We start from the raw sequence: 113,346 nt of genomic DNA, 5'->3' as shown, positions 1-113,346 counted from the left end.
GCGGGCTCGGTCTGGTCCTCGGAGCCGGGCGGCGGGCCCCGGCGGTCGCGGCGCCGGACGTACCACAGGCCGAACAGGCCGCCGCAGATGCCCGCCACGCAGGTCCAGATCCACCAGTGGTGCTCGGCATCCGGCTGCGCGATCAGGAGCACGACCAGGGCGACCGCCCACAGGCCCGTGCCCGTGAGGATCGTGACCGTGTCGTTGGTCTTCAACGGCTGGAGCTCCGGACGGCGAGGCTGGTTCACGCACTCCAGCGTAGGCGACCGGGTCTCTCTACCTGCAAAACGGCCCCGGTGAGGGCACGGATCCATCTCAAAAACATCACTATCGGAACCCTAGACTTCCGGTAGGGGATAGCCGCTGCCACCCTGCGTCCGTGAGTGATAGCAAAACCTCCCAATTAAGCGCACTTGACCGTTTCTTTCACATTTCTGACCGTGGTTCGTCGGTAGGTCAGGAAGTCCGTGGTGGCCTCGCCACCTTCTTCACGATGGCCTACATCGTCGTGCTCAACCCCCTGATCATCGCCACTGCGAAGGACGCCGAGGGCCAGTTCATCGCCGACGCGCTCGAGGCGCCCATCCCCCTGGTCGCCGCCGGTACCGCCTTCGTGGCCGGTGTCATGAGCATCCTCATGGGCGTCATCGGCAAGGTTCCGTTCGCGATGGCGGCAGGACTCGGCCTCAACGCCTTCGTCACCTACGGCATCGCCTCGCAGATGTCGTGGGAGTCGGCCATGGGTCTGGTCTTCCTCGAAGGCGTGATCATCGGACTCCTGGTGCTGACCGGCTTCCGCACAGCGGTGTTCAACGCCATCCCGTCCCAGCTCAAGACCGCGACCAGCGTCGGCATCGGCCTGTTCATCGCACTGATCGGTTTCGTGGACGCGGGCTTCGTCCGCCAGGCGCCCGCCGTACCGCTGGAACTCGGCATCGGCGGCGATCTGACCAGCTGGCCGATCTTCGTGTTCGTGGTCGGACTGCTGACGATCGCCCTCCTGGTGGCCCGGAAGGTGAAGGGCGCCATCCTGATCGGCATCGTCGCCACCACGGTCCTCGCGATCGTCGTCGAGGCCGTGACCAAGGTCGGCGGTTCAGGGACGCCCGACGCCCCGAACCCGTCGGGCTGGCGGCTCATCGTCCCGCGGATGCCCGAGGAGATCTTCGGGTTCCACAACCCGCTGGTGCTGTTCAAGGAGTTCGACCCGCTCGGTGCCTTCAGCTCCGTCTCGGTCATTCTGGCCCTGCTGTTCATCTTCACCCTGCTGATCACTGACTTCTTCGACACCATGGGCACGATCGTGGGTGTCGGCGGACAGGCTGGGCTGATCAAGGAGGACGGCACGATGGAGAGGACCCGCGAGATCCTCCTCGTCGACTCCATCGGTGCGGCGGTCGGCGGCGCGGCCTCGGTCTCCTCCAACACGACCTATGTCGAGTCGGCCGCGGGCGTCGGAGAGGGCGCGCGCACCGGCCTGGCCAGCGTGGTCACCGGTGTGCTGTTCCTGCTGGCCATCTTCGTCTCGCCGCTGGTCGGGGTGGTCCCCCACGAGGCCGCCGCCCCGGCGCTGGTCATCGTCGGCTTCCTGATGATGACCGCGATCCGCGAGATCGACTTCACCGACTACGAGATCGCCATCCCGGCGTTCCTCACGATCGTGCTCATGCCGTTCAGCTACTCCATCGCCAACGGCATCGGCGCCGGCTTCGTCAGCTTCGTGCTGATCAAGCTGGTCAAGGGCAAGGCACGCGAGGTCCACCTCCTGATGTGGGTGGTGGCCGCCCTGTTCGTCCTCTACTTCGCCCTCGGCCCCATCAAGACCCTTCTTGGTCTGTAATCCCTCGTGAACCGGGGTCCGCGCGGACCCCGGCTCATCTGGCAGCACGGGCGGTCCGACTCCCGGGCACGGCCGGATCGGGACGCTTCTGAGCCTGTTCCGATCTCTCTCCGGCGAAAGACCATCGCGGTCACCGCGCGGCACCACGGGCTCAAGGTGCTCCACTACGACCGCGACTTCGCGACGATCGCGAAGGCCGCCGACATCGAGACCGAGTGGGCGGCTCCGCCGGGGTCGGTGAACTGAGAACGCCCTGGTCATGACGCCCCTGCCGGTTCCTCTCGGCGGGGGCGTCATGCTGGGATCGGTGGCCGTCCGCCGGTCTGTCACGCGGTACGGCCGCGTCGAGGAAAACATCGCTTGGAGAGGAATCCCGTGAGTTCATATATAGTTAGCAAAGGTAATGACTTATGCTAACGAATCACCCCAGGAAGGACCCCGTCGCGAGCCTGCGCAGCGACGCCGGTCTGGCTTCGGCACTGCGCGTGTCGCTGGCACGCCTGAACAGGCGCCTGCGCAGGCAGGCCGCGGCACACTCGCTGACTCCCACCCAGCTCGCGACGCTCGCCGCCGTGGAACGGCATTCCGGGATAACCCCCGGCGAATTGGCCGAGCTCGAGAAGGTGCAACCGCCCTCGATGACCCGCGTGATCGCCGTACTGGAAGAGCGGGGGCTGGTGTCGCGAACGCCGCACCCGACCGACCGGCGCCAGGTGTCCGTGAACGTGACCGAGCAGGGTTCAACGCTGCTGAAGGAGGAACGCCGCCGCAAGGAGGCGTGGCTGACGCAGCAGTTGAAGGAACTGACAGTCGAGGAGAGGTCGGTGCTCCGGCAGGCGGCTCCGATTCTGGAGAAGCTCAGCCGGATTTAGCCGAACCCGAGGAACCCAGTGCCTCGGCGATCCCGCAGGACGCCGAGGCGCACGCCGCACCTGACGCGGAGCAGAGCGGGATGTTCCGGTCGCTGCGCAACCGCAACTACCGGCTGTTCGCGATCGGCGGCGTCATCTCCAACGTCGGTGGCTGGATGCAGCGCACCGCGCAGGACTGGCTGGTGCTGGACCTGACGAACGGCAGCGCCACCGCGCTGGGTCTGACCACCGCGCTGCAGTTCCTGCCGCTGATGCTCTTCGGCCTCTGGGGCGGCGTGCTCGCCGACCGCTATCCCAAGCGGCAGCTGCTCATGGTCGCCCAGTCGCTCATGGGCATGCTGGCCCTCACCATGGGCCTGCTCGTCGTGACCGGTCACGCCCAGGTCTGGCACGTCTACGTGATGGCCTTCACGCTCGGCCTCATCTCCTGCGTCGAGGTGCCGACCCGGCAGTCCTTCGTGGTGGAGATGGTCGGCCGCCAGGACCTGCCCAACGCCATCGCGCTGAACGCCTCCAGCTTCAACCTGGCCCGCGTGGTCGGTCCGGCCGTCGCGGGTGTGCTGATCTTCGCGCTCGGCGGCACGGGCCCGATGTTCCTGCTCAACGGTCTGTCGTTCGGCGCCGTGCTCGGCGGCATGGCACTGATGCGCGCCTCGGAGCTGACCACTCCCGAGCCGGTGCCCAGGGCCAAGGGCCAGCTCCGCGATGGGCTGCGCTACGTGCTGGGGCGGCCCGACCTGCTGATGCCGATACTGCTGGTCGCCTTCGTGTCGCTGTTCACCCAGGCGTTCTCGATGTCCATAGCGCTGATGGCCCGCCAGGTCTTCGGTGCGGGCGCGTCCTCCTTCGGCCTGGCCTCCAGCATGTTCGCGGTGGGCGCGCTGGGCGGGGCGCTGCTGGCGGCCCGGCGGGCACGGCCCAGCCGGAAGCTGCTGATCGGCGGCGCGGTGTCCTTCGGGCTGTTCCAGATCGTCACCGGCCTGGCCCCTTGGTACCCGTTCTACCTGCTGTTCCTCATCCCCGCGGGTATCGCGCTGATCACGGTCAACACGGCCGCCAACACCAGTGTGCAGCTCGCCTCCTCACCGGAGATGCGCGGCCGGGTGATGGGCATCTACGTCCTGGTGATGACCGGCGGTGCCCCGATGGGCGCGCCGCTGCTCGGCTGGATCTCCGAGCTGGGCGGACCCCGCACGGGTGTCGTGATCGGCGGGGTGCTCACCCTCGTCGGCGTCGGTGCGGCGATAATGCTGACCAAGATGCTCAGCAGGAGGTCGCATGCGACTGTTCGTGGGGTTCTCGCCGCCGCGGGACGCGCGTGACGAGCTCGCCCGCGCCCTCGAACCTCACCGCGCCGCGTGGCCCGAACTCCGCTGGCCGCACTCGGCGAACTGGCATGTGACGCTGTCGTTCCTGGGTGAGGTCCCGCCGGAGGTCCTGCCCGACCTGGAGACGCGGCTCGCCCGGGCCGCGTCGCGCTACGCGCCGATGACGCTGTCGTTCATCGGCGCGGGCGCGTTCCCCTCGCCCCGCCGGGCGCGTGTCTTCTGGACCGGCCTGGACGGCCCCCACCCGCAGCTCGTCCGGCTGGCCCGCTCGCTGGCGGCGGGGGCGCAGCGGGCGGGAGCCGTCCATACCGACCGGCGGCAGCTCCGCCCGCACCTGACCCTGGCCCGGTCCCGCGACGAGGTCGACCTGAGCCGCCTGGTCGAGGACTTCGGTCCGTTCGCGGGGACCGCCTGGGAGGCGGGCGCCGTACACCTGGTGAGAAGCCACCTGGGTGCGGTGGTCCGCTACGAGACGATCGCCGCCTACCCCCTGAAGGCGCGGGCACCCGGTGGGCAGAGCTAAGCTCCAGGCGTGGATCGTCCCCGTCGTTGGCTGCTGCCCACGGTGCTCGTGCTGCTCGTGCTCCTCGTGGTGATCGGCGCCTTGATCTCCTAGGTGACTGGTGTTAAGCGGGCCATCTTCAGCATGTGATCGTGCCGGGTGGCCCGCTCAGGTCGGTTCCGTGACTGGTCTGGCCGATTCCTCGCCCGATGGGTGGGGGATTGCGAGGCCGTCCGGGACGGGTCCGGGGCGGCTGAGGAAGATCAAGCCCGCCGGGCGGCGAGTCGCCCTGCGTACTCCCTGATGGCCAGCGCCAGGGCCAGGGTCTCGGGGCCCAGCAGCAGGCCCGTACAGAGCAGCCTGTACCAGAACCCGGCAACCAGGGGGCCCTCGGCCAGGCCGTCGGCCGCCCAGACCAGGACCTTCACGAAGACTGGCAGCAGCAGGAGGCAGAACCAGGCGGTCACTCCGAGGAATCCCGCCAGCCACACCCAGCGGAACCAGCGTCCGGCGCGCAGGTCGGCTTCGGTCGAGTCCGCCAGTTCCTCGGCTTCCTCCGCCGTCAGCCTCCCGAAGGCCCGCCGCAGCATCAGCGACTTCACGCGCCACAGGTTGCGGCAGCCCAGGGCGTTGACCAGTACCGCGTAGAGGTCGGTGCGAAGAAAGACGAGGCTCTGCCAGAGCATCTGCATGACCTTGATGAACACCCAGGCGGCCAGTAGCGACTCGACCAGGTCCGGGGCTGACCAGAGGCCGGTGTCGATCAGCAGCCGACCGGTGAGCAGCACGGCGAGCAGCACGGAGTCCACGGCCAGGCCCGCCAGCAGTGGGCCGTACCGCTGGCGGCGCGGGAGTGTCCACAGCTGGGTGAGGTCTGTTTCGAAAACGAGCATGATCATGCGGCGGTCGACACCGAAGCGGGTCTGGATGCCGAGAGCCCGCGCGCCGAGCCAGTGGCCGCACTCGTGGCTGGCCGCCGCGAACCACACGAAGGGAATCCAGGCCAGCGCGCTCAGCCCGGTGTCGTCGAAGGGGAAGGCGTCCTCGGCCGGGTTGGGAATCAGACCGGGCCGGAGGGCGAAGACGCCCAGCGCGAAAAGCAGGCAGGCGGCATAGCAGGTCCAGGCCACGGGGCCGAAGAAGGGGCGTACCGCCTCCGGGCGGACGCCGGTCATCCAGCGGCGGGCCTGAATGGGTGCGGTGCGGACGGGTTCCGACGCGGCGCCCTCCCCCGAATCCTCGTCGCCGGTGTCCTCGGCCAGGAAGCCGAGCTCCCCGAGGGTGGCGACGAACGACGGCACGTTGACCGGCTGGCCGGCGAACTTCTCAGCCTCGGCCGCCGCCTCGTCGAGGCTCGCTCCCCGCTGAAGGGCGGCGATCACCACCCCGCCGACCGCCGGGATCGTCACGAAGGTGCCGGTGGCGGGGTCGCCCACCAGAACCTCGTCCTCGCCCTCGGGAACGACGCTGAGCGGCCTGAGCCTGACCGCGGCGGAGCCGGGGGTGGTGGTCACCGGCGCTCACCCTCGCGTGGCGGCGCCTGGAGGCAGACCGGACACTCCGGGTTCTTGGGCAGGGGCTGCCACTCGGGCACCAGCCCCTCGCGTAGATCAAGGGTGACCCGGAACCCGGCCGCGCGGGGTGGTTCGTAGCCGGTGAGGTACCGCTGCGCCTCGAAGGCGAGCAGCGAGCCGACCTGCATCGCCATCGGCCCGGTAAGCGGGTTGCTCAGCTTCATGTTCTCCGCGATCCGGTAGGCGATCCTCTCCGAGCTGCCCTCGGCCGGCTGGTCCGCGTAGTCGCAGGCCAGGCACGCCGTTCGGCCCGGATCCACGGAGAGGTACATGAGCTGGCTGCGGTTGGCACCCCCCAGGACGTAGGGGACGCCGGCCCGGACTGCGGCCTCGTTCACCCATAGGTTGGCGTGGGGATGGCCGTCGAGGCCGCCCGCGATCAGGTCGATGTCCTGGACCAGGTCCGCGAGGTCCTCGGGGGCGGCGATGCAGCGGTCGACGGCGTGCACCTTGATGCTCGGGTCGTAGTCGCGCACCCACGCGGCCGCGCGCTCGGCCTTCTGCAGGCCGATGTCCGCATGCCGGTAGAGGAACTGCCGGGCGAAGTTACGGGATTCGACGCGGTCGTGGTCGACCAGCGTCATCTCGCCGACGCCGAGGCCGGCCAGGCACTGCACCAGGGAGGAGCCGCCCCCGCCGACGCCGAGCACCAGGACGTGGGCATCGCGCATCGGCCGGAGGAACGCGGCGCGGTGGCGGTCCAGGGCGGAGTAGGTGCCGTAGAAGCTGAGGTTCGAGAAGTGCCGTTCGTCCTCGCCCGGGTCGCCGAGGCCCGTGCCGTCGGCGTCCTCGACCAGGCCCAGGGAGTCAAGCCCGCTCAGGCCCCGGCTGACGTCCTCCTCGGAGAGGCGGAACCCCTGCCTGTCGAGGGCGATGCTCAGCTCGGCCGCGGTCTGCGGGGCCCGGCGCAGCTCGCTCAGGAGCGCGGCCACCTGCCCAGCGGGATCGCTCAGGGTGATCGCCTCGCGAGCGTCGAAGACGATGAGGAGATCCTCACCGGTCGCCTCCCACTCACATTCCTTCAACGCCACACGCATCGTGCCTCCCGCGCCGGTACACATGTTGGGCCCCACGGGGAGGGGGAACGAGCCCCCTCCCCGTGGGAGAAATCGTCAGGCGGCGTCAGCGCCTCACGTGGCGGGGTTCTGGGTCGCCTTGACAGACTCGACCTTCTTGACCTTGATCTCCATGATGTGCCTCCTCGTGAGGTTGTGCGGCTGTAAGTGCCGCTTGTGAACAGACTGCGGCTTGGTGCTGAAATAGCGCTGATTTTCTGCTGAGTCGGCGGTTAGGCTGCCAAATGATGATCATGCTGGGCACTCACCGGAGGCACTTGGTGGCTGGGGGCAGAGACGAGTGACCGTGGACGGCGTTGAGTTCCGCCTGTTGGGACCGGTGGGAGTGTGGGATGCCGGGCGATGGCTGGGCCCGTCCACCGCGCAGCAGCGGGCCGTGCTGGCGATGCTGTTGCTCGAACCGGGACGGCCGGTGCCCGTGACGCGACTGGAGACCGCGCTTTGGGGCAGCGAACCGCCCGAGTTCTCCCGCAACGCCGTACAGGGGCACATCTCCCGGCTCCGCCGGCTGCTGGCCCCGTTCCCCGAGGCGGCACTGGTGACCTCGGCGCGCGGCTACTGCTTGACCGTGGGGCGCGACCGCATCGACCTGCACCGTTTCCGGGAGCTGGTCCGCCAGGCCGACGGCGGGACGGAGCCGGAACGCGCCGTCGACCTGCTGCGTGGGGGGCTGGCGCTGTGGCAGGGCGCGCCCCTGGCGGACGTCGCGGGCCGGTGGCTCCCCGATGTCGTCGTGCCGGGCCTCGAGGAGGAGCGGCTGGCGGCACTGGAGCGGCGGGCCACGCTCGACCTGCGGCAGGGGCGGCATCAGGAGGTGGCGGCGGAACTGGCGGTCCTGGTCGGTGAGGAGCCGCTACGGGAACGGCTGGTGTCCTTGCTGATGACGGCCTTGCTGCGATGCGACCGCCGGGCCGAGGCGCTGGCTGTCTTCCGCCGCGTCAGGCGCCGCTTCGCCGAGGATCTGGGCATCGAGCCCGGCGAAGAACTGCAACGGCTGCACCAGGCGATCCTCGCCGGTCGGGAGGAGGCGGCCGGGGAGACAACCGCCACGACCGGTACGGCCGCCCTCGCCGTGCCGCGGCACCTTCCCCCGGACACCGAGCTGTTCACCGCCCGCGAGGAGGAGCTGGCCACCCTGGACCGGCTGACGCTCCCGGCCGCCGACTCCTCGTCTTCGGCGTACGCGATGGCGCCCTGCGTCATCACCGGCACCGGCGGCATCGGCAAGACCACCTTGGCCGTGCACTGGGCGCACCGGGTGCGCGACCGTTTCCCCGACGGTCAGCTCTACGTGAACCTCCAGGGGTTCGGCCCCATCGACATCGCCCGGCCGCCGGCTGAGGCGGTGCGGCTGTTCCTGGACGCCCTCCAGGTGCCGTCGCAGCTGATACCCGCCACGCTGGAGGCGCAGGTCGGGCTCTACCGCAGCCTGCTGGCGGAGCGGCGCATGCTGATCCTGCTCGACAACGCCCTCGACTCCGACCAGGTCCGGCCGCTGCTGCCGAACGCGCCCGGCTGCCTGGCGCTGATCACCAGCCGTGCCGAGCTGACCGGCCTGGTCGCGGCGGAGGGCGCCCGCACGCTGTCGCTGGGGCTGTTCTCTCCCGCGCAATCCCGTGAGCTTCTGACGCGCCGCCTCGGCGTGGACAAGGTGGGCGCCGAGCCGCAGGCGATCGACGACATCGTCTCCCGGTGTGCCGGGCTACCGCTGGCCCTGGCCATCGTGGCTGCCCGGGCCCATGCCCGCCCGGCGTTCCTGCCCGGCACGCTCATCTCGGGGCTCGATGGCGTCGACGGCCTCGACGTCTTCGACGGCGGGGACGCGGCGACGAACATGCGCACGGTGTTCTCCTGGTCCTACCGCGCGCTCAGCCCAGACGCCGCACGGCTGTTCCGGCTGCGCGGCCTGTTACCGGCGCCTGAGATCTCCACCGCCGCAGCCGCCAGCCTGACCGGGATACCCCTGCGGCAGGCCCACAGCCTGTTGACCGAGCTGACCCGGGCCCACCTGGCGGCGGAGCGCTCCCCCGGGCGTTACGGCTCGCACGACCTGCTCCGGGCGTACGCCGAGGAGCTGACCCGCCTCCACGACTCGGAGGCCGAGCGCCGTGAGGCGCTGCACCGGCTGTTCGATCACTACCTGCACAGCGCTAGCCTCGGCGACCGGCTCCTGGACCTGTTCCACCGCGTGCCGCTGGCCCTGGCGCCGCCGCGGCACGGCGTGGTCTTGGCCCGCATCACCGACCGCGCGCAGAGCCTGGCGTGGTTCGGCCGCGAGCACCGGACGCTGCTGGCGGCGATCCGGCATGCCGCGCGCTCCGGGTTCGACGCGCATGCCTGGCAGTTGGCGGGCGCCTGCTGGGGCTTCCTGTCCCAGGAGGGACGCTCCGACGATCAGGCAGCCATGTACCACATCGCGCTGGAGGCGGCGGCACGGCTGAACGACCCGCGCGCGGAGGCCCACGCCCGCGTCGGGCTCGCCCAGGCCCTCATCCGGCTGGGCCAGGACGGCGCGAGCGAGTCCCATCTGCGGGAGGCGCTCGGCCTGTTCGGCGGGCTCGATGACCATGTCGGACAGGGGGTCTGCCTTGTTTACCTCAGCGTGCTGGAGGACCGCCAGGGCCGGTACGCGGAAGGGCTGGGCCTGAGCGAGCAGGCGCTGCAGCTGTACCGGGCGGCCGGCGACCGAGCTGGCGAGGGCAGGATCCTGAACAACATCGGCTGGTTCAACGCGCAGCTCGGGGCGTACGAGGAGGCGTTGCGCCGCTGTGGGGAGGCGCTGGCCATCCACCGCGAACTGGACGACATGCCCGGCGAGTCTGCCACGCTCGACAGCATGGGCCACATCCATCACCTGCTCGGTCAGCACGAGGAGGCGATCGCCTATTACCGCCAGTCACTGGCCTGGCGCTGGGGCGGGAAACGCGCACTCGGCGCCCGGACCCTACGGCGATTGGGCGAGGCCCAACTGGCCGCGGGCCGGCTGCACGAGGGCAGTGTCACCCTGCGGCGCGCCCTCGACCTCATCGCCGAACTGGCCCCCGGCGACGCGGAGGCGCTCCGCGCGAGGATCGACGGCCTGAGCGAGCTGGACGAACCGCCGTTCTAGCAGTACTTGGTCGGCTCCGGCCTGCCGACCGGCCATTCGGCCAGTACCAGCTGATGTGACCAGGGGGCGTCGGTGAGGAACTGCTGCAGCCCCTGGCGGCCCACGCCCAGCCGGGCCGCCATCGGCTCCATCGACTTGCGCGCCCCATCGGTCAGCAACCCACGCGCATACCGCCTCCCCTGGCGAACCATCGCCCGATGATGTTCTCGGTGATGCCCTCGCCCTTCTTCCAGCCGTACATGTTGGTCGTACCAAACAATTCACTTTGACGCCATGCCAGCAGGGGCCTTAGCGTCGTTCCCCAAGCACCACAGGGGATGGGGAGAACAAGGTGGCAAGAGTCCTGGGCGTGGTCCGTCTGTCAAAGATCTCGGACGAGACCACATCACCGGAGCGCCAGCGCCGATCGATTCAACGATGGGCCGACCAGGAAGGGCACGTCGTCGTCGGGTGGGTCGAGGACATCGACGTATCCGGCGGTGTCGAGCCGTGGAAGCGCCCGGAGTTCAGCAAGTGGCTGCCGTCCACTATCGGCAAAGAGGTCAGCTCGATCGAGCACCGGATCGCGCTGGAGGAGTCCCGGGCCGACGAGTACGACATCATCTGCGCACTGAAGCTCGACCGCCTCTCACGGCGTGTGCTCCACGTGCACACGCTCGTGGAGTGGTGCGAGAAGCATGGCAAGGAGGTCGCCACCGTCGAGGATGGGATCAACCTGAACACGCAGATGGGCAAGCTGCTGTTCAGCCTCATCGCGTCCTTCGCGGAAGGGGAGCTCGAAGCCATCAAGGCCAGGGCGAAGTCCTCGTACAACCACCTGGTGAAGGAGGGGCGCTGGCGCGGTGGCCGGATCCCGTACGGCTATCGGGCCGAGAAGCAGGACACCGGTGACGGCTGGCGGCTGGTGCCGGACGACTACGGAACGGACACCGCCCGGACGCTGCGCGAGATCGTTCGCCGGCTGATCGAAGGCGAGTCCGCGAACAGCATCGCCCAGTGGCTCAACGAGGACCCGACCAAGACCCCGGTGTCGCTCGATGCCCAGCTGATCAGGAGCGGCAAGCCCCCGAAGGGCGGCCGGTGGACCGCCGCGAATACAGCCAAGGTGGTGCGCTCCCTGAATGTTCTCGGCCAGATGGAGGTGACGGAGGAAGTTGTCATCGACGGACAGAAGACGAAGCGAACCCGCGTCGTCCGTGACGTGGAGGGCCGCCCTCTCCAGCGCGCGGAGCCGCTTGTCGCTCAGGAGGAGTGGGAGCTGGCGAACAAGAAGCTGGACGACAACACCAGCAAGCGCAACGGCAACCGGAAGGGCGGCTCCCCGATGCTCAGGGTTGCTTTCTGCACCTGCGGTGAACCTGCGTACCTCGGCCCGGGGCGGAACTGGCCGTACTACCGGTGTGCCTCACGGACCACGCACAAGCCGTGTCCCACGGGCAGCAAGGGCATCGCGGCGCATGTCCTGGAAGGAGCGGTCGAGGAGGTCTTCCTGCGCGCGGCCGGCAATGTCGAGATCGTACGGAAGGTCTTCCGCCCTGGCGTCGACTTCACGCGGGACATTGAAGAGGTCAATCGCGCTCTGGCCGAACTTCGGGAGGACCGCGAAGCCGGTCTCTACTCCAGTGAGTTCGGCAAGCAGGAGTACCGGGAGACGTACAAGCGGCTGGACGCCCGGCGCGAGCAACTCATGGCCCAACCCACCCGCCCGGATACCTGGGAGGAGATCCCGACGGGTGAGACCTACCGGGAACGCTGGGCGCAACTGTCCACCCAGCACGAGAAGGGCAAGGAACTCCGGGCCGCTGGGATCAGGGCGGTCATTCACGCCGAGAAGCTGCCAACCATGACCGCCGTGCAAGCCATGTCACCGGAGGGACATGACGGCATGTGGCAGGAAGGGAAAGGCCGCGTGCAGGTCTTGATCCCAATGGACTTCAAGCGCCGGGTCCGGGACTTGGCGGCGGTGCACAGCGAGAGCTGACCGTCTCCTCCTTGGACGACAGGAGGGCCCCGCTACGGGCCCTCCGCTGCTCTGTAGGATTCCTGCCAGGTCGCCGCCGTCACTCCCAACTGCACGAGACCGAGTCCGGGCACGAAGCCCTGGACGTCCTGTGACGACCTTGCCGACACGGCCGGTCCACCCCCGCGAAGAAAGGGAGGCGTATGTCCCGCCGTCCGGCGGGGGTAACTGACGCATCCGTGCGCCGCACAGGAAGGAGCCGCGCTCAGTGGCTATCCACTTCGGCACTGGCCGTCCTTGGGGCGGGATCTCCCAGCACGAGTACCGGCGCATGGCCCAGGACTCCCGGCACCAGCTCGCCTACCGCGTCCACTTCGCTGCCCTCGGATGGGCCGACTGCCAGGGTCACGCGAGCCTTGGCCCAGAGAAGCTGGCCGGTCTGCTGGGCAAGGAAGACCAGCCCCTGTCTGACCAGAGCACGACCAATGCCGTCATCCGCGCGAAGCGGCTGGACCTTGTGTCGCCCCGGTCCGGGGCCGCTTGCCTCGTTGTCCCGTCTCACCTCTTCCAGAAGAGGAAGGGTGCCCCGGTACCGTGCCGCATCCACCAAGACCGGTAAGTCGTGTCCTTGACGACTTCAGTCGGCCAGCTCGGCTTGTCGGCGCGGCGTGAGAGCCTCCGGGCATGAGCTACGACCTGGCTGTCTGGGAAGGCGAGCGGCCGGCGGACGACGACACCGCCGGCCGGGTCTTCACCGGCCTCTACAACCACTACATCGACGGCGAGGCCGATCACCCGCCGACCGAGCGCATCGCTTCCTACGTCGCTGCGCTTGTGGAGCGGTGGTGCGACATCACTGAAGACGAGGACGACACTTCACCCTGGTCGACAGGCCCTTTGATCGGCGAGGCCAGTGGTCCGCTGATTTACTTCGCGATGCGCTGGAGTATGGCTGACGAAGCTTCTGCGTATGCGGCGGACCTCGCGAAGTCGATGGGGCTTGTCTGCTTCGACCCGCAGCAGGACCGGCTCAGGTCCTGAACACCGCGCGCATGCGCCGGTACCAACCGAGGACGGCTCAACGCCGAGGGCGAGAGGGTGCCTTACCTTGCGCTTGTACTGACGGTGCAGGCGTGGTCAGCCAGCAAGCGCCACTAAACAGCGCTAGGTGGTCGGGCCGCGTTGACCCGCGAATCTTCTCCTCTCATTGCCTGCGGCCAGCGCCTATCAATGACACCTGCCGCTTCCAGGCAGTCATCACAGGCGTCCTCACGCTCCAGAAGCCACAAGTGATCGGAGGGCGCAATGCCGGCCTCCCGGATCCCGCACAGCGTCCTGTCGAAGATGCCGAAGGCATGGGAGACGCCAGCGGGAAGGCGGTCTGCAACAGCCCTCTCCCAGCGCATCTCCATGGGCAAATACGGGGGCCGCGAGATCTCGAACGCCTCGCCATCCCCATGGGTGCTGGCATGGCACCAGGGACAGGACCAAATCTCCGCTTCCCACGCAGTCGGCAGCGCCGGCCATCGCCACGTCGCCCGTCCACACACATCGCACTCCACGGGCGGATCCTCACACGCCTACGTGCACTGCCCCAACCCGCTGAGATCGCGCACGCCCTTGCTGGGGCCAAGACGCTCCCAGCACTTCCCTCGTGTGTAGCCAGAACACGTGCCGCGTGTACCGGCAAGGCTTCTGAGCTGTGGAAACGTACGCTGCCTCTCTTATCTTTTTGGCCTCATAGTGCGGCTCCTGATGGGGCCGACAGCAGAAAGCGGCATACCGAGCAGCAGCAAAGGGAAGCAGGGCGCGGCAGCGCCCTCAGCGGCAGAGGCAAGGGCGGCCAGGCCGCCATCGTCCGAGCCTGCTTCGGCAGAGCGGCCCCACAGGGGCCCATAGCGGCCCCGGTCGGGGCCGGACAGCAGTGGCGTGTGCGGCCGTCCATGCACAGACGCGACTATGCGCGTTGTCGCATAAATGGGCGGCTGCACGGCAGCTCTTGCCTGAAGTGGACTCGAAGCAGTTGGCTTGGGGCCCATGAAGTACACGCAGCTCGGACGCACCGGACTCAAGGTCAGCCGACTCGTCCTCGGCACGATGAACTTCGGTCCGCAGACAGACGAACCGACCAGCCACGGAATCCTGGATGCCGCCCTCGACGCGGGTCTGAATTTCGTAGATACAGCCAACGTGTATGGGTGGGGTGAGAACAAGGGGCGCACCGAGGAGATCATCGGCACCTGGTTCGCCCGGGGCGGTGGCCGACGCGAGAAGACGGTCCTGGCCACGAAGGTCTACGGCTCCATGTCCCGCGAGGGTGAGACCTGGCCCAACGAGGACCGGCTGTCGGCGCTGAACATCCGCCGGGCCGTCGAGGCCAGCCTCAAGCGGCTCCAGACCGACCACATCGACCTGTACCAGTTCCACCACATCGACCGCCGGACCCCCTTTGAGGAGATCTGGCAGGCCGTGGACGTACTGATCCAGCAGGGCAAGATCCTCTACGCGGGCTCCTCCAACTTCCCCGGCTACAAGATCGCCCAGGCCAACGAGACGGCCGCCCGGCGCGGCAGGGTCGGCCTGGTCAGCGAGCAGTGCCTGTACAACCTCGCCGAGCGCCGTGCGGAGATGGAGGTCATCCCGGCGGCCCAGGACTACGGCCTCGGGATCATCCCCTGGTCCCCGCTCCACGGAGGCCTGCTGGGCGGGGTCATCAAGAAGGAGGTCGAGGGCGGCCGACGCGCCTCGGGCCGGTCGGCGGACGCGCTGGCCAACAGCTCGGTACGGGCGCAGGTGCAGGCGTACGAGGATCTCCTCGACAAGCACGGCCTGGAACCCGGCGAGACCGCCCTGGCCTGGCTGCTCACTCAGCCGGGCGTGACGGGCCCCATCATCGGCCCGCGCACCGCCGAGCAGCTCGACAGCGCCCTGCGCGCGCTGGAGCTGGAGCTGTGCGAGGAGGTACTGGCCGGGCTGGACGAGATCTTCCCCGGCCCGGGGCCGTCCCCGGAGGCCTTCGCCTGGTGATCCAGTAGTACATCGGCCGTCGCCCCTTTCGACGGGGGCGGCGGCCCTCGCGTCACACTGGCATCAAAATGCCTGGTTGGGGGGGCGAAGAAAGGGACCGCTCACCTCGTCTGATCGCCGGGCATGCCGTACAGCCGTGCAAGATCGACAAGGATGATCCGGCTGTCACTCGCGGCCGCCGCGCGAAGTTCGGCGTCGAGTCCGGCTCCGCTGCAGCAGGCGAGCGAGGCGCCTTCCGTGTCGTATTTCTTGACGGCCAGCAGATCTCTGGCTCTGCGTAGCCGTTCGAGATGCCGGAGACCCATGATCTTTCCCCATTTGGCTTCGCCCAGGGCGATGACGCGTGGGCGCGCGCCGGGTTCATCGGGAGCGAGCGCGGCGACGTCGACCTGGATTGACTTTCGGGCCAAGGGGTTCGGCGCAGCCCACTACGCATCCCGGGCGAAGACATGATCGGATTTCAGGATCATCCACAGCCCACCTCTTAGAGGTATATCTCTAAGAGGTATACCTCTAAGGCTTGTCCGGACCTTTCCTGCGGTGGCTTGGGGCGCGCGTCGCACATGTGCTGTATGTCTTTTCTGCGTGACTCCCCACCGCGTCATCCTCAGCGCCGCCGTACCTCTCTATCTCTCGATGGTCGCCACGATGGCGGGCGGCCTGGTAATGGTCTCCACCCTGGGACGGTACGCGACCGCGACGCTGGCGGCGTTCGCCCTGGTCGGTGCGGTCTCCACTCCGGCTTCCGCCGCGGTGGCCGGGGCCACACGGGGACTGATGCCGTTCCTCGCACCGGTCCGCGACGCTCCGGACGCGGCCGTCCTCATCCTGCGGGACGCCCGGTGGCTGGCCGTCTCGGTCGGCGCGGCGGGTGCGATCGCCGTAACGTGCGTCCCGGCGATCGCCCGGCTCGGCGGGGTGCCCGGCGAGGTTGTCGGCGAACTCGGCATCTACCCGTTCCTGGCGGGGCTGAGCGTGCTGGTCATGGCCCTGGCCAGCGGCGCGAACTCGGCGCTCATCGCTCTCGGCCACAACAGGCAGGTTCTGTGGTCGGGCCTGGTGTCGACAGTCGTAATCGTGGCGCTGACCGCAGCCCTGGTCCCATGGCTGGGGCTGGCCGGGGCGGGGGCCGCCCAGGTCCTCTCCGCCTGCGCCGGGGCCGCCGTCTCCAACATCTGCCTGTGCAGGGTGCCCCTGCTGAAGGGCTATTCGCTCCGTCCGGGGAGGCCCCGAGCGAAGGAGATTCTCGCCCTGGCCAGAGTAGGCATCCCCCTGGCGGGTACCCTGCTGATCAAGTTCGCGGTGCTGGGTGTGGTGGCGTTCACGGCGACCAGGCTCGGTTCGGGTGACGGAGCGGTCCACTCGATCCTCACCTCCCTGATCGGGTTCATCATGGTCGCATCCATCGCAGTGGCGCAGGCCTCGGTGCCGGTGGTGGCCCGCGCCGCCGACGCACCCGAGGCGCGCCGCGCCGTCCGGACGGCACTCCTGATCGCGGTCGCCGGGGCGTCGGCCGGTGCGGCCGTACTGGTGCTGTCCGGCGACGGGATGATCACGATGTTCACAGACGACGCCGCCGTGGCGGACCGGGTACTCGCCCTGCTGCCACTGATGCTGTTGTCGGCGATGGCCGACGCCTGCCAGGCGGTGATGGGCTTCGGCCTCACCGCGCTCAAACGCTCCTCGGCGAGCCTGGTCTACTTCGTGATCCTGTACGGCCTGCTCGCCCTGGCCGCCTTCCCAGTGGCCGCGGTCGCGGGCCTCACCGGTCTCTGGATCACCCTGATCGTGACGAACCTGCTGCTCACCACCGCACAGGGGAGCGGTTTTCTCCGGTACAGCGCGATGGTCAGGTCGTCGGCCGTCCCGTGATGTCGCCCTGTTTTCGGCAACGCGGAGATGACCTTGGGGGAGACGAGACCCGTCCGAGCCGCCTCCGGACCCCGGAGACAGGGCATGATGACGGGATGGGGAGTAGGGCGGGGAATGTTGTGATCCGTATGCTCGCGGTGACCGTGCTGGCCGGGACGGCGGTGTTCGCGGGGCCGGGAGCGTCGGCCGACAGGGATCCGCCTTTCTTCATCATCAAGGACAGGCGCATCAACGAGTCGAGCGGGCTGGCGGTCTCTCCGACGCACAAGGACGTCTACTACACCCACAACGACAGTGGGGCCGGGCCGGTCTTCTACGCCCTCGGGCCCGACGGGCGGACCCGCGCGACGTTCACCCTCCAGGGGGTGACGGCCCGCGACTGGGAGGGGATGGCCGCCTCCAGGGATCCGCAGACCGGGCAGGCGCTGCTCTGGTTCGGCGACATCGGCGACAACTTCGACGGGGCGTGGCCCGACATCTCGGTCTACAAGGTGAACGAGCCCACGGTGCTGCGTGACGCCGTCCTCTCCGCCGTCCGCTACCGGTTCCGCTACGAGGACGGCGGGCACAACGCCGAGGGCATCATGGTGCATCCCCGCACCGGGCGGCTCTACATCGTGACCAAGCAGTTCGCCGGGGCGATCTACGCGGCCCCGAAGCGGTTGCGCACCGACAGGATCAACGTGCTCCGCAAGATCGGCCCCGCGCCCATCATGGCCACCGACGCCGCCTATGCCCCCGACGGGTCGAGTTTCGTGATCCGCACCTATTTCTCCGCCACGGTCTACCGCGCTCCCGGAGACCAGATCGCGCGAGTGTCGATGCCGCAGCTGCAGCAGGCTGAGTCGATCGCCTACACGGCCGACGGCAAGGCGTTGCTGACCGGCAGCGAAGGGGTGAACAGCCCGGTCTACCGTGTGCCGCTGCCCGCCGAGGTCCTCAGGGAGACGGCCCCGAAGCCCACCCCCACACCGCCGGTCAGCAGGAGCGCGGGCGCCGCGCTGGTGGCCGATACCAGGGCGGACGACGCCGCCGGCACCGGGGTGCCGAGCCTGGCCGTGGCCGCCTGGCTGGCGGTCGCGGCGGCGGCCACCGGCATCATCACCTTCGTCGCCCGCCGTACCCGTTAGAAGGTCTCCGCTCCGGGCGATACCCGCTGGTTGCCGGACAGCACACCGCAACCAAACGGCAATCCGCGCCCGTCATCCTTCAAAGTATGCGCGACCAGAGCACGCCTCCCGATCCGCCCAGTCCGCCCGCGGAGGTGAACTGCCCGGACTGCGGTGCCGCCCTCACCCGTGTGTATGACCGCTGTCCCCGCTGCGCGCTGCCGCTGCGGGGACCCGCGGCGATCAACCTGTGGCAGCTCGACGGGACACTGGCCAGGCTGCGGGTGAGGGAGACGGAGCTCCTGGCCCAGCGCGAGCTCCTGCTCGACCTGCTCCGGGCGGAACGGGCCCGCCACGTCGCGGGCGCCTTCGCCGTACAGCCGGAGGCTTCCGAGCCCGCGTCACCGGGACGTGCCGTACCCGCGTCACCGGGGCGTCCCGTACCCGCGTCACCGGGGCGTCCCGTACCTGCGGGGCCCGTGCTCTCCGTACCTCGGCGGGATGTCTCCCCCCGAGCCGTGCAGAACATGCTGCTCATCCTCGGCGGCCTGCTGCTGGCCGTCGCCGCCGTCGCCTTCACGGTCGTCAGCTGGGGGCACCTCGGCATCGGCGGCCGGGCCGTCATCCTCGCCGGGATCACCGGGCTGGCCCTCGCCGCGCCGAAGATCCTGGCGGGACGAGGGCTGGTCGCCACCGCCGAGACCATCGCCATGCTCGGTGTCGCCCTGCTCTTCCTGGACGGCTACGCGGCCCGCCGGGTCGGCCTGGCCGGGCTCGACGACCTCACCGAACTCCACTATGCCGCCCTGATTTTCGGCCTCGTCGCGCTGGTCATGGCGGCCTACTCGCGGCTGCTTCCGCTGAGGCTGCCGCTGCCGGTGGCGATCGTGCTCGCCCAGTTGCCGCTCCCGCTGTTCGCGCTGGGGGAGACGGCCGCCTGGCTCACCGCCGCACTCGCGGTGACGGCGGCCGCCGACGCCAATGCCTTCCTGCTGGCCGATCGCGTGGCGGTTCCGCAGGACGCGGGGCCGGAACGGGTCTCCGGGGTCCGGGTGGTGGCGGAACATCTGGCCAAGGCCAGGGTGACGCTGGGGTTCTGTTTCGGCGTGTTGTGGACGCTGAGCGTGGGCCACGGATGGCTGGACGCCTATCTGGGGTCGGCGTCGTACCTCCTCAACCGTGCCGATCTCCCGGCCTCCGTCCCGACCGGCGGGGTGCTGCTGATCCTGCTCGGCGTGCTCGGCGTGGCCGTCGCGCCCCGGGCGGCTCGGGGCAGGCGCACGGCCCTCACCGCGGGGTCGGCGTCCGCGCTGACCGCGGGACTGGCCGCGTCCGCCTGGCCGCTGCTCCCGGCTGACTGGCGGATCGCCGTGCACACCGTCGCGGCGCTGGCCGTGGCGGTGGCCGCGCTCCGTCTTCCCTGGCTGAGAGATCCCCTGGTCCGCCGGGCGGGTGCCCTCACCGCCGCGGTCCTGGCCGCGCTCACCGCGCTCCCGTTCCTGCCCGTGGTGATCTTCACGCTGGTCGCACCGCTCACCCGGCTGGACGACGTCTGGTCGGGAAGCCACAGAGCCGTCGGTGGTCTGGAGGCCATGCCATTCCCGCAGGGAGTCCTGGTGCTGGGGCTGCTGGCGGCGGCCTCGGCGGTGGCGGCCCGTCAGGGAAGGGCGGCCATGTGGCCCGTCGCCCTGGCCGTCGGCACGGTCACGGTGGCGGTCACCCCGACCGCCTTCGGCTGGAGCTACGCGGTGGATCTCGCGGTCCTGCTGGCCCTGGCTGTCACGCTCGTCACGCTCCTGGCCCTGGCCGGGCGGCCGTGGTGGGCGCGTGTCTTCGCGGTCCTGGCCGGACCGATCGCCCTGCTGGCCGTGGCCACCGCGCTCACCGAGCGGAGCACCACGTACGCGGCGCTCGCGGTCCTGCTGGTCGCGTGTGGCCTGGCCGCGTTCACCGCCAGGGTGCCCGGGGCGGCCGCGGCCGCCTTGGTGATGGCGGTGCTGTCGGCGACCGGCCTGATCTGGGCGGTCGCCACCGGGACGGGGTGGCAGCCGGCGGCCGGAGGGCTGTCTCTGTCCCTGGCCGTCGGTGCCCTGCTCGCCGGGCTTCTCGCCCTGCGCCGATGGTCCGCCGCCGGGGCGGTTGCCGTACCCGCGCCGGATGGGGCCACTGCGGAGCCGGACACGGAGCCCGCAGCGGAGAAGTCCGCGGCGGGGGAGGGAGTCGACGATCCGCGGCGGACGGGCGGGCTCGTGCTGGGGACCGTGCTCGCCATGCTCGCGCTGCTCTCCGTGCTCGGCGGCCTCGCCCGGATCCTCGGGTTCTACCGCCCCCTCGCCGCGCCGTGGACGGCCCTGAGAGCCCCCGCCGACCACCACCCGCTCCTCGTCGTGGTCACGGCTCTCGTCGGGGTCACGGCCGTGCTGGTCTTCTGGCAGTTCGCCGGGCGTAGGGGCGCGCTCAGGGCGGGTCTGGTGGCCTGGCCGGTGGTGCTGGCAGCACTGCCCCTCTCGGTCGCGTTGCCGTACGGGCTGGAGGTGGGGCTGTTTGTCGCCGGTCTGGCGCCGTTGGCGTGGATGGCCGCGCGGAGCCGTACCAACGGGGTGTTCGCCGGGACGGCGGCGCTCTGGACGGCCTCGATCGCGGTCTCCTGGGCGCTCATGAACAGACCCGCCACCCTGGCCGTGCTGCCGCTGGTGGCGGTGATCGCGGGGACGGTCGCGTGGTACGGGCGGGTGCGGGCCGTACGGGTCGCCGGGGCGGGGCTGGCGACGCTGCTCGCCGGGGCGGAGGCATTCGCCGCCGGGATGGCGCTGGATCTTCCGGTACGGCATGCGGCGTTCGGCGTGCTCGCCGTGGCCTGCCTGGCCGCGGCCGTGGCGGGCAGGTTCAGGAATTCCACGTCCGCGATCGGCGTGGAGACCGCCGGATACGCCCTCGCCGCCGTCGGCTTGCCGCTCGCCGCCGCCGATCTGCCGCTGGCCGGTCTGGCCTGCGCGGTGGTCGGCGTGCTGATGGCCGGTACGGCTCTCCGCGCCGACCGGCGGTGGGCGGGATACGTGGGGACCGGTCTCCTGCTGGTGGCCTCTTGGCTGCGGCTGCTCGCCTCCGACATCACCGTCGTCGAGGCGTACACGGTGCCGTTCTCGCTGGTCCTGCTGGCGTTCGGCTGGTGGCGGGCCAGGACCCGGGAGACGTCCTCCTGGGTCTCCTACGGATCCGGGCTCGCCTCCAGCCTGATCCCCAGCATGGTCGCGATGCTCGGCGACACCGGCTGGGTCCGGCCGTTGCTGCTCGGCGTGGTCTCGCTGGCCGTGCTGCTGGCCGGGGCGCGTCTCCGGCTCCAGGCTCCCGTGCTGCTCGGCGGTCTCACCCTGGCCGTTGTCGCCCTGCACGAGCTGACGCCGTGGATCGCGCAGATCGTCGTGACGGTGCCGCGCTGGGTGCCGATGGCGGCCGGTGGACTGCTGCTCGTCGTGGTCGGCGCGACCTACGAGGCGCGGCTGGGGGAGGTGCGCCGCCTCCGCGCGGCCTTCGGCCGGATGCGCTGACATTCCGCCCCGTGTGACGATCGCCGGTTTTCGGCGCAGAATCGCCCAAAAGTAATGGCTCACCCCTGGGAGGGCGGCGGATCGGCGGGTAGAGTCGCGGCCGTGAACATCGGGATCGTCGGCGCGGGAATCGTCGGTCTGGCGGTGGCCAGGGAGGTGGCGCGGACCCGTGGCGCCACGGTAACCGTCCTCGACAAGGAGGATCACGTCGGGGCCCATCAGACCGGCCACAACAGCGGGGTCGTCCACGCGGGGATCTACTACCCGCCGGGTTCGCTCAAGGCCCGCCTCTGCCGCGAGGGGGTGGCCCTGCTCAGGCAGTACTGCGCGGAGCACCGCATCCCCTATGAGGAGGTCGGCAAGCTCGTCGTCGCCTCCACCGCGGCCGAGCGGCCGGGACTGCGGAGGATCGCCGAGCGCGCCCGCGCCAACGGGGTTCCGGGCATCGCCGAGCTGGACGCGCTGGCGCTGCGCGAGATCGAACCGCACACCGTCGGGGTGGCCGCCGTGCACTCCCCACACACCGCGATCGCCGACTTCCCCGCCGTCGCCCGCCGCCTGGCCCGGGACGTGGAGGAGACGGGCGGCTCGGTGCTGCTCTCCCACCCGGTCCGCGCCCTGCGGGAGACCGCGGGCGGGGTGGACGTGCTGGCCGGGCAGCGGAGGCTGAGGTTCGACCGGCTGATCGTCTGCGCCGGGCTGGGCACCGACCCCGTCGCCCGGATGGCCGGGGCCGTCGGCGACGTGCGGATCGTCCCCTTCCGCGGGGAGTACTACGCGCTGGCCGGTACGGCGAGGGACCTGGTCCGCGGACTGATCTACCCGGTGCCCGACCCCCGCTACCCGTTCCTCGGCGTCCATCTGACCCGCAGGATCGACGGTGAGGTGCTGGTCGGTCCCAACGCGGTCATGGCGCTGGCGCTGGAGGGCTACTCCTGGGGTGACATCGATCTCACCGACCTGCGCCGGGTCCTGGCCTGGGAGGGCACCCGGCGGCTGGCCGCCGCCCACTGGCGGACCGGGGTGCGGGAGGTGCTCGGCTCGATGACCAAGGGATCCTTCCTGTCGGCCGCGCGCCGCTACGTGCCCGCGCTCACCAGAGCCGATCTGGTCAGGACGGCCGGTGGGGTCCGGGCCCAGGCCGTGGCCAGGGACGGGAGCATGCTCGACGACTTCGCGATCGACGTGCACGGCCGGGTCGTCCTGGTGCGGAACGCCCCCTCACCGGCGGCGACATCCAGTTTGGCGATCGCCAGGCATATTGTGGGGTTAACCTCGGAGCTGAATCTTTAACTGCTCTTTCATGTGGGCGAGTGAAAATAAAACCCGTGACCGATGTACCCGAAGCCAGTCTGCTGATCGTCGAGGACGAGCCCAACATCCTCGAACTCCTGGCCGCGAGCCTGCGATTCGCCGGGTTCGGGGTGAACACGGCGGGCAACGGAACCGATGCCGTGGCCGCGGTCCAGCGCCATCGCCCCGACCTCATCGTCCTCGACGTGATGCTGCCCGACATGGATGGATTCGATGTCGTGCGACGCCTGCGCGGCGGTGGCACCGACACGCCCGTGGTCTTCCTCACCGCCCGTGACGCCGTCGAGGACAAGATCCGGGGGCTTACGGCCGGCGGCGACGACTACGTGACCAAGCCGTTCAGTCTGGAGGAGGTCGTGGCCCGGATCCGGGCCGTGCTCCGCCGTACCGGCTCGGGAGATCTCCTCGCCCGGCCGCCCCGGCTCACCTTCGCCGACGTCGAACTCGACGAGGAGAGCCACGAGGTGTGGCGCAACGGCAGGGCCGTGGCGCTGTCGCCGACGGAGTTCAAGCTCCTGCGCTACTTCATGGCGAACGCCGGCCGGGTGCTGTCGAAGGCCCAGATCCTCGACCACGTGTGGGACTACGACTTCCGAGGCGATGTCGGGATCGTGGAGTCCTACGTCTCCGTCCTCCGCCGGAAGATCGACAACACCGAACCCCGGCTGATCCACACCCTGCGCGGAGTCGGCTACGTGCTGCGTGTCCCCCCTCTCAGTGATGATCAATAGGACCCCGCTGCGGGTGAGGCTGATCGCGGTCATCCTGCTCCTGCTGGTCATCGCGCTCACCCTCATCGGCATCGGCAGTGTCTCGATCATGCGCGGCTACCTCATCGACCGGGTGGACAGCCAGATAGAGCTGACGGCCGAGAACGTGCTGCGCCGCCTGGGCCGCGGTGCCATCACCCTGGTCGGCAAGCCGCTCCCGGCCGACACCAAGGTGGAGTTCCGCAACTCCGAAGGCGCGATCATCCTCCAGTTCAGCGGTGCCGACGTGGAGGACAAACCCGCTCTGCGGATCCCCGCGGGCCGGGGACCCGGAACGTTCGACAACGATGAGTGGCGGATCCGCATCACCCCTCTGGACAGGGGCAGAAGTCTCGTCACGGCCGTGGACATGTCCGAGGTCCGGCAGATCATCGGCCAGCTCGCGCTGGTGGAGCTGCTCGGCGGCGGCGGGCTGATGCTGACACTCGCCGGGATGGGGGTGGTGATCATACGGCGGAGCCTGCGCCCGCTGGAGGAGATCGAGCGCACCGCCCAGGCCATCGCCGCCGGAGACCTGAGCCGCCGCGTCCCCGATGCCGACCCGCGCACCGAGGTCGGCCGTCTCGGCCAGTCGCTGAACGGCATGCTCACCCAGATCGAGACGGCCTTCCAGGCCCGGTCGGAGTCGGAGGCATCGGCCCGCCGCTCCGAGGAGCGCATGCGCAGGTTCGTCGCCGACGCCTCGCACGAACTCCGTACCCCGCTGACCTCGATCCGCGGTTTCGCCGAGTTCTACCGGCAGGCGCCCGACATCGACGCCGCACCGCTGCTGCGCAGGGTGGAGTCCGAGGCGGTCCGGATGGGCCTACTGGTCGACGACCTGCTCATGCTCGCCCGGATGGACCAGCAGCGGCCGATGGCCGTGCGCCCGGTGGACCTGCTCGCCATCGCCGCCGACACCGTCCACGACGCCCGGATTCTCGCCCCCAACCGTCAGGTGACCCTCTCGGTGGACGGGTCCGCGCTCATCGTCTCCGGTGACGAGGTACGGCTCCGCCAGGTCGTGGGCAATCTGATGACGAACGCGCTCACCCACACGCCGGACGGCACCCCCGTGCGGATAGTGCTCTCCGCCTGCGACGGCATGGCGGTCATCGAGGTGGCCGACGAGGGCCCGGGTCTCGACGCCGAGCAGTGTGAGCGTGTCTTCGAGCGGTTCTACCGCGTCGACTCCGCCCGTGGCCGCCGCGCGCCCGAGGACGGCGGCAGCGGGCTCGGCCTGGCCATCGTCGCGGCCATCGTCGACGCCCACGGCGGTACGGTCGCCGTGGAGTCATACCTGGGCAAGGGCTCGGCGTTCCGGGTCTCCCTCCCGCTGGCCGTCGGGGACGACTGACGGGCGGGGTGTTCCGGGTCACGCCCGCGCCCCACGGACCGGGAGGCTCAGGAGCCTCCCGGCCAGCTGCTGTCGGGGAACCCGCCGGTGGCCGTGCCGCCGGGGAGCACCACCCGGTCGTTCTCCCGCAGACCTGAGAGGATCTCGACGTACTGGTCGCTGCGGACTCCGGTCTCCACGACGCGCTCGACGCCGCCCTGAACGGTGACCACCGAAGCTCCGTCCTTGGACCTTACGGCCGGGGCCGGAAGGTAGAGGGCCTGCTCCGACTCGGCGACGGTCACCCTGACCGTGGCGGTCTGGCCGACCAGGAGGTCTCCGGGAGCCTCGTCGAACGCGACCGTGACCCCGTACCTCACCAGCTGCCCGGTGGTGGTGGCCGTGGGCGCGATGCGGGTCACCTTGCCGGTGTACTCCTTGCCCTCCCGGGTGGCCAGCGTGATCGCCGCGGGCTGTCCCAGCTTCAGTCTGCCCACGTCCGACTCGGTGACCAGTGCCTCTACCTGGAGCTCGTCGAGGTTCCCGAGGGTGACGAACGCGCTGGTGCCCACGTTGTCGCCGACGGCCCCGGCCACCGACAGGACGGTGCCGTCCGCCGGGGCGACGATCCGCACACCCGCCAGCTCCTCCCTGGCGTCCGTCAGCTCCGCCTCCGCGCGCTTCACGTCGGCCTCGGCCTGCTCCACGCTGAGCATCCGCTGCCCGCCGTTGCCACTGCCGTTGCCGTTACCGACGCCGTTGCGGCTGCCGACGCCGTTGCCACCGCCGTTGCCGTTGCGGCCGTCGTTGCCGCCGTTCTGAGCGGGACGCGGGCCGGAGCTCTGTCCCGGGCATGCGGTGGGCTGTGGCGTGGGAGTCCGGCCGTGGGTCGGCTCCTGGCTGTCGCCGGGTTTCGCGGTCCTGGTGGCGGCAGGAGTGGGCCTGGGCGATGAGCTGGGCCCGGGGTGCCCGCTCGCCGTGGGGATCGGGCCAGGCCACGTGGGTTCCGCGTCCGCGGGTGGTGCGGCGGTCACGGTGACGGTGGCCGTGGCCGTCACGGTGACCGTCGGGGTCGCCGTCACCGTGACGGTCACCGTCGGCGCGGGCTCGGGCGAATCTTCGGAGGGCGTCGGAGTCGGAGTCGGGGTCGGGGTCGGGGTCGGGGTCGGGGCTGGTGACAGCGCCGAGCTCCGCATGAGTCCGGGGAAGTATCCGGCCGGGACCACCACCACTACCGGCTGCTCCGAGCCGACCGGCGTGGGCGGGTGAGCCGGACCGGCCGTTCCGGTCGGGCCCGGCGTGCCACTCGGCCGGGGCGCGGCGGTGGGACCCGTCGACGGGACCGGCCGCGCGGTGGGTTCGCAGCCTGGCTGCCGGGCGGAGCCGTTCCGCGTCCGGCCCTGGCCCTGGTCCTGGCCCTGGGTCCGGTCCTGACCCAGGCCTTGGTTCTGGCCCTGACCCTGACCCTGACCTTGGTTCTGGCCCTGGATCTGAGGCTGTGCCGTCGCAGCGGTTTCGGCTCCGTCCAGCGCCTCCCGGGCCGCCGACAGCCGCGCCTTGGCCGCGGTGTGGCGCTCGCGTGCGGGCGCGGAGTCGATCCTGGCCAGCACGTCGCCCTTGCCGACCTTGTCTCCGGCCTTGACGTAGACCTTCGTGACCGTGCCCGATCCGCCGAAGGCCAGCTCGCGGGTGCCGTCGTCCACGGTGTTGCCCGCCGCGGACACCTCGGCCGTCACCGTTCCCCGCCGGGCGGAGGCGAGTTCCACGCGAGTCGCCGGAGCCGTGCCGTCATCAAGCGTGTAGAGCACACCCGCACCCACCAGGACGAGGGCTGCCAGCGTGAGCCCTCCCGTCCGCAGGGTCTTCGGGAGATTGGTCGGTCTCATGACGGACCATTTTGTCCTGCTCGATTCACTCTCTCCTCACAAATACCTGAAGATTTCCTCCGGATCTCGGGCACTTGCCGGAAGTCTGCAGGAAACCTTCAGCCAGAGTCGGTGGTGCGTCTCAGGAAAGTACGCCAAAGTACGACGCTGTGAAGTTGTCGACCAAGCGCAGAGCGCTGATCGTGAACGGGACCCTCACGGTCCTGTTGCTGGGCGGCGCGGGGATCGCCTACTCCTCTCTCGGCGGGGGAGTCTCCTCCGCCGGCGTCGCGGCGCGGACGGTTTCGGCGACCCGGAGCACGGTCGTCGCCTCGGTGTCCGCCTCCGGGGCGGTGGCGAGCGCCCAGGCGCGCTCCCTCGGCTTCGGGTCGAGCGGCACGGTGAAGAAGATCTACGTCAAGGTCGGGGACAAGGTCACCAAGGGGCAGGTTCTCGCCCGGCTGGACGACAGGTCCGCCCGGGAGAGTCTCGACGCCGCCGCCGCGGCCCTCGACTCCGCCGACGACGACACCTCCACCGCCGCCGCCTACGCCCAGTACGTCAACGCCAGGAACACCTACCGGGCGGCCCAGCGCACGGTGGCGGGCACCGTCATCAAGGCCCCGTTCGCCGGCACGATCACCGCCGTCAACGGCACGGTCGGAGGTTCCTCCGGCTCCTCCGCGGCCCCGCCGTCCGGCGGCTCCGGTGATTCCAGCGCCAGGGCGAACGGCTCCGCGGACAAGGGCTCCGCCGGCTTCATCGAGCTCGCCGACACCAAGAAGCTCCAGCTCGTCGGCGACTTCAGCGAGTCCGACGTCACCAGGCTCAAGGTCGGGCAGCCGGCCTCGATCCGGTTCGACGCGCTGACCGGCGTCACCGCGACCGGCAAGGTCACCCAGATCCAGCCGACCGCCGCCACCAGCAACAACGTGGTCCAGTATCCGGTGACGATCTCCTTCACCAAGACACCAAAGGAGGTACGGCTCGGCCAGACCGCCACGGTCGAGGTGGTCATCGACCAGGCCGAGAACGTGCTCGCGGTCCCCTCGACGGTGGTCTCCACGGCGGGTGGCCGGAGCACCGTGACCGTCCTGCGGGACGGCCAGCAGGTGCCGGTCCAGGTCGAGGTCGGCATCAGGGGCGACGCGCTCACCGAGATCACGTCAGGGATCGGGGAGCGCGACCTGATCGTCCGCCCGGCGACCACCGGTAACCCCCAGCAGGGCGGCGGTTTCCCCGGCTTCGGCGGCGGTGGCGGTGGCGGCGGTGGCGGTCCTGTCCGTGTCGGCGGTGGCGGCGGCGGTTTCGGCGGAGGTGGCCGATGACCGCGCCCGTCCTGTCCGTCCAGGACCTCTGGAAGGTCTACGGCGACGGCGACGCCGAGGTCCGCGCCCTGCGGGGGGTGTCCCTCACCGTTGAGCGGGGCGACTACGTGGCCATCATGGGCGCCTCCGGCTCGGGCAAGTCCACGCTCATGAACATTCTGGGCTGCCTGGACGTGCCCTCCTCCGGCCGCTACCTCATCGACGGCACCGACGTCGGATCGCTGGACGAGCACCAGCTCGCCATCCTGCGCAACCGGAAGATCGGCTTCGTGTTCCAGTCGTTCAACCTGATCCCCCGGATGAGCGCGCTCGCCAACGTCGAACTGCCCATGGCGTACGGCGGGGTCGGCGCGGCCGAGCGGCGCGCCCGTGCCCTGGCGGCCCTGGATCAGGTCGGCCTGACCGACCGGGTCCGCCACGAGCCCAACGAGCTCTCCGGCGGCCAGCAGCAGCGGGTGGCCGTGGCCAGGGCACTGGTCACCTCGCCCTCCCTCCTGCTCGCCGACGAGCCGACCGGAAACCTCGACACCAAGTCCACCGGGGACGTGCTGGAGATCCTCGACCGGCTGAGTGACTCGGGCCGGACAATTGTGATCATCACCCACGAGGATGACGTGGCCACGCACGCCAAGCGGGTCATCCGCCTGGTGGACGGCCAGATCGTCGAGGACCGCCGTCAGGCGCCCGTCGACGGCCCCCCGCCCCGTATGCACATGCCGGAGGTCCCCGCGTGAGCTGGTTCGAGATCTTCCGGTTCGCTCTCCGCGGGCTGGCGGCGAACAAGCTGCGCAGCTTCCTGACCACGCTCGGCATTCTCATCGGGGTGGCCGCGGTGATCCTGCTGGTCGCCTTCGGTGAGGGCGCCTCGCAGAGCATCCAGCAGAGCATCCAGCGGCTCGGCTCCAACACCCTCACCGTCTCCCCCTCCTTCTCCGGGGGTGGTCCCGGCGGAGGCGGCGGTCAGGGCGCCGGGCAGCGGACGCAGGCCGGGCCGCGCACGCAGGCCAGGCAGCTCACGCTGGACGACGCCAGGGCGCTGGCCGACCGCGAGCAGGCCCCCTCGGTCAGGAGCGTGTCCCCGGTGGTGACCGCTATGTCGGCCACCGCCGTCTACGAGGGGGCGAGCCACACGGTCGCCCAGCTCGTCGGCACCTACCCGAGCTACTTCGAGGCGACGAACAAGCCCGTCGAGAGCGGCTCCTACTTCGTCAACGACGACGTGCTCGCCGCCCGGAAGGTCATGGTGATCGGGCAGACCGTGGCCGAGGAGCTGTTCGGCGCGGTGGACCCCGTCGGCAAGCAGATCAGCGTCTCCGGCGTGCCGTTCACGGTGGTCGGGGTGCTCAAGGAGCTGGGCTCCGCGGGGATGCAGGACGCCAACGACGTCGCGATCGTGCCGCTGCCCGCCGTACAGCAGAGCCTGACCGGGTTCGGCTCGCTCGGCTCCATCATCGTGCAGGCGACCGGCGCCGACACGACGGAGTCGGCGCAGGCCGAGGTTACGGACATCCTCAACCAGCGGCACGGCATCACCCCCACGGGCATCGCCGACTACCGCATCCTGAACCAGGCCACCCTGCAGGAGACCGTCAGCTCGACCATCGGCATCTTCACCGCCCTGCTCGGTGCGGTCGCCGCCATCTCCCTGCTGGTCGGCGGCATCGGCATCACCAACATCATGCTGGTCACCGTCACCGAGCGGACCAGGGAGATCGGCATCAGGAAGGCCATCGGCGCGCCCAGAAGCGCGATCCTCGGTCAGTTCCTCCTGGAGGCGACGGTGCTGAGCCTGGTGGGCGGCCTGTCAGGCGTGGTGATCGCGTTCATCGGCAGCCGGTTCACGATCGCGGGCATCGCGCCGGTGATCGTACCGTCCTCGATCGTGCTGGCCCTCGGCGTCTGCGTCGGTATCGGGCTGTTCTTCGGCGGCTACCCCGCCAACCGGGCGGCCAGGCTCCGGCCCATCCAGGCACTGCGCCACGAGTGACCCGTACGGCTTACGCAAGGAGACAGACATGGGCGAAAACGCGGATGAGACGGCCCCGTCCGGGAAGATGCTGGAGACCTCCCCCTTCCGGGGTGATCTGGAGAGCGAGCTGGTGGTCCGGCCGAAGCGCGGGCTCTCCAGGCTCACACTGGTGCTCGGTGCCGGAGTGATGCTCGTCGCCGGGGTGATCGTGGGCATCCAGGCGCAGAAGGCGATGGGCGGTCCGGCCGGAGCCTCCGTACGGCCGGATGCCGTGATGCGCCAGGGCATGGGTCCCGGCGGGTTCGGAGGCGGCTCCGGCGGGCCGGGCGGCTTCGGCGGCGGCCAGCAGGGCGGCCCGGGGGGACGGGGCGGTCAGGGCGGGGCGGCCGTCGGCACAGTGCAGCGGGTGGACGGGGACAAGGTCTACGTCACCACCATGGACGGGTCCGTCGTCACCGTTAACACCAGCGGCGAGACGGCCGTCCGGGTGACAAAGGAGGGCAAGGTCGCCGACCTCAAGCCGGGCGGCATGGTGGTCGTCCAGGGGGCCAGGGCCGAGGACGGTTCGATCACCGCCACTACGATCAACGAGGGAGGCGGCCGCCGGTGACGGCCCGGCTCCCGGGAAACGTTCTCTCAGGAAACGTTCAGCCGGAGCTGAGCTGCGTTCCAGCGGCGTGAGCGAGCCTCGTTGTTGTGCTGGAGAGAGTTGAGGCCAGGTTGCTGGTCGTGGATGACGAGCCGAACATCCGCGAGTTGCTCTCGGCCAGTCTGCGCAGGTCCGGGTTCGAGGTGGTGACCGCCGTGGACGGCCGGGAGGCCGTGCACTTCGCGCAGCGGATCCGTCCCGACCTCGTGGTGCTGGACGTGATGCTGCCCGACATGGACGGCTTCGCGGTCGCCGGGCGGCTACGGGAGATGGGCGGGCAGATGCCGGTGGTCTTCCTGACCGCGCGGGACGCGACCGACGACAAGGTCGCGGGCCTGCGCGTGGCGGACGACTACGTGACCAAGCCGTTCAGCCTGGAGGAGGTCCTCGCCCGGATCCGGGCGGTGCTCCGCCGTACGAGAGGGGACCTCGATCTCCCCTCCCGCCTCCAGGTCGGCGATCTGGAGCTGGACGAGGAGGGGCATCAGGTGTGGCGGGCGGGTAAGCCGGTACGGCTGTCGCCCACCGAGTTCAAGCTGCTGCACTACTTCATGGTCAACACCGGCCGGGCCCTGTCCAAGGCGCAGATCCTGGATCACGTCTGGAACTACGACTTCGGCGGCGACGCCGGGGTCGTCGAATCCTACGTCTCCTACCTCCGCCGGAAGGTCGACATGACTGAGCCGCGACTCATCCACACCCTGCGTGGCGTGGGCTATGTCCTGCGGCTACCGCAGGGTGATTGAACATTCAGCTAATCCTCAGCTCGGCCTCACCTGATCCTGAGTTTCGGTTGTTCCAATGGGCGACGCGGGACCCCGATCACTCCGTGCTCACCTGACGGGTCCGGACCCGTCTCCAGCTGCGGGGGAGACGGATCCGGTACGGCCCCCACGTGAAGCCCGGGGTAAGGCCCCACCGCTCTACCGAGTTCGCCCCCGTGACCCGGTCGAGCGGTGGGGCCACATCACGTCTAGCGGCCCTTCTGGCGGGAAGAATCGCTCCTGTGAGTGGGAGCGATGGTCTGCTGGGGGCGCTGCGGGAGTTACGGGGCCACCTTGACCTCGCCCTGTTCCCGCTCGTGGCCGGCGACGTCGGAAGCGACCGCCGGGCGCTGCGCGAGCTGACCGGCCAGCTCGACGACTACCTGCTCCCGCGCCTGAGCGCGATCGACGCCCCGCTGCTGGCCGTCGTCGGCGGCTCCACCGGAGCGGGCAAGTCGACCCTGGTCAACTCCCTGGTCGGCGCCGACGTCTCCGAGCCCGGTGTCCTGCGGCCCACCACGCTGGCCCCCACCCTGGCCGTCAGCCCCGCCGACCAGGCCTGGTTCACCGCCCAGCACGTCCTGCCCGGCCTCCCCCGCGTCACGGGAGAGGGCCGTGGCGAGCCGGGCACGCTCCGGGTGGTCACCGTCCCCACTCTCCCGCCCGGCCTGGCCCTTCTCGACGCACCGGACATCGACTCGGTCGTCACCGCGAACCGCGAGCTGGCCGCCCAGCTCCTCGCCGCCGCCGACCTCTGGCTGTTCACCACCACCGCGGCCCGCTACGCGGACGAGGTGCCGTGGGGCTTCCTCCGTGTCGCCAGGGAGCGGAGCACGGCCATGGCCGTCATCCTGTCGCGGGTTCCGCCGGAGGCGCTGGGGGTGGTGAAGAGGGACCTGGCCCGGCTGCTGGAGGCCAACGGGCTGGGCGGGACGCGCCTGTTCGAGGTGCCGGAGCTGGTGCTGCCCGAGGAGAACGCCCGGCTGCCGCGTCCGGCGGTCGCCCCCGTCGCCGACTGGCTGACCGGCATCGCGGCCGACTCACAGGCCCGCGCCGACGTGGTGCGCCAGACCCTGTCCGGTGCCCTGGAGAGCCTCGCCACCCGGGTCCCCGCCCTCGCCGACGCCGTGGACCGCCAGCACGCCGTGGCGGCCGAGCTCCGCTCGATGGCGGACGCCGCCTACGCCGGAGGTCTGGCCATGTTCGACGAGGGCATGCTGGACGGGTCGCTGCTCCGGGGTGAGGTGCTGGCACGCTGGCAGGACTTCATCGGGACCGGCGACCTGATGCGCTCCCTGGAGAACCGGGTGGGCCGGTTCAGGGACCAGCTGGTGGCGCTGCTCACCGGCCGGCCCGCGCCCGAGAGCGGGCTGCGGGTGGCTCTGGAGAGCGGGGTGGAGTCGCTGATCAGAGCCTCGGCCGACACCGCCGCCGAACGCGTGCTGGAATCGTGGTCGTCGCACCCGTCGGGGCGCGCCCTGCTCGAAGAGGCCGGGGTCGCCGAGGCCGGGCGGCTCGGCAGGGCCTCGGCCGACCTGCCCGCACGGACGGAGGCGGCGCTCCGGAGCTGGCAGGGATACGTGCTCGGCCTGGTCCGCGAGGAGGGCGCCGACAGACGGACCACCGCCCGGCTCACCTCCTACGGGGTGAACGCGGCGGGGCTGCTGCTGATGCTCGCGGTGTTCGCCTCCACCGGAGGCCTGACCGGGATCGAGGTCGGCATCGCCGGAGGCACCAGCGTGCTGAGCCAGAAACTCCTGGAGGCCGCCTTCGGAGACCAGGCCGTCCGCACCCTCACCGTCAAGGCCCGCACCGACCTGCGGGCCCGCGCCGCCGCCCTCCTCGGTGCGGAGGCCACCCGCTTCACCTCCATCCTCGACGCCGTCCAGCCCCCGGAGGACGCCGCCGCCGCCCTCCGCGCCGCCGTGCACGCCGTACGGGATCACCAGCGCGAGATCCCGGCCGCGGGCCCACCGGCCGCGCTGCCGTCAGGGGAGCGGCAGGGAGGCGAGAGGTGAAGGTGCTGCGACGCAAGAGCGCGGTCTCCCTGGACGACCGGCTGAACGGGCTGGCGGAGGCCGCCGACCTCGCAGACGGGCGGCTGGGCGCCGACGCGGTGGCCGAGGCGCGTTCCGTGGTCTCCCGCGCCGGGGTACGGCGGAGCCTGTCGGTGGACCACACCGTGGTCGCCCTGGCCGGAGCCACCGGCAGCGGCAAGTCCTCGCTGTTCAACCTGGTGTCCGGCACCTCTCTCGCCGCCGTGGGAGTGACCCGCCCGACCACCTCCGCCGCGCAGGCCGCGCTCTGGGAGGGCGCGGGGTCCGGGCCGTTGCTCGACTGGCTGGAGATTCCCCGCCGCCACGAGGTACCGTCCGCCGGCCCCTCGCGCGCGGCCGGGTTGATCCTGCTGGACCTGCCCGACCACGACTCGATCGAGCCGACGCACCGGCTGGAGGTGGACCGGCTCGTCGAGCTGGTCGATCTGCTGGTGTGGGTGCTCGACCCGCAGAAGTACGCCGACGCGGCCGTGCACGAGCGGTATCTCCGCCCGCTGGCCCGGCATCGGGGCGTCATGGTCGTCGTCCTCAACCAGATCGACCGGCTGACCCCGGCCGCCACCGAGCGGTGCCTGAAGGACCTGCGGAGGCTGCTCGACGGGGACGGGCTGGCCGGGGTGCCGCTGCTCGGCGTCTCGGCGCGCACCGGGACGGGCCTCCCCGAACTGCGTTCCCTGCTCGCCTCCCGGGTCGCCGACCGGCGATCCTGGGCCACCCGGCTGGCCGCCGACGTCGGCACGGCCGCGGACACGCTGGTCAGGGCGTCCACCGGTGGCTCCGCACGGTCCGGCCCGGCGTTGGGTGCCGGCTCCGCGGCGAGCCCCGGTTCCCGTTACGGGGCGGGTGCCGGTTCCGGCGCGGTCGCGATGGCGGTGGCGCCGGAGGTGCCCGTGGACGGCCTCGCCGGCCCCCTGGCCGCCGCGCTGTCGGAGGCGGCGGGGGTGCCGGTCGTCGTCGAGGCCGTGGCCAAGGCACACCGGCACCGCTCGGTCGCCGCCACCGGCTGGCCGCTGACCCGGTGGATCCGCAGGTTACGGCCCGACCCGCTCCGCCGCCTCCGCCTGAGCACCCCCGCGGTCCGCGACTCCGGCGGACCCGTGGGGCGGACCTCGATTCCCGTCACGACCGCCGTGCAGCGCTCCCGGATGGACACCGCGATCCGCGAGACCGCCGAGGCCGCTTCGGCGGGACTGCCCGCACCGTGGGCGGCGGCCGTACGGCAGGCGGCCCGCTCGCACGGGGACGAGCTGGAGGACGGCCTCGACCGGGCCGTGGCCATCACCTCGCTCGGCGCGGCCAGGCATCCTGTCTGGTGGCGGGTGGCCGGGCTGGCACAGTGGACGGTGTTCGCGGCCATGCTGGCGGGTGTGCTGTGGCTGCTCGGCCTGCTGGGGATGGGCTATCTCCGGCTCCCGCAGCCGTACCTGCCGACCGTGGGCGAGCTGCCCTGGCCCGCCCTGCTGCTGGCCGGCGGGGTCATCCTCGGGCTGGTGATCGCGTGGCTCTCCCGGGTGGCCGCCTGGCTGGGCGGTCGCCGGCGGGCACGCAGGGCGGCCGGAGCGCTGCGCGCGAGCGTGGACGAGGTCGCCCGCGAGCTCGTGCTGGCGCCCGTGAACGAGGAGCTGTCCCGCTACCGCCGGTTCACCGAGGCGATCACGGTGGCCCGGGACGGCGACGCCGGTTAGGCCCCGTCCCGGGATCCCCGCCCGGCGTGGCCGGAGCCACCGGGGTCACGGCTACGGCAGGCGGCCGACGCCGCCGAGGACGGTGGGTTTGGTGAGGTCGATCTCGGCCTCCCACTCCCGTTCGGGCCGCCAGGCGGACACCGGAACGAGGCCTGGTTCGAGCAGCTCCAGGCCGTCGAAGTAGGCCGCGATCTCGGCATGGTCCCGCGGCTTGACCGAGCCCGTCGCGGTCTTGTTGTAGAGGTCGCGGACATTCTGGTCGGTCTGGCCGCCGATCTCACCGGTGTACCCGTGCGAGATGGCCAGGTAGCTCCCGGGCGCCATGCTCTCGCGGAGCCGCGTGACGATCGAGGCCGCGTCCTTGTCGTCGGGGACGAAGTGCAGGATCGCGAGCATGAGCACGGCGACGGGCTGGGAGAGGTCCAGATGCCGCCGGACCTCGGGGTCGTCGAGGATCGCCTCCGGGGCGTTGACGTCGCCATGGACGACAATGGTGTCGGGGTTGTCGGTGAGCAGGGCGCGGGCGTGGGCCAGCACGATGGGGTCGTTGTCCACATAGACGACCCGGGCGTCGGGAGCCACGTCCCGGGCCACCTGGTGGACGTTCTGCTGGGTGGGCAGGCCGGCGCCGATGTCGAGGAACTGCCTGACCCCGGACTCGGCCATGAGCCGTACGGCCCGGCCGAGGAACTCGCGGTTGGCCCGCGCGACCTCGCGGATGTTCGGCACCAACGAGATCATCTTCTCGGCGGCCTCGTGGTCGGACGCGAAGTTGTCCTTGCCGCCGAGGTAGTAGTCGTACATTCGCGCCACGCTCGGAATGCTCGGATCGATCCCGGACGGCACCCGCTCCGTGCTCATCTCACCACTCCTTGATCGCCCTTAATGATCTTAAGTTAGCCGACGAATCACTATTTTTCGCGACAAAAACTGATTCCTCGTCGCGAACTTGGCGGCGATGCCACCCGTCACCCTCGTGCGCCGTCCCGCCCCGTCCCGCGGAGTTCGACGGCGAGACGGGTGAATCAGGGCAGAGCGGCGCACTCTCTTGACATTGACGCTCCCTAGAGAGAGCATTGCTCTCGAAAGAGATCGACGAACGCATCTCGCCTGCCGATGGAGCTACCGTGACCACTTCTGCCCCTCCCCGTGCTCGCCTGAGTGCCATGTCCCTCATCGGGGCCGGTGTGCTTTTCCTCCTCTATCCCGTGGTGCGGCCGTACTCCGACGAGACGACGATGGCGGGCGCCCAGGCGATGGCCTCTTCCGCCTGGATGGCTTCACATCTGTACGCCATGGCCGGTTTCATCCTGTTCACGCTGGGGCTGCTGGGCCTGCACCTCGTGCTGGACCAGCGCCTCACCCTCCGGGCCGTCGCGGTGACATGGATCGGGGCGGGGCTCACGCTGCCCTACTACGGTGCCGAGGTCTTCGGCCTGAACGTCATCGCCCACCGCGCCGTGCAGGCACAGGACACCTCACTGCTGGAACTCGCCAACGAGTTCCGCTTCGGCTCCGCCGCGGCCACCATGTTCGCGACCGGCCTCGTGCTCCTCGGCGTCGGCGCGGTGATGGCAGCCGTCGCGGTCTGGCGTTCGGGCACGCTGCCCCGCTGGAGTGCCATCCCGCTCGCCGCTGGTTTCGCCCTGTTCATCCCGCAGTTCTTCAGCACGCCGGAGCTCCGCATCGCCCACGGCGCCCTGATCACGATCGGCGGTGTCTGGCTCGGCCTGGCCATGTGGCGGGCGCGGCGCCCCTCCGTGAGCGGAGGAGACCGGAAAATCTCCGCGGCCGCTGTCGATTCCCTGGCAACCCGCTCGTAGGAGACGTGGAGGACGGCAACGACGATCCGAGGGGTGAAACGGGAACCCCGGTAACGGGGAACGTTGCCCCGGCGACGCGGCCGTTCGCTGACCCTCACCGAGAAACACTGAGAATCAGCGAACGGCCGCTGACAGGCCCGGACCGTCAGCGCGGCACCGCGCGCACCCAGCCGCGGTCCCCGTCCAGGAATCCGGACATCCGCAGGCCCGCCTTGCCGAGTTCCGCCTCAAGGAAGTCGTCGTCGAGGCGTCTGCTGAGGAAGGTATGGGTCCATCGCCGGTCCCCGACCGTGTACTCCATGGTGGCGGTGAGGAGATCGGGCTCCGGCCGGCTGATCTCCGTCATGCGGACGGTGTGGCCGTCGCCGGCGTCCCGTTCGAACGGCTGGACCGTGTCGTACCACTCGGGGGCCTGGCGCTGCAGGATCACGGACCCGTCCTCGGCGACGTGCTCGCGGCAGGTGCGCAGGAACGCCTGGCGGAGCCCGTCGTCGGCCGTCTCGACCACGAACGACATGAGCAGGACGGCGTCGAACGTCCGGTGGAGTGTCAGGGACTGGATGGACGAGCAGACCGTCTCGGCTCCCCTGACGTGGGCGAGCATCTCGGGCGACTCGTCCACGGCGGTCACCTGGTGACCGAGGGCCAGGAGGCTGTGGGTGACGCGGCCCACGCCCGAGCCGAGCTCCAGGATGGACGCCCCCTCCGGGATCGCCGCGTGGACGCGTTCCGGCTCACCGTTGGGCGTGAGCATGGTGTAGTAGTCGACCGCACAACCGTCCGGTGTGATCGGTCCTGGACCGGTGCCGTGATACAGCTTTCGCGGAGTCATAATCACCATCCTGCACGGCGGGCGGCCCGGAAACGCGCGGAAAATCGGGTGAGCGCCCGCCGCGGGTCGGTTGGAACGGACCCCTGGTCCGTCGTGGGTCAGTTGGAGCGGACCCCCAGTTCGTCGAGCCGGCTCAGCATGTCCGCCGGATCGGCGTAGACGCGGAACGCCCCCGCGCGCTCAAGCTCGTCCCGGCCATAACCGCCGGACAGCAGGCCGATGCCCAGCGCCCCGGCCCTGCGGGCGGCCAGCAGATCCCAGATGCTGTCGCCGACGACCATGGCGTACCTGGGGTCGACGCCGAGCAGTGCCGCCCCGGCGAGGAAGAGGTCGGGGTCGGGTTTGGCCCGCCGTACCATGTCGCGCGTGACCATCGGGGTGTCCTCGGACAGCCCGAGCATGCCGAGCGCCGGCCTGGCGGTCCTGGCGTAGCCGCTGGTGGCGATCGCCCACGGTACGCCGCGCCCGGTCAGCTCGGTCAGCAGGGCGGCCGCGCCCGGCAGCGGGCGCACCGAGTGGGCCTGCTCGATGTAGGCGTCCGCATGCGCGTGCTGCAACTCGTCGATCTGCTGCTGCGTCAGCGACAGTCCGGTCTCACGCAGCAGCGCGGAGACAAACAGGCCGCCGCTCATGCCGATGCGCCGGTGAATGCGCCAGACCGACAGGTCGATGCCGAGGCCCGACAGCGCGTTACGCCAGGCGATGACGTGCTGGTAGACGCTGTCGATCAGCGTGCCGTCCAGATCGAACAGGAAAGCGGGTCCGGGTAGCTCTGGGTAGTCCATCCCCCCATTGTCGGCATGTCCCCTGCCAGAACGACGGAGGAGGGACGGAACCCGCGTGGCCGCCGTGGAAGTCATCTCTGAAGCAGGGGAAAACCCGTTAGAACAGGCCGAGATGGTTGAACGGATGCCACGGCAGCCCCTATCTGATCAACGCGAAGAGCTGCTCGGCGGCCGGCTGGAGCCACTGGATCCGGTGCGGATCATCGGGGTACGGGCGCCAGGGGACCGTGACGAAGAGGAGGGCCTCCGGGTCGGTCTTCGCCAGGCTGCCGGCGATCGCGTACATCGTCTCCAGGTCGAGTCCCGCGTCGGTCTTGACCCACTTGGTGGCTTCGGTGAGGAAGGCGTGCAGCAGGGCCGGGTCGGCCAACGGCTTCTTCATCTTCTTCGCCAGCGCGCTCATGAGCAGATGCTGCCGCTTGATCCGCTGTATGTCGGAGCCGTCGCCCAGGCTGTAGCGGGCCCGCACGTAGGCCAGCGCCTGCTTACCGTCGAGCAGGTGCCTGCCCGCGGGCAGCCGCAGCCCCGACTTGGGGTCGTCCACCGCCTGTGGCAGCGTGATCTCCACCCCGCCGACGGCGTCCACCAGGCCCGCGAAGCCGGAGAAGTCGAGCTCCACCGCGTGATCTACACGCACCCCCGTCAGCGACTCGACCGTCTTCCAGGCGCAGGCCAGCCCGCCCGCGTAGAACGCCGAGTTGATCATGTCGGTCCGGGCGGGAATGTCCGGCCCGCACGACGGGATCCGGACCATCGAGTCACGCGGGATGCTGATGACAGTGACCTTCTCGCGGTCGGCGGGCAGGTGCAGCAGCAGCATGGTGTCGCTCCGCGCGCCCGGCTGGCGATACCGCGGCGTGCCCGTCTCGCTGTCGGTGCCGACCAGCAGGATGTTGAGGGCCTCGGTCCGCTTGTCCGGGCGATCTCCCACAGGGCTCGGCACGGTCTGGCGGCCGCTCAGAACCGACATGCTCTGGCCCGCACCCAGGAGCAGGGCGGGGACAAGGGCGATGGCCGCGGTGGCCACGGCGATCAGACCGATCATCGTCCAGTGGCGCGCCCGCCGGGGTCCCCCGCCGGTTCCGGCGCCGAGGAGCCGCGTCCATCGGGGTCCCCCGCCGGTTCCGGCGTCGAGGAACCGCCGCCGCTGGTGGGCCAGCGTGGCCGGGGGCTCGTGCTCCAACTCCCGGCCGAGGTCGCGGAGCATCTTCAGGTCGTCCACGGTCACTCCTCCTCGTCGATCGGATTGGTGTTGCCGAGCGCGGCGCGGGCCTTCCGCCTGGCCCTGTTGAGCCGGGATCGGACGGTGCCGACCGGGATGCCGAGGGCCCGCGCGACCTCCTCGTACGACAGGTCGCCCCACGCGATCAGCAGCAGGACGTCGCGGTCCTTGGCCGAGAGCCCGGCCAGCGTGTTGGCGAGCACCGGTCGCGAGGCCTGGGCGGTGACTCTCTCGGCCATCCGGTCGGCGGGTGACTCCACCACGTCCTCGGTCGAGCTGCGCTGGAGCATCCGGTAGCGGGCGGCCTCGGCGCGATGGTGCCGGGAGACGAGCTTGGTGAGGATGCCGAACAGCCATGGGCGGGCGTCGGTATACGTGAGGTCGTAGTGCGCCCGCCGGGCGAAGGCGGCCAGGAACGTCTCGCCCACCAGATCCTCGGCGATCTCCGGGCCGAGCCGGCGGGAGACGTAACGGTAGAGCATGCCGGAGTAGCGGTCGAAGAGCTCGGCGAACGCCTCCGGGTTGGTCCGTGACTCGCTCACGATGTCGGAGTCACGGATCCTCGTGCTGGACGATACGGTCATCGCGGGCACCATGGCATGGCGGCAGCCCTTTCCGTCGGGGACACGGTCAGGGATGTATCGCCATGAAGCCGGGTCGGGGTTCACGCCTTCCAGGATTGGCCCAATGGAACAGACCAGAGTTGGATCTTTAGATGGGCTACTGCGACTCCGTAGGATCACGTGGTCGGCCGCAAATGATCTACCGCTCGAGGTGAGCACACCGATGTCCTATCCACCGCCGCAGTACTTCGCCGATCACGGCACCGCCAGCGCGATCTACCGGCCTGCCGACACGCAGCCGGACCTCACGATCGGGGTCAAGTCCCGGGTCGGCTATCTCGCGACCGGAGCGACGACCGCGGACCAGTTCGGTCTGTACCGCTGGGACATGGCCGCGATCCCGAACGGGCCCGGCGCCCATTTCCACCGGACCATCTCCGAGTCGTTCTTCATCCTGGAGGGCACCGTCTCGCTGTACAACGGGGAACGGTGGCTGGACGCCACACCGGGCGACTTCCTGTATGTGCCACCGGGCGGGGTGCACGCCTTCAGCAACAACTCGGGCGCGCCCGCGTCGATGCTGGTGCTGTTCACGCCGGGAGCGCCCCGGGAGGCGTACTTCGAGGAACTCGCCGAGATCGTCGCCTCCGGCCGTCAGCTCACGCAGGAGGAGTGGACCGAGCTGTATGCCCGCCACGACCAATACGACGCGCTGTGACGCACCGCCCGGTGCGGCTGCCGCGGAGGGTCTTGCCGCCCGCGGCCAGGCCGGGCAGCGGTGTTCTGGTGCCCGCAGGTGGCGGGGCGCTGGCGGCCCCTGTTCTTGATCGACTGGCTTAGACAACTGACGATCATCAGGGGTCGCGTTTGTCATCTCCATACTGGGGCGCCCTCAACGACCCGCCAGTCCCAGCGGCGCGATCGTCTCACCCGAGTTGGCTCAATTTAGTGCGCACATTCCTGGCCGTGGCTCTGGTTGAGGATCTTCTCTAGCCGCTGGGCGCGCCTCAGCCCACCGCCTTCTTCACCAGCGCACTGATCCGCGCCTCCACCTCGGCCGTCACCTCGGTCAGGGCGAAACCGGCAGCCCACATCGTGCCGTCGTCCAGGTTCGCCTGGTCGCTGAACCCGAGCGTCGCGTAGCGTGTTTTGAACTTCGCCGCGCTCTGGAAGTGGCAGACGATTTTGCCGTCCAGCGCGTAGGCGGGCATCCCATACCAGAGCTTCGGCGCGAGGGCCGGGGCGCTGGCGGTGATGACGGCATGGACGCGCTCGGCCATGATCCGGTCCGATTCCTGCATCTGGGCAATCTTCGCGAGTACGTCCCGCTGATCCTGCGCCGCCTTGTCCGCACGTGAGGTGCGGCGCGCTGCCTTCTTCTGCTCTTGGGCGTGCTCCTTCATCGCGGCCCGCTCCTCGACCGTGAATCCCTGGTAGGTGCTGCTTTCGGTGCTGCTCATGGCAGATTTCCTCCTTGAGGATCTTGATTTTCGGGATCTTGAGAAGGGACCTCATGTGCCTCAGACGGATGCGGCCTCCCAGACGAACCCGTCTGGGTCGGTGAAGGGCCCGGCATCGCTGCCGATCATGATCCGGTGTGATCCGGTGCCCTCCTGGGAGACGCCGGTGTCCTTGGCGAGGGCGCGGCGCGGGTAGAGCGCCAGCGTGACGGTCGACGACGGGGTGTCGAACTCGACGTACTTGCCGCCGAAGCTCTTGGCCACGGCCAGGCCGCGGTCGACGTAGAACCGCTTGCTCGCCTTGACGTCCGCCACTCCCAACAGGAGCGCGACCTGGTCGATGTGCCGGGCGGCAGGGCCGGTGTCCTTCTTCTTTGAGGTCGCGATCTTGCAGATCGTCCCATCCGGGGCGCGTACGACGCCGCCGTAGCCCCAGACCCCCTTCGTGGCGGGCTTCAGCGTCGTGGCGCCGGCGTCGAGGGCGGCGCCGATGAGGGCGTCAACATTGCCCGGCTGGGACACCACGAGCGACAGCGCGAACCCACGGAAGCCGGTCGTTGGCGCATCCGAGGCGCGTACGTTCACGTAAGAGCCCAGACCGAAGGCGTTGTAGAAGGCGTCCGCGGCCATGGGGTCGGGAACTTCCAGGGTGACGGATTCGAAGGAGGTCATGGCAGGTCCTTTGAGCGAGGTGGGTTCGTCGTCTTGTCGGCGGCCGCTACGCGGCGGGTATGGCAGGGGCAGGTCGGCGCTCACCGGTCCTGGATCAGCCCGAGGACGTTGCCATCGGGGTCGGTGACGGTGGCCACCAGGCGGCCGCCACCGACCTCGTGCGCGGCCTCCTTCACGGTGGCCCCGGCGGCGGTCACCTCGGCCAGCTTCGCCTCGATGTCTTTCACGTGCCAGTAGGCCACCGGCGAGGTCATGCCCTGCGGTCCACCGTCCGGCACCAGTCCGATGTGCTGGCCCTCGGCATCGAAGCCGACGTAGTAGGACGAGTCGGTCTGCGGCGGGATACCGAGCAGGGCCGCATACACCGCCTTGGCCTTGGCCAGGTCGGACACGGGGTGCAGCACGGTCTTGATTCCCTGGGTGGAAGAGCCGGTCATGGTCACTCCTGTAGTCGTGGGTCACATCGACCCGCTGTGTACGTATGCACAGCTTTTCTTCCGGCCCAGCGGGTCCGCATCCGTGGTGATCACGGAACCCGACCACGGATCGACGGCACGGATCGCGCACGGTGGCCATTGCGGATGGGGTGCGGAGGGGATGCGGCAAACTGGGGCAGTGGTGACAGGAGTGGAGATCTCGCCTCGGGAAGCCGAGGTGCTGGAACTGGTCGGGGCCCATCTCAGCAACGCCGAGATCGCGGCACGGCTGTGCATCTCGGTGCGTACCGTGGAGAGTCACGTCTCCTCGCTGCTGCGCAAGCTGGAGGTGCCGGATCGGCGGGCGCTCGCCCAGCGCGCGCCCGAGCCGGCCGGCGCCGCTCCGTCGCATCCGGCACCGGTTCTGCCGGCCCCGCTGACCTCGTTCGTCGGCCGGGTGAGCGAGCGGGCCGAGCTGGCCGAGATGATCAAGGCACACCGTCAGGTGACCGCGGTCGGTCCCGGCGGAGTGGGCAAGACCCGGCTGGCGTTGGCGGTGGCCGCGGAAGCGGCCGACGAGTACTCCGACGGGGTGTGGTTCGTCGACCTGGTTCCGGTCACCGATCCGGACCTGATCGCCACTGCGGTCGCCGGGGCGGTCGGCCTCGGTGAGCAGCCCGGCCGTGACATGACCGAATCCGTGGTCGCCGCGCTGGCCGACCGCCATGCGCTGTTGGTGCTGGACAACTGCGAGCAAGTGGTGGACGGGGTGGCGCTGCTTCTCGAGCGGCTGCTGGCGACGTGCCCTCGGATGACGGTGCTGGCGACCAGCCGGGCACGGCTGATGGTGCCGTTCGAACGGGTGTATCCGGTCCCGCCGCTGTCGCTGCCCGTTGATGGTGAGTCCGACGCGGTCGCGTTGTTCATGGAGCGGGCGGCGGCGGTGGGCCAGTCGCTGGATCCTGCACTGCGAGACCAGATCGCCTCGATCTGTGAGCGGCTGGATGGGATGGCGCTGGCGATCGAGCTGGCCGCCGTCCGGTGTTCCACGCTCGGGCTGGACGGCATCACCGCCGCCCTGTCCCACCCGCTGCGGATGCTGACCGGCGGCTCTCGTGCCGATGAGCGGCACCGTTCGGTGCGGGGGGCGCTGGACTGGAGCCACGCTTTGCTGGAGCCGGCCGACCGGGCGCTGCTTCGCCAGGTGTCGGTGTTCGTGGCGCCGTTCACCGCCATGGCGGCGGCGGAGGTAGCCGGGGGCGAGGAAGGCATTGTCGCCGAGGGACTGGCCCGGCTGGCCGAACAGAGCCTGCTGGTGGTGACGGCGTCCCCGGGTGGGACGGAGTACCGGGCGTTGGAGACCATCCGCCAGTACGGGGTGGAGCGGCTGTCCGAGGCCGGTGAGCTGGTCGACGCTCGATCCCGCCACGTTCGCTGGTGCCTGGCCAAGGTCGCCGAGCTGTCGGTGGCACGGGAGGACTGGCGGGCCCGGTTCGACGCGGCGGCGGACGATCTGCGTGCGGCCCTGGCGTGGGCTGCCGACCAGCCGGAACAGCGCACGGACGCGTACCGCCTCGCCTGGGGCCTGGCGGAGCTGACCTTCATCCGTAACCTGATCGGCGAGTCCCAGGGGCGCTATGAGCAGGCCGCCGCGCTCGCCGACGACCCCGCCGCCGGCGCGTCGATGCTCCGACATGCCGCGGCCGTGGCCGGCTGCCGGATGCATGGTGATGACATGTACCGCCTGCACCGCGCGGCCGCGGACGCCGCCCGCCGGTCCGGCGACACCGCCGGCGCCGCCTGTGACCTGGCGACCGCCGCCGCCAACGCCTACCGGTTCTCCGGCAAGTTCGTAAGGAAGCTGCCACAGGAAGAGGCGATCGCGCTCATCACCCAGGCGCGGGAGCTGGCCGGCGACGACCCTGCCGCCCAGGCCGCGGTGGCGCTGGCCGAGGCTGGGCGGGCGCTCACCGAGATCGGTGCCGCACCGGGCCTGAACGACAACGCGGTTCCCATGACGATCGCACGCGCCGAACGAGCGGTCGAACTCGCTCACCGCACGGGTGACCCGCTCGCCGAGTCCGCCGCGCTCGATACGCTCACCTGCGCCCAGAGCTGGGCCGGTGACACGTTCGCCGCCGCCGGCACGGCCCGGCGCCGGATCACGCTGCTCTTGTCCACATCGGATACCCCGGCCGGTACCCACGAGCTGATCGAGGCGCTCGGCGAGGCCACCGAGGCCAGCCTCGGCACCGGCGACCTGCCGGGTGCCCGCCGGTGGGCACGGCAACTCGCGGATCATCCCTTGCTGGTGGAAGTCGGCCACCGTGCCACGGGCTGGCTCCTTGTGGCCGACGCGTTAGCGGGCAACGTCGAGGAGATACTCACCGGCAGCGTCCGGTTCCTCGACGCGTGGCAGCAGGCCGGCAGCCCCGCCAGGTCCGTCCTCGGCCCGCCGGCGGCCGCAGTGGCGACGATCCACGGCCTACGCGACGACCAGGATGCCTGGCGCGAATGGAGCGCGGTCCTGAATCAGCTCGACCCCTCACCGGGGAATACCTACGGCTACGGGGCGATCTTCGACGCGATGCTCCTGCTCCACCGTGGGCAGGCACCGCAGGCGCTGGAGCGGCTGGCGCCTGAGCCCGGCGAGGTGTGGCAATGGGTCACCTGGATCTGGCTTCACTGGTACGTGGCGCTGCGCGCCGAAACTGCCGTGCTCGCCAGGAGCTCCGATGCCGGCGACCGTCTGGCCGAGGCTCGGACCGTCGTGGCCGGCAACCCGGTCGCCACTGCCATCGTGGAGCGGGCCCAAGCGCTGCTCGACAATGACCAGGAGCGGTTGCTCGCCACGGCAGATGCGTTCGACACCGCCGGCTGCCGCTATCAGTCGGCGCGGACCCTGGTGCTCGCCGGTGGCGACCACGCCGCCCGCGGCGCGGCCGCGCTGGCCGGTCTCGGCTTCGCCCCGATGGCCCTGCCCCGACACCCATGACGACCTCAGAGTGATAGTCGCCGAGCAGGATCCACCAGATCAAACTCGGCGACTATCACTCGCCCGGTTGGCGCAGGTTGCGGCCGTGTGGTGTCAGGTGTACCCCACACCGCCCCGGCATCGGTCTCGAAGTGCAGCGTGGAGACGTCATACAGCACCAGGCTGGCCGGGCCCAGCCGGGCGCGCGCCGCACGCCTTTCCGCCAGCGCGCCGCTCCATTGGTGGCTTAGACAACCGACGATCATCAGGGGTCGCGTTTGTCATCTCCATACCGGGGGTGCCCTCAACGACCCGCCCGCCCCAGCGGCGCGATCGTCTCACCAGCCGAGAACGCTTGAGCCCTGGGCCCGATCCACCGCCGGTTCATCAGCCCAAAAGGGCTGGTTATCCGGCCAAGGCTGTATGACGGGCCGTTAGTCGAAGTCGCCGTTCTTGATGCTGTTGACGAAGGTGGTCCACTGGCCGGGGGTGAGGATGAGGGCGGGACCGTTGCGGTCCTTGCTGTCGCGTACGGCCTGGCGGCCACCGGAGAGCCCCGCGATTTCGACGCAGTCGCTTCCGTCGTCGCCGGAGAGGGTTGATTTGCGCCAGCGGGCGTTGCCGAGTTCCTGGGTCAGGTCGTCCATTTCTGCATCGACTCCTTGATCATGCCGAGTGACTCGTACCGGGACAGGGCGTCCACTCGGATCAGGTCATATCGGAATTCTAGCCTTTTTATCTCTTCATTCCGCTCGCTTACTCGGTCCCCGATGGTCTGGGAATCGATGTAGGCCACGGAGGGTCTGCTTCTCGGCATGTCCGCGACGGTGAATCCGCCCAGCAGGCCGACCACGCTGCGCGCACTGTAGGGGAGCACCTGGAGGGAGATCCGCGGGCTCTCCGCCACCTCAAGGAGGTGCTGGAACTGGTCTTTCATCACTGCCGAGTCGGCGATGGGCCGCTGCAGGACGCTCTCGTCCAGGACGACCCAGAGCATCGGAGGCTTTGGCCGCCGGAGAATGCTCTGCCGGTCGATCCGGGCCGCGACGTTCTCCTCCACCTGCTGGGCGGTGATGCCGGGGTTACGGCTGAGGATGGCTCGCGCGTAGTCCTCGGTCTGGAGGAGGCCGGGAACTATCAGTGGTCCCCAGATGCACAGGGACTCTGCCGTGCGCTCGAACTCCAGCCAGGGGCGGAACCAGCGGGGGATCTGGGCGGCGGCGCGTTCCAGGCGGTCCAGCAGGTCGACGAGCGCCGTCCCCAGGCCGAGGGTGTCGTCGATCTTGCAGGCCAGGTCTCTGTTGGGGGCGCGGTGGCCGTTCTCCAACATGCTCAGCTGGCTGATGGAGAGATGGATCGCCGTGCAGAGCTTTTTCTGGGTAAATCCCGACATAATTCGGCACTTGCGCAATTCAAGGCCGAATTGAATACGCGTGGACGTGTACGGGTCCGGTTCTGGGGTGGGGTCTGAATTCGGGCATGGGTCCAGGTCCTGGTCCAAGTCCAGATCTGGGGGGATGTTCATTGAAAGCTCCTCTCGCTGCTCTGAGGGGTGCTTGTTCATTGTCCTGTGCGGCCGTATGGCGGCGCCAGTGGTTCACATAACTGTGAACCCAGAGTGAATCTGGATTAACTGCCTCGACGCTTCATTGTTTGGGACGGTACGAGGGCCAGGCCAGAGCCATGGCGGTGTCCCAGTCGACGGCTCAAGCACAGAACAGACCGGCCGAATTAAGTCGGGAGAGGCAAATCGATGAATCCGGAGACGTTTAGCGAGATATGTCTGATCAGTAGTCCCGAATCGGCTGCGCGGGCGCGGGACGAGGTCCGTAAATGGCTCGGGGAGAATCACCCCGCCTACGAGAACGCGCGGCTGGCCGTATCGGAATTGGTGACCAACGCGGTTCAGCACGCCTCCCACGGGATCGGGTACCCCGTTGACCCGCTGACCGTCCGGCTGGTGCCGGTGGACGGCGACATGCTGCGCATAGAGGTCATGGACCGGGGCTGGGCCACCGAGGAGCCCCGCATTCCGGTGGAGCCGGTGTTCGATCTCGCGGAGGGCGGCCGGGGGCTGGCGATCGTCAGCCTCATCTCCGGCGGGAACTGGGGCTACCGCTCGCACGGGCCGGGTCTCGGCCGGACCGTCTGGTGCGAGATCCCCGCCGGCCCGCCATGTTCCGGAGGCCCCTCCTCGGAAACGTCCGAGATCCCCGCCGGCCCGCCGTCTCCCGAAGAGCCCCTCCTGGACATATCCGATCTCCTCACCGGTTCCGGGTGAGGTGACTGACCCGGCCCCGCCCGCTGCGGGAGCCGTACAGACCGCCCCCGGCGGGAAGCCACGGCACGTGGTCGTCTTCCCCACGACCCCCCGATACGTGCCCGCTCCCCACCCCCGTTGGAGCGCCCCGCCGGGGGCTTTTCCACGTCGTCGTCAGATGGACGGGGCCTGGCGCAGTGCCGTTGCCGCCTCCTGGAGGGCGTCCAGGAGGGGGATGAGCAGCGGGTGCCGTTCCGCGCCTCGGCGTACGGCGGCGAAGACGCGCCGTTCGGGGCCTGCGACCGGGCGGATCACCACACCGGACAGATCCGTCCCGCGCAGGGCCAGCCGGGGCACCATCGCCACGCCGGCTCCTGCTCCGGCCAGCGCGACCACCGCGCTGAAGTTGTCGGAAGAGTGCGCGAACTCGGGGGTGAACCCGGCGTGTTCGCAGGCCAGTGCGATCACGTCGTGGCAGGGGTTGCCCGGGTAGGGGCCGATCCATGTCTCGCCCGCCAGATCCGCGACCGCCACCCCGCCTTGGGCGAGGGGGTGGTCGCTGGGGAGCACCACGTCGAACGGTTCGGAGTAGAGCGGGATGCGGGACAGGCGCCGGTCGTCCTCGGCGGGGGCGCCGCGATACTCCACGGCGACGGCGACGTCCACCGCGCCGTCCAGGACCATGGTGAGGCTCTGGTCGCCCTCGGCGTCCAGGATCCGCACCTGGATGCCCGGCTCCTTGTCCCGGAGCGTGCCCACCGCCGGGGCCACGACCAGGCCGATCGCGGTGGCGAAGGAGGCCACCTTCACCTCGCCCGCCGTACCCGTCGTGTAGGCGGCGATGTCGGCTCCGGCCCGCTCCAGCTGGGCGAGCACCTCGTTGGCGTGACCGAGCAGGATCCGGCCGACGGAGGTCAGCCGCACACCCCGGCCGTCACGTTCCAGCAGCCGGTGGCCCACCTCGTGCTCCAGGGCGACGAGCTGCTGGGAGACCGCGGAAGGTGTCAGATAGAGCGCGGCGGCCGCGGCGGTGACCGTCCGATGGTCGGCTACCGCGCGCAGGGTCCTGAGCCGCCGCGTGTCTATCACCCTTCCATTCTCACCGAGGTCACCTTCTGACCGAGCCAGAGGTCACCTTTCGGCCGGGCCGAAGGTCACTTCCTGGCGGCGATGAAGGCGTCCACGGCGCGGTCGACGTCCTCGGTGGAGTGCGCGGCCGAGAGCTGGACCCGGATCCGGGCCTGGCCGTGCGGGACCACGGGGTAGGAGAACCCGATCACGTAGATGCCCTGCTCCAGCAGGCGGTCGGCCATCGCGGCGGCCTCGGCGGCGTCGCCGATCATCACTGGGGCGATGGGGTGGTCGCCGGGCAGGATGTCGAACCCGGCCTCGGTCATCCTGGTGCGGAACCGCTCGGTGTTGGCGCGCAGCCGCTCGCGGGCCTCGCTGGAGCCGCTGATCAGGTCGAGGATGCGCAGCGAGGCGGCGGCGATCACCGGGGCGAGCGAGTTGGAGAACAGGTAGGGGCGGGAGCGCTGGCGGAGCAGCTCGCAGATCTCCCTGCGGGCCGCCACGTAGCCGCCACTGGCCCCGCCGAGCGCCTTGCCGAGCGTGCCGGTGATGATGTCGACCCGGTCCATCACGCCGTGCAGCTCGGGGGTGCCCCGGCCGTTCGGGCCGACGAAGCCGACCGCGTGCGAGTCGTCCACCATGACCATGGCGTCGTAGCGCTCGGCCAGGTCGCAGATCTCGTCCAGCGGTGCGACGTAGCCGTCCATGGAGAAGACGCCGTCGGTGACGATCAGCCTGCGCCGGGCGTCGGCCGACTCCTTGAGCCTGGCCTCCAGTTCGGCCATGTCGCGGTTGGCGTAGCGCAGGCGGCGGGCCTTGGACAGGCGGATGCCGTCGATGATGCTCGCGTGGTTGAGCGCGTCGGAGATCACCGCGTCGCGGTCGTCGAGCAGCGTCTCGAACACGCCGCCGTTGGCGTCGAAGCACGAGCTGTACAGGACCGTGTCCTCCTGGCCGAGGAAGTCCGACAGCCGCGCCTCCAGCTCCTTGTGCACCTCCTGGGTGCCGCAGATGAAGCGGACGGACGCCATGCCGAAGCCCCAGCGGTCCAGGGCCTCCTTGGCGGCGGCCACGACCTCGGGGTGGTCGGCCAGGCCCAGGTAGTTGTTGGCGCAGAAGTTCAGCACCTCGCCGCCGCCGGCGACGGCGATGTCGGCGCGCTGCGGGGTGGTGATGACCCGCTCGGGCTTGAGCAGCCCGGCGGACGCGATCTCGTCGAGGGTGGCGCGCAGGTCGGCGCGGACGTTGTCGAACATCAGGCGGTCCAATCCAGAATGATCTTGCCGGTCTTGCCGCTGGCCGCGGTGTCGAAGGCCGCGTCGAAGTCGCGGTAGGAGAAGCGGTCGGTGATGACGGGGGAGAGGTCGAGGCCCTTCTCCAGGAGCACGGACATGGCGTACCAGGTCTCGTACATCTCGCGGCCGTAGATGCCCTTGAGCGTGAGCATCGAGGTCACGACCGTGGCGAAGTCGACCGCGAACTCCTCGGCGGGCAGCCCGAGCATGGCGATCTTGCCGCCGTGCGTCATGTTGGCGATCATGTCGCGGAGCGCCTGCGGGTGCCCGGACATCTCCAGCCCCACGTCGAAGCCCTCGCGCATGCCCAGCTCGCGCAGGCCGTCCGCGACGGACCTCTCGGCGACGTTCAGGGCCAGGGTGACCCCGAGCTTGCGGGCCAGGTCCAGCCGTTCGGGGCTGACGTCGGTGATGACCACGTTGCGGGCGCCCACGTGCGTGGCCACCGCGGCGGCCATCAGCCCGATCGGCCCGGCCCCGCTGATCAGCACGTCCTCGCCGACCATCGGGAACGCCAGCGCGGTGTGTACGGCGTTGCCGAACGGATCGAAGATCGCGGCGACGTCGAGGTCCACCGCCACCCGGTGCACCCAGACGTTGGAGGCCGGGAGCGTCACGTACTCGGCGAAGGCGCCGTCCCGGTTGACACCCAGCCCGATCGTGTTGCGGCACAGGTGCCGCCGCCCGGCCATGCAGTTGCGGCACTTCCCGCAGACGATGTGCCCCTCACCGCTGACCAGGTCACCGGCCGCGATGTCCTCCACCCCGGGCGCCACCTCGACGACCTCGCCGCAGAACTCGTGCCCGATGATGAGCGGCGTCCGCAGGGTCTGCTGCGCCCACGCATCGAAATTCCTGATGTGCAGATCCGTCCCGCAGATCCCGGTCCGCAGCACCTTGATCAGTACTTCTCCGGGTCCGACGACCGGTTCCGGCACGTCCGTCAACCACAGGCCGGGCTCGGCCTTCTCCTTGACCAGCGCTTTCATCACAGATCCCCCCTCAGATACGACCTTACGCACTGTGCCCGGTCGGCTCCGAAGGTGTCCATCGCGGTTTTCTTAACCCCGCCCACAGCGCTGCTTCACGCTTGGCCAGAACGCCCGGCCAGGTCGCCTTTGATCGTGTGATCAGGCGCCCGGCCAGAACGCCCGGCCCGGGCGCCCGCGGAGTCCGGGGCGCCCGGCCGTACGGGGTCAGCGGTCAGGGGATGGTGCGGTGGCGGTTCTGCTGCAGGTCGGCGAGCGGGTCGGCTGTGGCGGCGGCGGAACCGAGCTGGCGGGGGCCCAGGTCGGCCTCGGCGGCCTCGGCGACGGCCTCGGCCGCGGCCTTCTCCGCCTGGGCCGTCTCGTGGGCGGTGGCCTCGCTGATCGCGGGGGCCTCCCGGGTGGCCGACGACTGGGGCAGCGCCTCGGTGAAGGCCCTGGAGACACTCTGGAGGGCGGAGGTGACCTCGCTGGGGATCACCCAGAAGGTGTTGCCCTGGCCCTTGGCGAGCTCCGGCAGCACCTGCAGATACTGGTAGGCCAGCAGCTTGGGGTCGGGGTCGTTGCGGTGGACCGCCTGGAAGACCTCGTCGATGGCCTGGGACTGGCCCTGGGCCTTGAGGATCGCGGCGCTCCGGTCACCCTCGGCGCGCAGGATCGCGCTCTGCTTGTCACCCTCGGCGGTGAGGATCTGGGACTGGCGCTGGCCCTCGGCGTTGAGGATCGCGGCGCGCTTGTCACGCTCGGCGCGCATCTGCTTCTCCATCGCCTCCTTGATGCTCTTCGGCGGGTCGATGGCCTTGATCTCCACCCGGTTGACCCTGATGCCCCACTTGCCGGTCGCCTCGTCGAGCACGCCCCGGAGCTGGCTGTTGATCGTGTCACGCGAGGTCAGCGTCATCTCCAGGTCCAGCGAGCCGACGACGTTACGCAGCGTGGTGACCGTGAGCTGCTCGACGGCCTGGATGTAGTTGGCGATCTCGTAGGCGGCCGCGCGGGGGTCGGTGACCTGGAAGTACAGAACCGTGTCGATCTCAACGACCAGGTTGTCCTCGGTGATCACCGGCTGCGGCTGGAAGGAGACCACCTGCTCGCGGAGGTCGATCATCGAGTAGACCCGGTCGATGTACGGGATCACGAAGTTAAGGCCGGGCTTGAGCGTGCTGTGGTAGCGGCCGAGCCGCTCCACGTTGCGGGCCCGGGCCTGCGGCACGATGCGCACTGAGCGGACCACGGTCAACGCGGCGAACAGGACTATGAGCAGGACGACGATCAGCAATGCATCCATGTCACTCCCGGGGATATACGAGCGCGGTGGCGCCCTCGATCTCGATGACGTCGACGGTTGCCCCTATGGGGATCACCAGTGTCTCGTCATAAGCCCTGGCGGACCACTCCTCGCCGCCGATCCGCACCCGGCCTTCCCTGCCGGTCACCTCACGCACGACATAGGCGGGCTTGCCGACGAGTGCCTGGATCCCGAACCGCTTGCCGGAGGACGCCTGCCTGAGCTGGCGCCTGGCGATGGGCCGGACCACGGCCACCCCCGCGGCGAGGGTGGCCGCGAACACCACGAGCTGGAGGGGGACCGGCAGGCCGAGACCGGCGGCGACGGCGGCGAACAGGGCGGCGGCGCCGAGCATGCCGAGAGCGGTGGTCAGAGTGAAGATCTCGGCGACTCCCAGCACGACCGCCAGAATCAACCAGATCACCCAGTCGTCCATGCTCGGCCCTCCTACATTGTCAAACGGGGTAGGCGCTCGGGAGGTTCCTCTCTCTCATACCGTATGCCGTTATTTCACGGAGTGTCAGAGACTTGCCGCCGGTCTGTCGTCATCCGGGAAACGCCCGTCGGAGCGGGGGATCGAGCCGCTATCTCGCGGCCAGGATGGTCCCCGACACCTCGCCCAGGGTGATCACGGTCCCGCCGGGACCGGGAGCGGACGCGGTGATCGTGACGGTGTCGCCGTCCTCCAGGAAGGACCTGGACGAGCCGTCGGGCAGCTTGAGCGGCTCGGTGCCGTTCCAGGTCAGTTCGATCAGCGAGCCCCGCTCGCCCGGCTCGGAGCCGGAGACCGTGCCGCTGGCGTAGAGGTCGCCGGTGCGCAGGCGGGCGCCGTTGACGGTCATGTGGGCGAGCATCTGGTCGGGCGTCCAGTACATGCCCCGGTACGGCGGGCGGGAGACGACCTCGCCGTTCAGTGCGACCTCCAGGGTCAGGTCGAGCCCCCACGGCTCCTGGCGGCGCAGGTAGTCCAGCGGCTCGGGCTCCTGCTCCCGGCCCGGGACGCGGGCCTCCGACAGGGCCGCGAGCGGGGTGATCCACGGCGACATCGAGGTGGCGAAGGACTTGCCGAGGAACGGGCCCAGCGGCACGTACTCCCACGCCTGGATGTCCCGGGCGCTCCAGTCGTTGACCAGCGTCACGCCGAACACGTGGTCTTCGAACCGGCCGGCCCGCTCGCCGAGGGCGGTCGGCGCGCCGACCACGAACCCGAGCTCCGCCTCGATGTCCAGCTTGGCCGAGGGGCCGAAGACCCCGGCGCCGCGCTGCCCGGACGGCCGGACGATCGGGGTGCCGGACGTCACGACGGTCCCGGCCCGGCCGTGGTAGCCGACCGGCAGGTGCCGCCAGTTCGGCTTCAGCGGCTCCTCGTCGGGGCGGAACATCCGGCCGAGGTTGGAGGCGTGCTCCAGCGAGCAGTAGAAGTCGACGTAGTCGGCCACCTCGATCGGCAGGTGCAGGGTGACCTGCTCCAGCGGGATCAGATGCGCCTCGATCGCGGTCGGGTCGGTGCGCAGCTTGTTCTGGATCACTGTCCGGGTGTCCTGCCACGCGGCCGAGCCTCTGGCCATGAAGGCGTTGAGCGATCCGGTGGCGAACACCTCGTCGTGCAGGGCCCCGGCGAGGTCGACCACGTGCTCGCCGTACCGCACGCCGACGCGCGGAATCTCCCCCTCCCGCTGTGAGAAGACTCCGTAGGGCAGGTGCTCCAGGCCCCAAGACATCACGCGTTCTCCTCTGTGCCGGCGACCGTGCCGGTGTCCGTGTCGGTGGTCGTTTCGATGGTCGTGTCGATGGTCGTGTCGGTGGCCGGTGCGCCGTCCCCGAGCGGTCGTCCGCCCGCGTTTCCGGTGCGCCACCCGGTGATCAGGCCGAGGGCCTGCAGGTCCTCGATCGGGGTGCTCGTGCTGCATGAGCCGTACGACACCAGCAGTCTGCGGGCGCGCTCGGCGGTGCCGTCCGGTACGGCCTGCGCCAGCCGTACCAGCTCGCCCACGTCGGTGGTCTTCAGCACCGGCACCGGGTCCCCGCCCTCCACCGCCGCGCAGACCGCGAGGACCAGGTTGAGGAAGCCGTGCCGGTCGGCGCCCAGCGCCGGGTGGAAGTGGCGGACCGCGTTGTGCAGTCCGGCGGTCGCCTTGAACGGGATGCCGTGTCCGGCGCAGTAGGCGATGAAGGAGCCCAGCTCGTGGGCGGTGGGGAAGGCCGCCGCGGTCAGCCCGCCGCATCTGATCTTCAGTCCGACTCCGGGCGGCACGTCCAGGGGCAGCTGGGCGGCGGTGACCTCGACGAACTGGCGGGCGGGGATGTCCAGGGCGACGGCCCGGCCGCCCGGCACCTCGACCAGCTCGACGGTGAGGTCGTCGAGCGGCGGGACGTCCGGGGTGTCGAGGATCAACCCGAGCCTGATCGGGAAATCCAGGTGGGCTCGGAGTTCCGGCAGGCGGCTGGCCAGGCAGAGGAAGCGGTGGGTGAGCACCGGGCTGCCCCCGGCCAGGTCGGCCCGGTGCCGCCGGAGCGCCTCGGCCATCGGCAGTCCGGTCGGCGGGAACAGCCCGGCGTCGTCGACGAGGCCGTGGAAGAGCCTCTCCGGTCCGGTGTCGGGAGAGGACGTCACCGGTCCCGGGTCGCTGTGGGACGGGGTCATCGGGCCCAGGTCCACGCGTAGGCGGGGTCCTCGACCGACAGACCGGCGGGACCCAGGTCGAGCGGGCGGAAGGTGTCGACCATCACGGCCAGCTCGCTCGTCTGGGTGTGCCCCTGCCGTACCGCCTCGATGACGGCCTCGACGGCGCCCGGCTGCGGGCCGTGGGTGAACCCGGCCGGGTGCAGCGAGATCGAGCCGACGTCGATGCCCGAGCCCTTGCGCGCGGTGTAGTCGCCGCCCGCGTAGAACATCAGCTCGTCGGAGTCGACGTTGTGGTGGTTGTAGGGGATCGGTACGGCGTCGGGGTGGAAGTCCAGCGGCCGGGGGCAGAACGAGCAGATCACGAAGTTCGGGCCCTCGAAGGTCTGGTGCACCGGCGGCGGGGCGTGGGTCCGCTTCACGATGGGCTCGAAGTCGTTGATGTTGAACGCGTACGGGTAGAGGCAGCCGTCCCAGCCGACCACGTCGAAGGGGTGGTTGCGGTAGACCAGCCGGGTCAGCCCGCCGCGCGTGCGGACCAGCACCGGCACCTCCTCGCCCTCGACGGTCAGCGGCTCCTGCGGGGTGCGCAGGTCACGCTCGCAGTAGGGGGCGTGCTCCAGGAACTGGCCGTGCTTGGACAGGTAGCGCTTGGGCGGCCGGATGTGCCCCGCCGCCTCGATGGTGAAGGCCGTGACGCGGCCCTGCGGGACCCAGCGGTGGATCGTCCCGGTCGGGATGACGACGTAGTCGCCCTCGCCGGCCTCGATCACGCCGTAGGTCGACTCGAACCTGACCCGGCCGCTCGCGACGTAGACGCACTCGTCGCCCATGGAGTTGCGGTAGAGCTCGCTGGGAGTCTCGCTCGCCGCGTACGACATGCGGACGTCGGCGTTGCCCGCCAGCAGCCCGCGCCCGGTCACCAGGTCGCCGCCCACCGGCAGGTCCTGGGTGCGGAAGTGACGCGGAGACAGCGGCAGGTTGGGGGTCAGCACCGAGGCCGTCAGGGGCTCGACCGCCTCGGCCTTGATGATCGCCGTGGGGAGATGGCGGTGGTAGAGCAGGGACGAGTCGCTGGAGAACCCCTCCTCGCCCATCAGCTCCTCGGCGTACAGCCCACCGTCGGGCCGCCGGAACTGCACGTGGCGCTTGCGGGGAATCTCCCCGACGGCGCGGTAGTACGGCATCCGCTTCTCCCAAGTTCGTCCGATTAACGGACATTAACGTCCTTTATACGAACAACCATCTGCCACTCGGGAAGTGATGTCAACCGCGGGCGGATGGTTGACGGCCTGAGCGGGGCCGGCGCCGGTGGTGCGGCCGGGGCGTCAGGCCCGGCCCGGAGCGAGGCCGTCGAAGGCGACGGGGAGGTGGCGGGGGCCGCGCAGGACCGGGTTCTGCCGGTAGGGGGGCGGGTCCTCCACGAGCACGGGGTTGGCCAGGCGGCGGGCGAGCTCGGTCAGCGCGAGCTGCGCCTCCAGCCGGGCCAGGGGCGCGCCGAAGCAGTAGTGGATGCCGCTGCCGAAGCCGAGATGCTGGTTGTCCCGGCGTCCGGGGTCGAACCGGTCGGGGTCGCGGAAACGTCTGGGGTCGCGGTTGCCGGCGGCCAGGACGAGCCAGATGGGCGCGCCCTCGGGGATGACGGTGCCGGCGATGTCGATGTCGGCCAGGGCGGTGCGCTGGGGAAGGAGCTGCACCGGAGGCTCGTAGCGCAGCAGTTCCTCCACGAGCGGGACGGCCAGGTCGGGGTCCTCGCGCAGCCGCCCGAGGCTCTCCGGGTGACGCAGCAGGGTGAGCATCCCGTTGGTGATGAGGTTGACGGTGGTCTCGTGGCCGGCGACGAGCAGCAGGACGGCGGTGACGACCAGCTCCATCGGCGACATCTGCCCGTCGGGGCCGTGGTCGCGGGCCAGCGCGGAGAGCATGTCGTCACCGGGGGCGCGACGGTGCTCCTCGATGAGCCCGGCGAGGTAGGCGCCCATCTCCGACCGGGCCTGCTGGGCGGCGCGCTGCCGCTCGGCGGGCCCCTCCGCGGGATTGGGATCGAGGGCGGAGACGATCGCCTCGGACCAGGCGTGGAAACGCGCCTCGTCCTGGTGGGGCACCCCGAGGAGCTTGCAGATCACCATCACGGGGAAGGGATAGGCGAAGTCCTCGACGATGTCGACCTGGTCCCTCCCCTGGAAGTCGTCGATCAGGCCGGAGACCATCCGGGCGAGCTCGCCGCGCATGTCGAAGATCCGCCTGGGGCTTTTCGGCGGCCCGAACGGACGCGTCGCCAGGCGGCGCAGCCGGTCGTGCTCGGGCGGATCGAGCCTGATGAAGCTGACCGGCAGGCCCGTGTCCTCCTCCGGGGCAAGGGCGTCGCCCGCCCGCGGGGTGCGGTTGCGCACGTCGGAGCTGATCCGCGGGTCGTGCAGCAGGCTGAGGATCTCCCAGTAGGTACTGACGGTGTAGACACCGTCGTCCTGCCGTGCCACCGGCGTCCTGCGGAGCTCGGCGTACAGGGGGTAGGGATCGGCGCGGTTGGCGTAGTCGGTGATCTGGTTCAGCAGGGTGCCCGAGGTCATGGCGGAGTCCTTCAACGTGGTCGGCGGGGGCGCTCGTCAGGCAGGGGCCGGGGTGAAGGTGATCCGTCGCTCGCTGGGCGCGTAGCCGCTCAGCGTGACGGTGGGCCCGTGGCTGGGCAGGGCGGGGTCCGGGAAGTCGGCCGGGACCGGCCGTATCCCCCCGGGACGCCGGTCGACGCCTGCGAAGTCCGGCGGGAACGGCGCGGCCGATTCGATCCGCTCGCGGTAGAAGTCGATCCATCGGGCGTGGTCGAAGGTGACCGCGGCGATGACGCGGCCCTGGAAACCGTAGGCCGCGGCGAAGCGGCGCTCGGCGAGCGATCCCTGGGCGACGACGAGCTGGTCGCCCATTGTCGGTACGCCGACGGACTTGATGTTCACCCCGAACTGGGCGGACCAGAAGGCCGGCACCCACAGGTGCGGGCGGCGGTCGGGCCCGTCGCTGATCATGTTGTGGGCGGCGACCTCGGCCTGCGCGACCGCGTTGCCCCAGTGCTCCAGGGACAGGAACTGGTAGGCGAAGAGCGGGTGCGGGGAACGGGCGACGTCACCGGCGACGAAGATGTCGTCGGTGACGATGCCGTGGACGTCGAAGGCCCGGCACCCGGCGTCGCAGCCGACCCCCCGGGGGCCGGCGCCGAGCCCGGAACCCGCGAGCCACTCGGTGTTGCGTATCGCACCGAGCGCGATCACCGCCACGTCGACGTCGAGCGCGGTGCCGTCGGACAGGTGGGCGCGTCTGAGCCGTCCGGCCGGGTCGCCTTCGAGCGCGGTGACCGTGATGCAGCAGCGCAGGTCGACCCCGTGCCCGCGCTGCAGTTCCGCCGCGACCCCGCCGATGACGCCCCCGAGCGCGCCCACGAGCGGGGCCGGGCCGCGCTCGGCGACCGTGACCTCCAGGCCCCGTTCGCGGCAGGCGGAGGCGACCTCGGAGCCGGTGAACCCGGCGCCGACGACGAGCACCCGGCGGGGCCGGCCGGACAGCCGCCGGTCCAGTCGGGCGGCGTCGTCGGCGGTACGCAGGACGAAGACGCCGTCAAGGTCAGCCTCCGCGTCCCTGGGCCACGGCCGCGCCCGGGTGCCGGTCGCGATCAGCAGGCGGTCGAACCCGACCTCCTGCCCGTCGGCCAGGCGGACCCGCTTCTCGGTCAGGTCCAGCCCGGTGGCCGCGACCCCGAGCCGCCACTCCGCGTCGATCGCGCGGCGCCGGGGAAGGGCGGTGCCGTCCGCCGGGACCTTGCCGATCAGGACCTGCTTGGACAGCGGCGGCCGGTCGTAGGGCTCATGCGGCTCATCGCCGATCATGGTCAGCGACCCCGTGAAGCCTTCCTCGCGTAGCGTCTCGGCGGCCCGCAGGCCCGCCAGGGAGGCGCCGACGACGACCACACGGCCTTGGCGCCGGAACGCCTTCGCCGACCCGTCAACGGCCACGGACGTCCGCCCCCTCCGCCTTGTCGACGCGGTCGACGAGGATGGCCTGGACGGGGCACGCCGCCGCGGCCCTCATGACCTGCTCGCGCTGCGTCTCGTCGGGGCCGGGGTCGTACATCAGGGCCTCCTCGCCGTGCATGATGAAGACATCCGGCGCCAGGAAGGCGCACTGCGCGTATCCCTGGCACCGGTTGAGATCGACGACGAGCCTCATGAAAAACCCTGTCCCTCCGAGGATTCGATCATCAGGTGCTGTTCAGCGTAAGTCGTTGACCAGGGCAGACGTCATCCGGAATCGCCGTGTTGCGCCATTTGGCGGGATCTTTGCCGGTCTCCTCCCCGGCGGTGGGAGACCGGCCGGCGGAGAGCAACACCCGGTAGCACGCCGAGGCCGTCACGGACGGGGTCAGGACAGGGCGGCGGCCAGTTCGGCGGCGGCGGTCGCCACGCGGGGGCCGATGACCTCGGGGGCGAGGGGCGTGAAGGCGACCACTCCCACGGAGGCTTCGAGCCAGGGGACGCCGGGGACGGGGGCGGCGATGCCCCGCGCGCCCTCCTGGAGCTGGCCTTCGGTGATCACGTACTCGGTGCGGCCCCGGCGCAGGGCGAGGATCGCCAGACCGGCGGCGCCCCGGGTGAGCGGGTGGCGGGAACCTTCGCGGTAGGCGACGTGCATGTCCGTCCAGGAGGGTTCGACCACCGCCATCGCCAGGCCGTCGTCCCCCTCGGCGACGGTGAGGTGCGCGGTCGCGCCGACCTCCTCGGCGAGCCTGCGCAGGGTGGGCAGGGCGCCCTCGCGGAGCAGGGGCTGGACGGCGCGGGCCAGGACGAGGACGCCGAAACCGAGATGGACGCGCCCGTCGCCGTCCCGGCGGACGAAGCCCTCGCTCTGGAGGGTGGTGATCAGGCGATAGACCGCCGGGCGGCTCAGTTCCAGCTCGGCCGCGAGCTCGGTGGGCGTACGGCCGGGACGGCCGTCGGCGAGCAGGCGGAGCAGGCGGAGGCCGCGTTCCAACGTCTGCGACGACTCGGCCGGCATCAGGGCACCTGCTGAAGTGTGAGCATGCCTCCGATTATCCGGAGTCTGACGATTTCCTGTCAGTCCCTGTTCGAGCGGCGGTGATCTAGGTAGAGTGCGGAGACCGTTTTGGCTGGCTTTACCGGGGAGTTTCAAGACATGAGATCCACTCTGCGGCGGGCCCTCGCCGTCGGTGCCATGCTCACGGTCGTCGGTGCCGTGACGCCTGCGGTCGCCGCCTACTCACAGGACGACCCTCGTAGCTGCAACGACCTGATGGGTGCCGACACTCCGGCGTTCGTCGTGTGCCACTGGCTGGCCAAGCCGGAGGAGGCCCTCAACGTCGCGATGTTCTGGATGGCCAACGACAACGCCAACCTCAAGGAGGCGGAGCCGATGGAGGGGCACTTCCTCGACTGCTCCGCCGCCGGGAGCGCCTGTCCCGACCTGGAGGGTGACGACACCGCCAGAGACGAGAACTCCCCGGCCCCCGGGGACGCCGAGGACGGGGGGACGCCCGAATGCGAGCCCGGCCAGCAGTGCTCGATCGACGGGACCGGGGAGGGCGGCGACGGCACGCAGAGAGGGCTCGAGCCGGGCAGCGCAGGCGTGGACGCCAGAACGGCGGCCATGCAGAACTTCACCCCGACCGCGCAGGACGTCGCCGCGGCGGCGCAGACCCCCGCCGGACAGGCGGTCATCGCCGCGAAGGCCACCGGGGTCCGGGTCTGGCTCGACACCGAGCTGGCCGACGACTGGAAGGCGGGCGCCGAGAGCTTCGCCACGGCCGTCAGGCGGGTCGGCGCGCTGGCCGCGCGGCCGGAGGTGGCCGGGATCCGCTTCACCTCGCAGCTGGGCTACAACGCGACGTTCAAGACGGACGGCGAGATCACCGCTTTCGTCACCGCCGCGTCGGACGCGCTGCGTCAGGCGGCTCCCGGCAAGCGGCTGGGTGTGCACACGGTCGTGCCCGAGTTCGCCTGCGGCGTGGACGAGGCCTGCAAGACCGAGATGCGTAAGCGCCACCCGCTGGTCGCCTCGGAGAAGGTGGAATCCCTGCTGAGCACCGACCGCGTCGACCAGCTCTCCCTGGACACCGGCCTGCTGTACGGCGGTTACGAGGCCTGGCAGATCAACGCTGAGAAGGCCCAGCACAACCAGTGGATCCAGGTCCGCGCCCGCTCGTGGGACGTGCTGGCCCAGATCGCTGCCGAGGAGACCGGCCTGGTCGGCCAGGTCACGCCCGAGCAGGTCGCCGCCCGGGCGTCCACGGCCGTCATGGACGGCGCCGCCCAGCAGGTGAACCTCTGGACCCGCGTCCAGGACGCCCAGGGCGCGGTGAACCGGCTGACCGCCTGGGATGAGCTGAAGAAGCTCACCCCGATCAAGCGCCGCCTGGCCGCCGTCTACAACCCGACCACCCCCGAGGTGGACGTGACCACCGACCTCAAGAAGATCGCCGAGGCCTTCAGTCAGGTCTATCTCACCACCGCCTGACCTCGACGCCCCTTCCTGGAAGGCCCGCGTGGAAGGGCCCGCAGGGAAGGCCGGCGTGGAAGGCCCGCGCCCCGTTCACCGGGGCGCGGGCCGTTCCGTTTCACCGGCTCACCCGCTGTCACGTTCTCCCGCAAGTGAGACTCGGCCGCCTGCCTGCGCCCAACGGGCCCACCCGGGGTCATATGGGCGAGCTTGAAGATCAACGTAGGCAATACAGTCCTCCGTGACCCCGGTCGGCCCGCGGTAACCGCCGGTGCTCGACTAAAAGTGCGTCAATATCGGCCCGGGCCGGTCGATGGATTGACCGTGGAAATCAAGCGTGACGCCAAACGACCGTCATCTGGTTATCGGGCTCCGGCACGGTTGTGCCCGCTTTGGATCCAGGTCCTCTCCGTAGGCGGCAATGGTTTCCCATCGACCGGGGCCGCGCTTCTTCCACCCGCGCATGTCACCAATCCGGGTTCTGCCGTCGGCTCGATTTATTCTGGGGAGGTTCCAGCGTCCGTCGCGAAAACCTCCCGCGATCGGTCATGCCGAAAAAGTGATCGATCCGGATGAACTCAGAAAGAAGGCGTTCCCAGGTGCGCGCGAATTCGGAGAGGGTGCTCGTCGTCGGGGCCGGTGTGAGCGGACTGACGACCGCGCTGTGTCTGGCCAAGGAAGGATTCCGCGTCACCGTGGTCGCGGAGAAATTCGCACCCGATATCGTCTCGGTCGTCGCGGGTGCGCTGTGGGAGTGGCCGCCCGCGGTGTGCGGTTACCATCACGACCAGATCTCGCTCACCCGCTCCAAGAACTGGTGTGTCACCTCGTACGGAATTTTCGAGGAGCTTGCCCGGGCCAAGGTCCCCGGCGTTGCCATGCGGAGGTCCAACTTCTATTTCCGGCAGCCGGTCGGAGAGAATCCGCACGATCTGCACAAGATGCAGGAGCTCGCGGGGAAGGTGCGTGGCTTCGTCCACGACCGGTCGCTCGCCGAACGGAACGGCGTCAGTCCCGACTACGGTGTGGTCGACGCGTACTCCCACCTGGCACCCATGATCGACACGGATCAGTACATGTTGTGGCTGATGCGGCAGGTCAAGAATCACGGGGTGCAGGTCAGGCGGTACCGGATCGAGGGATTGCTCACCGAGCGGAGAGCCGAGCTCCTTGACCGCTTCGATGCCGAGGCCATCGTCTGCTGTGCGGGACTCGGCACCGCCCAGCTCCGCGGCATCGACATGTATCCGCTGCGCGGCGCGCTCGTCCGCGTCCGCAACAACGGGATCCGCGGACCTCGTATCGGTGAGGCCCACTGCGTCTCCCACCAGGAGGGCCACGACGAGCAGGACATCGTCTTCATCGTGCCCCGGAGCCAGAGAATCCTTGTTCTTGGGGGGCTGGCGGAAAAGGATGAGTGGGACACGGGCATCACCATGGAGAATCACGGCCCCATCCGGGACATGTATGAGCGCTGCCTGGCGTTCATGCCCGCGCTGCGGCAGGCCAGAGTAGACCCCGACGAGCCGGTCCGGGTCGGGCTGCGGCCGTTTCGGCGGGAGAACGTCTGCCTGGAATGGGATGACGAAAGCCAGATAATTTACAATTTCGCGCACGGTGGGGCCGGATTCAGTTTCTCCTGGGGGTGCGCCCAGGAAGCCGTCGACCTGGTGCGTTCAGCCGTAGAGGGCCGTAAGTACTCACATTCCTTCTGACTGGTTCCGCCGGAGAATGGATAGGCGTCGAACATGCGAAGAACTGTCCAGTGCCTCCTGGTCACGAACACGGTCCTCGCGCTGACCGCGTTCCTGCCGTTCGATATGCCGCGTACCGGTAGCGCGTCACAGCGGCGTCCCGTGCCCTCCGCGACCCATGCCGGGCGCGCTGCCGCGCAGCCGGGGTCTCCCACCCTCCAGCTGGGCGACAGGGGAGACCTGGTCCACGAGGTCCAGGTGCGTCTTGACCGGCTGGGGTTCAGCCCGGGACCGCTTGGTTCCGAGTACGGCCCCGCGCTGCGCGCGGCCGTGTGGGCCTTCCAGAAGGCCAACGGGCTGCCCCCCGTCGACCAGGTTGATCCGGCGACCTGGCAGGCGCTCGCTCATCCGGCACGCGTCAGGCCGCTGGTGCGCTCCGGGGAGCCCGCGAGGGTGGAGATCGACCTACGTCGCCAGCTGCTCACGGCATGGCGGGAGGACAAGCCCGTGCTCGTCTCCCACATCTCGACCGGTACGGGTAAGCACTACTGCAAGAACGGCCACTGCGGGGTCGCCGTCACGCCCCCCGGGGACTTCCGCGCCTGGTTGCGGACACCGGGGTGGACCACCGGCCCGCTGGGCACCCAGTTCTACACCGTCTATTTCAACGGCGGCATCGGCTTCCACGGCTCCGAAGTGGTTCCGAGACATCCGGCGTCCCACGGATGCATCCGTCTCCCGCTGCACAACGCCCGGCCGCTTTTCAGCATGGCCCAGACGGGGACGCCGGTCTACGTCCGCTGACCCGCGTAGGGCGCGGCCGGAGAGGGGGTCGCGGGCCGGGCGTGGCAACACCGGCCCGCGGCCCCCACGGCCCCTGCGGATTCCCACGGCCCCCCCGGCGGATTCCCGCGGAGTCCGGCGGGAGGGGCGTGGTCATCTGGCGTGTTTACCCGGAGTGCTGGTTATCCGAGGTAGCTGCCGAACTCCTCCAGGGAGATCAGCCCGTCACCGTCCAGGTCGATCCTGGCGATGGCGACCTCCGCCGCCTCAAGGGTGATCGGCTGGCCGAGCACCTCCATGAGACGCTGCATCTCTTCGGCCGAGATCAGGCCGTCACCGTCGACGTCGATAATCTTGAAAGTCGTCGCGTAGTCGTCCGCCATGATTACATCGGCCTTCCGTCAGCAGGGAGATCAGACGCCAAGCAGATTAGCGGGATACCGCTGCCCCGAGGAAAGCTCTTTCAACCACTTGTTCACACCACCGCTCCTGATCCCTCGCGCACCCGGGCCACGCGCTTACGCGGGGCCTGCGGCGGCGGTGCGGAGTTGCGCTTCTCGAACGTGATCGCCAGCGGCGCCGCGACCAGCGTCGAGGACAGCGTGCCGACGACGATGCCGATCAGCAGTGCCACCGCGAAGTCGGTCAGCGAGCTGCCGCCGAGCACGGCCAGCGCGGCCAGGATGAACAGGGCACCCAGACCCGTGTTCACGGTACGGGGCACGGTCTGCAGGATCGAGCTGTTCATCACCTCCACGAACGGTGCCTTGCGCTGCGCTCCCCACATCTCGCGGACGCGGTCGAAGACCACGACCTTGTCGTTGACCGAGTAACCGATCACGGTCAGCATCGAGGCCAGGAACACTCCGTCGATGGGCTTGTTCAGCCACGCGAACGTACCGATCACGATCGCCGAGTCGACGGCCAGTGCCGCCACCGCGGACAGGGCGAACGTCCAGCGGAACCGGAAGGCCAGGTAGGCGAGCTGTGCGGCGAGGGCGACCCCCAGGGCGATCAGCGCGTTGCGGCGCAGCTCGTCACCGAGGCTCGGGCCGATGATCTCGTCGCGCTCCTTGGCGATCTTCCCGGCGCCGCTCTCCAGCGCCGCCTCGATCTTGGCCGCCTCGGCGGGGCTGATCTGGCCGGTCCGCACCGAGATGTCGGAGCCCGAGGACTGCACCACCGCGTTCGGGAACCCGGCGTCGCTGACCAGTTCGCGGGCGGCGTCGGCACTGATCGGTGTGCTCGTGGAGTACTCCACGAGCCGGCCGCCGGTGAACTCCACCCCGTAGTTCATCCCCTGGATCGCCACCCCGGCCAGCGCCGTCGCGACCACCGCACCGGAGAACACAAGGTAGATCTTCCGCCACCGCATCAGGTTGGGGTTGCGCTCGTTCAGCCACTTGCGGATCCGCCCGATGTCGGAGACCCCGGTGATTCCGTGGCGCTTCCCGACGAACTTCCGGTCCGCCGCCCAGTGGGCCAGGACCCGGGTGATGACCATCGCGGTCATCAGTGACGCGACCACACCGATGCTCAGCGTGACACCGAATCCGCGCACCGGTCCCGAGGCCAGGAAGAACAGCAGCCCTCCCGCGAGCAGCGTGGTGATGTTGGAGTCGGCCACCGCGCTCCAGGCGCCGCGGAAGCCCTTCTCCAGCGAGGGCTTGAGTTTCGGCTGTATCGCGTACTCCTCCCTGGCCCGTTCGAAGACCAGCACGTTGGCGTCCACCGCCATGCCGATCGAGAGCACGAAACCCGCCAGGCCCGGCAGGGTGAGCGTGGCGTCGAGCGCCACCAGGGCCGCGTACGAGATGAGCGCGTAGCAGGCCAGCGCGATGGTGGCCATGAGGCCCATCAGCCGGTAGATCCCCACGATGAACAGCCCGGTGAGCACCACACCGATGATGGCCGCGTCGGCGCTGGCCCTGATCGCGGCGGCGCCGAGCGTCGGGCCGACGATCCGCTGTTCGACGATCTCGACGGGCACCGGCAGCGCGCCACCCTTGATCAGCACGGCCAGGTCCTGAGCCTCTTCGGCGCTGAAGGAGCCGGTGATCTGGGTGGAGCCGCCCGGCAGGCCCACGTTGCAGCCCACGTCCTCGTTCACCTGCGGTGAGAGGATGATCTTGGAGTCGAGCACGATGGCGACCCGTCGCTTCGGGTCACCCGGCGGGTTGCACGCGGCCTCGCCGGTCAGTTTGGCCCACGCCTCGCGGCCCTTGTCGCGGAAGTCGACGGTGACGAACCAGCCGCCGCCCATCTGGGTGTCGATTCCGGCCTTGGCGTCGCCGACGCCGTCACCGGTGAGCGCGGCCGGGCCGATGAGCAGCCCGGAGCCGTCCTCGTCGGTGATGACCTGCTCGTCCTTCCCGGCCTTGGTCGTCTTGTCGGCCACGGCGACGACGGGGTGGAAGGTGAGCTGGGCGGTCTTGCCGATGATCTCGGCGGCCTTGGCCGGGTCCTGCACGCCGGGCAGTTCCACGATGATGCGCCGCTCGCCCGAGCGGGCCAGCGGTGCGTCCGCCACGCCCAGGGCGTCGGCCCGGCGGCGGAGCACCTCAAGGGCGCGGTCGGTGGATTCGGCGTCGGCCTTGACGGTGGGGGAGTCCTTGGTCTCCAGGACGATCTGGGTGCCGCCGAGCAGGTCGAGACCGAGCCGCGGGGACATGGTGAATGCGATGAATATTGATGTGGCGATGACGGCGAACGCCGCTATCGCGCGTACCACAGGGGCACGCGACATGGGAGCCTCCACAGGCTGAAGGGAAGTGGTCCGGGTACGGCGAAGCACCCGCGACGGCAGGGGCCTGACCGCGAGGTGTTTCAGATGCCTGTGGAGGGCGGCGCCCGGCTGGGCCTGAACAGCAGGGCCGCGAGCGGGCGAGGATCGTCGTCGTCGGCCCGGCGCGAGTCGAGGCCCGGGGCGAGGGACAGCCGGTGGTCGTCCGGCGGGCCGGCCGCGACGGGGTGGCTGCCCCCGCCTCCGGCCCCGACGGAACCCGCGACGGAGACGTGATGCTCCCCGCCGGGATGGACCTGGCGGGACAGGGGGTGGTGCTCCGCGGTGACCGTGGTGATGGCCGGGTGTCCCAGCAGGGCGGTGGCACCGCCCCCGCCCAGGCCGCCGGAGACGAGCAGCGGGAAGAGGAGGACGAGCAGCCAGCCGAAGGGCGCGCCGCGCCTCAGCTGTCGCATGAACTCCTCCAAAGTGTGTTGACCCACCGTATCCGGCAAAGAACCGGGTCTGCCGCCGTCGTCTGTATCCGCTCCATCTCATAAACGTGTCAAGTGCGGGTAGTGCGCGGATGCGACCGACCTGCACGGCTGAGGCCATTCTCCCCCAGATCCGGCCGTATAGACGGCTACGACATCAGCAATTTCTACGGTTGGTCACTTTCTGGGTACCCTAGGTGACTGTTGACCGCGTGCGGACCCGCTTCCCGGTGCGCATATGCTTCGCATGGCGAAATTTATAGATTCGGCATGCCTTAAAAGGAGAAATTGACCGTGTACAAGGAGTTCGCAGTCGAGGCCGTGGTGTGGCTGATCCCTGTCGCCGTGTTGCTCGGCCTGGCATACATGATCACTGCGACCTGACCGGGACGCGGCCGAAGATCCGACCATACGCACGGATTGTTTTCTTTCATCCGCGAAAGAGCATTGTCACTGGGCGTGGATCTCCCCTTTAATCGGAGCTTGCAGAAGATCGCATGACGGCCGCGCCGGGCCTCGGTCCCGGCGCGCCGTCGGCAGTCCAGCGAGAGTCCCTGGGAAGAGGCCCGTGATCGTCGAGCTGCGGTCCGCCTCGGTCCGCTACCGGACCACCGGACGGCAGGTGCTCAGCGGCGTCGACCTCGACGTGAGCCCCGGCGATCTCGCCCTGGTCAGCGGGCCCTCCGGCGGGGGGAAGAGCACCCTGCTCCGGCTGCTCAACGGGCTCATCCCGCACGCCTACCGGGCCGAGGTGACCGGCGAGGTCCTGGTCGGCGGCCGGCCGGTGGCCGAGCAGAGCATCAGGCAGCTCTCCACCACGGTCGGCACCCTGCTCCAGGATCCCCACAAGCAGATCGTCGGCACCACCGTCGACACCGAACTGGCCTTCGGCCCGGAGAACCTGGGCCTGACCCGGGCCGAGATCCGCCGCCGGATCGGCGAGGTGACCGAGCGGGTGGGCATCAGGCACCTGCTGGGCAGGGCCACCGCAGAGCTGAGCGGTGGCGAGCTGCAGATGGTGGCGTTCGCCGGAGTGCTGGTGATGCGGCCCCGGCTCGTCCTGGTGGACGAGCCGCTGGCCAACCTCGACCTGGAGGCGAGCCTGCGGCTGATGCGGGAGCTGCGCCGGTTCGTCGACGAGGGCGGGGCCGCCGTGGTCGTCGAGCACCGGGTCGAGGAGATCCTGGAGTCCGAGCCCACCAAGGTCCTCTACCTGGAGGACGGGCAGGGCCGCTACGCGGGGGACGTCGCCGGGTTCCTGGCGGCCGCGCCGGTGGCCCACGTGAAGCTCCCGTTCGGGACGCTGGTGGAGCGGGCCGCCGAACTGCCCGCCGTACCCCGCGCTCCACGGCACGCGGAGCCGGATGCCACGCCCCGGCTGGACTACCGGAAGGTCGCGCTGGGGTACGGCGGGCGGGCCGTGCTGGACGACGTGGACCTGGCACTCGGGACCCGTGAACGGGTCGCGGTCCTGGGGCGCAACGGCGCGGGGAAGTCCACCCTGCTGCGCGCCGCCGTACGGCTCCTCGAACCGCTGCGCGGCGCCGTCCACGTGGACGGCGCGCCGGTCACCGAGCGCTCGACCCTGGACCTGGCGACCACCTTCGGGTACGTCTTCCAGAACCCCGGCCAGGCGCTGTTCTGCGCGACGGTCCGCGACGAGCTGGCCTTCGGCCCGCGCAACCTCGGCTGGCCGGACGACGAGATCCGGCGGGTCTCGGAGGAGGCGCTGCGCGCGATGCTCCTCGACGGCGAGACCGACATCATGGGCCGCTCACCGCGCACGCTCTCCTTCGGCCAGCAGCGCCGCCTCACCGTCGCCCTGGCCCTGGCCATGCGCCCCCGCACGCTCATCCTCGACGAGCCCACCGCAGGTCAGGACCTGCACACCACCACACGGTTCATGACCCAGGTCCTGGACGCCACCGAGAGCGTCTACTTCATCACCCACGACGTCGATCTGGCGCTGACCTCGGCCGACCGGATCGTCGTCGTTGACGGGGGCCGGATCGTCGCCGACGCGCCAACCGTCGAGCTCGCCGGAGACGCGGACCTCTGGTCCCGCGCGGGGCTCCGGCAGACCAGCCTGGTCCGGGCCATCCGTGACCACGTCCAGGACGCGCGGGGGATCCCCCACCCGTTCGACCTCGCGCGCCTCACCCCCCACCCGGAAGGAACCCCCCCTTCATGAGTACCGAGGCATTGTCACCGCGCCACTCCCCATGGACGATCAGCTCCAGGACGGTCGTGTTCGGCGCCGTCGGAGCGGCTCTCTACGCCGTGCTCGGCCTGGCCAGCTTCCTCATCCCCGGCACGCAGAGCGTCGCCGTCCGGCCCGCGTTCGCGCTGGTGCCGTTCTTCGGCAAGCGCTTCGGCGTCATCGCCGGCTTCTTCGTCGGCTTCATCGGAAACGTCATCATCGACCTCATCCAGGGCGCCGGCCTGCTCTGGTGGAACTGGAGCGTGGCGAACGGCCTGGTCGGCGCGCTCGCCGCGCTGATCTTCGCCGCGATCCCGCCGATCTCCAACGAGGCGGTCCGGCTCGTGGCCACGGCCCTCGGGGCGCTCGCCGCCACCGCGATCGGCATGCTGTTCGTGGTCACCGACATCTGGTTCCAGCAGGGCGTCGACTTCTCCACCTTCTTCTACGTCAACTACCTCCCGGCGCTGCTGGCCAACGGCATCGCGGTCGTCATCCTCGTGCCGGCGCTGGACGCCGCCTGGGAGCCGCTCGCGAAGCGGGCGGGTCTGTAGGAAGCCGATGGACGTCACGCCACGTTATCTGGGCGCGGGTTCCTTCCTCGCACGACGTGACCCGCGCGTGCTCCTGTTGGTCCCTGTGCTCTATTTCGTGGCGGTGGCGAACGTCGCCGACCTCCGCGGCATGCTCGTGTGCGCCGCGGTCGCCCTGGTGTACTACCGCGCCGCGGGCATCCCGTGGCGCGGTGTCAGGGCCAACTGGATCTTCATGCTGACCTTCACCACGATGCTGGTGGTGGTGAACAGTGTCGTCACCTCGGCGGACACCCGCCTGGGGTCGGGGGAGGCGCTGTTCACCATGCCGCTCGTCGGGACGGAGGTCACCTGGGTCACCCTGTCGTACGCGGCGACCCTGATGGTCCGCTATGCCTCCCTTGCCATGGTCAGCTTCCCGGTGGCCTTCGACATCGCCCCGGCCGACCTCGGCACCGCACTCGCCCGGCTCCGCCTGTCCCAGCGGCTCGCCTACGGCGTGGACCTGACCTTCCGGTTCCTGCCGTCCACGGTCGCCTCGATGCGCGAGACCATCGACGCCCAGCGGGTCCGCGGCTACGAGCACAGCCGCAGCCGCAACCCGCTGCGGAAGCTCGCCTCGATGAAGCCCGTCGTCATCCCGGTGACGGTGAACGCGCTGATCGACGCCGAGGACACCGCCAACGCCATGGACCTGCGCGGTTTCGGCGCCAAACACCGCACCTGGATGCGCGAGCTCGGCTTCGGCCGCGCCGACTACCTGGTCCTGGGCGGGTTCCTGGCGCTCGCCGTGGTGATGACCGCCGCCAAGTTCTTCGGACCGATCGGCACGGTGTGGACGCCGTGATCCACTCCGCGCCGCCGGTCCTGCCGGGTGGGGACACCGTGATCCACTCAGCGCCGCTGATCCTGCCGGTCAGCGCGCCTCCCGTCCCCGACGGCGCCCTGGTCGTACGGCACGGCCGCGTCGCCGCTCTCGGCCCGCGCGCCGGGATCCTGGCCGCGTGGCCGGACCGGGAGGAGACCCGCTGGGACGGCCTGCTCGTCGCCGGGCTGGTCAACGCCCACACCCACCTGCAGTACACGCACATGGCCGAGGTGGGGCGGCGCGACTACGCCTCCTTCGAGGACTGGTCCGCCGCCTTCGACAAGGTCTACGCCGGCTCCTCGATCGACTGGGCGGCCAGCGCCCGCGACGGCGCCCGGCAGGCGCTGCGGTCCGGGACCACCTCGGCCGCCGACGTCGTCACCGACCTCCCGGCGGCCGGCGCGCTGCGGGACACCGGTCTGGGCGGCCTGCCGTACCTGGAGACCCTCGGCGACAACGACGCGAGCTGGGCGGAGTCGGGGCGGGAGCGCTTCCGGGCCCTGCTCGACGCGGCGGGGACGCCGATGGGGATCGCCCCGCACGCGCCGTACACGCTCGACACCGGGGTGCTGCGCGACGTGGCCGCGCTGGCCCGCTCCCGGAGGCTGCGCCTGCACATCCACCTCGCCGAGGGTGAGCACGAGCGGGAGTACACGGTCTCGGGCACCGGGCCGCTGGCCCGGATGGTCAGGGAGCTGGGGTTCGACTTCGCCATCCTGCGCGAGGGCGGTACCGGTCTCGGACCCACCGCGTTCCTGGACGGGCTCGGCCTGCTCGGGCCGGACTGCCATGTCGCGCACGGTGTCCACCTGGACGCCGGCGACCGAGCCCTGCTCCGCGCGCGGGGCACCGTCGTCACGCTCTGCCCCCGTTCCAACCGGACGGTCGGCATGGAGGGGCCGGACGTGGCCGCGCTGCTCGCCGAGGGCAACCCCATCGCGGTCGGCACGGACTCGCTCTCCTCCTCGCCGTCGCTGGACGTGCTGGCGGACGTGGCGGACCTGCGTGATCTCGCGGTACGGCAGGGCTACCGGGCCGCCGACCTGGACCGGCGGCTGGTCGAGGCCGCGACGCTGGGCGGGGCCCGCGCCCTGGGCGTCGCCGGGGGGCTCGATCCCGGCGGTCCGGCCGACTTCGCGGTCTTCGACGTCTCCCCGGGGGCCGAGCCGTACCGGATCCTGGTCGCGGAGGGGCCGGGACGCTGTGTCGCAACGGTCATCGGAGGTGAGACGGTATGGGATCGCCGGACAGCGGCCGTCGCTGAGTGTTAATCTCCGATCTTTCGGGCTTTTTGTCCACATTGCGAACATCGATAGTGCAGGCGTAGAACCATGGCATCTCGGACTATCCGCTCCAAGCTGTATGCGCTGCTCAGCATCCCCATCGTGGCGCTCGTCGCGCTCTGGACGTTCGTCACGGGGCACTTCGTCGGGGACATCTTCGAGCTGCGCACGGCCGCCACACTGCACGAACGGCTGTCGGCGCCTGCCGCGGACCTGATCACCCAGGTGCAGAACGAACGCAAGCTCTCGGCCGTCGCGCTGAGCAGGGCCGTTTCCCGGCCCGAGGACCTGGCCCAGGCCCGGGAGGCGACCGACCGGGCGGTCACCGCCTTCCGCCTGCTGGCCACCTCGACGGAGGGGAGGACGGTCACCGGCCCGGAGCTGGCCGTGGCGGTCCAACGGGTCCTCGACGAGACCGGCGAGCTGCGCTCCATCCGCAGGAACGTCGACGGGCGCACCGCCAACCGGCTGCAGACCGTCCAGGCGTTCAGCAACATCACCGAGGCGGCCTACCGGCTCCAGGACAAGGCCGTCACCGTCTCGGACATCAAGCTCTACCAGCAGGCCGTCGGATACCAGCGGATCGTCCACGCGCACGACCTGCTGTCCAGGGAGGACGCGCTGGTCGCCGGCGCCACCCTCGCGGGCAGGCTGTCGCGCGAGGAGCACAGGGCGATCGAGGTGCTCGCGCCGAACCGGCGGATGCTGCTCACCGAGGGCGCCGCCACGCTGGACGACGAGCTGCGCGGCCCACTGAACTCGCTCATCAACTCTCTCGGCTACCGGGGGCTGGTCACCCTGGAACTCGACATCGCCGACAGGGCGGAGCTGCCCCGGGACCGGGACGCGTGGCGCGCCCTCATGGGCTCCTTCGACCTGAACATGGAACAATTCCTGGCCAGCCGGTCCGAGCTGCTCCACAACCGCGTCGACGACGCCGCGAGCAGCATCATCACGAAGATCGTCTTCACCGGTGGCCTAGGACTCGCCGCCATCCTGGGCGCGGTCATCCTGTCCACCCGGCTCGGCCGGGGACTCGCGCAGGAGCTGGGCGGTCTGCGCCTGGCGGCCCTGGACCTGGCCGAGACACGGCTGCCGCAGGTCGTCGAGCGGCTCCGCAAGGGGGAGACCGTGGACGTGGAGACCGAGGCGCCGCCCATTCCCACGACCGGCACCACCCTGGAGATCACCGACGTCGGCCGGGCGTTCTCCACCGTGCAGCGCACGGCCGTCGAGGCCGCCGTCGGCGAGGCCCGGCTCCGGCAGGGATTCAACCGGGTCTTCCGCAACCTGGCCCGGCGCAACCAGTCGCTGGTCCACCGCCAGCTCGCCCAGCTCGACTCGATGCAGCGCAAGACCACCGAGCCGGAGGCGCTGGAGGATCTCTACCGGCTGGACCACCTCACCACCCGCATGCGACGGCAGTCGGAGGGCCTGGTCATCCTCTCCGGCGCCACGGCCGGCCGTACCTGGCGCAACCCCGTCCCCCTCATGGACGTGGTCCGCGCGGCGGTGGCCGAGGTCGAGGACTACCGGCGGATCATCGTCCCGCCCCTGCCGGACGCCCGGCTGACCGGCTCCGCCACCGCCGACGTCACCCACCTGCTGGCCGAGCTGCTGGAGAACGCGACCTCCTTCTCGCCCCCGAGCACTCCGGTGAAGGTCCGGGGGGAGACCGTCGGGCGGGGCTTCGTGATCGAGATCGAGGACCGGGGCCTCGGCATGCAGAACACGGAGCGCGAGGAGATCAACGAGCGCCTCACCACCCCGCCCGAGTTCGACGTGGCCGACAGCGAGCAGCTCGGCCTGTTCGTGGTGAGCCAGCTCGCCGCCCGCCACGGCATCAAGGTCACTCTGAACCGCTCGCCCTTCGGCGGGACCACGGCGGTCGTGCTCATCCCGCAGACCGTGCTCGCCGACCCCGAACAGCAGCAGACGCCGGCCGTACGCGCTCTCGAATAGCCCGTACGGCCGGCGCGGCGGCGACGCAGGCCACCGGGATCACCGGGAGGACGTACCGGTGGTCGAAGTCCAGCGCCGCCACCGGGCCCACCAGCAGTCCCACCGCCACGCTCCAGGGCAGCAGCACCGCCCGCTGTCGCAGTACCGCGCCCGCCGCGCCCAGCAGCAGGAGCAACCCGAGCAGCGGGCCGCGCAGGTAGGCGGGGTACTGGTAGGCGACCAGGAGGTCCGCGTACGGCCGGACCGAGTACAGGCCCCGGATTCCGGGGTCGTACTCCTGCTTCACCGTGTCGATCAGCGGGAAGTCGGGCAGTGGCCAGTTCCCGTGCCCGAAGCCGAAGGCCGGGACGACCCGCCTGGGGTGGGCCACCGGGGTCCAGGCGAAGGCCAGCGAGGTGTCCCTGGCCACCTCGCGCAGGTAGTCCAGTGGCTGGGCCGCGATGGCGCGCAGCGCGAACGAGCGGGCGAGCTCGTTGTGGGTGAACCGGTCGCCGGGCAGCCTGTTGAGCGAGGCACCGGGCGCCCAGACGTATTCGGAGGCCGCGTCCACCACCGTCCCGTTGGGGCAGAGCGTCGCCTGCTCCGGCGTCGGCCTGATCACCGCGCAGTCGGCGAAGGTCATGGTACGCGCCCAGAGCGCGACCCCGTCGGCGCCGCTGAGCGCGAACCTGCCGTGGTGGTGGCCGTACCAGCCCGCGTAGGCGACGAGCGGCAGCATCCCGGCGAGCGCCGTGACCGCCAGACGCCGCCACCCGACCCGCCGGACGGCCAGCACGGCCAGCACCATGACGAGCAGCGGCAGCGCGACCGTCCTGGTCAGGGCGGCCATCGCGAACAGCAGGCCGGCCCCCGCGGCGGCCCGTGCCGACAGCTCCGGCGACCACATCAGGGTGGTCAGTCCGGCGACGACGAGGAAGATGAACTGCGTGTCCGACAGGACCGCGTGTTCGAGCCGGAGGAACGAGGCGTCGAACAGGACGGGCACGGCGGCCAGGCTCGCCCCCCACGCGGGCAGGGATTTACGGCGCAGCAGGGCGTAGATCATCAGCCCGACGCCCAGACCCATGGCGTGCTGGACGCCCGCGATCACCTCCACGCTGTGGAAGGGCCACAGCGCTCTGAGCAGGAGGGGATAGCCGATCGGGTGGAAGGCGACCGAGGGCCTGAGGTGGACGGCGGTGTCCAGGTAGCTGAAGGAGTCGTACCAGTAGAGCTGGGCGGGGCGGTAGCCGAGCATCGTGACCACGCGGAGGGCCGCGGCCAGCGCGAGGACCACGGCGAAGAGGCGGTGGCCGGTGAGGACGCGGCGGGCCCGGAGGACGGCCGCGGGACGGATGTCGATGAGCACGTGGAACCGATCGTCGAGGGGGAGCTCCGCGCATGCGGAGGAGAGCGCGGGGCGTGGGGTGAGCGCCGCGCATGCGGAGGAGAGCGCCGTCAGGGCACGGGGCGCCCGATCACGGGGTGCCCGGAGCCTGGGTGGCGGGCGCCTCCCCCGGGGAGTCCTTCTTGCACATGTGCTCCGGAGCCAGTTCCGCTCCGGGCGGGGCGAGCTTCTTCTTGCTGGGCGAGACCAGCATGAGCGCCGAGGTCGCGGACTCCAGGACGCCGTCGTGGACGTACCACGATCCGGGCACCGAGGCCGGCGTCCCCCCGCCGCTGACGAACTTCAGGCTGATGCCGCGCTCCTGCAGCAGCGGTCGCACCTCGTCAAGGGGTCTGTTGATGAAGTCGACGCAGTGCAGCGGCTCGCCGGGTGCCGCGAGGCTGGTCCGCCACCTGTACGTCTCACCCGGACGGCCCTTGCGTGCGAGGAAGATCTCAGCGCTGCCCTGGTAGGCGACGGGGACCCGGAGCCCGATCGGACAGCTCACTCCCGCGCGGTAGCAGGCTCCCGAGCGGTCGGTCGTCGTGATGAGGTCCTTTCTCTCCGCCTGTTCGGCGTTGGACAGGCCGTTGGCCCGAGGGTCCATCACCATCATCTGGCCGTCGAGGCTCGGCGGCGCCGGGTCGACGTTGAGCGTGATCCTGAGGCCGCGGGCCTGCAGTTCGCGCTCGTACATCTCTGGGGCGGCGTAGAGGTCCTTGACCGTGATGACGTAGTAGTCGCCCTCCTGCTTGATGTCCAGGGCGGCGGAGGCCGGGGACGTGCCGTAACCACCCGGAAGAACCCAGCTCAGGGCCATCACCGCGGTGGCGAGTCCGGCGACGATCGGCACGGCGAACCGCCGGGCGGGTGAGACGGGGTGGCCCGCGCTCCGCCGGTAGCCGGGAAGGGCGGCGAACCAGCGGCGGAGCCCTCCAGGGGCGACGGCCGGGGCAGTGGTGATCTCCTCGAAGAGTTCCCTGGCACCTGGGGTCATGCCCGGCCCCGGGTCGGGTGCGATCCCCGCGACGAGCCGGTCGATGTCGTTGGTCACAGCTGTCCCTTCGCCAGCGCCACCGCGCGCGAGCCGTACCTGGTCATGTCGTATCCCGCGGAGGTCAGCTCCCGGGCGAGCCGTTTCCGCGCCCGGTGCAGCCGGAGGCGTACGGCGCCGCGCGAGCAGCCCAGCACCTTCGCGACCTCCTCGGAGCTCAGGCCCTCCCAGCTCACCAGGGAGAGCAGCTCCCGGTCCCCGGGGCTCAGCCGCCGGAACGCCGCACGGACCCCGTCGGGATCGTCCTCGACGGCGTTCTCGGCCCAGACGGTCAACTCCGCGCGGAGCCGTACGGCCAGCGCGCTCTGCCGGGTCTCCTCCCGCCGCCTGTTGGCCAGGACCCGCCGGGCCGTGCCGTACAGCCAGAGCCGGGCATCGTGTCCCTCGGGGATGTCGTCCATCCGGCGCCAGGCCGTGGTGAAGGTCTCGGCGAGCGCGTCCGCCGCGTCGTCGGGGGAGTCGGCGCGCCGCCGTACGTAGGCGAGGAGATCCGGGTAGTGCGCCTCGTAGATCTTCTCGAAGCGCTGCTTCGGGTCAGGGGGGCCCACGTCTGCTCCCTTTCAGGGGGGACTCGTCACCTACACCTGTCCGGATCAGGAGTTCTGTTTCACCTTCAAACCGACTTTTGTTATTAAAGCGGTTTCGGGAAGGGGTAGGAGCGCGGCGGACGTCTCAACGACCGGAGAAGAGCAGGGGTCTTTCATGATCACGCTCAACCTTGACACCGCCGCCGCCATCGTCCCCCTGCTCTCCGGCGACGCCGCCTTCATCACCGGGGCGACCATGCCCGTCGACGGCGGCCGGCCGGTGCTCGCGCGTGATCCCGAGCCGTGACGGGCCCCCGCGAGGCCGTGATGTTCCACGGATTGCCAAGTCGATGGGAAACGTCCTCGGAACTCTCGCCGCGCACCCGTTCTCACGCTGCTTGCCCGCCGTGTTCGACCATGTGGCGGAACGGGCGAAGGCGGCCGCAGCGAAAATAGGATTATTTCACGTAGAAATAAGCTGATATGTCTAATTTATTTCCTATTTATGTAGGCCTTCTTTGCTTTGCTGAAGTATAAGCGCTTGGCGGTATTTTTTGTGATTATTCGTCCGGCATTCTTGGGGCGTCGGTAACTCATGAGGGCGAATTCCGTCTTCTTGGAATCGGAGGATCACATGGGAACGAAAACTGCTGCATCGCTTGCTGCGGTCGCGGTCGCGGTCGGAGCAACCCTTTTCGCCGGAGCGCTCATGGCTGGCCCGGCGGTCGCGGACGATGGTCACGGCGCCAGCGCGACCAGCACACTGGCGAATGCCGGCCACGGCTCTCACTCGGCGAGGAACTTCATCCTCGCGGAGGATGAGCAGGCGGAAGATGAGCTGATCGGTGGCAGCGGGGCCGGGTTCGGGGACTGAGCCGGGACCGGCCCATCCCGGAGTCGCGCACGGGCATGGCGCGTTCGATTTCCGCACTCGGACGGCCGGCAAAAGACCGTGCTGGTAAAAAATGGAAATATCTTCCGCTGGATCTCCGCCCAGTGAGAAAGGTGGGTCGATCCGCCGCGGTTGCGCGCTCGCTCCTTCAAAGGGCGGGCGCGTGGCCTTTCCCGTCGAGGCGGTCCTGTTTCCGTCCGGGCGATCCGGTTTCCGTCAGGGCAGTTTCGTCCACGGCCCCGGGGCGTGGTCGTCCTTCGGGACCCAGAGCGCCGGCTGGAGCTCGCGCAGTTTCGGCGCCGCGTCGGCGTCCCAGGGGAACCGGCCGCCGGCGTCGGGCCAGACGATCTCCATGAAGGGCAGCGGAGGCTCCTGGTAGAAGTGCAGCGCCATGCCGAACAGGGATCGGTACCAGCTCGTGTCCACGGTCCTCGCGACGACCGGGTAGTCCCTGATGACGTCGTCCCGCTCCTGGCCGTCGACGAGATGGCGACCGGCCGCGACCTCGTCGGCCAGGGTGTTCAGGCAGTTCTTCATCACGTCCACCCGGAGCCCGAACATCGCCGCCTCGGGCGAGCGGAACGTGTGCCACAGCCCGACGGTGAACGCCCACCCCGGCCCGTCCTCGTCCTCCGGGACCATGATGACGCCCCATCCGCGCTCCCGGACATGCCGCATCGTGCTGCGGTCGATCTCGTCGAGCTCCACGTCGTGTTCAACGCACAGAAGGCAGTGGCATACATACTGGTCGAACATGGTGTCGAGCGTAGTGCTCTCTGACTGAAGGGGCTGTCAGGCCCGGCACCAGCTCCCGCCCCGGCTCGGTGAGGTGGTAGCCCCACGTTCACCGTCGGACCGTCCGGGGCGGGGAGCCGGCCGGGTCGATGCTCGCCACGAGGTCGCGCAGCCCGGCCACCACCTCGGCCTCGACCGGCCCGTGGTCCTGGGGCACTCGCTCGGCGCCGTCAACGCCTACCAGCTCGCCGCCCGCCACCCTGGCCGGGTCGGCGCCGTCGTCAACGCGGAGGGGCCGGCCTCCTTCGGCCTCGACGGCCCCAACCCGCTCGCCTTCGTGCTCGCCCTGCCGTACGAGGCGCCCACCCGCGAGGCGCTGATCGAAGGGCTGGGCCAGGCCGCCCCCTTCTTCGGCGACGCCCTCCGCGAGAACCCCGACGGCACCTGGCGCCTGCCCTTCCACCCCCAGGACATGGTCGACTCCGAGGATCTGGTCCACGGAGACCACTGGAGCGACTGGCTCGCGAGCACCTGCCCGGCGCTCCTGGTGCGCGGCACCAAGGGCGTCGTCCCCGCCGAGCAGGCCCACGCCATGGTCGAGCGGCGCCCCGGCACCCATCTCGCCGAGCTGGAGGCCGACCACTTCGTCTACGCGGGCGACCCCGAGGGCTTCGCCACCGCCGTCCGCGCGTTCCTCCGGTCCCTGGACTCCGTCGACTGAACCGGGAGTCCCCCGATCACCGGGAACGGGCCCTTCCGCTCTGCCGCCGATCTCACCGGGTGGCCGCCGGTGTGAGAATCCTGGCGCGGACCGCCGCGAGATCCTCCTCGCTGAGGCCCGCCGCCCGCAGGTAGGCCTCGGCGTCGAGTGACTCCAGCACGGCGAGTACGGAGGCGCGGGCGGAGGTGTTCTCGGCCGCGAGGAGCCTCTGGATGGCGATGTCCTGGTCCTCCTTCCCCCGCGCGGCGTAGAGCGGACGCAGGCGGTCGGTGCTCAGCTCGTAGTCGGAGACGATGTCCTCGTGCGCGGCTCCGGCCAGCGCGAGCAGCAACAGGGTGACGAGCCCCGTACGGTCACGGCCCGCGGCGCAGTGGATGAGGACGCCGCCGGGCCGGGCACGGGCGACGGCCGCCACGGCGGTGGCGCATCGTTCCGGGAAGCGGTCGAGGAAGGGCCGGTAGTACAGCGGCGTGCCGTACAGCCCCTTGCCCCAGTGGTCCCGGAACGCGGTGTCGGTCAGGTCCTCCAGCGGGACGTGCACGAGGTCGACCCCGGCCGCACCGGCCTTCACCCCTGCCGGGCGTTCGTGGTCGTTGCGCAGGTCGATGACCGTGCGGACACCGTGCGCGGCCAGTGCTGACCAGCCCGCCGGGCTCAGCCGGTCGGAGGCGTCCGAGCGGACGACCGCCCCCCATCGGGTCACGCGCCCCTCGACGGTACGGAGACCACCGAGGTCGCGGACGTTGTAGCAGCCCTCCCAGTCGAGATGACGATCGTCCATCACTCTTACCTCCTGCGTCGATGGATCAGCCCATCCTGGTACGACGCCCGGCGGGACCCGCTGGTTCGCCGGTTCCGACGCCGAGCACAGGTCCGGCTTCCGGGCCGGTGTGCCGCTGCGCGGCCGGGCGTTGGAGGGCCCGTACGGCGCCGCGGGCCGTGGGGAGCCGGTCCGCTCCGCGGTGATGGACCGGGCGCAGGGTCCGGGGCCGGAATCCGGTGATCGTGCGGACCACGGTGTCGGGATGGGCGACCATAGACACATGATGCGAACCATCGGCCTGATCGGCGGCATGAGCTGGGAATCCTCGGCAGAGTACTACCGGCTGCTCAACGAGGAGACCCGGCGGCGTCTCGGGGGCCATCACTGCGCCCGGAGCCTGCTGCTCACCGTGGACTTCGCCGAGATCGAGGCCCTGCAGCGCGCGGGTGACTGGGAGAACGCCGGGAAGCAGCTCGCCGAGGCGGCCGGAACCCTCGAACGGGCGGGGGCGGAGATGATCCTGCTGTGCACCAACACCATGCACCGGGTCGCCGGGGTCATCGAGGCCGGGATCGGCGTGCCGTTCGTCCACATCGTCGACAGCACGGCGGAGCGGATCACCGCGGCCGGTCTCACGACCGTCGGGCTCCTGGGGACCAGGTTCACCATGGAGATGGACTTCTACCGGTCCCGGATGCGCGAGCACGGCCTGGAGGTGCTGGTGCCGGAGGAGCCCGACCGCACGCTGGTGCACGACGTCATCTACCGGGAGCTCACCCAGGGGCGCGTCGAGGACTCCTCCCGCGCGGCCTACCGGCGGATCATCGCCGACCTGGCCGGGCGCGGTGCCCAGGGGGTCATCCTCGGCTGCACCGAGATCACCCTGCTCGTCGGAGCCCAGGACAGCCCCGTCCCCGTCTTCGACTCCACCCGCATCCACGTCGAGCGCGCACTCGACCTGGCGCTGCGCTGAGCCGGGTCCCTCCGCTCAGGCGAGACGCGCGTAGACGATGACGTTGCCCGTGTAGTGGCCGGTCCGCCTGTCGAACGCGCCGCCGCAGGTCACCAGGCGCAGGCCCGCGTGGTCGAGCGGGCCGTACACGCGCCGGGAGGGGAAATCACTCTTGGTGACCTGCTCGACCGACTCGACCACGAAGGTGGCGGCCGAGCCGTCCGCGCGGCCGACAGAGAGGGTGTCCCCGCCGCGCAGGCGTCCGAGGTCGTAGAAGACGCCCCGGCGTCCCCCTCCGTCGACGTGCCCGAGGATCACCGCCGCCCCGCGCTCGCCGGGAGTGACCCCGCGCGAGTACCAGCCCGCCTGCTCGGGACGCTCGACCGGGGGGACCTGCACCGTGCCGTCCGGGTTGAGGCCGAGCCGGCCGAGGGGCACGTGGACGCCGAGCTTCGGGACGTCCAGGTGGCGCGGCTCGGAGCGGCCGAGAGCGGGACCGGCCGAGGACGCGGAGGACCGGCTGCCGCCGGTCGGGGAAGAACTCGCCCGTACGGCCTGCGACACGGCCGAGGGCACATCCCGTGTGCTCACGGCCGGCGGAGCCGGGGGGCCCTCCTGAGGCAGGAGCCCACAGCTCACGAGCACGGCACCGGTCAGCGTGACGGCGGCGGCCGCCACGCCCAGGGCATGGCGGCCGCCGGTCACCTCTCCACCTGACATCTCAGGCGTGGACCCGCGCGCGGCGGCGGCGTACCAGCACGCCCATCCCGGCCCCCGTGCCGAGAAGGACTCCGCCGAGCGGCACCAGAGCGCTCCCCGCGGGACCTCCGCCGGTCTCCGGGGCGCCCTTGGGGATCAACGGGACCGGCCTCGGCCCGCGGTCGCTGACCGGCGCGGGCTTCTCGGCCGGTACCGCCCGCGTGACCGGCGCGGGCTCCTTGGCCTCTCTGACCACCTGCGGGCTGGGCTTGGCGGTGGGCACGGGCTTGGGGGTGGCCGCCGGCTCCGCGTCCGCCATGGCCGGTCCGGCCATGGTCAGTGCCGCGACGCCGAGCGCCGTCGCGGCCACGATGGTACGGACAGATCGCATACATCCTCCTCAGCGGCGGCGTCGCCGAAACGGTCCGGCGACGCCTACCGGCACAGCTGTTCACCGGTCGGGAACGGCTTCGATGCTGGCAGGGCAATGTCCGCTCGCCGTGACCGGAATGTCATGGGTGTGTAATGGATGTCCTCATCGGGAGGAAGCAGTCCCGCCACTGCGGATACTTGGACGGTGGCCAGAGTGATGCTGATCGAGGACGACCCGTCCGTACGGGAAGGGCTGCGCCTGTCACTCGGCCGGCACGGACACGACGTCGAGGTCGCCCGGACAGGTGAGGACGGGTTGCGGCGGCTGCTCGTCGCTCCGGCGGACATCGTCGTGCTCGACCTGATGCTCCCCGGCCTCGACGGATTCGAGGTGTGCCGCCGGATCCGCGCCGGCGGGCCCACGCCCATCGTCATGCTCACGGCCCGCGGCGACGATCTCGACGTCGTCAGCGGCCTTGAGGCGGGGGCCGACGACTACGTGGTCAAACCGGTCCGGCCGCGCGTGCTGGAGGCGCGGATCCGCGCGGTGCTGCGGCGCGGAGGCCCGGCGACGGCCGCCGCGGCCGGGCAGGAGACGTACGGCGAGCTGACGATCGACCGTGGCGCGCTCACCGTCTCCAAGGCCGGTGTCCCGATCGTCCTACCGCCGATGGAGCTACGGCTCCTGCTGGAGCTGTCGGCGGCGAACAGCCAGGTGTTCAGCCGCCAGCAGCTCCTGGAGTCGGTCTGGGAACTCGACTTCCTGGGCGACTCCCGGCTGGTCGACGCGTGCGTGCAGCGGCTCCGGACGAAGATCGAGGACATCCCGTCCAGGCCCCGCTACATCCAGACCGTCCGCGGGTTCGGCTACCGGTTCGGGCCCCTGTGAACCGTCCGCCAGGCGAGACGACGTGACCCGGGTGGATCGGACGGCCTCCGGTGCCGGGCGGTCCGGGCGGTGAGCGACGTGACCCGCGGAGATCGGGCGGGTGGGGGCGGCTCCGGGCGGCGGACGCCGCGACTCCCCATCTGGGTGCGCGGGCTCAGAGCCCGGCTGGTGGTCGTCTTCATTCTCCTCGCGGGACTCAGCGCCCTGACCGCCGCCGGGCTGATCTACCGGCAGGCGCACGACCTCATGCTGAGGCGCACGGAGTGGTCGGTCGTCAACGAGTTCCGGCTGCGCGTCGCGACCCTCACCGAGAACATGCAACACCCGCCGGACCGCGCGGCGCTGCAACGGCTCGCCAACGGGGTCGCACCTTCGTTCCTGCAGGCGACCGGCGCCGCCGCCTACCGCGATTCGGGGTTGATCGCCTCGGGGGACGACACCGGCCCGATCACCCCTGCGCTGCGCCGTACCGTCGTCGCGCGAAATCGCCTGTTCTACCAGCGCGTGATCACCTCCGGCACCCCCTACCTCGTGGTCGGCACGCCGGTGATGCTGGGCAAGCGGACGGAGCCGTCGGGTGTGGAGGTCTACCTGGTGACCCCGCTCAGCAAGGAGGAGGGGGACGAGGAGGCGCTGGTCGCGGCGGCACGCAACGGGGTGATCCCCGTCCTGGTGCTGGCCGTGGTGTTCGCCCTCGTGGCGGCGCGGGGTGTGCTGCGCCCGGTGCGCGACCTCGACCGGGCCGCCCGCAGGCTCGGCTCGGGTGAGCTGGACACGCGCCTGAAGGTGAGCGGCGGCGACGAGCTGGCCAGGCTGGTGAAGACCTTCAACGCCACGGCCGTCGCCCTGGAGACCAACGTGTCCGAACTGCGCGGCATGGAGATCAAGGCCCGTCGGTTCGCCGCCGACGTGTCCCACGAGCTGCGCACTCCGCTGGCGTCCATCCTGGCGATGGCGGACATGTTCGAGGAGGAGGCCGGCCGCCTCGAAAGCGATCTGGAAAAAGCGGCCCGCCTGATGAACCTGGAGGTGGGCAGGCTGGTCCGGCTCGTCGAGGACCTCATGGAGATCTCCCGGTTCGACGCCGGGGCGGCGACGCTCATCCTGGACGACATCGACGTGGCGGACGCGATCCGCGCCTGCCTGCGCACCCGGGGCTGGACCGGCCGTGTCGAGCTGGATCTCCCCCCGGGGGTACGGATCCGGATGGACCCCCGCCGCTTCGACGTGATCATGGCCAATCTCGTCGGCAACGCGCTCGACCACGGCGCGCCCCCGGTCACCGTACGGCTGCGAGCCGACGGTCCGGGCGGAGCGGAGCATCTGAGGGGAGCGGACGGTCCGGGCGGAGCGGGCGGCGTCGTCATCGAGGTCCAGGACGCGGGCGACGGGGTGGACCCGCGCATCCTCCCGCACGTCTTCGACCGCTTCTCCAAGGCCGACGCGGCACGGGTGCGATCGGACGGGAGCGGTCTCGGCCTGGCCATCGCCCGTGAGAACGCGCGCCTGCACGGCGGCTCGATCGAGGTGGCCAACCGAGCCGGGGGAGGAGCGGTGTTCACGGTCTCCCTGCCGCGCCGCGCGGAGGCCACCGGACCTTCCCCGGCGGTGGAGGAGCGATGACGAGCGCCCGCGCGCGCCGGACGCCGCCGGCGCTCGTCCTTGTGGTCACGCTGCTGGCGGCCGGTTGTGGCATCACCTCGACAGGCGTCGTGGACGGGGGCGAACCCGCCGTCGGCTTCCGCCCCAGCACCCGGCTCTACTTCGTGTCGGGGTCGCGGCTGCAGGCCGCGACCCGCCCCATCCCGTGGCCCCCGCTGAAGGACACGCTCACCCTGCTGATGGACGGGCCCAGCGCCGCCGAACGCGGGCGCGGGCTCCGCAGCGAGCTTCGGTCAGACGCGGAGACACTGGTGAAGGTGGCCTCGGATCAGGCGAAGGTCCTCATCACGCTCCCGGTGCCCAAGCCGTCACCCGTGCTGCCCGTTCCGGCGCCCAGGGTGACCGAGCCGACACCCAGGGAGGCCAGGCCGTCCGCCTTCCCCTCGACGCTGGGGATGGGCCAGCTCACCTGTACGGCGGCGAGCGCCCTGGCCGCGCGGACCAACATCGACCCCGACGCCGTCATCGTCGTCATCCAGTGGACGGGGGGCCGGCGGCTCGGGTCCTTCCGGTGCTCGGAGTTCCCGCGCGGGTCGGAGTGACCCTCACCTCCCGCACACGGCAATCAGCGGTCGCGCACGGACGTCACGTTGTGGGCGTAACGGCGAAATCCCAGGGCCTGGTAGGTCGCGCGGGCGAACGGTATCCGAATGACCGCAGAACCGGAATGCGATTACCGGAGGGTGGGAGCTCGCCGGAGGTCAGCCGGCCGCGTCGAGCCGCTCGCGGTGCTCGTCGGTCAGGGCCAGCGCCACCCCGGCGAGGGCCTCGTCCAGCTGGGTCGCGTCGCTGACTCCGACGATCGGTGTGACGGCCGGGTCGCCGCCGGTCAGCCAGGCGAGCACCACCTGGTTGCGGGAGACGCCCAGCTCTCCGGCCACCTCGGTGAGCGCGGCCATCCGCAGGGTGGTGGCCGGATGCCGGTACGCCTCCGGCAGAGGACGGTCCGCGCGGGTGTAGGAACCGTTCAACAGCGTGGTGTACGCCCACAGGGTCATCTGCGGGTCGCTCTGAACGTAGTCGAGGGCCTCCTCGCTGGCCCAGCCGAACCGGTGGTTCTGGCCGGGCACCGGGGTGTCGGGGCGCGGCCTCAGGTAGGAGTGGCTCAGCTGCAGCGCGGTGTATCCGGTCCAGCCGTTGCTCCGGGCGATCTGCCGCGCGCGCTCCACCCGCCACATCGGATGGTTCGAGCAGCCCAGCCGGCCGACGGTGCCGGAGTCGACCAGATCCGCCAGCGCGCCGACCGTGTCCTCCAGCCGCGCCGCCCTGTCCTCCATGTGCGTCCAGTACAGGTCGATCCGGTCGGTGCCGAGCCGGCGGAGGCTGTCCTGGACCGCTGCCTTGATCGCGGGACCTGACAGGCCCTCCCTGCTGGCAGGCCACTCACCGGCTCCGGTCGGCTCCGCGCCCACCTTCGTGCTGAGATACACCCGGTCGCGGACGCCGGGGCGGCGTGCCAGCCACCGGCCGATCACGTGCTCGCTCTGTCCGCCGGTGCCGCTCGGGTCGGACCAGAACGAGTAGCAGTTCGCGGTGTCGATCATCGTGCCGCCCGCGGCCACGAACCGGTCCAGCAGGTCGAATGAGGCATGCTCGTCAAGAAGCGTCCCGAAGTTCATCGCTCCCAGTGCGAGGTTCACCGTCGTCATGGTGTGCTCCGTTCTCCATCGGCTGTGGAGATCGACTCTGGTACATGGAGCGGACTCCAGGTCAAGCCCGTCAGGGCGACGACGTTCTCACTGTCCTGGCGAGCGTCCCTACCCGGTCCCTACCTGGCCCGGAGCTGGTTGAGGGTGTAGCCGGTGGCCTGTTTGAACAGATACTCGGCCCGTTCGTAGGAGAGCCTGCGGCGACCGGTCTCGGGGCACAGGTCGCCGGGCGCGGGCCGGCGGCCGGGGCCGGGCCTGCGGTCGGACAGGAACAGCGGGCCCCGGCGGCGGCCCGCGACGAGGTGGGGGATGAGCTCGGCGGCGCCGGACCGCCAGTGGATCCAACGGGACCCGGCCACCCTCCCGCGCATCCCGGCCAGATCGAGGTCCTCGACGTTGAGCGCGAGCACCGAACCGACTCCGGCCGCGCTCTCGTGGAGCAGCAGCCACAGGGCGCGCTCGCGCAGGGCGACGTCCGGCCGTTCCCACAGCGCCTCGACGTGCGGCCGGTCGATGGGGCGGGTACGCCCCCGAGGCTCGAACCGCCGACCGATCCCGCCCGCCAAGTCACCGGCCAGATCACCGGCCGGTCCGTTGGACAGGCTGTCGGCCGGACTGTCGGCCGGTCCGCTGGGGAGCCGGCCCTGGGCGGCGGCCCAGGCGGAGAAGGAGCGGACGGCGCCGCGGTGCCGGTTCCACGTCGCGGCGGCGGCGCTCCCCCACGCGGTGGTGAAGACCTCGGCGACCTGCCCGGCGGTCACATCCGACAGCGGGATGTCGTCGCCGAGCTCCCGGCGGAGCCGGCTCATGGTCTGGCCGTAGGAGTGGATGGTCGCGGCGTCCAGGTCGTCCCGGGCGAGGAAGGCGCTCGCGGCCTCGGCCAGGGTGACGGCGGTCCCCGGCGTGGCCGCGCCGGCGCAGGCCGCCGCGCGTTCCAGGAGGATCGTCCGTTCGGGCACGTTGAGGGTGAGGGCCGCGGCGCGTTCGAACTCCCGCCGGGCCTCCTCGTGACGGCCGAGCCTGGCCAGGAGGTCGCCGCGCACGCTGGGCAGGCGGTGGTAGCCCTTGAGCGCCGGTTCGGCGACCAGCGTGTCGGCGAGTGCCAGACCCGCCTCGGGACCGTACGCCATGGCCAGCGCGACTGCGCGGTTGAGCTGCACGACCGGCGTGGGCAGCACTCGGGCGAGCGTCTCGTAGAGGGCGGCGATCTGCGCCCAGTCGGTCTCCTCCGCCGTACGGGCCCGCGCGTGGCATACGGCGATGGCGGCCTGCAGCACGTACGGGCCGAGAGGTCCGCCGGCCTGCCTGGCGCGGAGCAGGGCCGCGAAACCGCGGCGGATGAGGAGCTGGTCCCAGCGTCCGCGGTTCTGCTCGTGCAGTGCGACGGGCTCTCCCGACGGCCCGGTCCGGGCGGCCAGCCGCGACGCCTGCAGCTCCATCAGCGCGACCAGGCCGTGCGCCTCGGCCTCGCCGGGCGCGAGTCCGGCCAGCAGGCGGCCCAGCCGCAGCGCCTCATGGCAGAGGTCCTGGCGCATCCAGCCGTCGCCGGAGGTCGCCGCGTATCCCTCGTTGAACACCAGGTAGATGACCTCGAGAACCGACGACAGGCGCGCGGCCCGCTCCGGCCCCGAGGGGACCTCGAAGGGGACCCGGAGCGCGGCGAGGGTGCGTTTGGCCCGGACGACGCGCTGCGCGACGGTCGGCTCGGAGACGAGGAACGCACGCGCGATCTCCTCGGTGCGCAGGCCGCCGAGCAGCCGCAACGTCAGAGCCACCCGGGACTCGGTGGACAGCGCCGGGTGGCAGGAGACGAACATCAGGCGCAGGACGTCGTCGCCCACCTCGTCGTCGAGGGCCGCGTCGGTGTCGGCCTCGACGGTGTCCTGCCGGGTGGCGAGCTCGTGGGCGAGCTGCTCGTGCCTGCGGTCGAGCCGCTCGCCGCGCCGCAGGTGGTCGATGGCGCGGCGCTTGGCGACGGCCATGAGCCAGGCGCCCGGATTGTCCGGCACCCCTGACTCCGGCCACTGTTCGAGGGCGGCGAGGAGCGCGTCCTGCGCGAGCTCCTCTGCCAGCCCCACATCGCCCACCATCCGGACGAGCCCGGCGATGATCCTCGCCGACTCCATCTTCCAGACCGCGTCGACCGCGCGGTGGGCGTCCCCGGACATCACGTGCTCGATCAGAGCACCCGCCCGGCCGGGTGCGCAAGCGCCCCGATCAGTCCTCCGGGCCGAAGACCTGCTGGATGTTGCCCTCGCCATTGCCGATGATCTTCCAGAAGCGCCGGGAGATCTCGATGGCCTCCTCCTTCGAGCGGACCTCGACGAGCGCGAAGCTGACGATCGCCTCCTTCGCCTCGGTGAACGGCCCGTCGGTGACGGTGATCTCGCCGCCGGAGGCCGAGACGTGGGTGCCCACCGGGTCCAGGCCGCCGGTCGCCAGCAGCACCCCCGCCCGGGTCATCTCCTCGACGAACGCGGCCATCTCCGCATAGACCGTCTCGTCCGGGGGAGTGAGGTTGCCGCCCAGGGTCGTCATCAGGAATCGCATCGTGGTGTCTCCTTCAGGTGATCGTGTGACCGATCCTCGCCGGTCTCTGGCTACGCGTCGACCGAGGTCGGCGGAAATCGACACGTGTCGCCTGACCAGGGCGGATACCCAGATGTGACAGGGAATGCGCTCGGATCCGTCTGTCCGCGGCTACGGCATCGAGGGACTGCTACCGAACTGCGGGCTGGTGCTCTCAGGCCCTCAGGCCGCGGCCGGTCCAGGTTTACGGCCCACTCCGGCGTAGCCGACCGAGGGGTTCGGGTCGTCGAGCGGCGGTGGTCCGTCGGGCCGCCAGTCCTTGGGGAACACCAGGCCGGGCTCGGCCAGCTGGTAGCCGTCGAACAGCCGAGTGATCTCCGCGTGCGTGCGCAGGCTCAGCGCGGCGGTGGCCTGGTTGTAGATCTCCAGGGCCTCCGGCGTGGTGTCCGGCCTGGTGTCGGTCGCATGGCTGACAACGAGGTGGCTGCCCGGCGCGCTCGCCTCGTGCAGCCGCCGGACGATCTCGTAGGCACCCGCGCCGCCGGTGTGCTCGTCACCGGTGTGCTCGTCCGGGATGAAGTGCAGAACGGCCAGCAGCAGGAACGCCACGGGCCGGTCGAAGTCGACGTGCTTGCGCAGCTCGGCCAGGAGCATCTCCGGGGCACGTACGTCGGCTTGGACGATGGAGACGTTGTCGCCGCCGGTCAGTAGTGCCCGGCCGTGCGTGCACACGACGGGGTCGTAGTCCACGTAGACCACGCGGGTGCCGGGCGCGACCGCGTGCGCGATCTCGTGGGTGTTGCCCTGGGTGGGCAGCCCGGAACCCAGATCCACGATCTGCCGGACGCCTGAATCGACCAGATGGCGTACGGCACGCGAGAGGAACGCCCGGTTCTCGCGTGCGGAGTCGCGGGTCCCGGGGAAGAGTTTCATGATCTGTTCGGCTGCGGCCCGGTCAGCGGCGAAATTGTCCTTGCCGCCCAAGTAGTAGTCGTACATCCGGGCGACATTGGGAATGTCGGGGTCGGTTATATCCGGCGCAGCCTGATTCTCCATGTTTTCCCCTGATTTCTCAGCATTCGTCTGCAATGGATCTTAGAGAACCGTCCGTACTTTTGGGCGGATCCCACAGAATCAGGATCACCCGTACCGGCAGAGTCGCTCCGTGTCGTCCTCTTAAGAAGAAAAGACTGGTCAGAGGCGTAAGGTGCTCGTATGGCCGAGCCGCTGCCAGGTCCGCTGGCCCACCTGGCACCGCTGCTGGACCACTATGGCTACCTGGCCGTCGGCGGGCTGATCTTCCTGGAGGACTTCGGCGTCCCCGCCCCCGGGGAGGCGATCCTTATCGCCGCCGCGGTCTACGCCGGGACCGGGAAACTGAACATCGCCCTCGTCGTCCTGGTCGCGGTGGTGGGCGCCGTCGCCGGGGACAACGTCGGCTATCTGATCGGCCGCACCGGCGGCCGGGCCTTCGTGCACCGGTGGGGCCGCTACGTCCTGCTGACCCCCGAACGCTTCCAGACCGCCGAGAGGTTCTTCGCCCGGCACGGCGGCAAGGTGGTCACCATCGCCCGCTTCGTCGAGGGGCTACGCCAGGCCAACGGCATCGTCGCGGGCGCCAGCGGCATGCCCTGGCGTCGCTTCCTGGTTTTCAACAGCCTCGGCGCGGTCCTGTGGAGCGGGGTGTGGGCGACCCTGGGATACGTCGCGGGCACCCACATCGGCGCGATCTACGGACAGGTCACCCGCTACCACACCTACGTCCTCATCGGCCTGGCCGTCCTGGTCGTCGCCTTCATCGTCCGGAGCCTGCTACGACGCCGTCGCGGCGACTGACCCTCGGCGGAAGGCGACCAGCCCTCCGCGCGTGGCCGGGCCGCCGCGCGCCCCGGCCGATCCGCTCAGGAGTAGTAGCCCTCGATGGGGATACGCGCCTCGTCGAACAGCGCCGGGCCTTCCTGGCGCACGCCGGCGTCGGTGGCGGGCGGCTTGAGGCCGGTGAGCTGTTCGGCGGAGAGCGCGAACACGACGCGGCCGAGGCCGGACCGTTCGATGGCGCCTCCGCACATGGCGCAGGGCTGACAGCTGGTGTACATGGTGGTGGTGGCCGCGGCGCCGGGGTCGAGCTCGCGGGCCGCCCATCGGGCCAGCTTCAGCTCGGGGTGGGCGGTGATGTCGGCGTCGGACAGGACCGTGTTGTGGTCTTCGGCGAGCACGCTGCCATCCGAGCCCACCAGCAACGAGCCGAACGGGGCGTCGCCCGTCGCCCGCGACCTGGCGGCGAGCTCGATGGCCCTGCGCAGGAACTTCTCGTCGTCACCTGTCATCAGTTACTCCATTCGGGTGTGAGCTGTGCCCAGGTCCCAGCGGGCGGCCACGGTCGCGAGCGCCTGCCACGCCACCTCAGGGTGGCACGTCTCGCGCGGGTCGCCGTTGAAGGGGTCGAGCAGGACGGTGTCGGCGCCGAGCCGGCGCAGCTGCTCGAAGTCGTCGATGATCTGGTCGATCGTGCCCTCGCCGGCCAGCCGGTCGGGGGCGGTGATCGGCGACTCGACCAGGCGCAGCGCGATGCGGGGGGCCAGGGCGGGTACCGGCCGTTGTCGCTCATCCGCGATGGCCTTCATCCGGTCCAGCGCCTCGCGTAGCCAGGGGAGGGTGAAGCGCAGTGGGTGCCATGCCTCGCCGAGCCGTACCGCCCGGCGTAGCCCGGCGTCGCTGTTGCCGCCGACCCAGATCGGGATCCGCCCGCTGCGGTAGTCCTCGTCGTTGTCCCACGCGGCACGTACCGCCCGGAGGTGGTCGTCGGTCAGCTTCCCGCGCTGCTGGAACGGGACACCGAGCGCGTCGAACTCCTGCCGCGCCCAGCCGACGCCCACGCCGAGGACCAGCCGTCCTCCGCTGAGCTGGTTGAGGTTGGCGGCCATCCGGGCGATGAGCAGGGGATGCCGGTAGGGGACGATGAGTACGGTGGTCCCCAGCCGGACCCGGTCGGTGATACCGGCCAGCCAGGCGAGCGTGGTGAAGGGCTCGTAGAACGGTGCCGGGTACTGCTCAGCGACGTCGGGCGTCACCGCGATGTGGTCGGAGATCATCAGTAGGTCGTAGCCGAGCGACTCCACCGTCTGCGCCCACCGTCGCAGCACGTCGGGACCGGTTCCGGGTCCGAAATTCGGGATGTTCACGCCTATTCGCACCCGTCAAAACTATCCAGCGATCATCCCCGGCTGGAAGAGGTTTCTCCCGGCATGTGGCCCGGCGATCCGTGGATTTGCCGGTACTTTTGCCGTATGACCGAGGAACTTGATCCGACCGACTGGTTGATCCTGGCCGAGCTGCAACGAGAAGGCCGTATCTCCCTCAGCGAGTTGGGGCGACGGGTGAACCTCAGCGCCTCCGCGACCACCGAGCGGGTCAGACGGCTGGAGGAGAAGGGCGTCATCACCGGCTACCGGGCCGACATCGACCTGGCGAAGGTCGGGTTCACCGTGCTCGCCGTGGTGCGCCTCAAGTACCCCGGCAACCAACACCAGCCACTGCACCGGCTGCTGGAGGAGCGCCTCGAAATCCTGGAATGCCTGAGAATCACGGGCGAGGACTGCTACACGCTGAAGGTGGCCGCGACCTCCATGGCCCACCTCGAACAGCTCGTCAACGAACTGACCGAGCTGGGCACCACCACCACCAACCTCGTCTACAACCAGACCCTGCCCTACGGCGGTCTCAGGACGCCCTGACCAGCCGGCTACCCGGGACTCCCGCCGCCCCCTTCCCGCATCGTGGAGACGTTCCGGACGCACGGAATCGACGTGCCGGATCAGCTCCTGAACGGCGTTACGACGGGGTGTCTTTTTCGCCGCGGAGCACCCGGAGCGCCTCCTCGGCCCGGTTCTGGGCCTCCTGATGCGTCAGACCGTCCACGGAGGCGATGAAGGAGACGAAGACGTCCCTGTCGGGGGCCTTGAAGCTGAAGGTGTCTCCCAGCGAGGGGAAGATTCTGCGCGTGAGTTCCATCGTGGACGCGGTTATCTTCTCGTTGGGGGTACTGTCTCCGCCGATTGCCGAGAGCATGCCGAACCATGCGCCGAGGCGCCACGTCAGGGCCTTGGCGAAGGCGATGTTGAACGGAATCCCCACGATGGGAATGGAGCCGACGAGCTTGTCCCAGAGCAGGTCCTGGGCGAGGAAGGGAATGTTCGGCTTCAGGTATTCCTTGGCGGCCTCCGCGGTGATGTGGCCCCTGCCGTAGATGTTCCGTACGTCGTTCCACAGGTCGATGTAGAACGGAATCGCGATCACGTCGACGACCAGGTTCGCTCCGCCGCCGAAGAACCCGCTTGCACCCTGCGCCAACACGTTTCCCGTCGCGAGGGTGCTGGTTCTTTCGTAAACCCGCGCGGCGCGCTCCTCTTTTTCTTTCATATTCCCTTCCGCTTTTTCGTGTCCTGCCAGATGGGGTGAGGTCGGGGGACTGGCCGTACCGAGTGTAGAACGAGGACTGATCTCCGGATACGGTCTCTTTCCCTGGGGCGATGGCCGCCCCGCGGGCTGTTGTCCCCGGCGCGTGCCGCCGGGACCTGACGGCGTCCCTCATCCCTTCAGGGGCCGGCGGGGCGAGAGCGGCGTCCGTGGCGGAGTGGTAAGGCGCCCGGGGCCGGGGGGCAGTGCCGAGCCGATCGGTCAGGCGCCGCCTGACGCGCTCGGGCGGGAATCCAGTCGATTCCTGCTGTGTGGTGAATTTTTCGGACAAAACGATGTCGGATCTGCTAAGAAGATGCCCGGCAAAGATCCGTTTCGGAGAGGGGCATTGTGGGGAGCGACGACAACCAACGGTCGTACGGAGAGGATCTCCGCGAGCAGACCGGCCCGGTGGGGCCCGTGTCGCAGCGTGAGCCTGGCCGCCCGGGGGGCGACGTGTTGTCGGATGGGTGGGGTCCGGGAACAGCTCAGGTGCCGGCCCAGGAGGGCGCCCAGGTGCCTGTCCACGGCGACATCCAGGTGTATGTCCAGAGCGATGTCCCCGTGTCCGCCCAGAGTGACGCGCAGGTGTCCGTCCACGGCGACACCTCGGTGTCCGTTCACGGCGACGAACTCCAGGAGACCGCGGCTTTCGACGAGGAAGACGAGCGCTCCTGGCGCGAGGTCGGCCAGGACACGGAGCAGACGCGCGGCTTCCTGGGATCGGGCTGGACGGGGGAGCCGGACGACGAGAAGCCCCGGGGCCGGGGCAAGGCGCTCCTGACGGTCGCCGCGGGTGTCGTGGTGGTGGGACTCGCGGGCGGCTGGATGCTGTCCTCCACCGCGGGCTCGACGTCGGACGCCGCATGTCCGCCCGGTGTCAACTGCGCGACGGGCGAGCGACCGCAGTCGTATCCGGAGGACTTCCCGGCCGAGGAGACCGAGGAGGCCGAGGAGGCGACGGGGCCCGCCGTCGAGCAGAGCGTCACCCCCGAACCGACGACCTCCTACGCTCAGGCGTCTCGCAGTCCGGTCCCCCGGCCGACGCCGACTCTCAGCACCTCGCCGGTGAAACCGACTCCGGAGTCCACCGGGGAGCGCAGGGACGACAACTCCACTAACGTGCGGTCTCGGTCGCAGATCTCCGCCGAGCCCGTTCCCTCGCAGGCGGCCCAGGCTCCGAGTCAGGACTCCGCTCCCGCTGAGAACCCCGCTCCGAGCCAGAAACCTGCCCCGGCTGAGAAACCTGCTCCGGCCGAGAACCAGGCCCCAGCCGAGAACCAGGCTCCGGCTGAGAACCCGGCTCCGAGCGAGAAGCCGAAGCGTGGTGGAGGCCTGCTCGACTGGCTGTTCTGAGCACTGCCTGTCCTTTCAGCCCTTTTCCTCCATGCAGGTACACGCACCACGCCTGCGGGTCTGCCCCCCGGGCTGACCGGCGCCGCCGCCACCCCGTCGTGGCGAGCGGGAAATGTCGGTGGGCGGCTCTAACGTGTGACACCGGACGACACGGAAGGCGGCACCATGACCACGCGCGAGAGGATCATGACCGGCGAGCGCACCGATCTGCTGCAGACGCTGGCCAAGCACCGAGGCTTTCTGCGTCAGACGGTTCAGGGCCTGACCGACGAGCAGGCGGCGCAGCGCACTACGGTGAGCGAGCTCTGCCTGGGTGGTCTGATCAAGCATGTGGCCCTCATGGAGGAGGGATGGATGCGGTTCGCGGTCGGCGGTGCCAAGGCGCTGGAGAGCGGACCGGACGGCTGGGCAAGCCAGTTCCGCATGCTCGAGGGTGAGACGTTGGCCGGCCTGCTGGCCACCTACGAGCAGGTGGCCGGCAGGACCGATGAGCTGGTGGCGACGCTGCCCGATCTGGACGCGTCCCACCTGCTCCCGACGGCGCCGTGGTTCGAGCCGGGTGCGCGCTGGTCGGTGCGCCGGGCTCTGCTGCACATCATCGCCGAGACCTCCCAGCACGCCGGTCACGCCGACATCATCCGCGAATCCCTGGACGGTTCGAAGACCATGGGATAGCGGACTCCCGTCCGCCGGCCGGGCCGGGACAGGCTGTCAGACCGCCTGCCCGGCCCGTGTCCGCCTGGCGGCGCGTCAATCGACGCGCGCGCAGCTCGGAGCGCTCGCGGCTGCCGTGCCGGTGGCCGCCGCGCTGCTCGCGCTCGCCTGACCGGCGGCGACACCGGCCAGAAGTGCCGCCGCGGAAACGGTCAATCCAACGCTGCGAATGGTCCGATAAAGCATGAATTTTCCCTTCCGAGGTGACCTGAAGGCGGCTCTTTCCCTACCTTCCTCTGACTTTTAGACGTCAGGAATCCTCTCGGAGTTCAGCCTCGCCAATTCTTTATCGGAAAGACCTTTCGATAAAGTAAGATAAATTGTGAATTATGCATTTATGGAAAGCGGGGTCACGGCATATCCCCTGCGGGGAGCAGCCGGAGGTCGTGGGTCGCGTCGGGGCGGCGAACTCCAGCAGCCGGGCCGATGGCGACCGGCATTCCAGCGCGCGTGACGGACACAGCTGCTTGTCATCGTCCGATGCAACCTCTGAACGGGCTCGGCGCATCTACCTGGCGTGAAGCTATTTTTCTTGGAGACCGATGAGTCTCGATGAGGAGTACACCGCCTATGTGAGTGGGCGGCTGCCATGGTTGCGGCAGATCGCCTACCCGCTGTGCCAGGACTAGTGCTGTGACCGGGATGGTTCACCGTGATCGGAAGGCGGCTCGCGGGACGAGCGCACGCGAAACGGCTGGTATTACTGGGGCATGCAGGAAGAGACCGCACGCTCCGCGATCGACACGTTCATCTCCGCGTTCAACGCCTCGGACGACAGCTATGTGACTGCCCTGCTCTCCCAGGCCCTGACCTCAGACGTGGTCTTCTGGGGGCCGTTGGGCCGCAGCGAAGGAATCGCGGCGGTCGAGCGGTTCGTGCTGGACATCCGGCGCCACCCAGCGGGGACCGGCACGATGGTGCGCTGCTCAGCGGTGGACATGCCTGACGAGTGGGCCCGGTACAAGTGGGTCTTCACCACGCCGGATGGAGGCCCCCGCCTGGCGGGAACGGACGTCGTCCATCTGCGGCGGAGCCTCATCGACCAGGTCATCGTCTTTGCGGGGGAGATCGAGGCGTCCGCCTCCTGAGTCATCCTTCTGTCGCTGTCCTTCTCCTGAACTTGCCCCTTCGGCGCTCGGGGGCTGCGGTTCGCAGTTGGTCAGGCTGCGGTGCTGAGGGGGCGTCCGCCCCAGCGGATGCCCTTTTCGCTGCGGATGCGGGCACGTTCCTTGCGTTGGGCGGCGAGTACGTCGGGGTGGCGGGCGTTGGTGGTGCGCCAGCGCAGGTAGCGGTGCAGTGCCTGGGTTTGCGCGGGGTGGCTGCGGTGGTGGGAGTTGGCCAGGGTGAACTGCCGCAGCGGGCCGAAGTGGGCCTCGATCGGGTTGGCCCAGGAAGCGTAGGTCGGGGTGAAGCACAGCTCGACCTTGTTCTTCTTCGCCCAGCGGCGGATGTCCGCGCCGGTGTGGGAGGAGAGGTTGTCCAGGATGATGTAGATCGGGGCGCCGTCGGGTCGGGCGGCGCGGATCGACTTGAGCGCGGCCAGGGTGTTGGCGGTGCCCTTGCGGCGGCGGTTGACGCCCCACAGGCGGTCGTCGCCCACGGAGTAGCAGCCGTGGAAGTAGGTGACGCCGTGGGTGCGGCGGTAGGTCGCCGGCAGCCGGTTGGGCTTGCCCTGCTTCGCCCAGCAGGAGCCCGCGATGGGCCGGATCCCCAGGGGCCCGAACTCGTCGAAGGCGAAGATCCGGTCCGGGAAGCGGTCCAGCACCTGCTCGATCCGGTCGAGCTTGGCATCGCGATCAGGGTCGGGTGACTCCTTCCAGGTCTTGGTGCGCTGGAAGGTGATGCCGCGGCGCCGGAGCAGGCACCGTAAGGCTTCACGGCCGATGCGGATGACACGTCCGTGCGCTTTCCGCAGGTAGGCGGCGAGTTTGCGGATCGACCAGCGGGTGAAGGGCTGGTCGAGCTTGCTGGGACGAGTGGTGGCCGTCCGGATGACGAAGTCCTCGTCGTCACGACTGAGTAGGCGGGGACGGCCTCCCGCCCACTGAGGGTCCAGGCAGGCCAGGCCGATCTCGTTGAAGCGGTGGATCACATCGCGCACGGTGTCCTCGTCGGCCTGGACCAGCTGGGCGATCACCGGCACCCGGTTCCCGCCCGCCGAGGCGAGCAGCATCATCGCGCGCCGGTAGCGCACCGAACTCGTGCTGCCCCGGCGCACGATCTGCTGCAGCTTCTGCCCCTCCTGGTCGGTCAGTCTGCGTACACGGACAGGCTCAGCCACCGCGCCTCCAGCGATCGGATCGGACGTCACCGCACATCCAACCGTCGCGACCACCAACCCGGCGAACCTTCACGGTCACAGCACTAGCCCGGACGGAAGCGGCCTGCGGCTCCGCTGCTCCAACGCGGTCAGGCAGGTGTTGGTGGCGATCTGATACAGCCAGGTACGCAGTGAGGCGCGGCTCTGGTCGTACCGGTCGTAAGCCCGCCAGGCGCGCAGCAAGGTCTCCTGCAGCAGATCCTCCGCATCGTGGACTGAGCCGAGCATCCGGTAGCAGTACGCCAGCAGCTCCCGTCGGAACGGATCGGTCCGTATCGCGAAGTCCTCGCTGGTCGCCATTCCCCTACAACCCCCTCAACATCTGCTCGCCTACACCATCCAGGCAGCCGACTGGAAGCCATTGGTCCCGCAGTGGCCAGATTCCTCGGAGGCGACCGATGGCTCCTCGCGGCCTATCACAACTGCCCCGCCTGAGAGCCTGCGTGGCTGGGGCCAGGCTCGCAGCCGCGCTGATGTGATCGAGTTCGGAGCGTCGCCCTGTCGACTTCCCACCACACGCTGCGGTGTACGCCTTCTTCCTGCGCTGGAGCGCTCGGGGCCTGCCGCAGCGCCTGGCTGACCGGTTGCGAGGCCGGATCCGCATCGCGGCCGGGCGCGGCGACCTGCCCACGGCTGCGATGATCGATTCCCAATCCACGGCGTGGCCGTAGCTGTCGAGCAGGAGTCAAGTTCATCGGTCAAGTTGGGCCTTCTCAGCCACCCGGTCGGCGGGTTATCAAGAGCCTGAGAGCACACGCGCGCCATCCCCGCTCACGACCACCCCTCCGATGTGGATGAAGGATGACATGTACCGGCTATGGGCAATGATCGTACGGGCGCTCTGCATTATGGCTCTGGTCGCGACCGGGCTCGCCACGGCCGCCACAGCCGCTGCGGCGGCCGAGCCTCCCCGCTGGGGGTTCGCTGTCATCAGGACCGGCCCCGTCGCAGACTCCCGCCAGGCGGGCTCGTGGGCGGACGGGCTCCAGGTCGAGGCCACCCCGGGCGGCCCCGGCCAGGTGTTCGTGAAGTTCCCGCAGATCGGCATGGCCGCCGGGGGAGTCGCCCACGTCACGGCGATCTCCCAGTCCGCCGACTGGTGCCAGGTCCAGGACTGGTGGCAGTCGGGCGCCGACGAGATCGTGGCGGTGCAGTGCCACCGGTACGGTGTGGGCCCGATCGCCTCGTGGTTCTCCGTCACCTTCGGGTACAGCGCCCAGTACCTGCCCGCGCCCCAGGCGTTCGGGTACGTGCACTGGGACGGCTCCGCCGTGGCCGCGCAGTTCAACTCCTCGGCGCCGACCGCCGTGAACACCGCTGAGCCGTTGACGACCCCGGGATCGTGGCGAGTCACCCTGCCGGGGCTCGGCTCGTCGGGCCACGCCGGGAACATCCAGGTCACCGCGGTCGACCCGGCCGTACCGGCGCGCTGCAAGCTGGGCGGATGGACCGCGACGACGGCCGCGCAGACCATCATCGTGCGCTGCTACGACGCCACCGGCACACCGCTGGACACCGGGTGGAGCCTGACCTACCACCGCGAGCGGGCCATCATCTGGACACCCCAGCCGTACCGCTCCGCCTACACCTTCGACAACGCCCCCGATACCCCGGGCATCTACCTGCCGACGCCGTACCCGGTCAACTACAACTCGCAGTCCGGGGGTGTGCAGCTCAGCAGGTACGGGGTCGCCAGGAAGCAGGTGATCTTCGGCGACGTCAGCGGATCCCGGACCAACGTCCAGGTCACCGCGTTCGGCTACGGCCCGGAGTTCTGCAACCTGCTCGCCCCCTGGGAGCTGTACTCGACGTACGTGAGCATCCGGTACGTCACCTGCTACAACGGCGCCACCCAGGTCGACCACCCGGCGATGATCACGTACGTGGCCCGCTAGGGCCTGTTCTGAGTTCGGATCTTTAGAGGTCGTCTCATTTGGTGAGGCGGCGGTAGCGGACGAAGAGCGATCGCGTTGTGGTGTCGGGTGAGGTCTGCGTCAGTTGAGCCTTCTGCCGGGCCTGAACGGGCAGACGGTGCACCGGCGTTTCGCCGAGTGGAGCACGGCCCGGATGCGGGCCAGGCTCGGCCTCCGAAGAGGATGAGTGCATCCCCCAGAACGCATCGGAGCTCGAACGGGCGGTGAGCCCTGATCATGAGCCTGACGGCTCCCCGTCCGGCAGGTTGAATGCGGTCATGTGTTTGGTCGACAGCCCCTGCCTAGGCTTTGCGGGCGAGCAGTTGAATCTCCTGGAACTGCCGTCGGTCGGTGGGCTGAGGCTCGCGAACCATCCGGGCTACCTCGACCAACCCGGACTCGCGCAGCATCGCGGCGAGGTGATCAGGCCACCACCGATAGGCCGGCGCGACTGTGTGATCGAAGACCTGCGTCGGGTGAGACGGATCATCGCTTGCCGAAAAGCCGACCAGAAGGTGGCCGCCAGGTGCCAGCACACGGTGGAACTCCGCCAGGATGACGGGGAGTTCCTGCGGCGGAGTGTGGATGATGGACCAACGTGAGAGTACGCCGCCCAGCACGCCGTCAGCGATGTTCAACGCGGCCATCGAGCCCACGTCGAACCGCAGGCCCGGATAGGCCTGTCGAGCCAACTTGATCATCGCAGGAGAGGCATCAACACCAAACGCCGCCAGCCCCAACTTGTCCAGATAAGTGGTGATATGGCCAGGCCCACACCCCAGGTCCGCGACCTGACCGTCCCCACTTGCGCTTACAACCTCGGCGAAGGCACTCAAGATCGCGCGGTCCAGGGGCCTGTCATGCAGCTCGCCGCGGAACAGCTCCGCATACACGGCGGCGGCAGCGTCGTAAGCCTCGCGGGTGGCACTGAGGGCATCGTGTTCGACCATGCCCGCGACAGTAGTTCCTGGCGCTGAGGCGAGCCGAGAGAATCACGATCTTCCCTCCCGTCCGTTCGCCCGGGCTATCGCTAGTTCAGACCGTCATAACCACCCCGGCCTCGCCGGGTGTGGCGTGTCCGGGGACCCTGCGTGAGGTCTATCGCGGTCTCGCTGGTCACCTATTAGGATACGACTGTATCCATTCGGGAGATGGGGTCACCATGCGCATTCCTGACCGGCCGTCCGCCTTCACGAGCGACTCTGCCCGTGACAAGTACTACGCCGTCTATGACCGAGTGCTCGGCGAGCCAGGCCGCTCGGTCCAGAGGCAGCCGCTCGCGACCAGTGCCGAGGTCGGCGGCTGGCTCACCGACGTCCTGGCCGCAGTCGGAGTCGAGCGCGCACACGTGGCGGGTTTCTCTGCCGGCGGCTGGACCGCGGTATGGGCCGCGGTGGAACAGCAACTCGGCGGGGGCGGCCGGGTCGCGGCGCTGACGCTGGTGGATCCGGGCGGATTCGCGCCGATAACCGGGCGGTTCGTCCGGTGGGCCGCTGCCGGCGCCATCGCCTCCATGCTTCCTCGTACGTTGCGACACCGCATGGCCGGCGTAGTGGACAACGGGGTGCTGCGCGAGGATGGGCTGGTGAGGCTGATGCGGGCCGGCTGGTCCTTCCGTCGGCGCGTGCTCATCCCGCCCGCCTACACCGACGAGCAGATACGCGAGCTGTCCGTGCCCGTACAGGTGCTGCTGGGCGCCCGCAGCACGCTGCACGACGCGCAGGCGGTGGCCGCGCGGCTGGCCGACATCGCGCCGTCCTGGCGGGTGGAGATCGTGCCCGGCACCGGACATTCGCTGCCCGTCGAAGCTCCGGACCTGGTCGCCGAGCGGATCCTCACCTTTCCCAGCCAGGTGCGGCCCGGGAGCGCAACTCCGAAGCACAGCACGGACAGCAGGTAGGAAACGGCATGCCCCGACAGGTAGATCATGATGAGCGGCGGCGCCAGTTGACCGAGGCGCTGCTGCGCATCGCCAGCACCCGCGGCCTGCAGGCAGTGTCGATGCGTGAGATCGCCGCCGAGGCCGGGGTCTCGCTGCGCGTCGTCCAGTACTACTTCACGAACAAGCAGGCCCTGCTCGAGTCCGGCCTCACCGAGCTGGGTGCCCGCATGGACCGCCGGGTCAAGCAGCGGGCCGCCGCTGCCACGGGCGAGCTGACACCACGAGGCGTTTTCGCCGCCGTCCTCGGCACGATCCTGCCCTTCGACGAGCAGAGCAAACTGGACTCTATGGCCTGGACCGCCTACTACACCGCCGCCCTCACCGACCCGGCGCTCGCCGCGGTCGGGCTCACCCTGCCCAACGCACTGGAAAACTTCCTCACCGTACGGTTGACCGCCGCGCAGCAGGCCGGGGACATCGCCCCCGATCGTGACCCGCGTACCGAAGTCGCCAGCCTTCTGGCTCTCGCCAACGGCCTGACCTCCAGTGTCCTCAGCCGACAGCGCAGCCACGAGGCCGCCACCAAAATCATCGACTACCACCTGGACCGCCTGTTCGGACCGGCAACGGCTTGACTCAGCGGGACCACTGCGGTTGAGGGGCATAGCCGGCGGCGTTCCAGGCCGAGTGGGCGAGTGTACTGTCGTGCAGGACCATGGCATCGGCCCGGAAGGCGCCAAAGCTGGTGAAGCGGCCTCTGCCTTCGCCAGCAGCGCGGTGGCGATGCCCTTGCGGCGGGTTGTGTCCACGGACGTGGTGTACGGACTCTCCTGGGCCACTCCTGGGCAGGTTCGGTCGCTCGTCGCGGTAAAGCCGACCGCCCTCAGACGACCTTCGGCAACGTGAAGGCCGACGTTCTGGAGCGCTTCGTCCCCGGCTACGTGCGCCCGAACTTCGTCAAGACCATCGAGAACTCCGGCTGGCCCGAGTAGCCAAGGAGTATCCGACCGCCGGCCACGGCCTGTTTGTCACCCACGAGGACCAGCTCAACGCCGACATCCTTGAGTTGATCAAGAGCTGACCCCGGGGCGGGAACGACGGTCCCGCTCGTGCCTGGCGAGCAGGCCGGAACGGAAAGGCCCCGTCGGCGACGGGACCCTATCTCGTCTACGTCAGTTGTCGAACTCGCCGATGTGACCGCCGTTCAAAGCGACATCGCCGCACCTTACATGACATTGGTGATGGCTCTTGTCGTTGTAATGACAAAGAGCCAGTAATCATCTGTGCGGTGGCCCATTCGGAGCGGGACCGGCACGGGGTTGTGGGGTATGGAGGTTGACGTCGCCTGTTTCCAAGCAGACGGAAGCGCGCACCGCCAATTGATCCGAACGGGCAGGTCTACCACGAAATGATTCGTCACTGTGCGGAGAATCCGCTTGGCAGTGTGGTCACCAACGCGCGGCGGCTGACGCTGACCGTGCTTGCGCTTCTGATATCGGGGGCCATCGCGTCGCTGCCGGCAAGCGCGAATGTAGTGGCGATGCATCAGGCCTCCTGGAGGGCGGCCATCCCAATGGATGACGGTCCCATCAACAGCGGCAACGGAAACGGCAGGAACAACAAGAACGATTCGTCATCAAACAGCCCAACCATCATGCGCGGCACGCAGCAGATATCGATTAGCATTAGCGGAAGAAACAACATTCAGTCTGCTTTCTGCAAGAATAACGCCAGCTGCTGTAAGATCCTCCAGAGGATCAAAACATCTCCCTGGTGGTAATCGCCCATCTGCCGCCGGGCCGCATCTCGGGACCGCCTTCCGGGATGTGATCATCCAGTCCCTAATGGCGCAAAAGCCGCTATTCCACACCACCCGGCCTTGTAACGAGATTGACGGCTTTCATCACTCCCCACGGCAATAATGTGGTAATAACCTGCATCTTGATCACCGAGAATGCGATCATCGCCCCGATGAAGAGTATGTTGACAAAGGGGTCAGATCCGAGGGCTGCCCGCACTAATTTGATTCACCAAGGGGCGATAAAAGAATGATTTATCAGCATGACGACAAGGTGCTCAGAAGAAAAAGCCTGGCCGCGCACTTTCTTATTGGTGTTTCCGCTTCGGCTGTATTCATCGGGGGTATCGTATCTCTCCCGGCAAGCGCAAACGTGGATCCCATCAAGAAGGAACGTAAGGCAAGGATCATCGACACCGATCATGACAGTGACGGGGACCCCACCGGTGACGGGAACAACAAGCGTAACCGTAACATCTTGTCCGTGAGGAGCCCCGCGCAAAATCGCGGCTACCAGCATGCGTCGACCAGTACCGCGGAGGGGGGGATCAACATTCAGAATTCCCTGTGCAAGAATGTTTTGATCTGCAACATAACTCAGAAGGTCATCGTGATCGCCCCCGAGAAACCCAAGACGGCTACTCCGGAACCCGAGAACACCAAGGTGGCCACTCCAGAACCCGAGAAACCCGAGACGGCTACTCCGGAACCCGAGAACACCAAGGTGGCCACTCCAGAACCCGAGAAACCCGAGACGGCTACTCCGGAAAAGGCAACCACCGTTACGCCTGCGCCACAAAAGGTCGACGCGCCTGCACCGGAAGCGGTTGAAACACCTGCTCCAGAGAATGCCGGTCCATGAACCTCCGGCATGGGTCCATTATTTTGTCTGAGCGCGACGATCAATGCGGCCGTCGGCCTGCCGGTCGATTCCGCGTCGCTGCGCGTTACGGGGGCGTGGGCGGGCAGGTGCAAGACGGTCAGTCAGGCGGTGCGGGTCTCGATCTCGGCACGTATCACTCGGGAAGATGCTGGCGAACGTTGTTCCACACCATTGGTTAAAGGCGTGGCGGCGCTGCCCCTCCAAGCTTGCGCCGCCACGCCGGTTTGTTAGGTGAGTTCGAACCAGATGACGGTGCCGTGGGGGTCGCGGTGGAATCCCCAGCGGGTGGCGAGGGTGTTGACGAGGGCGAGGCCCCGGCCGCCGGTGGCGTCGGCGTCGGGGTCTCTGGGGCAGGGGATGGTCAGGGAGCCGGGGTCCTGGACGGTGATGAGTACGCCGTGGGGGAGAAGGGTGACGGTGAGGAGGAATTCCCGGGGTCTGCCGGTGGGGCCGGTGGGGTGTTCGACGGCGTTGGTGGCGAGCTCGCTGGTCAGCAGGATGGTCTCGTCGAAGCAGGGGTGGCCGTCGCCGAGGATCTCGGCGACGAAGGCGCGGGTGTGCCTGACCTGGCTGGGGGAGGCGGGGAAGCGCCGGGAGATGACCAGGTGGTTCTCGGCTGCCCGGTTCAGGGGCGGCGGCAGCATCGGGGCGGGTCGGGCCGGACTCAGCGGGTCGGCTGCGATGGACCGGAACCGGTCGGTGAACGCTCCGGCGAGGAGGGAGAGCAGGCGGGGGGCCGTCATGGGCGGTTACCTCCGTCCGCGGGCGGGGTGGTCCGAGGCCGGGGGCGGATGAGGACGCCGGACGGGGCGGGGGTGAGGTGGGAGCGGCACTCTTCTATCTGCTGGAGCTGTGCGGCCAGCTCGGTGAGAGTGTCGGCTTCGATCAGGCCGAGGTGCTGCCGGCACCAGACGGGGGCCAGTGCCCACCAGTGCCCGGTGGCTCTGCCGTACCAGGGGTGCCAGCTGGGGAAGCGGAGCCGCAGCGCGCGTACGGCCTCAGGGTGTACGGCTTCGGCATGGGGACTCTCCTGGGTGGAGACGTCGTGTTGAGGGCCGGTCGGGGCGCTGCCGGGCAGGTATCCGGGATCGTCCTCAACGGGTGACAAGCTCATGGCGCCGTCCCCCTTCTGTGCGAAATCCGTACCCGCTGGACGTGGCCCTGGCCGGAGGGTGCGCGCCGGGCGGTGCCGGATGGACGTACGGCGTCGCGGCCGGTCGCAGGGGACGGCTCCGGGATGCGAGAGGGGAGTGCGGCCGGGGCGGATGCGCTGTGGCGGGGGCCGACAGCGGCGCGCCGGGCCGGCCGCACAGGCCGAGGCGACGGCGGGCCTTCATCCGGGCCTGGACCTGGGCGGGGGTGGGCTGTTCCCACAGGTGCTCGGGACGGTGCGGCAGGCTGGCCGCGTCATGGGCGTACGGCGGATGGCCGCACCAGCGACAGCCCAGCGGAGAGGGCGGCTGTTCGGCATGCCAACGGACCTGGATGATCCTTACGCTTCTACTAAGGTTGGCCACGGGTCGCACCTCCACGTGCGATCAAGGCTCTGTCAGGTGACGCACTCGCCTGGCAGAGCCGTTTTTGTAGCGTTCTTGGTTTTGGTGGCAGTGCTGGATGGGTTTAATCCCAGCGCTGCGCATATGGGGTGACTAGCTCCACGATGAATAGCTCGCTGAGAGTTCAGAGGGTGCATTACATGAGAGTCACGCCCGAATCACCACTGGTGATGGATACTCTTCACATGGTGGCCGTCTGTCGCAGAATTTTCAAGGCCAAAATTCTATTGCCATAATTGTCTGGTTTGGGCGTCCCAATTCGTGTGATTTGCTCGCCCCGCATACGAAGGTAGGTCCGATGGCCGGTAGTCCTACTGTCAAACGGCGACGTCTCAGTGCCGAGCTCATCCGGTTACGCGAACAATCTGGCCTTACACATGATGAAGTCGCCAAACGCCTGGAATGGTCGCGTGGTCGCCTTACCCATATGGAGCAAAACAAGTGGGTTCTACCCGATATTGGAAATATTCGTCTCCTGCTGGACGTCTACGACGTCACTGATACCGCAGTACGCGAAGCGATACTCGATCTCGCCCGGCAGTCTCGCGAGAAGGGCTGGTGGGCGAAGTACAAGGATGTATTCGGCGGTAGCCTCCCCGGCTTCGAGGCAGAGGCAACCCAGATCCGCACCGTCGAGCTGGTAACCATCCCCGGACTGCTCCAAACGGCCGGCTACGCCACGGCGGTCTTCCAGGCCGGGCAGGTTCTCGATCAAACCGCTGTCCAACGACGCGTTGAGGGACGACTGGCCCGGCAAGCGGTCCTCGATCGCGACGACCCGCCGCAACTTTGGGCGGTCATCGACGAGGCGGCGTTGAGAAAGATGGTCGGCGGCCCCAAAATCATGGCCGAACAGCTCAGTCACCTGGTCGATATGGCAACGCGATCCAACATCGCTGTTCAGATACTCCTCGACTCGACCGGCGCACATGCGGCGATGGGGAGCGGGTTCGTCATCCTGGACTTCGCGGGCGATCTGGATCCGTCGATCGTCTACCTGGAGACACCAACAGACAACCTTTTTCTGGAGAGACCAGAGGAGGTTCAGGCGTATACGCTCACTTTTAACCGCGTTGTCGCGGCTGCCCTGACCGTCGAGCAGTCCGTGGACTACGTGGCCTCCCTGGTTGACCAGCTACAGCATGAGTAGAGGCGAGAACCGTGGAACGAATCCCTCCGGCGCTGGTTTGGCGTAAGAGCAGCCAGAGCGCTCAGCAGGACAACTGTGTGGAGGCGGCAGGCCTTCCCGGCGGAGGCCGTGCCGTACGGGACAGCAAGGATCCGAACGGGCCGATGTTGCGTTTCACCAGTTGTGAATGGCAGGCGTTCATCGGCGGCGTCAAAAACGGAGCCTTCGACGACCTAGTGCGCTGACCAGCGGCTCGGGAAACCCCTGTTCGAACAGAACGCGGGAGCTGTACGGCGGGCCGTCCAGGGATTTATATCGGGTGATGGGCCAGAACGAAGAACATCCCCGGCTGGTTGCCTACGGGCAGAACGCCGAGGACGTGGTGTTGATGCGGGCGTTTGCCGATCGACGGGACGGATTCTTCGTGGACGTCGGAGCAGGGGAGCCGGTCCGCGGTTCGCTGACGAAGAACCTGGTCGACCGGCTGGGATGGCGCGGGGTAAACATCGAGCCGCTGCCCGAGCGCTTCGACCAGTTGCGGCGCCGGCGGCCGGGGGATGTGAACATCCGAGTCGCCGTGGATGTCAGGCCGGGGACGGCGACCTTCTACCGCATCCTTCCCCAGGGGCAGCCTCCGGACATGCTCGGGTTGAGCACCCTCGAACCGGCGATCGCCGAAGCGCATGACCGTCGCGGTGCCGGGGTGGAGGAACTGGACGTCACCGTGGTGACCCTGGAGTCGATCCTGGTCGCGCACGCATCACCGGGATTCGACCTGCTGAAGGTGGACGTGGAGGGCCGGGAGGCGGCGGTGCTGGCATCGGCGGACCTCGCCTTCTGGCGTCCCCGGGTGGTGGTGGTCGAGGCGACCGTGCCGGGGACACCCGAGCCGAGCCACCAGGAATGGGAGCCGGAGCTGCTGGCGGCCGGTTACGCGCTCGCACTGTTCGACGGGCTGAACCGCTTCTACGCGCGGGACGATGAGCCCGAGCTGATCAACCGGCTGTCGGTGCCCGCGAATGTGTGGGACCGCTGGATCCCTTGGGCGTGTGCGTGGCGTGCGGGACTCGAACTCTGATCAACCCCGGTCGGCCGGTACGGCCAGCGGCAGGAGGGCGGGAGCGTTCGCTGCCAGCCAGTCCGTGAGCCAGCGGGCGTCCTCTGCCGGCCCCTCGGCCCGGACGTCGATCAGCCTGCGCAGGACCATGAGTGACAGAAGGGCGTCCAGAGCGTCCTGGTCGACCGCGCCGATGCCGTACCCCTCCAGCAGCCAGCGCGGATGAGCGCCGCGCGGCAGGTCGACGGCCAGGCACCAGGCGAGATCGAGCATGGGCGGTCCGACCTCAATCGCACCGGGATCGAGAAGAGCCCGCAGCTCATCGCCCTCGAACAGGGCGTTGTGGCCCACGGCGACGTCCCCGTGGATGGCCGTCATCGGCTGACCCGCGCACACCTGGTCGAGAATCCGGGAGATGGCCGGATAGGTGTGCGGGGTGAGCTTGCGGGCGGAGCCGAGCATCACTCCGAGTGCGCCGGGATCGTCCAGGCGGAGTCCTCCCTGATCCCCGGCATCGTGCCAACGGCGGATCTGTTCGCCCACCTGGCGTTGCTGCGAGGGGGTGGGGTGCTCGCCCGGTGAACCGTCGATCTTTTCCAGCACCAGCCACCATCGAGGCCCGGACGCGGTCTCCACCGTGCCCGAGTCCAGCAGGGCGGGAACTCTGAGCCCCGCGTGTTCACGCCTCGACTCCATCCGGAGGGCGGTCTCGAAGCGCTCGTGCAGGCGGTGCTGCACCTTGACGGCTGTCCGGTGACCGTAGACCACCGTCGCCTCAGAAGAGTGAGAGCCGGCGAGACCGTCGAACGCCGCGCTCTTGAGCGCCGTGGCAAGCGTCTCCGCGATCTCGGTATCCGGAACGTGGCCGGTGGGGATGTAGCCCCGCCTGTCATCGACGTCCAGCCGGCCACAGGTCGAAGGCGAACTCCGTGCCGCGCTCATACCTGCGTCCCGCCTCCCGCTCGCAGCCGATCGAGTGGCCGAAACCACCGCTCCCGTGTCATATCAGGAAGATCCAACCACCCTATGCCCGCGAAGTCGTGCAGCTCCGGTCGGCCGATCCAGAGTGCTGTGACCGCCGCCCACACGGGCAGGAAAGGCTCCGCGACATCCGCCGCCTCGGCGAGGCGTACCGTCAGTTCCCGGGCTTGCTCGTCGCGGCCCTGCGCGATGAGCTGGAGGATCTCGACCACGTCGATGGGGATGAGTTCGGCGGAGGCGCCGACGGCTTCGAAGGTCCGGCGGGCCTCGCCGAGCAGGTGTACGGCGTTGCCCCAGTCTCCCCGCATGGCGTGGGCCATGGACGCGGCCATGTCGCACTGGGCCAACCCCACCACCTCCCCGAGTGACTGATTGAGCTCGCGGGCCTCCGGGATTGCCCGCAGAGTCCGGTCGGGATCGAACCACATGCAGGAGAGAGCCAGATGGCGTGCGGCCCGCGCGGCCCAGAGCGGCACCTCCGCCTGTCGCGCCTGGGACAGAACCTCCGTGAACAGCTCCGCGGCCTCCTGGAATCGGGCGTTGTGGAGATACACGTGGCCCAGTAGGTCGCCGGTGCCGATCCTCTCCAGTCGTGTCGCAGCAGACCTGCCTTCGATCCGCTGCACGACGTCGGTGTAGCGGCTGCGTCGGAAGGCGTTGCCTGCCAGGTCGAACCGGGAGGCGACGCCGATCGGCGCGAGAGGGTCGGTGACCGCCTCGAAGTGGCGGTCGGAGTCGGGCAGAGCACCGGTGAACTGGGCGAGGTTGCCGAGCTCGAAGTGGAAGTAGTCGGCATAGGGGCCGGCGTCCACGTCTCCGACTGTGGCTTTCATCGCCGTGTAACGTCGCGTGGCGTCCTGTCCTGCCTGGGCGGTCAACCTGGCGACCGCGGTGAGTTCAGCCAGCTCCGGAGGCGCACTGCCCACCAGCTGTGGCAGCGAGGCCAGCACCTGCCAGTGCCCCAGGTAGCGCAGGGTGTAGGCCATCTGTCCCAGACCGGGGGACAGGACGCCGTGCTCGGCCGCGCCGTACAGGGCGAGGAGAAAGGCGGCGACGGTACGGCGGCTGTGATCGGCGGGGGTCAGTCCGGTCGGCGGGTCGTCGTTCCAGATCGACAGGGTGAAATCCGTCAGGTGGGTGAGAGCCCGTGACACCCGGGTCCGCCGCTCTCGGGTGGTCCATCCGTCCGAGGTGTGCGCGTCGCAGCCGGTGACGCCACGACGGAGGTTCTCGTGCAGACGGCAGGGGGGCCACACGGTCGGATCGTGGCGCACGAACCTCCGTGCGATGAAGTCCTCGATCCGCCTGCCACGGGCCTCGGGCAGGACGGCTGCCAGAAGCTGGTCGTCGAAGGCTTCCAGCAGCGCGGCAGCTCGCAGCAGGTCCCTGTCTTCTGCTGACAGGTCGCGCATCATCCGGAGGACCAGCTCGGGGAACGGCTCGCCGAACATCTCCGGTTGCGGAGCTTCTCCCCGGACCAGGTGCTGCTCGAACAGGCCCGTCGACAGCTCCAGATACAGCGGGGATCCCCCCGAACCGGCGACGATCCGCTCCCGCAGTTCGGCTCCGATGGCCGGCTCATCGTCGACGGTCAGGCGCTTCCGCAAGAAGAGGTCGGCCTCCGGCGGTTCGAGGCCGTCGATCGGGAACTGGTCGGACTTCCCGTCGGTACCGGCCAGTCCCGGCCATCGCTGTGCCCCGCCATAGGTCAACCCGACGCTGCGCACCGGTTCGTGCCATCGCAGTGGCCTTCTGCTCCCGACGGTGAAGAACACGTTCGGAAGGAGGTACGCCATCCGGGCGACCAGGTCTTCCAGACCACCTCGCTCGGGCGGCAGGGTCTGCACGTTCTCGAACGTGTCCAACACGCAGAGCGCCAGCACCTGTCTCTTCTGGCGTATCCGTTCCAGATCCGCGCTCAGCAGGATCGGCAGGTAGCCGAGCATCTTGTCCGGGTCCGTCTCCTGCAGGATCGGGCCGAACGCCGGGAGGTCGCGCCGGAGTCGCTTCAGAGCGGCCGACTGCCGTGCGGAGGTGCCGACCAGATCGAGAACCCGGTAGGCGGCAGTGACGACACCCAGGCCCGCGAACAGGCCGTCGATACTGGAGGCGACCTGCTCCGACAGGCGCAACGAGTCGGCGACCGCGCCGATCGACGAGGACCTGTCCAGAAAGCGGACCAGAGACTCACCGGGGTGCTTGCGCTCCCAGTACGCCGAGAGTGCGATGTCGAACGCGGGCCACGACCTGCCCAGACGTCCCAGTGCGGCGCGTACCCGCAGCAGCACCGTTTCGAAGCTCTGGCTCGACAGGTCGGCGAAATCGATCACGGCGACTGAACAGTCCTTCGGCAGGCCGTCGAGCTTGCCGTCCTGGGCGAGCCCCGCGAGATGGCGGATCAGCGTGGACTTCCCGATCCCGCCTTCTCCACTAAGCGCCATGACGTTGCGGACGGGCCGCTGGAAGTCCATCACCTCCGCGACGGGCCACTTCAGGGCCAGGTGGCCGACGAGGCGTTCGTGGAAGGCGCGGATGTACCCCTCGCGATCGGTGAACACCCGATTCGCCTTGAATGGCACCTCAGGTCCGAGTGTAAAGAACTGGTCAAGGTCCACCCAGACAGAGGATCACCAGGGGTCGGGGAAGTAAAGACGGACCGGGAATCTGGTTGGCGTATGTGTCAGGCGGGATCTCCTGGCGTCTCCGCTGTCGGCTGGGGCAGCGGACGTATCTGTCGGAGCTCTGTGTGGCGGACGGTGATCCGGTGGGCGACCGGGTCGGACTCGGACACCGGATGTGAGGCATGGACGGGCCTTACTCCCCGGACATTTGTCCTGAGACGAGGGCAAGAATGCTGATCTTCCGATGACCAGGTCCATCCCGACGCAAACGCTCTGAGCAGGGTCAATAATGTGATCTCAGCTGCGTAATTTCATGATCGTAAAAACGCCACCGTGTCGGAAGAGCGCGACACGCGGCGGGGTAGATCGGTGGCGTCGTTCGGAGTGCGGGCCGGGTGGTGCCGTGACCCGGCGAGCGCGATCAAAGGTCGATGACCAGTTGGCGCGTAGGCGGTCCGTCCACGCCTGGTATTCCGGCCAACCCGTCACCAACAATTTTGGTGGCCCAGAGTGGTACTCATGCTTTACCGTTCACTCATCCAAGGGCAGAAGGGCGCGTCATGGTGCAGGCTGACCGTTGGCTCACAAGCTTGGAGATATGCGCGGGGGCAGGAGGGCAGGCCCTCGGCCTGGAGATGGCTGGTTTCATGCCGGTCATGCTCGTGGAGAACGACAAACATGCCTGTGCGACGCTGAAACGGAACCGACCGGCCTGGGATGTAAGGCAGATGGACCTTCGCGATTTCGTGGCAGGCGAGCACTCGCAGGTCTATGACGTGGATCTGCTCTCCGGCGGTGTGCCGCGCACACCGTACTCCGTGGCTGGGCATCAGCAAGGTTCCAAGGACACGCGAGACATGCTTTCGGTTGCGGTCTGGCTGGCCACCGAGGTCCGTCCTCGGGCCGTCATGATTGAGAACGTCCCAACCTTGCTTACCGATGCGAAGTTCGAGGCGAATCGGAAGTTTGTCATCGAAGAGCTCGAACACCTCGGTTACGCCATCGATTGGCGGGTTCTCGACGCTCAAGAC

The 113,346-nt window shown here is 69.6% G+C and carries 106 protein-coding genes and 2 pseudogenes (2 of these 108 cut by a window edge); 54 read left to right on the top strand and 54 right to left on the bottom strand.

Annotated elements, in window-relative coordinates; translation table 11 throughout:
• Positions 1-248, bottom strand: the 5' portion of a protein-coding gene (locus ACIN94_RS14670) for a DUF2530 domain-containing protein (RefSeq protein WP_400705019.1). It extends 43 nt beyond the left edge of the window; 248 of the gene's 291 nt are visible here — the first part of the coding sequence; its start codon is at positions 246-248; the stop codon falls past the left edge of the window.
• Positions 249-379: 131 nt separating this feature from the next.
• Here ACIN94_RS14670 and ACIN94_RS14665 point away from each other — a divergent pair, with 131 nt between their 5' ends.
• The 4 genes from ACIN94_RS14665 (at position 380) to thpR (ending at position 4,563) form a co-directional block, all read left to right on the top strand.
• Positions 380-1,840, top strand: coding sequence for an NCS2 family permease (locus ACIN94_RS14665; protein ID WP_400705016.1), 1,461 nt, complete (start codon positions 380-382; stop codon positions 1,838-1,840).
• A 410-nt stretch (positions 1,841-2,250) separates the two neighbouring features.
• Positions 2,251-2,712, top strand: a complete 462-nt coding sequence (locus ACIN94_RS14660) for a MarR family winged helix-turn-helix transcriptional regulator (protein ID WP_400705013.1) — start codon at positions 2,251-2,253, stop codon at positions 2,710-2,712.
• 80 nt (positions 2,713-2,792) lie between these two features.
• The gene (locus ACIN94_RS14655; RefSeq protein WP_400705010.1) at positions 2,793-4,034 is read left to right on the top strand and encodes an MFS transporter; all 1,242 of its coding nucleotides are present in this window, start codon (positions 2,793-2,795) and stop codon (positions 4,032-4,034) included.
• The gene (gene thpR / locus ACIN94_RS14650; RefSeq protein ID WP_400705007.1) at positions 3,991-4,563 is read left to right on the top strand and encodes an RNA 2',3'-cyclic phosphodiesterase; all 573 of its coding nucleotides are present in this window, start codon (positions 3,991-3,993) and stop codon (positions 4,561-4,563) included. The genes ACIN94_RS14655 and thpR overlap by 44 nt, the downstream gene beginning before the upstream one ends.
• 242 nt (positions 4,564-4,805) lie before the next feature.
• Here thpR and ACIN94_RS14645 read toward each other — a convergent pair whose 3' ends face one another.
• On the bottom strand, positions 4,806-6,056 hold the full coding sequence (locus ACIN94_RS14645) for a hypothetical protein (protein WP_400705004.1): 1,251 nt from the start codon (positions 6,054-6,056) through the stop codon (positions 4,806-4,808).
• On the bottom strand, positions 6,053-7,153 hold the full coding sequence (locus ACIN94_RS14640) for a HesA/MoeB/ThiF family protein (RefSeq protein WP_400705001.1): 1,101 nt from the start codon (positions 7,151-7,153) through the stop codon (positions 6,053-6,055). Before ACIN94_RS14640 ends, ACIN94_RS14645 begins: the two co-directional genes overlap by 4 nt.
• A gap of 325 nt (positions 7,154-7,478) precedes the next feature.
• On the opposite strand from ACIN94_RS14640, the gene ACIN94_RS14635 reads away from it, so the two are divergent.
• On the top strand, positions 7,479-10,301 hold the full coding sequence (locus ACIN94_RS14635; protein ID WP_400704998.1) for a BTAD domain-containing putative transcriptional regulator: 2,823 nt from the start codon (positions 7,479-7,481) through the stop codon (positions 10,299-10,301).
• Here the strand turns inward: ACIN94_RS14635 and ACIN94_RS14630 are convergent.
• Positions 10,298-10,492 (bottom strand): transposase, encoded by a 195-nt coding sequence (locus tag ACIN94_RS14630; protein WP_400704995.1) that lies wholly within the window; start codon positions 10,490-10,492, stop codon positions 10,298-10,300. The two genes, ACIN94_RS14635 and ACIN94_RS14630, sit on opposite strands and share 4 nt — an antisense overlap.
• A 140-nt stretch (positions 10,493-10,632) precedes the next feature.
• Between ACIN94_RS14630 and ACIN94_RS14625 the strand changes: the two genes are divergently transcribed.
• The 3 genes from ACIN94_RS14625 to ACIN94_RS14615 all read left to right on the top strand — a co-directional run bounded on the left by ACIN94_RS14625 (position 10,633) and on the right by ACIN94_RS14615 (position 15,288).
• Entirely contained in the window at positions 10,633-12,282 is a 1,650-nt protein-coding gene (locus ACIN94_RS14625; protein WP_400704992.1) for a recombinase family protein, read from the top strand.
• Between the two features lie 663 nt (positions 12,283-12,945).
• Entirely contained in the window at positions 12,946-13,302 is a 357-nt protein-coding gene (locus tag ACIN94_RS14620) for a hypothetical protein (protein WP_400704989.1), read from the top strand.
• A 996-nt stretch (positions 13,303-14,298) separates the two neighbouring features.
• Positions 14,299-15,288: an aldo/keto reductase gene (locus tag ACIN94_RS14615; protein ID WP_400704986.1), complete on the top strand. Its 990-nt coding sequence runs from the start codon at positions 14,299-14,301 to the stop codon at positions 15,286-15,288.
• A 101-nt stretch (positions 15,289-15,389) separates the two neighbouring features.
• On the opposite strand, the gene ACIN94_RS14610 is transcribed toward ACIN94_RS14615, so the two are convergent.
• Positions 15,390-15,698: a hypothetical protein gene (locus ACIN94_RS14610; RefSeq protein WP_400704983.1), complete on the bottom strand. Its 309-nt coding sequence runs from the start codon at positions 15,696-15,698 to the stop codon at positions 15,390-15,392.
• Positions 15,699-15,873: 175 nt separating this feature from the next.
• On the opposite strand from ACIN94_RS14610, the gene ACIN94_RS14605 reads away from it, so the two are divergent.
• The 6 genes from ACIN94_RS14605 (at position 15,874) to ACIN94_RS14580 (ending at position 25,237) form a co-directional block, all read left to right on the top strand.
• The gene (locus ACIN94_RS14605) at positions 15,874-17,160 is read left to right on the top strand and encodes an MATE family efflux transporter (protein ID WP_400704980.1); all 1,287 of its coding nucleotides are present in this window, start codon (positions 15,874-15,876) and stop codon (positions 17,158-17,160) included.
• 128 nt (positions 17,161-17,288) lie between these two features.
• Positions 17,289-18,290 (top strand): hypothetical protein, encoded by a 1,002-nt coding sequence (locus ACIN94_RS14600; RefSeq protein ID WP_400704977.1) that lies wholly within the window; start codon positions 17,289-17,291, stop codon positions 18,288-18,290.
• An 86-nt stretch (positions 18,291-18,376) separates the two neighbouring features.
• On the top strand, positions 18,377-21,817 hold the full coding sequence (locus tag ACIN94_RS14595) for an SCO7613 C-terminal domain-containing membrane protein (protein ID WP_400704974.1): 3,441 nt from the start codon (positions 18,377-18,379) through the stop codon (positions 21,815-21,817).
• Between the two features lie 102 nt (positions 21,818-21,919).
• A complete protein-coding gene (gene lhgO, locus ACIN94_RS14590; RefSeq protein ID WP_400704971.1) occupies positions 21,920-23,110 on the top strand; it encodes an L-2-hydroxyglutarate oxidase in 1,191 nt (396 codons plus the stop codon).
• A 35-nt stretch (positions 23,111-23,145) separates the two neighbouring features.
• Positions 23,146-23,862: a response regulator transcription factor gene (locus tag ACIN94_RS14585; protein WP_400704968.1), complete on the top strand. Its 717-nt coding sequence runs from the start codon at positions 23,146-23,148 to the stop codon at positions 23,860-23,862.
• Complete coding sequence (locus tag ACIN94_RS14580; RefSeq protein WP_400704965.1) at positions 23,852-25,237, top strand: sensor histidine kinase; 1,386 nt, start codon at positions 23,852-23,854, stop codon at positions 25,235-25,237. The genes ACIN94_RS14585 and ACIN94_RS14580 overlap by 11 nt, the downstream gene beginning before the upstream one ends.
• A 47-nt stretch (positions 25,238-25,284) precedes the next feature.
• On the opposite strand, the gene ACIN94_RS14575 is transcribed toward ACIN94_RS14580, so the two are convergent.
• Complete coding sequence (locus ACIN94_RS14575; protein WP_400704962.1) at positions 25,285-27,102, bottom strand: efflux RND transporter periplasmic adaptor subunit; 1,818 nt, start codon at positions 27,100-27,102, stop codon at positions 25,285-25,287.
• A gap of 149 nt (positions 27,103-27,251) precedes the next feature.
• On the opposite strand from ACIN94_RS14575, the gene ACIN94_RS14570 reads away from it, so the two are divergent.
• The 7 genes from ACIN94_RS14570 (at position 27,252) to ACIN94_RS14540 (ending at position 35,533) form a co-directional block, all read left to right on the top strand.
• Positions 27,252-28,409, top strand: a complete 1,158-nt coding sequence (locus ACIN94_RS14570; protein WP_400704959.1) for an efflux RND transporter periplasmic adaptor subunit — start codon at positions 27,252-27,254, stop codon at positions 28,407-28,409.
• Positions 28,406-29,143, top strand: coding sequence for an ABC transporter ATP-binding protein (locus tag ACIN94_RS14565; protein ID WP_400704956.1), 738 nt, complete (start codon positions 28,406-28,408; stop codon positions 29,141-29,143). Before ACIN94_RS14570 ends, ACIN94_RS14565 begins: the two co-directional genes overlap by 4 nt.
• Positions 29,140-30,396, top strand: coding sequence for an ABC transporter permease (locus ACIN94_RS14560; RefSeq protein ID WP_400704953.1), 1,257 nt, complete (start codon positions 29,140-29,142; stop codon positions 30,394-30,396). Before ACIN94_RS14565 ends, ACIN94_RS14560 begins: the two co-directional genes overlap by 4 nt.
• 28 nt (positions 30,397-30,424) lie before the next feature.
• A complete protein-coding gene (locus ACIN94_RS14555; protein ID WP_400704950.1) occupies positions 30,425-30,988 on the top strand; it encodes a hypothetical protein in 564 nt (187 codons plus the stop codon).
• A gap of 86 nt (positions 30,989-31,074) precedes the next feature.
• Entirely contained in the window at positions 31,075-31,773 is a 699-nt protein-coding gene (locus ACIN94_RS14550; protein WP_400704947.1) for a response regulator transcription factor, read from the top strand.
• A 260-nt stretch (positions 31,774-32,033) separates the two neighbouring features.
• A complete protein-coding gene (locus tag ACIN94_RS14545; RefSeq protein ID WP_400704944.1) occupies positions 32,034-33,809 on the top strand; it encodes an ABC transporter in 1,776 nt (591 codons plus the stop codon).
• The gene (locus ACIN94_RS14540; protein WP_400704942.1) at positions 33,806-35,533 is read left to right on the top strand and encodes a GTPase; all 1,728 of its coding nucleotides are present in this window, start codon (positions 33,806-33,808) and stop codon (positions 35,531-35,533) included. The genes ACIN94_RS14545 and ACIN94_RS14540 overlap by 4 nt, the downstream gene beginning before the upstream one ends.
• Positions 35,534-35,584: 51 nt before the next feature.
• Here the strand turns inward: ACIN94_RS14540 and ACIN94_RS14535 are convergent, their stop codons facing one another.
• Entirely contained in the window at positions 35,585-36,394 is an 810-nt protein-coding gene (locus ACIN94_RS14535; protein WP_400704939.1) for an SAM-dependent methyltransferase, read from the bottom strand.
• A 266-nt stretch (positions 36,395-36,660) separates the two neighbouring features.
• On the opposite strand from ACIN94_RS14535, the gene ACIN94_RS14530 reads away from it, so the two are divergent.
• Positions 36,661-37,356, top strand: a complete 696-nt coding sequence (locus tag ACIN94_RS14530; RefSeq protein ID WP_400704936.1) for a hypothetical protein — start codon at positions 36,661-36,663, stop codon at positions 37,354-37,356.
• 145 nt (positions 37,357-37,501) lie between these two features.
• Here the strand turns inward: ACIN94_RS14530 and ACIN94_RS14525 are convergent, their stop codons facing one another.
• The 4 genes from ACIN94_RS14525 to ACIN94_RS14510 all read right to left on the bottom strand — a co-directional run bounded on the left by ACIN94_RS14525 (position 37,502) and on the right by ACIN94_RS14510 (position 40,779).
• Positions 37,502-38,188, bottom strand: a complete 687-nt coding sequence (locus tag ACIN94_RS14525) for a class I SAM-dependent methyltransferase (protein ID WP_400704933.1) — start codon at positions 38,186-38,188, stop codon at positions 37,502-37,504.
• 98 nt (positions 38,189-38,286) lie between these two features.
• Positions 38,287-38,973 carry an HAD family hydrolase gene (locus ACIN94_RS14520; protein ID WP_400704930.1) on the bottom strand — a complete coding sequence of 229 codons (687 nt, stop codon included), beginning with the start codon at positions 38,971-38,973 and terminating at the stop codon, positions 38,287-38,289.
• A 139-nt stretch (positions 38,974-39,112) separates the two neighbouring features.
• A complete protein-coding gene (locus ACIN94_RS14515; protein WP_400704927.1) occupies positions 39,113-40,195 on the bottom strand; it encodes an LCP family protein in 1,083 nt (360 codons plus the stop codon).
• A gap of 2 nt (positions 40,196-40,197) precedes the next feature.
• Positions 40,198-40,779, bottom strand: a complete 582-nt coding sequence (locus ACIN94_RS14510; RefSeq protein WP_400704924.1) for an RNA polymerase sigma factor — start codon at positions 40,777-40,779, stop codon at positions 40,198-40,200.
• Between the two features lie 202 nt (positions 40,780-40,981).
• Here ACIN94_RS14510 and ACIN94_RS14505 point away from each other — a divergent pair, with 202 nt between their 5' ends.
• Complete coding sequence (locus ACIN94_RS14505) at positions 40,982-41,476, top strand: cupin domain-containing protein (RefSeq protein WP_400704921.1); 495 nt, start codon at positions 40,982-40,984, stop codon at positions 41,474-41,476.
• Between the two features lie 289 nt (positions 41,477-41,765).
• Here the strand turns inward: ACIN94_RS14505 and ACIN94_RS14500 are convergent, their stop codons facing one another.
• The 3 genes from ACIN94_RS14500 to ACIN94_RS14490 all read right to left on the bottom strand — a co-directional run bounded on the left by ACIN94_RS14500 (position 41,766) and on the right by ACIN94_RS14490 (position 43,327).
• Positions 41,766-42,218 (bottom strand): iron chaperone, encoded by a 453-nt coding sequence (locus ACIN94_RS14500; protein WP_400704918.1) that lies wholly within the window; start codon positions 42,216-42,218, stop codon positions 41,766-41,768.
• 60 nt (positions 42,219-42,278) lie between these two features.
• Positions 42,279-42,890 (bottom strand): glyoxalase, encoded by a 612-nt coding sequence (locus tag ACIN94_RS14495; protein WP_400704915.1) that lies wholly within the window; start codon positions 42,888-42,890, stop codon positions 42,279-42,281.
• 80 nt (positions 42,891-42,970) lie between these two features.
• Complete coding sequence (locus tag ACIN94_RS14490; RefSeq protein ID WP_400704912.1) at positions 42,971-43,327, bottom strand: VOC family protein; 357 nt, start codon at positions 43,325-43,327, stop codon at positions 42,971-42,973.
• A gap of 178 nt (positions 43,328-43,505) precedes the next feature.
• On the opposite strand from ACIN94_RS14490, the gene ACIN94_RS14485 reads away from it, so the two are divergent.
• The gene (locus ACIN94_RS14485) at positions 43,506-46,301 is read left to right on the top strand and encodes an ATP-binding protein (RefSeq protein ID WP_400704909.1); all 2,796 of its coding nucleotides are present in this window, start codon (positions 43,506-43,508) and stop codon (positions 46,299-46,301) included.
• Positions 46,302-46,714: 413 nt separating this feature from the next.
• Here ACIN94_RS14485 and ACIN94_RS14480 read toward each other — a convergent pair whose 3' ends face one another.
• Together ACIN94_RS14480 and ACIN94_RS14475 are read right to left on the bottom strand one after the other, a co-directional pair.
• A complete protein-coding gene (locus ACIN94_RS14480; RefSeq protein ID WP_400704906.1) occupies positions 46,715-46,927 on the bottom strand; it encodes a DUF397 domain-containing protein in 213 nt (70 codons plus the stop codon).
• On the bottom strand, positions 46,915-47,805 hold the full coding sequence (locus tag ACIN94_RS14475; RefSeq protein ID WP_400704903.1) for a helix-turn-helix domain-containing protein: 891 nt from the start codon (positions 47,803-47,805) through the stop codon (positions 46,915-46,917). The genes ACIN94_RS14480 and ACIN94_RS14475 overlap by 13 nt, the downstream gene beginning before the upstream one ends.
• Before the next feature lie 228 nt (positions 47,806-48,033).
• On the opposite strand from ACIN94_RS14475, the gene ACIN94_RS14470 reads away from it, so the two are divergent.
• A complete protein-coding gene (locus tag ACIN94_RS14470) occupies positions 48,034-48,561 on the top strand; it encodes an ATP-binding protein (RefSeq protein ID WP_400704900.1) in 528 nt (175 codons plus the stop codon).
• Positions 48,562-48,714: 153 nt separating this feature from the next.
• Here the strand turns inward: ACIN94_RS14470 and ACIN94_RS14465 are convergent, their stop codons facing one another.
• From ACIN94_RS14465 to ACIN94_RS14410, 12 genes are all read right to left on the bottom strand, one after another.
• Entirely contained in the window at positions 48,715-49,629 is a 915-nt protein-coding gene (locus tag ACIN94_RS14465) for a LysR family transcriptional regulator (RefSeq protein ID WP_400704897.1), read from the bottom strand.
• Between the two features lie 65 nt (positions 49,630-49,694).
• A complete protein-coding gene (locus ACIN94_RS14460) occupies positions 49,695-50,867 on the bottom strand; it encodes a glycine C-acetyltransferase (protein WP_400705094.1) in 1,173 nt (390 codons plus the stop codon).
• A complete protein-coding gene (gene tdh / locus ACIN94_RS14455) occupies positions 50,867-51,895 on the bottom strand; it encodes an L-threonine 3-dehydrogenase (RefSeq protein ID WP_400704894.1) in 1,029 nt (342 codons plus the stop codon). Before tdh ends, ACIN94_RS14460 begins: the two co-directional genes overlap by 1 nt.
• Positions 51,896-52,109: 214 nt before the next feature.
• Positions 52,110-53,180: an SPFH domain-containing protein gene (locus tag ACIN94_RS14450; protein WP_400704891.1), complete on the bottom strand. Its 1,071-nt coding sequence runs from the start codon at positions 53,178-53,180 to the stop codon at positions 52,110-52,112.
• Between the two features lies 1 nt (position 53,181).
• Entirely contained in the window at positions 53,182-53,616 is a 435-nt protein-coding gene (locus tag ACIN94_RS14445; protein ID WP_400704888.1) for an NfeD family protein, read from the bottom strand.
• A 148-nt stretch (positions 53,617-53,764) separates the two neighbouring features.
• Positions 53,765-54,901, bottom strand: coding sequence for a fumarylacetoacetase (gene fahA, locus ACIN94_RS14440; RefSeq protein ID WP_400705091.1), 1,137 nt, complete (start codon positions 54,899-54,901; stop codon positions 53,765-53,767).
• On the bottom strand, positions 54,901-55,824 hold the full coding sequence (locus ACIN94_RS14435; RefSeq protein WP_400704885.1) for a hypothetical protein: 924 nt from the start codon (positions 55,822-55,824) through the stop codon (positions 54,901-54,903). Before ACIN94_RS14435 ends, fahA begins: the two co-directional genes overlap by 1 nt.
• Positions 55,821-56,990, bottom strand: coding sequence for a homogentisate 1,2-dioxygenase (locus ACIN94_RS14430; protein ID WP_400704882.1), 1,170 nt, complete (start codon positions 56,988-56,990; stop codon positions 55,821-55,823). Before ACIN94_RS14430 ends, ACIN94_RS14435 begins: the two co-directional genes overlap by 4 nt.
• A 141-nt stretch (positions 56,991-57,131) precedes the next feature.
• A complete protein-coding gene (locus ACIN94_RS14425) occupies positions 57,132-58,373 on the bottom strand; it encodes a cytochrome P450 (protein ID WP_400704879.1) in 1,242 nt (413 codons plus the stop codon).
• A gap of 36 nt (positions 58,374-58,409) precedes the next feature.
• Complete coding sequence (locus tag ACIN94_RS14420) at positions 58,410-59,804, bottom strand: NAD(P)/FAD-dependent oxidoreductase (protein WP_400704876.1); 1,395 nt, start codon at positions 59,802-59,804, stop codon at positions 58,410-58,412.
• Positions 59,794-60,018 carry a ferredoxin gene (locus ACIN94_RS14415; RefSeq protein WP_400704873.1) on the bottom strand — a complete coding sequence of 75 codons (225 nt, stop codon included), beginning with the start codon at positions 60,016-60,018 and terminating at the stop codon, positions 59,794-59,796. Before ACIN94_RS14415 ends, ACIN94_RS14420 begins: the two co-directional genes overlap by 11 nt.
• 192 nt (positions 60,019-60,210) lie before the next feature.
• Positions 60,211-60,843 (bottom strand): IclR family transcriptional regulator, encoded by a 633-nt coding sequence (locus ACIN94_RS14410; RefSeq protein WP_400704870.1) that lies wholly within the window; start codon positions 60,841-60,843, stop codon positions 60,211-60,213.
• A gap of 138 nt (positions 60,844-60,981) precedes the next feature.
• Here ACIN94_RS14410 and ACIN94_RS14405 point away from each other — a divergent pair, with 138 nt between their 5' ends.
• The 3 genes from ACIN94_RS14405 (at position 60,982) to ACIN94_RS14395 (ending at position 64,799) form a co-directional block, all read left to right on the top strand.
• Positions 60,982-62,319, top strand: a complete 1,338-nt coding sequence (locus ACIN94_RS14405; protein ID WP_400704868.1) for a hypothetical protein — start codon at positions 60,982-60,984, stop codon at positions 62,317-62,319.
• 581 nt (positions 62,320-62,900) lie between these two features.
• Entirely contained in the window at positions 62,901-64,016 is a 1,116-nt protein-coding gene (locus tag ACIN94_RS14400; RefSeq protein WP_400704865.1) for an FAD-dependent oxidoreductase, read from the top strand.
• 33 nt (positions 64,017-64,049) lie between these two features.
• Positions 64,050-64,799 carry a L,D-transpeptidase family protein gene (locus ACIN94_RS14395; RefSeq protein ID WP_400704862.1) on the top strand — a complete coding sequence of 250 codons (750 nt, stop codon included), beginning with the start codon at positions 64,050-64,052 and terminating at the stop codon, positions 64,797-64,799.
• Between the two features lie 161 nt (positions 64,800-64,960).
• Here the strand turns inward: ACIN94_RS14395 and ACIN94_RS14390 are convergent, their stop codons facing one another.
• The 3 genes from ACIN94_RS14390 to ACIN94_RS14380 form a co-directional block, all read right to left on the bottom strand.
• Entirely contained in the window at positions 64,961-65,161 is a 201-nt protein-coding gene (locus ACIN94_RS14390) for an EF-hand domain-containing protein (protein WP_400704859.1), read from the bottom strand.
• 92 nt (positions 65,162-65,253) lie between these two features.
• The gene (gene secD, locus ACIN94_RS14385; RefSeq protein ID WP_400704856.1) at positions 65,254-67,524 is read right to left on the bottom strand and encodes a protein translocase subunit SecD; all 2,271 of its coding nucleotides are present in this window, start codon (positions 67,522-67,524) and stop codon (positions 65,254-65,256) included.
• A gap of 80 nt (positions 67,525-67,604) precedes the next feature.
• Complete coding sequence (locus ACIN94_RS14380; protein ID WP_400704853.1) at positions 67,605-67,976, bottom strand: hypothetical protein; 372 nt, start codon at positions 67,974-67,976, stop codon at positions 67,605-67,607.
• Positions 67,977-68,562: 586 nt separating this feature from the next.
• Here ACIN94_RS14380 and ACIN94_RS14375 point away from each other — a divergent pair.
• The 5 genes from ACIN94_RS14375 to ACIN94_RS14355 are packed head-to-tail and all read left to right on the top strand — an operon-like array spanning position 68,563 to position 74,840.
• Positions 68,563-70,185: an ABC transporter ATP-binding protein gene (locus tag ACIN94_RS14375; protein WP_400704850.1), complete on the top strand. Its 1,623-nt coding sequence runs from the start codon at positions 68,563-68,565 to the stop codon at positions 70,183-70,185.
• On the top strand, positions 70,182-70,748 hold the full coding sequence (locus ACIN94_RS14370; protein ID WP_400704847.1) for an ECF transporter S component: 567 nt from the start codon (positions 70,182-70,184) through the stop codon (positions 70,746-70,748). Before ACIN94_RS14375 ends, ACIN94_RS14370 begins: the two co-directional genes overlap by 4 nt.
• A 7-nt stretch (positions 70,749-70,755) precedes the next feature.
• Positions 70,756-71,574, top strand: a complete 819-nt coding sequence (locus ACIN94_RS14365; protein ID WP_400704844.1) for an energy-coupling factor transporter transmembrane component T family protein — start codon at positions 70,756-70,758, stop codon at positions 71,572-71,574.
• Positions 71,571-72,866 carry an amidohydrolase family protein gene (locus ACIN94_RS14360; RefSeq protein WP_400704841.1) on the top strand — a complete coding sequence of 432 codons (1,296 nt, stop codon included), beginning with the start codon at positions 71,571-71,573 and terminating at the stop codon, positions 72,864-72,866. Before ACIN94_RS14365 ends, ACIN94_RS14360 begins: the two co-directional genes overlap by 4 nt.
• A 60-nt stretch (positions 72,867-72,926) precedes the next feature.
• Positions 72,927-74,840 (top strand): nitrate- and nitrite sensing domain-containing protein, encoded by a 1,914-nt coding sequence (locus tag ACIN94_RS14355; RefSeq protein WP_400704838.1) that lies wholly within the window; start codon positions 72,927-72,929, stop codon positions 74,838-74,840.
• Here the strand turns inward: ACIN94_RS14355 and ACIN94_RS14350 are convergent.
• From ACIN94_RS14350 to ACIN94_RS14340, 3 genes are all read right to left on the bottom strand, one after another.
• A complete protein-coding gene (locus ACIN94_RS14350; RefSeq protein ID WP_400704835.1) occupies positions 74,773-76,188 on the bottom strand; it encodes a hypothetical protein in 1,416 nt (471 codons plus the stop codon). The genes ACIN94_RS14355 and ACIN94_RS14350 overlap by 68 nt on opposite strands.
• Before the next feature lie 109 nt (positions 76,189-76,297).
• A complete protein-coding gene (locus ACIN94_RS14345) occupies positions 76,298-77,260 on the bottom strand; it encodes a hypothetical protein (RefSeq protein ID WP_400704832.1) in 963 nt (320 codons plus the stop codon).
• The gene (locus ACIN94_RS14340) at positions 77,257-77,808 is read right to left on the bottom strand and encodes an RNA polymerase sigma factor (RefSeq protein ID WP_400704829.1); all 552 of its coding nucleotides are present in this window, start codon (positions 77,806-77,808) and stop codon (positions 77,257-77,259) included. Before ACIN94_RS14340 ends, ACIN94_RS14345 begins: the two co-directional genes overlap by 4 nt.
• A gap of 154 nt (positions 77,809-77,962) precedes the next feature.
• On the opposite strand from ACIN94_RS14340, the gene ACIN94_RS14335 reads away from it, so the two are divergent.
• Both ACIN94_RS14335 and ACIN94_RS14330 read left to right on the top strand, forming a co-directional pair.
• A complete protein-coding gene (locus tag ACIN94_RS14335; RefSeq protein ID WP_400704826.1) occupies positions 77,963-78,094 on the top strand; it encodes a hypothetical protein in 132 nt (43 codons plus the stop codon).
• A gap of 402 nt (positions 78,095-78,496) precedes the next feature.
• Positions 78,497-78,661 carry a hypothetical protein gene (locus ACIN94_RS14330; RefSeq protein WP_400704823.1) on the top strand — a complete coding sequence of 55 codons (165 nt, stop codon included), beginning with the start codon at positions 78,497-78,499 and terminating at the stop codon, positions 78,659-78,661.
• 234 nt (positions 78,662-78,895) lie between these two features.
• On the opposite strand, the gene ACIN94_RS14325 is transcribed toward ACIN94_RS14330, so the two are convergent.
• Entirely contained in the window at positions 78,896-79,435 is a 540-nt protein-coding gene (locus tag ACIN94_RS14325; protein ID WP_400704820.1) for a DUF4262 domain-containing protein, read from the bottom strand.
• Positions 79,436-79,508: 73 nt separating this feature from the next.
• On the opposite strand from ACIN94_RS14325, the gene ACIN94_RS14320 reads away from it, so the two are divergent.
• Positions 79,509-80,135: an alpha/beta fold hydrolase gene (locus ACIN94_RS14320; RefSeq protein WP_400704817.1), complete on the top strand. Its 627-nt coding sequence runs from the start codon at positions 79,509-79,511 to the stop codon at positions 80,133-80,135.
• 52 nt (positions 80,136-80,187) lie between these two features.
• Here ACIN94_RS14320 and ACIN94_RS14315 read toward each other — a convergent pair whose 3' ends face one another.
• Together ACIN94_RS14315 and ACIN94_RS14310 are read right to left on the bottom strand one after the other, a co-directional pair.
• Complete coding sequence (locus ACIN94_RS14315; protein WP_400704814.1) at positions 80,188-80,916, bottom strand: tyrosine-protein phosphatase; 729 nt, start codon at positions 80,914-80,916, stop codon at positions 80,188-80,190.
• A 25-nt stretch (positions 80,917-80,941) separates the two neighbouring features.
• Entirely contained in the window at positions 80,942-81,172 is a 231-nt protein-coding gene (locus ACIN94_RS14310; protein WP_400704811.1) for a hypothetical protein, read from the bottom strand.
• Between the two features lie 6 nt (positions 81,173-81,178).
• Here ACIN94_RS14310 and ACIN94_RS14305 point away from each other — a divergent pair, with 6 nt between their 5' ends.
• Positions 81,179-81,871 carry an aspartate/glutamate racemase family protein gene (locus ACIN94_RS14305; protein WP_400704808.1) on the top strand — a complete coding sequence of 231 codons (693 nt, stop codon included), beginning with the start codon at positions 81,179-81,181 and terminating at the stop codon, positions 81,869-81,871.
• A gap of 15 nt (positions 81,872-81,886) precedes the next feature.
• Here ACIN94_RS14305 and ACIN94_RS14300 read toward each other — a convergent pair whose 3' ends face one another.
• Positions 81,887-82,555 carry a class F sortase gene (locus tag ACIN94_RS14300; RefSeq protein ID WP_400704805.1) on the bottom strand — a complete coding sequence of 223 codons (669 nt, stop codon included), beginning with the start codon at positions 82,553-82,555 and terminating at the stop codon, positions 81,887-81,889.
• A gap of 16 nt (positions 82,556-82,571) precedes the next feature.
• Entirely contained in the window at positions 82,572-82,940 is a 369-nt protein-coding gene (locus tag ACIN94_RS14295) for a hypothetical protein (RefSeq protein WP_400704802.1), read from the bottom strand.
• A 186-nt stretch (positions 82,941-83,126) separates the two neighbouring features.
• On the opposite strand from ACIN94_RS14295, the gene ACIN94_RS14290 reads away from it, so the two are divergent.
• The 3 genes from ACIN94_RS14290 (at position 83,127) to ACIN94_RS14280 (ending at position 86,014) form a co-directional block, all read left to right on the top strand.
• Positions 83,127-83,810: a response regulator transcription factor gene (locus tag ACIN94_RS14290; RefSeq protein WP_184754190.1), complete on the top strand. Its 684-nt coding sequence runs from the start codon at positions 83,127-83,129 to the stop codon at positions 83,808-83,810.
• 78 nt (positions 83,811-83,888) lie between these two features.
• On the top strand, positions 83,889-85,433 hold the full coding sequence (locus ACIN94_RS14285) for an ATP-binding protein (RefSeq protein WP_400704799.1): 1,545 nt from the start codon (positions 83,889-83,891) through the stop codon (positions 85,431-85,433).
• Complete coding sequence (locus ACIN94_RS14280; RefSeq protein ID WP_400704796.1) at positions 85,430-86,014, top strand: hypothetical protein; 585 nt, start codon at positions 85,430-85,432, stop codon at positions 86,012-86,014. Before ACIN94_RS14285 ends, ACIN94_RS14280 begins: the two co-directional genes overlap by 4 nt.
• A gap of 159 nt (positions 86,015-86,173) precedes the next feature.
• On the opposite strand, the gene ACIN94_RS14275 is transcribed toward ACIN94_RS14280, so the two are convergent.
• The 4 genes and pseudogenes from ACIN94_RS14275 to ACIN94_RS14260 form a co-directional block, all read right to left on the bottom strand.
• Positions 86,174-87,121, bottom strand: coding sequence for an aldo/keto reductase (locus tag ACIN94_RS14275; protein ID WP_400704793.1), 948 nt, complete (start codon positions 87,119-87,121; stop codon positions 86,174-86,176).
• 920 nt (positions 87,122-88,041) lie between these two features.
• Positions 88,042-89,289 (bottom strand): annotated as a pseudogene (locus ACIN94_RS14270) (RNA polymerase sigma factor); the annotation flags it as partial.
• Positions 89,290-89,338: 49 nt separating this feature from the next.
• The gene (locus tag ACIN94_RS14265; protein WP_400704790.1) at positions 89,339-89,671 is read right to left on the bottom strand and encodes a YciI family protein; all 333 of its coding nucleotides are present in this window, start codon (positions 89,669-89,671) and stop codon (positions 89,339-89,341) included.
• Between the two features lie 201 nt (positions 89,672-89,872).
• Complete coding sequence (locus ACIN94_RS14260; protein WP_400704787.1) at positions 89,873-90,706, bottom strand: SAM-dependent methyltransferase; 834 nt, start codon at positions 90,704-90,706, stop codon at positions 89,873-89,875.
• A gap of 159 nt (positions 90,707-90,865) precedes the next feature.
• On the opposite strand from ACIN94_RS14260, the gene ACIN94_RS14255 reads away from it, so the two are divergent.
• Positions 90,866-91,486 (top strand): DedA family protein, encoded by a 621-nt coding sequence (locus ACIN94_RS14255; RefSeq protein WP_400704784.1) that lies wholly within the window; start codon positions 90,866-90,868, stop codon positions 91,484-91,486.
• A gap of 65 nt (positions 91,487-91,551) precedes the next feature.
• Here the strand turns inward: ACIN94_RS14255 and ACIN94_RS14250 are convergent, their stop codons facing one another.
• On the bottom strand, positions 91,552-91,977 hold the full coding sequence (locus tag ACIN94_RS14250) for a nucleoside deaminase (RefSeq protein ID WP_400704781.1): 426 nt from the start codon (positions 91,975-91,977) through the stop codon (positions 91,552-91,554).
• 3 nt (positions 91,978-91,980) lie between these two features.
• On the bottom strand, positions 91,981-92,832 hold the full coding sequence (locus tag ACIN94_RS14245; protein ID WP_400704778.1) for an LLM class flavin-dependent oxidoreductase: 852 nt from the start codon (positions 92,830-92,832) through the stop codon (positions 91,981-91,983).
• A gap of 105 nt (positions 92,833-92,937) precedes the next feature.
• On the opposite strand from ACIN94_RS14245, the gene ACIN94_RS14240 reads away from it, so the two are divergent.
• Complete coding sequence (locus ACIN94_RS14240) at positions 92,938-93,384, top strand: Lrp/AsnC family transcriptional regulator (RefSeq protein ID WP_400704775.1); 447 nt, start codon at positions 92,938-92,940, stop codon at positions 93,382-93,384.
• Positions 93,385-93,481: 97 nt separating this feature from the next.
• Here ACIN94_RS14240 and ACIN94_RS14235 read toward each other — a convergent pair whose 3' ends face one another.
• Complete coding sequence (locus ACIN94_RS14235; protein ID WP_400704772.1) at positions 93,482-94,069, bottom strand: hypothetical protein; 588 nt, start codon at positions 94,067-94,069, stop codon at positions 93,482-93,484.
• Between the two features lie 528 nt (positions 94,070-94,597).
• Here ACIN94_RS14235 and ACIN94_RS14230 point away from each other — a divergent pair.
• Together ACIN94_RS14230 and ACIN94_RS14225 are read left to right on the top strand one after the other, a co-directional pair.
• Positions 94,598-95,461 (top strand): hypothetical protein, encoded by an 864-nt coding sequence (locus tag ACIN94_RS14230; RefSeq protein ID WP_400704769.1) that lies wholly within the window; start codon positions 94,598-94,600, stop codon positions 95,459-95,461.
• 165 nt (positions 95,462-95,626) lie between these two features.
• Entirely contained in the window at positions 95,627-96,136 is a 510-nt protein-coding gene (locus ACIN94_RS14225; RefSeq protein ID WP_400704766.1) for a DinB family protein, read from the top strand.
• Positions 96,137-96,211: 75 nt separating this feature from the next.
• On the opposite strand, the gene ACIN94_RS14220 is transcribed toward ACIN94_RS14225, so the two are convergent.
• Positions 96,212-96,361 (bottom strand): hypothetical protein, encoded by a 150-nt coding sequence (locus tag ACIN94_RS14220; protein WP_400704763.1) that lies wholly within the window; start codon positions 96,359-96,361, stop codon positions 96,212-96,214.
• Positions 96,362-96,885: 524 nt separating this feature from the next.
• Here ACIN94_RS14220 and ACIN94_RS14215 point away from each other — a divergent pair.
• Positions 96,886-97,263 (top strand): nuclear transport factor 2 family protein, encoded by a 378-nt coding sequence (locus ACIN94_RS14215; RefSeq protein WP_238576850.1) that lies wholly within the window; start codon positions 96,886-96,888, stop codon positions 97,261-97,263.
• 71 nt (positions 97,264-97,334) lie between these two features.
• On the opposite strand, the gene ACIN94_RS14210 is transcribed toward ACIN94_RS14215, so the two are convergent.
• Together ACIN94_RS14210 and ACIN94_RS14205 are read right to left on the bottom strand one after the other, a co-directional pair.
• A complete protein-coding gene (locus tag ACIN94_RS14210; protein WP_400704759.1) occupies positions 97,335-98,456 on the bottom strand; it encodes an IS630 family transposase in 1,122 nt (373 codons plus the stop codon).
• Between the two features lie 84 nt (positions 98,457-98,540).
• Positions 98,541-98,795, bottom strand: a pseudogene (locus ACIN94_RS14205) (sigma-70 family RNA polymerase sigma factor); the annotation flags it as partial.
• 548 nt (positions 98,796-99,343) lie between these two features.
• Between ACIN94_RS14205 and ACIN94_RS14200 the strand changes: the two are divergent.
• Positions 99,344-100,390, top strand: coding sequence for a hypothetical protein (locus tag ACIN94_RS14200; RefSeq protein ID WP_400704756.1), 1,047 nt, complete (start codon positions 99,344-99,346; stop codon positions 100,388-100,390).
• A gap of 320 nt (positions 100,391-100,710) precedes the next feature.
• Here ACIN94_RS14200 and ACIN94_RS14195 read toward each other — a convergent pair whose 3' ends face one another.
• Positions 100,711-101,358: a class I SAM-dependent methyltransferase gene (locus ACIN94_RS14195; protein WP_400704753.1), complete on the bottom strand. Its 648-nt coding sequence runs from the start codon at positions 101,356-101,358 to the stop codon at positions 100,711-100,713.
• Between the two features lie 212 nt (positions 101,359-101,570).
• On the opposite strand from ACIN94_RS14195, the gene ACIN94_RS14190 reads away from it, so the two are divergent.
• From ACIN94_RS14190 to ACIN94_RS14175, 4 genes are all read left to right on the top strand, one after another.
• The gene (locus ACIN94_RS14190) at positions 101,571-102,308 is read left to right on the top strand and encodes an alpha/beta fold hydrolase (protein WP_400704750.1); all 738 of its coding nucleotides are present in this window, start codon (positions 101,571-101,573) and stop codon (positions 102,306-102,308) included.
• Between the two features lie 8 nt (positions 102,309-102,316).
• Positions 102,317-102,925 carry a TetR/AcrR family transcriptional regulator gene (locus ACIN94_RS14185; protein ID WP_400704747.1) on the top strand — a complete coding sequence of 203 codons (609 nt, stop codon included), beginning with the start codon at positions 102,317-102,319 and terminating at the stop codon, positions 102,923-102,925.
• 809 nt (positions 102,926-103,734) lie between these two features.
• Positions 103,735-104,070: a hypothetical protein gene (locus ACIN94_RS14180; RefSeq protein WP_400704744.1), complete on the top strand. Its 336-nt coding sequence runs from the start codon at positions 103,735-103,737 to the stop codon at positions 104,068-104,070.
• 268 nt (positions 104,071-104,338) lie between these two features.
• Entirely contained in the window at positions 104,339-104,950 is a 612-nt protein-coding gene (locus tag ACIN94_RS14175) for a hypothetical protein (RefSeq protein ID WP_400704741.1), read from the top strand.
• 248 nt (positions 104,951-105,198) lie between these two features.
• On the opposite strand, the gene ACIN94_RS14170 is transcribed toward ACIN94_RS14175, so the two are convergent.
• Both ACIN94_RS14170 and ACIN94_RS14165 read right to left on the bottom strand, forming a co-directional pair.
• Entirely contained in the window at positions 105,199-105,714 is a 516-nt protein-coding gene (locus ACIN94_RS14170) for an ATP-binding protein (RefSeq protein WP_400704738.1), read from the bottom strand.
• The gene (locus tag ACIN94_RS14165; protein WP_400704735.1) at positions 105,711-106,085 is read right to left on the bottom strand and encodes a hypothetical protein; all 375 of its coding nucleotides are present in this window, start codon (positions 106,083-106,085) and stop codon (positions 105,711-105,713) included. Before ACIN94_RS14165 ends, ACIN94_RS14170 begins: the two co-directional genes overlap by 4 nt.
• A gap of 740 nt (positions 106,086-106,825) precedes the next feature.
• Between ACIN94_RS14165 and ACIN94_RS14160 the strand changes: the two genes are divergently transcribed.
• The 3 genes from ACIN94_RS14160 (at position 106,826) to ACIN94_RS14150 (ending at position 108,734) form a co-directional block, all read left to right on the top strand.
• Positions 106,826-107,677, top strand: a complete 852-nt coding sequence (locus tag ACIN94_RS14160; RefSeq protein WP_400704732.1) for a helix-turn-helix domain-containing protein — start codon at positions 106,826-106,828, stop codon at positions 107,675-107,677.
• An 11-nt stretch (positions 107,678-107,688) separates the two neighbouring features.
• On the top strand, positions 107,689-107,901 hold the full coding sequence (locus ACIN94_RS14155; RefSeq protein WP_400704729.1) for a DUF397 domain-containing protein: 213 nt from the start codon (positions 107,689-107,691) through the stop codon (positions 107,899-107,901).
• A 77-nt stretch (positions 107,902-107,978) separates the two neighbouring features.
• A complete protein-coding gene (locus ACIN94_RS14150; protein ID WP_400704726.1) occupies positions 107,979-108,734 on the top strand; it encodes an FkbM family methyltransferase in 756 nt (251 codons plus the stop codon).
• Here the strand turns inward: ACIN94_RS14150 and ACIN94_RS14145 are convergent, their stop codons facing one another.
• A complete protein-coding gene (locus tag ACIN94_RS14145) occupies positions 108,735-109,655 on the bottom strand; it encodes a phosphotransferase enzyme family protein (protein WP_400704723.1) in 921 nt (306 codons plus the stop codon).
• Entirely contained in the window at positions 109,652-112,252 is a 2,601-nt protein-coding gene (locus ACIN94_RS14140) for a hypothetical protein (protein ID WP_400704720.1), read from the bottom strand. The genes ACIN94_RS14145 and ACIN94_RS14140 overlap by 4 nt, the downstream gene beginning before the upstream one ends.
• A 623-nt stretch (positions 112,253-112,875) precedes the next feature.
• On the opposite strand from ACIN94_RS14140, the gene ACIN94_RS14135 reads away from it, so the two are divergent.
• A protein-coding gene (locus tag ACIN94_RS14135) for a DNA cytosine methyltransferase (RefSeq protein WP_400704717.1) crosses the window boundary here: on the top strand, positions 112,876-113,346 show its 5' end (the start). 555 nt of this gene lie beyond the right edge of the window; only the first 471 of its 1,026 coding nucleotides appear in the window; it begins with the start codon at positions 112,876-112,878; the stop codon falls past the right edge of the window.

Origin of the sequence: Streptosporangium sp. NPDC087985 (assembly GCF_044741965.1) — a bacterium.
Taxonomy (GTDB): Bacteria; Actinomycetota; Actinomycetes; order Streptosporangiales; family Streptosporangiaceae; genus Streptosporangium.
Note: the sequence above shows the minus strand (reverse complement) of the source record. Positions and strands in the feature narration are given on the sequence as shown.

Bases quoted from the DNA above. Each gene is read 5' to 3' on its own strand.
- ACIN94_RS14255 (WP_400704784.1), top strand. From the start codon at position 90,866: ATGGCCGAGCCGCTGCCAGGTCCGCTGGCCCACCTGGCACCGCTGCTG.
- ACIN94_RS14535 (WP_400704939.1), bottom strand. From the start codon at position 36,394: ATGAGCACGGAGCGGGTGCCGTCCGGGATCGATCCGAGCATTCCGAGC.
- ACIN94_RS14250 (WP_400704781.1), bottom strand. From the start codon at position 91,977: ATGACAGGTGACGACGAGAAGTTCCTGCGCAGGGCCATCGAGCTCGCC.
- ACIN94_RS14225 (WP_400704766.1), top strand. From the start codon at position 95,627: ATGACCACGCGCGAGAGGATCATGACCGGCGAGCGCACCGATCTGCTG.
- ACIN94_RS14165 (WP_400704735.1), bottom strand. From the start codon at position 106,085: ATGAGCTTGTCACCCGTTGAGGACGATCCCGGATACCTGCCCGGCAGC.
- ACIN94_RS14435 (WP_400704885.1), bottom strand. From the start codon at position 55,824: ATGACCCCGTCCCACAGCGACCCGGGACCGGTGACGTCCTCTCCCGAC.
- ACIN94_RS14600 (WP_400704977.1), top strand. From the start codon at position 17,289: ATGCTCGCGGTGACCGTGCTGGCCGGGACGGCGGTGTTCGCGGGGCCG.
- ACIN94_RS14175 (WP_400704741.1), top strand. From the start codon at position 104,339: ATGATTTATCAGCATGACGACAAGGTGCTCAGAAGAAAAAGCCTGGCC.
- ACIN94_RS14380 (WP_400704853.1), bottom strand. From the start codon at position 67,976: ATGCGACAGCTGAGGCGCGGCGCGCCCTTCGGCTGGCTGCTCGTCCTC.
- ACIN94_RS14425 (WP_400704879.1), bottom strand. From the start codon at position 58,373: ATGACCTCGGGCACCCTGCTGAACCAGATCACCGACTACGCCAACCGC.
- ACIN94_RS14555 (WP_400704950.1), top strand. From the start codon at position 30,425: ATGGGCGAAAACGCGGATGAGACGGCCCCGTCCGGGAAGATGCTGGAG.
- ACIN94_RS14500 (WP_400704918.1), bottom strand. From the start codon at position 42,218: ATGAGCAGCACCGAAAGCAGCACCTACCAGGGATTCACGGTCGAGGAG.
- ACIN94_RS14505 (WP_400704921.1), top strand. From the start codon at position 40,982: ATGTCCTATCCACCGCCGCAGTACTTCGCCGATCACGGCACCGCCAGC.
- ACIN94_RS14480 (WP_400704906.1), bottom strand. From the start codon at position 46,927: ATGGACGACCTGACCCAGGAACTCGGCAACGCCCGCTGGCGCAAATCA.
- ACIN94_RS14330 (WP_400704823.1), top strand. From the start codon at position 78,497: ATGGCTGGCCCGGCGGTCGCGGACGATGGTCACGGCGCCAGCGCGACC.
- ACIN94_RS14355 (WP_400704838.1), top strand. From the start codon at position 72,927: ATGGCATCTCGGACTATCCGCTCCAAGCTGTATGCGCTGCTCAGCATC.
- ACIN94_RS14460 (WP_400705094.1), bottom strand. From the start codon at position 50,867: ATGTTCGACAACGTCCGCGCCGACCTGCGCGCCACCCTCGACGAGATC.
- ACIN94_RS14580 (WP_400704965.1), top strand. From the start codon at position 23,852: ATGATCAATAGGACCCCGCTGCGGGTGAGGCTGATCGCGGTCATCCTG.
- ACIN94_RS14260 (WP_400704787.1), bottom strand. From the start codon at position 90,706: ATGGAGAATCAGGCTGCGCCGGATATAACCGACCCCGACATTCCCAAT.
- ACIN94_RS14325 (WP_400704820.1), bottom strand. From the start codon at position 79,435: ATGTTCGACCAGTATGTATGCCACTGCCTTCTGTGCGTTGAACACGAC.
- fahA (WP_400705091.1), bottom strand. From the start codon at position 54,901: ATGTCTTGGGGCCTGGAGCACCTGCCCTACGGAGTCTTCTCACAGCGG.
- ACIN94_RS14565 (WP_400704956.1), top strand. From the start codon at position 28,406: ATGACCGCGCCCGTCCTGTCCGTCCAGGACCTCTGGAAGGTCTACGGC.
- ACIN94_RS14510 (WP_400704924.1), bottom strand. From the start codon at position 40,779: ATGACCGTATCGTCCAGCACGAGGATCCGTGACTCCGACATCGTGAGC.
- ACIN94_RS14150 (WP_400704726.1), top strand. From the start codon at position 107,979: ATGGGCCAGAACGAAGAACATCCCCGGCTGGTTGCCTACGGGCAGAAC.
- ACIN94_RS14220 (WP_400704763.1), bottom strand. From the start codon at position 96,361: ATGCTTTATCGGACCATTCGCAGCGTTGGATTGACCGTTTCCGCGGCG.
- ACIN94_RS14490 (WP_400704912.1), bottom strand. From the start codon at position 43,327: ATGACCGGCTCTTCCACCCAGGGAATCAAGACCGTGCTGCACCCCGTG.
- ACIN94_RS14265 (WP_400704790.1), bottom strand. From the start codon at position 89,671: ATGCGATTCCTGATGACGACCCTGGGCGGCAACCTCACTCCCCCGGAC.
- ACIN94_RS14595 (WP_400704974.1), top strand. From the start codon at position 18,377: ATGCGCGACCAGAGCACGCCTCCCGATCCGCCCAGTCCGCCCGCGGAG.
- ACIN94_RS14630 (WP_400704995.1), bottom strand. From the start codon at position 10,492: ATGGTTCGCCAGGGGAGGCGGTATGCGCGTGGGTTGCTGACCGATGGG.
- ACIN94_RS14405 (WP_400704868.1), top strand. From the start codon at position 60,982: ATGAGATCCACTCTGCGGCGGGCCCTCGCCGTCGGTGCCATGCTCACG.
- ACIN94_RS14475 (WP_400704903.1), bottom strand. From the start codon at position 47,805: ATGAACATCCCCCCAGATCTGGACTTGGACCAGGACCTGGACCCATGC.
- ACIN94_RS14520 (WP_400704930.1), bottom strand. From the start codon at position 38,973: ATGGACTACCCAGAGCTACCCGGACCCGCTTTCCTGTTCGATCTGGAC.
- ACIN94_RS14615 (WP_400704986.1), top strand. From the start codon at position 14,299: ATGAAGTACACGCAGCTCGGACGCACCGGACTCAAGGTCAGCCGACTC.
- ACIN94_RS14640 (WP_400705001.1), bottom strand. From the start codon at position 7,153: ATGCGTGTGGCGTTGAAGGAATGTGAGTGGGAGGCGACCGGTGAGGAT.
- secD (WP_400704856.1), bottom strand. From the start codon at position 67,524: ATGTCGCGTGCCCCTGTGGTACGCGCGATAGCGGCGTTCGCCGTCATC.
- ACIN94_RS14310 (WP_400704811.1), bottom strand. From the start codon at position 81,172: ATGGTCGCCCATCCCGACACCGTGGTCCGCACGATCACCGGATTCCGG.
- ACIN94_RS14280 (WP_400704796.1), top strand. From the start codon at position 85,430: ATGACGAGCGCCCGCGCGCGCCGGACGCCGCCGGCGCTCGTCCTTGTG.
- ACIN94_RS14145 (WP_400704723.1), bottom strand. From the start codon at position 109,655: ATGAGCGCGGCACGGAGTTCGCCTTCGACCTGTGGCCGGCTGGACGTC.
- ACIN94_RS14235 (WP_400704772.1), bottom strand. From the start codon at position 94,069: ATGAAAGAAAAAGAGGAGCGCGCCGCGCGGGTTTACGAAAGAACCAGC.
- ACIN94_RS14395 (WP_400704862.1), top strand. From the start codon at position 64,050: ATGCGAAGAACTGTCCAGTGCCTCCTGGTCACGAACACGGTCCTCGCG.
- ACIN94_RS14655 (WP_400705010.1), top strand. From the start codon at position 2,793: ATGTTCCGGTCGCTGCGCAACCGCAACTACCGGCTGTTCGCGATCGGC.
- ACIN94_RS14335 (WP_400704826.1), top strand. From the start codon at position 77,963: ATGATCACGCTCAACCTTGACACCGCCGCCGCCATCGTCCCCCTGCTC.
- ACIN94_RS14575 (WP_400704962.1), bottom strand. From the start codon at position 27,102: ATGAGACCGACCAATCTCCCGAAGACCCTGCGGACGGGAGGGCTCACG.
- ACIN94_RS14450 (WP_400704891.1), bottom strand. From the start codon at position 53,180: ATGGATGCATTGCTGATCGTCGTCCTGCTCATAGTCCTGTTCGCCGCG.
- ACIN94_RS14445 (WP_400704888.1), bottom strand. From the start codon at position 53,616: ATGGACGACTGGGTGATCTGGTTGATTCTGGCGGTCGTGCTGGGAGTC.
- ACIN94_RS14660 (WP_400705013.1), top strand. From the start codon at position 2,251: ATGCTAACGAATCACCCCAGGAAGGACCCCGTCGCGAGCCTGCGCAGC.
- ACIN94_RS14365 (WP_400704844.1), top strand. From the start codon at position 70,756: ATGGACGTCACGCCACGTTATCTGGGCGCGGGTTCCTTCCTCGCACGA.
- ACIN94_RS14160 (WP_400704732.1), top strand. From the start codon at position 106,826: ATGGCCGGTAGTCCTACTGTCAAACGGCGACGTCTCAGTGCCGAGCTC.
- ACIN94_RS14190 (WP_400704750.1), top strand. From the start codon at position 101,571: ATGCGCATTCCTGACCGGCCGTCCGCCTTCACGAGCGACTCTGCCCGT.
- ACIN94_RS14275 (WP_400704793.1), bottom strand. From the start codon at position 87,121: ATGACGACGGTGAACCTCGCACTGGGAGCGATGAACTTCGGGACGCTT.
- ACIN94_RS14185 (WP_400704747.1), top strand. From the start codon at position 102,317: ATGCCCCGACAGGTAGATCATGATGAGCGGCGGCGCCAGTTGACCGAG.
- ACIN94_RS14430 (WP_400704882.1), bottom strand. From the start codon at position 56,990: ATGCCGTACTACCGCGCCGTCGGGGAGATTCCCCGCAAGCGCCACGTG.
- ACIN94_RS14315 (WP_400704814.1), bottom strand. From the start codon at position 80,916: ATGGACGATCGTCATCTCGACTGGGAGGGCTGCTACAACGTCCGCGAC.
- ACIN94_RS14410 (WP_400704870.1), bottom strand. From the start codon at position 60,843: ATGCCGGCCGAGTCGTCGCAGACGTTGGAACGCGGCCTCCGCCTGCTC.
- ACIN94_RS14200 (WP_400704756.1), top strand. From the start codon at position 99,344: ATGGCTCTGGTCGCGACCGGGCTCGCCACGGCCGCCACAGCCGCTGCG.
- ACIN94_RS14305 (WP_400704808.1), top strand. From the start codon at position 81,179: ATGATGCGAACCATCGGCCTGATCGGCGGCATGAGCTGGGAATCCTCG.
- ACIN94_RS14240 (WP_400704775.1), top strand. From the start codon at position 92,938: ATGACCGAGGAACTTGATCCGACCGACTGGTTGATCCTGGCCGAGCTG.
- ACIN94_RS14495 (WP_400704915.1), bottom strand. From the start codon at position 42,890: ATGACCTCCTTCGAATCCGTCACCCTGGAAGTTCCCGACCCCATGGCC.
- ACIN94_RS14415 (WP_400704873.1), bottom strand. From the start codon at position 60,018: ATGAGGCTCGTCGTCGATCTCAACCGGTGCCAGGGATACGCGCAGTGC.
- ACIN94_RS14620 (WP_400704989.1), top strand. From the start codon at position 12,946: ATGAGCTACGACCTGGCTGTCTGGGAAGGCGAGCGGCCGGCGGACGAC.
- ACIN94_RS14525 (WP_400704933.1), bottom strand. From the start codon at position 38,188: ATGACTCCGCGAAAGCTGTATCACGGCACCGGTCCAGGACCGATCACA.
- ACIN94_RS14215 (WP_238576850.1), top strand. From the start codon at position 96,886: ATGCAGGAAGAGACCGCACGCTCCGCGATCGACACGTTCATCTCCGCG.
- ACIN94_RS14295 (WP_400704802.1), bottom strand. From the start codon at position 82,940: ATGCGATCTGTCCGTACCATCGTGGCCGCGACGGCGCTCGGCGTCGCG.
- ACIN94_RS14370 (WP_400704847.1), top strand. From the start codon at position 70,182: ATGAGTACCGAGGCATTGTCACCGCGCCACTCCCCATGGACGATCAGC.
- ACIN94_RS14170 (WP_400704738.1), bottom strand. From the start codon at position 105,714: ATGACGGCCCCCCGCCTGCTCTCCCTCCTCGCCGGAGCGTTCACCGAC.
- thpR (WP_400705007.1), top strand. From the start codon at position 3,991: ATGCGACTGTTCGTGGGGTTCTCGCCGCCGCGGGACGCGCGTGACGAG.
- ACIN94_RS14470 (WP_400704900.1), top strand. From the start codon at position 48,034: ATGAATCCGGAGACGTTTAGCGAGATATGTCTGATCAGTAGTCCCGAA.
- ACIN94_RS14390 (WP_400704859.1), bottom strand. From the start codon at position 65,161: ATGGCGGACGACTACGCGACGACTTTCAAGATTATCGACGTCGACGGT.
- tdh (WP_400704894.1), bottom strand. From the start codon at position 51,895: ATGAAAGCGCTGGTCAAGGAGAAGGCCGAGCCCGGCCTGTGGTTGACG.
- ACIN94_RS14195 (WP_400704753.1), bottom strand. From the start codon at position 101,358: ATGGTCGAACACGATGCCCTCAGTGCCACCCGCGAGGCTTACGACGCT.